We start from the raw sequence: 113,795 nt of genomic DNA on the forward strand, positions 1-113,795 counted from the left end.
CTCGACGGGCAGTTCCGCTGCGGTGGTTCGCAGGTCTACCTCGACTGGGTGCTGCGGCTCCTCGGGCTCCTCCACGGCGGACCGGTGCCATGGACGGGTGACGAGCTGTCGCCGTTCGAGGTCCGCGTGGCGGACTCGCCGGAGGAGATGGAGGCCTTCCTCGCCGAGAAGAGGAAGGAGCAGGACGGCAGGCCCGGATACAGAGCCCGCATGGCTGCGGGGTACTGCTGGCCCTGGTCCGATCCCGTGGACGGGAAGCTGGTGCCCGACGTGCAGATCGGCTCGTGGGCGCGTCCGTGGAACGCCAAGGGTGAGCGACGTGTCGGCGACGCCCCTCCCTCGCCGCTCTGGGCGACAGAGGACGGCGGCTTCGGTCAGGTCGGCTGCGTCTACACGGCGCAGGGCTTCGAATACGACTGGTCCGGCGTGATCCTCGGCCCCGACCTCGTGTGGCGTGACGGGCGTTTCACCACGGTGAGGTCTGCGAACAAGGACCCGATGTTCCGGAGCGCCAAGTCCGTCGACGACATGGCCTTCGACCGTCTGGTGCGTAACACCTACAAGGTCCTGCTGACGCGCGGCATGGTCGGGACAGTCCTCTACTCGACCGACGAAGAGACGCGCGAGGCGCTCCGGCGCCTCGCCCACTGACCTCACGCGCCGAGCATCGCCCGAGCCATCCGGGCGATCTCCCGCGTCGCCGGTGACAGCACCGCTCCCCTGCGGCTGACCAGCGCCACGGTGTCGTAGAGCGGCTCCGCGAACGGCACCACGTGCAGCCCCTCAGGGAACACCGCCGACTGCGTCACCGCCTTCGCCACGAAGGTGTCCCCCAGACCGCGCGCCACCAGCCGCAGCGCCGTCTCGACGTGCTCGACCTCGATGCTCGCCTCCAGGGACAGGCCGGCCAGCTGCGCCCTCTCGGCCAGCTGGCGGCGCGTGGGGTCGCGCCAGCCGTAGTGCGCGTCATAGAGCACCAGCCGCGCCGCGGCCACGTCCGCGATCGACACCGGCCCCGCCGCCCGCCCCGGGTCAGCACTCACCCACAGCACCTCGTCGCGCAGCAGCGGCACCACGTCCAGCCCGTCGTCGTCGACAGGCAGCACAGCCAGCCCCGCCTCCAGTTCGCCGGAGACCACAGAGGCGGCCACCTCCACCGAGTTCTGCCCCACGAACCTCGCCCGCACCGCGGGGTACCGCGTGTGGAACTGCTCCACCAGCCCCGCCAGGGCGTAGTGGTCGGCGTTGCGCAACAACCCGAACGAGGCCGTCCCCCCGCCCAGCGCTCCGAGCGCCGCCACCGCCCGCGCACCGGCGTCGGCAGCCGTCACGGCCTGCTCCGCGTACGGCGCCAGCTCGCGACCCGCCGCCGTCACCACCAGCCGGCGAGCCCCGCGGACGAAGAGCTCGCCGCCGGACTCCTCCTCCAGCCGGCGCACCAGCTCCGAGACCGACGCCTGCGTCATCCCGAGCTCCCGGGCCGCGCCCGTGAAGCTCCCCGTCCTGAGCGAAGCGAGGAACGCCCGCAGTTGCACCAACGTCACGCCGGCCAGTATTCACAGGGGAACCCTGTGCTTCACACAAGACGTCGCCCTCTTGTCCTGGTGATGCGCGTCTCCCTACCGTCGCTGACGTGCTCTCCACGCCTGCCGTCCTCACCTCCCTCGCCGGCCGCTTCACCGTCCTCAAGGCCCCCGCCGTCGACGCCCCGCCCGCCCAGCACGACCCCGCCGTCGCCAGCCGCGTCCGTCAGATGCTGCTCGACATCGAGGCCGGCGGCATGGACGCCGTGCTCAAGCACGCCGCGGAGCTGGACCGCTGGGACGGCCGCGACGTCGAGCTCTCCCCCGCCGAGGTCGCCGCCTCCGGCGACGCTCTCCCTGCCGATCTCCGCGAGGCCATCGAGCTGGGCGCCCGCCGCACCCAGGCCTTCGCGAAGGTCCAGCGCAGCCACCTCGTCGACGTCGAGACCGAGCTCGAGCCGGGCCTCGTGGTCGGCCACCGCTACATCCCCGTCGGACGCGTCGGCGCCTACCTGCCCGCCGGCCGCTTCCCGCTCACCGCGAGCGCGTTCATGACGGTCGGCGTCGCCAAGGCCGCGGGCGTCGGCGACGTCGTCGCCTGCACCCCGCCCCAGCCCGACGGCAAGGCGAACCCGGCGGTCGTCTACGCAGCGCACGTGTCCGGTGTCGACAGGGTCTTCGTGCTCGGAGGCGTCCAGGCGCTGGCCGCGATGGCGTTCGGGCTGGTCGGCGACGGCCCCGTCGACATGCTGGTCGGCGCCGGCAACGCCTACGTGGCCGAGGCCAAGCGGCAGCTGTTCGGCCGGGTGGCCATCGACCTGCCCGCCGGTCCCAGCGAGGTGGCGGTGATCGCCGACGAGACCGCCGACCCGGTGCTCGTGGCCGCGGACCTGCTCGGCCAGGCCGAGCACGGGCCCACCTCCCCCGCCGCGCTGGTCACCACCTCGCAGGAGCTGGGCGCCGCCGTCGTCGCGGAGATCGAGAAGCAGCTCGCCACCCTGGCCACCCGCGACATCGCCGGACCGGCCTGGCGCGACTTCGGCTCGGTGCTCGTCGCCGACGACCGCGAGACCGCCGCCACCCTCATGGACGACCTCGCCCCCGAGCACCTCGAGGTCCAGACCGCCGACGACGACTGGTACCACGACCGGCTCCGCAACTACGGGTCCCTCTTCATCGGGGAGGCGTCCACAGTCGCCTACTCCGACAAGGGCATGGCCGGCACCAACCACGTGCTCCCCACCGCTGGCGGCGCCAAGCACAGCGCGGGCCTGTCGGTCTCGCGCTTCCTCAAGCCGCTGACCTACCAGCGCATCACCCAGCAGGCGACGCCGCTGCTGGCCGAGGCCGTGCAGGTCATCTCCGACTCCGAGGGCATGGCCGCCCACAGCGCCACCGCCACCCTGCGCACCGCGCGCTGGACCGCCTGAGTCCGGCCGGGCTCAGCGGGCCCCGGGCCCAGCCCCCCCGAACGCCCCCGCCGTCGGTTGATCCCCCCAGCCCGGCGGCGGGGGTCCCTCCCCTCCACGCCAGACCACCCGCAGCACCCCGTGCCCAGACCTCCAGGAGCGCCATGAGCACCAGCACCTCATCGACAGGCACACCGCCCTCGTCGTCGTCATCGACCGGTGGCCTCAAGCGCGAGCTCAAGGTGGCCGACGCCGCCGCCTTCTCCGTCGGCCTGATCGGTCCCGTCGGCGTCATGGCGCTGCTGGGCGCAGGCGCGGCCGGCATCCTCGGCCCGGGCGCGACGTGGGCGTTCGTCTTCGCGCTCGTCGCCGTCTCGCTCGTCGCCTACGGCTTCGTGAAGCTGTCGCGCCACATCTCCCACACCGGGTCGGTGTACGCCCTGGTCGGCATCACGCTCGGCCCGCGGTCGGGCTTCGTCGCCGGGTGGGCGCTGTTCTTCGCCTACGTCACCATCGGCGCCGGCTCCGGCATGGAGATCGGCTTCTTCCTCGACCAGCTGCTCGACAGGTTGGGGGCGGGGTTCAGCGTCGACTACGCGCTGGTCTTCGTCGTCGCGCTGGCTGTCGTGCTGGTGCTCGCGCGCCGCGAGGTGCACGTCATCACGCGGTCGCTGCTGTACGCCGAGCTCATCGGCGCAGCGCTCGTGACGCTGCTGAGCGTCGTCATCCTCGTGCGCCTGGCCACCAGCACCGCTCCGGGCGGGCGCGGTCTGAACGCCGACTTCCTCAGCCTCCCCTCCGGCACCGGCGTCGCGACCATCGCCGCCGCCGCGGTGTTCGGCTTCCTGGCGTTCGCGGGCTTCGAGGGCGCCGCGGCGCTCGGCGAGGAGACCCGCGAGCCCAAGCGCGACATCCCCCGTGCCCTGAAGATCGCCATCGTGGTGGTCGGCGCCTTCTACCTGCTGTCGATCGTCGCGCAGTCCCTCGGCTACGGCACGGACGAGGCGGGCACCAAGGCCTTCTCCTCCGCCGGGGCGCCCTACCTCGACCTGGGCACCGCCTACGTCGGCGCGTGGCTGGGCGACCTGCTCACCGTCGCCGCGATCGTCAGCCTCTTCGCCATCTTCCTGGGCACCGTCTCCGCGGCCGCGCGCATCCTCTTCGCGCTGGCGCGCGACACCGGCAGCCAGCGCAGCATCGCCCGGCTCTCCCCCACCGGCGCGCCGTCGACGGCCCTGGTGGTCGCCGGGGTGCTCACGCTCCTCGTCGTCCTCATCGAGCGGCTGTCCGTCACCTCCGGCGCGCTGAACGCCACGTACTACGCGCTGACCATCGGGACCATCGCGCTGCTGGTGGCGTACGTGCTGGCGACCGCCGGCGCGATCCGCTTCCTCTTCTTCCGTGGCGCGGCGAAGGCCCCGAGGTGGCAGGTGGTGGTGCCGGTGCTCGGCCTGGCGCTGGTCATCTACACGATCTACCGCAACGCCGTCGGCCTCGAGGCGCCCTACTCGTGGTTCCCGTGGGTGGTGCTCGCATGGCTGGTGCTCGGGGTGGCGATCTCCTACGCGCCCGGGCTCGCCGGCCGGGTCCGCGCCAACCTGGAACGCTCCCAGTCATGAGGACGACGACGACGAGGGTGGCGGCGTGCCAGCTGGCTCCCGCTATCGCCGACCTGCCTGCCAACGCCGAGGTGTCGGCGGCAGCGGCGCGGGCGGCGATCAGCGAGGGCGCGGACGTCGTCGTCCTGCCGGAGCTGGTGACGTCGGGGTACGTGTTCACCTCCCGCGAGGAGGCGCGGACGGTGGCGGTGACGCCGGAGCACGGCGTCTTCGCGGCCTGGGCCGCGGCGTGCACCGCCCGCGAGGGGGCCGTGGTGGTCGGCGGGTTCTGCGAGCTCGGCGACGACGACCTGCTCTACAACTCCGCCGCGGTGGTCGACGCCAGCGGCGTGCGCGCGGTCTACCGCAAGGCGCACCTGTGGGACCGGGAGAAGCTCGTCTTCACCCCCGGCTCCGCGGCGCCACCCGTGGTGGACACCGCGCACGGCCGGATCGCCGTGATGGTCTGCTACGACCTCGAGTTCCCCGAGTGGACCCGCACCGCCGCGCTCGCTGGGGCCGACCTCATCGCCGTGCCGACCAACTGGCCGCTCGTCCCGCGCCCGGACGGTGAGCGCGTGCCGGAGGTGGTCATCGCCATGGCGGCGGCACGGGTGAACCACGTGGCGATCGCGTGCGCCGACCGGTCCGGCACCGAGCGCGGGGTGGACTGGAACGAGGGCACGAGCGTCGTCAGCTCCGACGGCTGGGTGGTGTCCGAGGTGGGCACCGGCACCGGGGTGGCGTGGGCCGACCTGGACCTGACGGCGTCGCGCGACAAGCGGCTGACCGAGCACGCACACCTCATGAACGACCGCCGCCCAGACCTCTACCGGGCGGTCTCCCCTGCCTCCTGACCCCTGTCCCCTCAACGATCAAGGAAGTCAGCGCCACGAGCGCACGGCCCCTCCGGCCCAGGACCGACCTCAGACGCCCGCCAGAGACGGCTCGAGCGGTCGCTGACCCGGCTTCGCCGGCGCGATGATCGTCGCGCTGCCGGAGGTGCCCAGGGCATCGCCTAGCACCTGGCAGCGCTCCAGGCCGAACCGGTGCCAGTAGGCAGCGGTCCAGGCGCAGATCGCGGCGTCCAGCAGGTCCTCGCGGTGCTTGTACGGCCCCTCAGCCGTCGGCGAGGGCGCGTCGACGAGCGACGCGGTCACCGGGTGGCTCGCCAGGTCGAGCGGGACCGGGGCGTCCACGAGCGCCGCCACCCGACGGATCAGCTCGTCGCACTCCTGAGCGCGCAGCTGGCTCCACTCGCTCGAACGCACGCTCCTCGGCTTCCGCTTGTAGCGGGGCCGCTCCTCGTAGCCGAGCTCGTCGACGCCCACGATCGCCGTGTACGGGTAGCACTCGCTGATCACGCGACCGCTAGCTGCCGGGCCGTTCCACCCGGCGTCATACCGCCAGCCCCGCTCCTCCAAGGCCGCCCTGAGCCGTAGCCCGGCGTCGTGCGGCGAGGTGAGGCTCGTGCTGTTGGCGAAGACCTGCGAGCGCCAGTACCGCTGACCCACCTGCTTCTCGCAGGTCCGCTGTCCAGTGGGGTTGTCGACCACGAGCGGCGCGTCGACGAAGGCGAGGACGTCCTCGCCCTCGACGCGATCGTCGACCCAGCTCACCACGGCCTCGACACCGCGGCACCAGCCAGCGTCCAGCACGCGGCCGTGGTCGTCGAGGAGCACGAGCGCTGTCTCGCGGGCGGGCCGGGCAGCTGTGTGCACGCCCCAGGCGAGGTCGATGCCGAGGAAGCGTTGAGCGGTCACCCCACGAGCATCAGTCGGTGGAGCAGACCAGCGGCAGGTGACTCACCCGCCCGGACCCCGTTCGAAGTGTTGCGAGGCGGCCGCCACCGGTTCTCCGCCCACGCCCGGGTCCGCACGGCACCCGCCCGGAGGGACGCCTCAACCGTTCGCCTCGTCTCAGCGGCAGCAGTCGGTGGTAGATGCCGGATGTCGGTGGTGGTGGGCAGCCTGGTCCCATGTCAAAGGAACGTCCGACGTGACCTCGCCCGGCCTCGACCCGGCTGCCCTGCGGGAAGCCGCCGCCCAGCTCGGCCTCGACGTGGAAGACCGCCCGGTCCTCGAGGCGTGGGCCGCCATCGGGGCGACCCACCTGTACTGGCGCAACACCGCCCTGGAGGACTGGCACGCCGGACCGGACAGCCGGATCAGTGACGCGGAGATGTTCCGGATCAACGTGTCCACGACGCGCATCTTCCGGACAGCTCTCCGCGGCGTGGCCGACATCGATGCTCTCGAGCAGGGGCTCGAAGGAGCCCTGGCCGTGGCCTTCCACCCGCTGCGCGTGCTGCCCGGCGGCCGCAACCTGCTGGACCTGGGAGCCGAAGAGACCGAAGACTTCATCGACGTGGCCGAGGTCCGGGTAGCGGGCCTCATCGACATCGCCGACGAGCACGGCGTGGACACGGCGCTCCTGGCGGTCGCCCTGGACGGGCGGCTGTCCTGCCACCACTGGTGGGGCTCGCCCCTCTGGCCCGGCGTGGTCGACGTGGTGATGAGGAGGCTGGGGGACCCTGACGACGACTGCTGGCAGCGCCTCCAGGGCCGGCCCGTCCCGGCTGAGGTCCACCGAGCTCAACGCCTGCGGTGGCTGCTGCTCGACTCGCCGGACGCTCTGGCCATCGAGACGGTCGACTTCCTCATCCACCAGCTCGGCATCGGCTTCATCACGGCCGTGGAAGGTTGACGTCGGCGTCGACGATCGCGACTCCCACGGCAGCCTCCCCTCGGTCAGGAGGAACGACGCCGCCACCTCGAAGCGCCCCACCCCTGCAGGCGCGCCGCTCGCGCGCGGAGGCTCGGCGGGACGAGTCCCGCACCACCGGTGCTGAGTCAGCCGCCGGACGGGTCCGCGAGCACGTCGAAGCTCTTGACGCGGCGCAGGGACAACCGTGTGCCTCGAACGTCGAGATCACCGACGACCACCACGCGGAAACCCTCCGTGTGGGCACGGATGGCGTCGCGGTAGTCGTCCTCGGACAGGTTGACGGCGTAGCGGCGGGCGACACCGCTGTCGTCATCGACTCCCTCCACCGTCACGTCGCCTGCCCCGTGCGCTCCCGAGCGGGCGAGGCGCACCACCAGACCCGTCACGGTCACGCCATCACGTGAGCGTCGCTCCCGCAGGTACGTCGCTGCCTCGGCGAGCACGGCCTGGTGGGCGGGGGTGACCGTGAACACCGAAGGAGGGGCGGAGGTCGTCCCCCACAGCGGTGTCTGCGCGAGTCGCAGCTGGTACCGGTGCGCTCGACCCTGTCCCCGCCCGAGCTGCGCCAGAGCGTCGAGCTCCGTCGCGTTCCCGGTGTCCGCCGCGTTCTGCGCGAACTGCGTGACGTCACGGTCTCCGGCACCGATCTGCGTGGCGAGGGCGGTGGCTCCGGCGGCGACCGCTCGCACCCTGTCGGTGATGCGACGGGCCAGGGGTGGGCCGGTCTCCAGGTCGAGCGTGTCGGACGTGCGCTCATCCCCGGGGAGCTCGACGTCAACGACGAAGCTTCCGGCGCGGGTGCTCACCTGGGCACGGCTGACGTACGCCTCCACCTGTTGCGGACGGCGGGGCGGCAGCACCAGCGGGTCATCCGTCTCCACGCCGACTGCAGCACCGACCACCAGGTTGCGGACGGCGACCAGCAGATCCGGAGCCGTCGCCAGGGAGACCTGACCGTCGAAGGCATCCGCCGGCAGGCGCACCGAGAGCCGGTCAGCACCTTCGGTGGCGACGTCGTGGCGGACCTCGTCCAGGCTGCGCCGTTCTGCCCAGGCCACGACGCGCAACGACTTCTCGATGAGCTCCGCCGCGTCGGCCAGCGACGGGTTGACGGGAAGGACCACCTGCAGACCAGGCTCTGCGGTCTCCCTCTGAGGCGGCAGCCACAGCGCAGTCCGGTCATCGGTATCGGCAGCGCGCCACGACGTGCGCTCGAGGTAGCGTGCGACTGCTTCAAGCCGGTCGGAGACCTCAGACATCGTCATCACCTCCTCTCCACGGATCGACGTCGGCAACGGGGGTCGGGGTGCGAACTCCGTGCTGGAGCAGCAACCCTCTCAGCCCCTCCGGGTCGACCACCTGCGAGCCGGGCAGCGTCACGCTGACGGTCGAGGCGTTGGACGTCGGCTCAGCACCCTCGAGAGAAACCCAGCGGGCTCTGCCCACCAGCAGCGTTCCGCCCTCGGTGACCCGCACCCTGGCCAGGTCCTCCCCGGGCAGAGCCACGACGACGAGAACGCGTCGCACCGCGTGGTCGGTCCTCCTGAGGAGGTCGTACGTGCTGACGTCCAGGTCGTAGACGAGGTCGCCTGAGTCCGTCACGCGAGCGGACACCGTGGTCTTCACCTGGGCCTTGACCGTCGGGTACGCCGTACCGGGCACCACCTCGGGCAGCACGATCTCGATGTCGGCCTTCTCGAAGTCGAGCGTGAGCGGACGCCCGTGGAGGAGCTTGGCGCCGGAAGCGACCACCTGGAGCCACTGCTCACCGAAGTCGCCCGAGAAGGCGTTGTCGGCGCTGGAGGACACGAGGTGATCGTGCACCCCTGCACCGACAGCGGTCGAGCGGGCTCAGCCGCCGGTGTGGGACAGGCTGGACGTTCGTCTCGACCTCGACCGAGAGTCACCGCACCGGAGCTCCAGGGTGAAGGACGGCTACTCAGCGCCCTCACCCTCGAAGAGATCGATCACATCCCAAGGTGGTACCGGTACCGCCGTCGGCCGCCAAGGGCTCTGCGCGCCTCTGGTCTGCGAGGTCCACCGCGGACGCGGTGATGGACGGGATCTCGCCGGGTCTCTGCGACTCGTCAGCGCTCCGGGGTGCTCCCCCGCAGCACCACCTCACCGCGCACCCGCTCCACGCGCACGTCCCCGTCGTCGGCGGCGGTGAGGGCCAGGTCGACGGCGTCCCGCCCGATCTGCTCCAGCGGCAGGCGCACGGTGGTCAGCGCCGGCGTGACGTCGCGCAGGGTCTCGATGTCGTCGAAGCCCGCCACGGCCATCCGGTCCGGCACGGTCACCCCGCGCTCGCGCAGCGCCGCCATGGCACCGACGGCCATGACGTCGTTGACGGCGAACAGGCAGTCGACGTCCCAGCCGCGCTCCACCACCTCCAGGGCTCCGGCGTGGCCGCCGTCCCGCGTGAACGGCACGTGCAGCACCCGCTCGGAGGTCAGCGGCAGCCCGACCGACTCCAGTCCCGCCCGGAAGCCGTCGAGACGGTCCTCGGAGGTGAGCAGCCCCGGCGGCCCCGCGAGCACCCCGAAGCGGCGGTACCCCAGCCCCCCGAGCTCAGCGGCCAGGCGGTGCGCGCCGTCCCGGTTGTCCACCACGAGCGTGCTCGCCGGCAGCCGCTGCTGGCTGACCACCGCCACCCGGCCGCCGCTGTCGCGGAAGCCGGTCAGCGCGGCGGCCAGCGGGTCAGCGGCGCCGTCACCGGTGCTGTGTCGGCTCCCCGCGATGATGATCGCGGTGGCGCGCTGCGCCCGCAGGGCCGTCACGTGCTCCAGCTCGCGCGCCGGGTCACCGCCGGTGGCGGCGAGGGTCACCACGAGGCCGCGCTCCTCGGCGGCCTGCATGACCCCGGCGGCGATGCTGGAGAAGTACGGGTCGGAGATGGTGGTGACCAGCAGCCCCACCACCGTGGTGCGACCACGCGCCATGGCCTGCGCACTGGGGTCGGCGCGGTACTCCAGCACGCGGGCGCTCTCCTGCACGCGCGCGGCCAGGTCCGGTCGCACCACCCGGGAGCTGCCGTTGAGGGCCCTCGACGCGGTGGCCAGCGACACCCCGGCGTGTCGCGCGACGTCGGTGAGCGTCGCGGCCGACGTCTCTGTCCTGCGTGCCATGCGCTGATGTTCGCAGAACACGACGACTCGGGAAACGCTTACCGTCGTCGTCTGCACCGTTTGAGGCTGGACGGGGTCGATCGGCAGGGCTGAACGGAGGCGTGGTGGAGAGCAGGGGCGCACGGCTGGAGATGCATCAGGAGAACGGGCAGGTCGTCGTCGTCCTGACCACCGAGGACGGCGACGACAGCGGAGCCGGCGGCATCGAGCTGCTCCGCTACGTCCTCGACGACCCGAGCGACCCGTGGGAGTCACCCAAGCCGCACCTGCACCCGCTGCGCACGACGAGCGGCGCGGTCGTCACCGACCACCGCCCCGACGACCACCGCTGGCACAAGGGGCTGGCGGTCACGCTCACGCACGTCACCCCCGAGCGCGGAGCGCCGCAGAACTTCTGGGGCGGCAACACCTACGTGCCCGACCAGGGGTACCTGCCGCTGGAGGAGGTCGGGTCCGTCCGCCACCTCGGGTTCGAGCACGCCGCGGTGACGGCGGACGGGCAGAGGGTCGAGCTGGACCAGAAGCTGCAGTGGCTCACCCACGGCGGCGCGGAGTGGTTCTTGGAGCGGCGCTCGCTCGTGGTGCACAGCGCCGACCGCGGCGCACCCGACCGGCCGGGCACCTGGGCGCTGGACCTCGTCAGCGACCTCCTCAACACCTCCGGCCAGGAGCTGCGGATCGGCAGCCCCACCACCCTGGGCCGACCGGCAGCCGGGTACTGCGGACTGTTCTGGCGCGGGCCGCGCTCCTGGACCGGAAGGCCGGTGCTCTCGCCGGCCGGCGAGGTCGCCGAGGACGTCGCGATGGGGTCGCCGTCCGAGACCACCCCATGGCTGGCGCTGAGCGGTCCGCGCGACGGGGTGGACGGCGAGGAGGGCAGCGGCGGCACGGTGGCGCTGGTGGCCGACCTCTCCGCCGACGTCCCCGGACGCGCGGGCGCTCGGACGGACTGGTTCGTGCGCTCGGCCGAGTTCCCCGGGATCGCGCCCTCGCCGGCGTTCTCCACCGAGGTGGTGCTCGCCCCGGGAGAGCACCTGCTGCTGGCCCACCGGGTGCTCGTCGCGGACGCGCAGCTCACCGCGGAGCAGGTCGCCGACGCGCTGGCCGCCCTCCCGGGAACACCTTGACGGGTCGCTGCACCGTCGGGCAGGGTTGCGGTAAGCGTTTTCCCGCGCTGCCGAGCTCTCCGACGATGGAGGTCACCCCGTGACGACGACCGCCCCGGCGCCCAGCGCCACCACCCGCCGCCTCGACCAGCCGGTCGGCCAGCGCACGGTCGGGGTCATCCTCAACGGGGCCTCCGGCCGCATGGGCTACCGCCAGCACCTGGTCCGCTCGATCCTGGCCATCCGAGACTCCGGCGGTCTGCTCCTCGCCGACGGCAGCCGCGCCCAGGTCCGCCCGGTGCTCGTAGGCCGCAACCGCGCCAAGCTCGCCGAGATCGCCGCCCGCCACGACGTCGAGGACGTCTCCACCGACCTCGACGAGGTGCTCTCCGACGACGCGTTCGGCGTCTACGGAGACTTCCTCGTCACCAGCCAGCGCGCGTCGGCGCTGCGCCGGGCCATCGCCGCCGGCAAGGCGATCTACACCGAGAAGCCCACCGCGGAGACCCACGCCGAGGCCGTCGAGCTGGCCGAGCTGGCGCAGCGCGCGGGCGTCAAGAACGGCGTCGTCCACGACAAGCTCTTCCTGCCGGGGCTGCTCAAGCTCAAGCGCCTCGTCGACTCCGGCTTCTTCGGCCGGATCCTGTCCGTGCGCGGCGAGTTCGGCTACTGGGTGTTCGAGGGCGACTGGCAGCCGGCGCAGCGGCCCAGCTGGAACTACCGCGCGCAGGACGGCGGCGGCATCGTCGTCGACATGTTCCCGCACTGGAACTACGTGCTGGAGCACCTCTTCGGCCCCGTCGAGGCGGTCTACGCCCGCGCCGTCACCCACATCGACTCCCGCGTCGACGAGGCCGGGCAGCGCTACACCGCCACCGCCGACGACGCCGCCTACGGCATCTTCGAGCTGGCCGGCGGCGTGGTCGCCCAGATCAACTCCAGCTGGACCACCCGCGTCCACCGCGACGAGCTGGTGGAGTTCCACGTCGACGGGACGCACGGCAGCGCCGTCGCCGGCCTCTTCCACTGCGAGGCGCAGCCCCGCGTGGCCACGCCCAAGCCGGTGTGGAACCCGGACCTGCCCGACCCCATCGACCACCGCGCCGCGTGGACCACCGTCCCCGACAACGCCGAGACCGAGAACGGCTTCCGCGCGCAGTGGGAGGGGTTCCTGCGGCACGTGCTCGACGAGCCGGGCCACGAGACCTACCCCTTCGACCTCGCCTCCGGCGCCCGCGGCGTGCTCCTGGCCGAGCTGGGCCTGCGCTCCTCCCGAGAGGGTCGCCGGCTCACCGTCGCCGACGAGGTGCAGGCGTGAGCGCTCTCGGCTCGGCCCCCACCGCCGTCCTGCTCGCCCCGGACGGCACCACCCGCACGATCGCGCTGCGCGAGGCGCCCGCGTTCACGCGCCCCACCAGCCCGATCACCGTCCGCACGGCGTACGCCGCCGCGCACGTGGTGCCGCGCGTGGCCGCGGAGAACACCCCCGGCAGCCCGGCCGACATCGACTGGGACGCCACCCTCGCCTTCCGCCACCACCTGTTCGGCTGGGGCCTGGGCGTCGCCGACGCCATGGACACCGCCCAGCGCGGCATGGGCCTGGACCCTGCCGCCGTCCGCGAGCTGGTGACGCGCTCCGCCGCGGCCGCCCGCGAGGCCGGCGGCTCGGTGGTGGTCGGGGTCAGCACCGACCATCTCGAGGAGGCCGCTCCCTCCCTGGACGCCATCACCGACGCCTACTGCGAGCAGCTGGCGCACGCGGAGGACGCCGGCGCCGGCGTCGTCCTCATGGCCTCCCGGCACCTGGCGCGCGTGGCCGAGGGCGCGGGCGACTACGAGCGCGTCTACTCCCGCGTCATCGCCCGCGCCGGCGCGCCCGTGCTGCTGCACTGGCTCGGCACCGCCTTCGACCCGGCGCTCGCCGGGTACTGGGGCTCCGACGACGTGCCCACCGCCTCCAAGACCGTGGTGCGCATCATCGAGGACGCCGCCGGCCTGCCCGGCGCGGTCCGCGGCGTCAAGGTGAGCCTCCTCGACGCCGACGCCGAGGTGGCCCTGCGCCAGCTCGTCCCCGCGCCGGCGCGGGTCTTCACCGGGGACGACTTCCACTACGTCGACCTCATCGCCGGTGACGCATCTGCTGACGGAGCGGTGGGCGGGCACTCCGACGCGCTGCTCGGCGCGTTCGCCGCCGTCGGCCCGAACGCCTCCGCGGCGCTGCAGGCCCTCCAAGGCGGCGGTGAGGAGGGTGAGCGCGAGTACCGGCGCATCCTCGAGCCGACCGAGGCGCTCTCGCGGCAGGTCTTCGCCGTCCCGACCTACTACTACAAGACGGGCGTCGCGTTCCTGTCGTGGCTCAACGGTCACCAGGCCTCCCCCGCGATGGTCGGCGGCCTGCACAGCGCCCGCTCCCTGCCGCACCTGTCCGAGCTGGTCCGCCTGGCCGACGCCGCGGGCGCCCTGGAGCAGCCCGAGCTGGCCGCGCAGCGCTGGGCCGCGCTGCTCGCCGTGCACGGGGTGGCCTCATGACCCCTGAGACGAGCACGACGACGAGCGCGCCCGCCCCGCAGGTGTCCCCGCGGCTCTCGCTGAACTCCGCCACGGTCAAGCGCGCGGGCCTGCCCCGCGTCTTCGAGGTGGCGGGCGAGGCCGGCATCGGCGCGGTGGGGCTGTGGCGCGAGGAGGTCGCCGAGGTGGGCCTCGACGTCGCGGTGAAGCAGCTGGCGAGCTCGGGCCTGCGGTTCTCCTCGCTGTGCCGCGGCGGGTTCTTCACCATGCCGGAGGGCACGGAGCGCCGGGCCGCCCTCGACGACAACCGCCGCGCCGTCGACGAGTGCGCCGCCCTGGCCGCAGCCGGCGCTCCCGGCTCGGCGGCGGTGCTCGTGCTCGTGGTGGGCGGGATGCCAGCGGGCAGCAAGGACCTGCCCGCCGCGCGCGCTGCCGTCGCGGACGCCCTCGCGGAGCTGGCCCCGTACGCCCTCGACGCCGGCGTGACGCTGGCGGTGGAGCCGCTGCACCCCATCCACTGCGCCGACCGCGCGGTCGTCTCGACGCTGGAGCAGGCGCTCGACCTCGCGGCGCCGTTCGACCCGCGGGCCGTCGGCGTCGTCGTCGACACCTACCACCTGTGGTGGGACCCCCGGGTGGCCGAGGGCATCGCGCGCGCCGGCAGAGAGGGGCGCATCGCCAGCTTCCAGCTGGCCGACGCGATGGTGCCCATCGCTTCCGACGTCCTGCTCAACCGCCACCTGCCCGGCCACGGCGTCGTCGACCTCGCCCCCCTCGTCGAGGCCGTCGCGGCCACCGGGTACACCGGTGACGTGGAGGTCGAGGTGTTCAACGCCGACGTGTGGGCCACCGACCCGCTGGAGGTGGCCCGCGCCACCGCCGCGAGCGTGAGGCACCTCGCGCTGTGAGCGTCCCGCTCCCCACCGCGGCGCAGCGCGACGAGGAGTTCGCCGCTGCGGTGGCCTCGGCGCTGGCGGACGACGTCGCACGGGTGCTCGCCGAAGACCCGGGCGAGGCTGCCCGGCTGGCCCACCGGCCGCTCGCCGCGCGCGTGCGCGCGCTCGTGGTGGCCAGCGTCCTCGGCGTCGGTGGCTCCGCAGAGGAGCTGCTCACACGGGCGCTGCCGCTGCTGGCGGCGCTGCGGGCGCGGCAGAACCCCAGCGGGCTCTTCGCCGGCGGCGACAACGTCGACTCACCTCCCGACTCGGCCTTCAGCATCAACGACCTCGCCGACGCCGCGCTGCTCCTCGACCGGTGGGACGCCCCTGCGGGAGCGCCCGCCAGTGCCGCAGCGCGGGTGCGCGAGGGCCTGGCCGAGCTGCTCGATGCCCTCACGCCGCCGCTGCTGGTCGGCGGGGTGCACACGCCCAACCACCGCTGGGAGCTCTCGGCGGCGCTGGGCCGCCTCCTGCGCCTCAGCCCTCCTGAGCCGACGGCGAGCGCGCTGCGCACGCGGATCGGGCAGTGGCTGGCCGAGGGCGTGGACGTCGACGCCGACGGCCTGTTCTCCGAGCGCAGCGCCAACTACGCCGCCGCCGTGTCCGACCCGTCGCTGCTGCTGCTTGCGGACGTGCTGGACCGGCCGGACCTGCTCGCCGTCGTCGAGAGCAGCCTCGACGCCCTGCTCGACCTGCTGCTGCCCGACGGCGCGGTGGAGACCGTGCACTCGCGCCGCCAGGACCAGCGCCGCTCCGACTTCCCGCTGGCCGCGTTCGCGGTGCCGCTGCGCGCGGTGGCGGTGGCCACCGGCCGCGGTGACCTCGCCTGGGCCGCCCGCCGTGCCGTGGCGCAGGGCCTGCACGCCGCCGGCTCTCACGACGACCTCGACGGCGCCGCCGCAGCCGCCGCCCTCCTGCTCGACCCGCGGGTCGGCTCGCCGCTGCCCGCCGACGCTCCCCCGCCGACTCGCCGGCGGCGCACCTTCGGGTGCGGGCTCGTGGTGGACCACCGCCCGGGGGCGGCCGTCGTGGTGGCGGCGAACAGCGACCACGCCGAGCACCGGCGCATCTGCTCGGGCCTGGCCGTCAACCCGACGGTGCTGCGGGCCCTGGCCGGCCGCGCCGTGCTGGACTCGGTGCGCCTGAGCCGAACGTTCTTCGGCCTCGGCCCCTTCCGCCCCGCGGACCTCGGCCAGGGCGGCGAGACGCTCCACCTGCGCGAAGAGGTCAGCGCCGCCTACTACCAGCCGCTGGCCCCGCCGCTGCTGGACGCGGACGGCGTCTACGCCGTGCAGGACGACGGCCGCTTCAGCGCCGCGATGGCCTTCGCCCAGCGCGAGCGCGACGAGGTGCGGCTGACCACGTCCGTCGACGTGCTGCTCACCGACGGCGGCGCGGAGCTGGTGGTGGACGTGGTCTCGGCGCCCGCCGGGCCCAGCGTCGACTGGCTGCTGGAGCTCGCGCTCCGCCCAGAGGCAGACGGCCGTCTCGGAGCCGGGTCGGCGGAGCAGTTCGTGGCGCTGCCCGACGGTCGTCACCTGCTGGCCGGTGAGCCCGGTGCGGTGGCCACCTGGACGGTCGGCGACGACGCGCTGCGCGTCGAGGTGGTCGAGGCCTCCGGCGCACTCACCGCCGCCGGAGCCACCGCAGCGCCCGGCGGCGTCGCCGCCTACGAGCCGGGTGAGGACTACGGCCACCTCGGCGGCACCGACGCCATGGGCGCTCGTGGCAGCGAGCTGCTGGTGCTCGCGGGCAGCACGCCCTCGCGCCTGCGGCTGCGCGTCGAGCTGATGCCTGGCTTCCGGACCGGCGATCACGAGCTGGCGCAGCGGCCGTGACGCTGCCGCGGATCGTCGTCGTCGGCGTCCACGGGTACGGCGCCAACCACGTGGCCACCGCGCTGCGCCTGCAGCGGGAGGGCCGCGCGCGGCTCGTGGGGCTGGTGGACCCGAAGGGTGGCCCGGTGGTCGCGGACGGCGGCGCGGTGGTGCCGGACACCGACCTCCCGGCCCGCTGGCCGGACCTCGACGCGCTGCTCGCCGACCAGCCCGTCGACGTGGTGGTGGTCGCCACTCCGCTGCACACGCACGCCGCGCTGGGCCGTCAGGCGCTGGAGGCGGGCGCCGACGTGCTGCTGGAGAAGCCGCCCGTGACGCGGCGCGAGCAGCTGGCCGAGCTGCTCGCGGTGGAGTCCGCGAGCCCGGGCCGGGTGCAGGTGGGCTTCCAGGCGCTCGGGTCAGCGGCCCTGGCCGCCGTCGGCGCTGCTGTGCGCGACGGGTCACTGGGCGAGGTGCGGCGCATCTCGGCGCGCGGCAGCTGGACCCGCGACGCGGCGTACTACGCCCGGGCGCCGTGGGCGGGGCGGCGGACGCTGGGCGGGGTCGACGTCGTCGACGGGGCCCTCACCAACCCCTTCGCGCACGCCGTGGCCGATCTGCTGCACCTGGCGGGTCTGACCGGCGCCGACGCCGTGGCGCGGGTGGAGGTGGAGCTCTTCCGCTCCCGCGACATCGAGGCCGACGACACCGCGGCGCTGCGCGTGGTGGCCGCTGACGGCACCCCGGCGGCGGGCGTGCCCGTGGTGGGGGCGTTCACGCTGGCAGGACCAGCGGACGCGCGCCCCTGGGTGCAGGTGACCGGTGCGCGGGCGTCCCTGCGGCTGCACTACGACGTCGACAGGGTCGAGGTGCTCCCGGGCACCGACAGCACCGACAGCTCAGGCAGCCCAGGGGCAGCCGGCGCGGGTCCGCTGCCGGACCTCCTGGAGCGGCCCGGGCTGGCCGGCCAGCACCCGCGCAGGGGGCTGCTGGAGGACCTGCTGGCCCGGCGCACCGACGGCGGTCCGCTGCTGGCGCCGCTGGCGGCCACCGCCGGGTTCGTGGAGGTGGTGGAGGCCGTGCGGGCCGCCACCGTGACGGCCGTCGACCCGGCGCACGTGCGCTGGGAGGGCGTGGGCGGCGCACGCCGCCCGGTGCTGGAAGGCGTCGACGCGGCCCTGGACGCCGTCGTGCACGGCGACGGCGGGCTGTTCCGCGCCACCGGCGCGCGCTGGGCGGGATGAGCACCGACGTCTCCTGGCCCCCGCCCGCTGAGACCTCTTCGTGACGGGCCGGATGTCAGGACCTCCCTTGACGCGGTAAACGCTTTCCTCGTACGGTCCAGCATCAGCAGGTCGCGACGGCGCGACAGCCGGACGGAGGGGATCACCCGTGCAGATGACGACGTTCCGAGGGGGCCGCAGGGCGCTCGCGCTGCTGGCCGCCGGCCTCGGCGCCGCCCTGGCGCTCAGCGGCTGCGGAGGCTCCGGTGGCGACGACGCGGACACCGGCAGCGGTGGCGCGGCGAAGTCCATCGACTTCTGGCTCTCGGCCAGCGACGCGCAGGCGAAGGGCTACTACGACCTCGCCAAGGACTTCCAGGCGAAGACCGGCACCACCGTCAACATCACCAACGTCCCCTACGACGGGTACGTCACCAAGCTCAAGCAGTCGGCGCAGGCGAACGCCCTCCCGGACGCCGCGAACGTGCCCTCGATCGACCCGATCTGGGTCAACTCGCTGCAGGACCTCAAGGACGTCGCCGAGGACCCGGCCAACAAGATCGACAGCAAGTACGTCGTGACGTCGACCGAGGGCGCCAACTCCGGCAAGGTGCTGAGCATCCCCAGCGACGTCACCGCGTCGGGGATGTTCATCAACAAGAGCCTGTGGGACGAGGCCGGCGTCGCCTACCCGACGGACCCGAGCCAGACCTGGACGTGGGACCAGTTCCTCGCCGACGCCACCAAGGTCCGCGAGGCCACCGGCGCCAAGTACGACCTGACCTTCGACAACTCCCCCTCCCGCCTGCGCGCGTTCGTCTACGAGCACGGCGGCAACTACATGGAGCAGCAGGAGGACGGCTCGTTCGCCCCGAACGCGCAGACCACCAGCGCCCTCGAGAAGTTCGTGGCGATGAACGACGACGTCGTCATGCCGAAGTCGGTGTGGACCTCCGGCGCCGACCCGAACGCGCTGTTCAAGAGCGGCCAGGTGACCGCGTACTGGTCCGGCGTGTGGCAGGTGGCCGACTTCGCCTCCTCCATCACCGGCTTCGAGTGGGCCTCGGTGCCCACCCCGGCCCAGCCGACGCAGGCCAGCGACGTCAACGCCGGCGGCGTGGTGGTCGCGTTCGACAACGGCGGTGCCAAGGCCGAGGTCGCGAAGGCGTTCGTGAAGTTCATGTACGACCCGGCCAACTACACCAAGCTCGTGGCCACCAACGGCTACCTGCCGGTGGAGACGGGCCTGAGCCCGCAGTACGGCTTCACCACCCCGGCGGCCACCGCCGCGTTCGACCTGTACCTCAAGGAGATCGAGCTGTACGACCCGATCTCCACGACCTTCTACAAGTCCCAGCTGCAGTGGGCCCTGGAGGGCAAGAGCCTCACCACGGACCCGACCAAGGACGAGCTGGCCAAGACCATCAACGGCCAGCAGGACGTGGCCACGGCGCTGAAGAACATCACCGCCGGCTACGAGCAGCAGGTCGGCGGCAAGAGCTGACGCGCTGAGCCCCACCCCGGCTGCCGCCGGGCCGGACCGGTCCAGGAGACCGGCCGGCCCGGCGGCCCGGACCCGCAGCTCACCAGCACCCCGGCCAGCACCCCAGGACGCCGAAGGAGACGGACCGTGTCACAGACAGCCCCGATCACCGCGGGCGTGCCGACGCCCCCGGTGACCACCGCACCCGCGCGGGGCCGGCGCGGCCGCCCCGGTCGCACGGGGCGCGCGGGCCGAGCGGGCCGGGCGCGCACGCCCGGGTACGTCCTGGCGCCGCTGGCGCTCATCGCCGTGAACGCCGTGATGTTCGCCCTGTTCTTCGTGTGGCCGGCGGCGATCGGGCTGTACTACTCGTTCACCAGCTACACCGGCGTCGGCCCGGCGCGCTTCGTCGGCCTGGACAACTACACCTCGCTGTTCGCCGACAGCTCCTTCTACGCGGCGCTGACGCGGACGCTGCTGTTCACGCTCATGGTCGTGCCCGCCACGTACGTGGTCTCGCTGCTGTCGGCGGTGCTCCTCACCAGCGAGTACACCCGCGGCAAGACGGTGGCCCGGGTCATCTTCTTCGTGCCGTGGCTGATCTCCCCCATCGTCGCCGGCGTCATCTGGCGCTGGCTGTTCGGCGAGAACTTCGGCCTGGTCAACTACCTGCTGCTGCAGGTGGGCCTGCACGAGGTCGCCTGGCAGAGCAACGGGAACCTGTCGCTGATCATCGTGGTGATCGCGTCCACCTGGGGCAGCACCGCCTTCACGATGCTGCTGTTCATCGCGGCCCTCAAGAGCGTCCCGAAGTCCTACTACGAGGCGGCCGCCCTCGACGGCGCCGGCCCGTGGCACAAGTTCCGGTACATCACGCTGCCGGGCATCGCACCCACCTCGTTCATCGTGGTGCTGCTGGGCACGATCGGGGCGATGAAGGAGTACGCGCTGATCCAGGCCCTCAACGGTGGTGGCCCGGGCAGCGAGAACAACCTCATCGTCCAGTACATCTACCGGACCGGCTTCGAGCGGGCGCAGATCGGCTACGCCAGCGCCGCCTCGTTCGTGCTCCTGCTCATCCTCATGGTCATCGCCCTGGTGCAGATGCTGGTCAACCGCCGCATGGAGGCGAACCGATGAGCGCCACGACCGCGCAGCGTCCCAGCCCGTCAGCGCAGCGCAAGGCCGCCCAGCGCTCCCGCCGCCGCGCCGAGGCACCCCGCACCCTCGGCGCCACCGCGGTGCTGTGGCTGCTGGTGGTGGTCTACGGCGTGCCCGTGGCGTGGTTCGTGCTGAGCTCGATCAAGCCCGCCGGTGAGCTGTTCAGCTACCCGCTGACGCTCTTCTCGAAGCAGCCCACCCTGGCCGGCTACAGCCAGGCCTGGACCCAGTTCGACTTCTACCGCTACTTCGGCAACACGCTGCTGGTGGCCACGATCACCACGGTGCTCACGGTCATCGCGAGCGCCGCCGCGGGGTACGCGCTGGCGAAGTACCGCAGCTGGTGGCTGAGCGCGTTCGCCGTGTGCGTCATCGCCACGACGATGCTCCCCACCGAGGTGATCCTGTCCCCGTCGTTCCTCGTGGTGCGCGACCTGGGCCTCTACAACCACCTGGCCGGCGTCATCGTGCCCTCGATCCTCACCGCCACCGGCGTGTTCATGTTCCGGCAGTTCTTCACCACCGTGCCGGACGAGCTGCTCGAGGCCGCACGCATCGACGGCTCCAGCGAGCTGCAGACGTTCTTCCGCATCATGCTGCCGATCTCGCGACCGATCATGATCACCCTGGCCATCTTCAGCTTCCAGTGGCGCTGGAACGACTACATCTGGCCGCTGATCGTGCTCAACGACCCGAAGCAGTACACGCTGCAGATCGCCCTGCAGAGCATCGTCGGGGCGGAGAACGTCAACTGGTCGGTGCTGCTGGGTGCGTCGGTGATCTCGATGGCGCCGCTGGTGCTGCTGTACCTCGTGTTCCAGCGCTACGTCATGAGCGCTGACCTCAACGCCGGCCTGAAGGACTGAGCGAACCCCCTCGTGTCCCCCGCACCGCAGCCCCACGCCGCCTCCGTCGAGGACCTCCTCGCCCGCACCGACAGGTGGCTCGCCGAACGGCTGCTGCCGGCCGTGGTGCAGGCCCGCCTGCCGGTCGGCGAGCAGCTCGCGCTCACCGCGTGGGAGGTGCCCGGCGCCGACGGGCTGACCGGTGAGCCCGTGCCCTTCGCCGTGGCCCGCGCCGCCCACGAGGCGGGCGAGGGCGCCCCGGCGGAGCCGGGGCAGGCGTGGGGGCCGCCGTGGTCCACCACGTGGTTCCGGCTCGAGGGCGTCGTGCCGCCGCAGTGGTCGGCGCTCCTGTCCGCCCCGCAGGAGGACCAGGACGACGACGACGACGGCGGTCGTCCGAGCGGCGCGCTGCCGCGACGTGTGCTGCCGCGGGGTGTCCTCCACCTCGAGGCCGACCTCGGCTTCACCTCCGGCCAGCCCGGCTTCGACGCCGAGGGCCTCGTCCACACCGACGCGGGCGCGGTGGTCGACTCCCTCCACCCGCGCAGCCGCCGCGTCCGCCTGGCGGCGGCCCCCGGCGAGCGCGTGGTGCTGCACGTCGAGGCCGCCTCCAACCCGGACCTGTCCGGCGGGGGCGGGCGCTCGCCGCTGCGCTTCACCCCCACGCCGCTGGGCCGCCGCCAGAGCGCCGGAGCGCGTCCGCTGCGCCGGCTCGGCGAGGTCGCGCTGGTGGTGACGAGCCCGCTCGTGGAGGAGCTGGTCGCCGACGTCGTCGTCGTCCGGCAGCTCGCCGAGCAGCTCCCCGCTGACTCACCCCGCCGCCGGGAGCTGCTCGACGCGCTCGTGGCCGCGCAGTCGGCCGTGGACCCGTTCAGCGCGGCCGGCGTGGCGAGCACCGCGGCCGCCGGGCGCGCGGCGCTCGCGGGAGTGCTGGCCGGTCCCGCCGCGGCGAGCGCCCACCGGGTCAGCGCGGTGGGGCACGCCCACATCGACTTGGCGTGGCTGTGGCCGGTGCGCGAGACCCGGCGCAAGATCGCGCGGACCACGGCGCACGTGCTGGCGCTCATGGACTCCGAGCCCGACCTCGTCTTCGCGTGCTCCTCGGCGCAGCAGCTGGAGTGGGTGCGCACCGACCACCCGGAGCTGTTCGAGCGCATCCGCGAGCGGGTGGCGCAGGGGCGGTTCGTGCCGGTGGGCGGGATGTGGGTGGAGTCCGACACCAACCTGCCCACGGGTGAGTCGCTGGTGCGGCAGCTGCTGGAGGGCTCGCGGTGGTTCGCCGAGCACCTGGGCGCGAGCAGCGACGTGCTGTGGCTGCCCGACTCCTTCGGGTACTCCGCGGCGCTGCCGCAGGTGGCCGTGGGTGCGGGGATGCGGGCGTTCGCCACGCAGAAGCTCGCCTGGAACGACACCAACCCCATGCCCCACCACCACCTCGCGTGGGAGGGCCTGGACGGCTCCCGCCTCTACGCCCACCTCATGCCGGTGGACACGTACAACTCCGACCTGTCGGCGCGCGAGCTGGCCAAGGCGTCGCGGCAGGCGGCGGCCACGGCCGGCGCGCCGGGCGGCGCGGGCGCGGCAGGCAACCGGTCGCTGGTGCCGTTCGGCTACGGCGACGGCGGCGGGGGCCCCACCCGGGAGGCGCTGCGCGCGGCGCGCCGCCTGGCCGACCTCGACGGCTCCCCCACCGTCTCCCTGGAGCCGCCGTCAGCGTTCGTCGACGCGGCGCTGGAGGCGTTCGGCGGCCTCGACGCGCTGCCCGTGTGGGCGGGTGAGCTGTACCTGGAGTTCCACCGGGGCACGTACACGGCGCAGTCGCGCACCAAGCGCGGCAACCGGCGCTGCGAGCGGCTGCTCCACGAGGCCGAGCTGTGGTCCGCCACCGCCGCCGTCCGCGCCGGCCGCCCCTACCCGCTCGAGCGGCTGCGCGAGGCCTGGCGCACGGTGCTGCTGAACCAGTTCCACGACATCCTCCCCGGCTCCTCCATCGGCTGGGTGCACGACCAGGCCGAGGCCGAGCACGCCCGCGTCGCCGCAGACCTCGAAGCGCTGATCGCCGAGGCGCTCACCGCGCTGGGGGGCGACGCGACAGGCGCCCTGGCCAACCCGACGCCGCACGCCTGGCGCGGGGTGCCCGCGCACGGCACCGGCGTCCCGGAGCCCCTCCCCCGTCCGGTGGCGGTCACCCAGGACGACGACGAGACCGTGCTGGACAACGGCGTGCTGCGCGCCGTGGTCGACGACCGCGGGCTGGTGGTGTCGCTGCGGGCGCTGACCGGGCCCTTCGCGGGCCGGGAGGTGGTGCCGCCAGGTGGCGTGCTCGGCCTGCTGCAGCTGTTCCGCGACACCCCCGCGCAGTACGACGCGTGGGACCTCGACGCCGCCGACCTCGCCCATCCCGTGGACGTCACCGGCGTCGACGCTCTGCGCGTGGAGGACGGGCGCGCCGTCGTCGTCGAGAGGACCCTGCCGGCCTCCGCGGCGGCGCAGCAGCCGTCCCGGGTGGTGCAGACCTTCGCGCTGCTGCCCGGCGCTGACCGCCTGGACATCACCACGGCCGTGGACTGGCACCACGGCCAGCACCTGCTGAAGCTGGCGCTCGACGTGGACGTGCACACCACCACGGCCGCCTCGGAGGTGCAGTTCGGGCACGTCACGCGGCCGGTGCACCGCAACACCTCGTGGGACGTCGCGCGGTTCGAGGCGGTGGCGCACCGCTGGGTGCACGTCGCCGACGCGAGCCTCGGGGTGGCGCTGCTGCAGGCGGACTCCTACGGGCACGACGTGCAGCGCCTCCCGCGCGCTGGCCGCGCACGACGCGGCGACGGGGCACAGCGGGGAACCGGCACGTCGGTGAGGGTGCGGCAGTCGCTGCTGCGCGCTCCGAGCTACCCGGACCCGGCGGCCGACCGCGGCCAGCACGTGCTGCGCAGTGCCGTGCTGGTGGGCAGCATCGCCGACGCCGTGCGCGAGGGGTACCGGACGACCCGGCCGCTGCGCCCCGTCCCGAACGGCCCCGGAGGAGCTGGCGGCGCGGTGGAGCCGCTCGTGGCCTCCAGTGAGCCGGCGGTCGTCGTCGAGACGGTCAAGCTGGCCGCCGACGGCTCGGGCGACGTGGTGGTCCGGCTCTCCGAGCGCCACGGCGGCGCGGCGACCACCCGGCTCACCGCGAGCTTCGAGCACGGGGAGGCGCTGCTCACCGACCTCCTCGAGCGGAGCGGGGACCAGCACCTGTCCCCAGCGGCCTCCGAGGGAGGACGCACCTACGAGGTCGCGCTGGGGGCCTTCCAGGTGCTCACGGTGCGCTTCACCCGGAGCGGCGGGCGGCCTCGGCGCGCACGAGGGGGATGACCTCGCGGCCGAACTCCTCGGCGTCGGCGATGAAGTCGTAGCCGCGCAGCCCGAAGATCTCGAAGCCGAGGTCCGCGTAGTCGAGCAGCGCCGCCGCCACCGTCTCCGGGCTTCCAACCAGCGCGGTCACGCTGCCGTAGTTGCCGGCCGCGGTGACGGTGGGCGTCCAGAGGGCGCGGTCCCAGCGCTCCTGCTGCTGCGCCACCTCGATGAGCCGCTGCGCGCCGGCGTTCTCCACCGGCTCGGCGGCGCGGCCCGCGAGCGCGGCCGCGAGGCGGCGCTGCTCGGCGACGTCGGTGATGCGGCGCAGGAGGTCCTCGGCCTTGGCCCAGGCCTGGGCGTCGGTGGGGGCGATGATCGGGCGGAAGGCGATCTGCAGCCGCGGTCGCTCCCGGCCAGCGGCGGCAGCGGCGGCCTCGATGGACGCGATCTGCTGGCGCGTGCTGTCCAGCGGTTCGCCGAACAGGGCGAAGACGTCGGCCTGCGCCGCACCGACGCGGTACGCCGCTGGTGGGGAGCCGCCGAAGGAGAACAGCGGCCGCGGGCTGGACACGGGGCGGACCTGCAGGGCGAAGTCGTCGAAGCGGTAGTAGCGGCCCTCGTGGGAGAACGGCTCGGTCTGCGTGAGCGCGCGCATGACCACGGACATCCACTCGGCGGTGCGGTCGTAGCGCTCGTCCTTGGTGACGTGGTCGCCTTCGCGGGCCTGGTCGGCGGTGGACCCGCCGGTGATGACGTGCACCGTCAGCCGGCCGCCGGAGAGGGCGTCGAGGCTGGCGAAGGTGCGGGCCGCTGCCGTGGGGTGGGAGGCGTTGGGGCGGTGCGCCAACCGGATCTTGATGGTCTCGGTGACGGTGGCGGCGAACAGGGCGCACTGCGCGGGGTCGGGGCTGCCGGAGCTGTAGGCGAACAGCACGTGGTCCCACCCGGCCTCCTCGTGGGCGCGCACCACGCGCGTGAGGTAGGCGGGGTCGAGCGCGGGACCCGTCCTGTCGAGCAGCTCGCTGTGGGCGTTCGGCGCACCCATGCCGAGGAACTCCACGTCCATCGGGAGATCTTCACAGGTCTGGGCACGCGCCACGACGCAGTACCCACCGGCGCCGAGAGCGCCGCTGGTGGGTCAGCCCTTCGGGTGGAGGTGCTCCTCGAGCGCGGCCTTGCACCCGGCCTCGTTGTTGGCGGCAGCCGCCTTGGCCTCGTCGGTCGCTGCCGACCCCACCTTCACCTCGCAGACCTGCAGGGCGGTGGTCGCCGCGGTCACCTCGGCGCCGGAGGCGATGTACGCCGCCGCGGCCTGCCGGCCCTCGGCGTAGGCGGGGCTGGACGTGTCGATGTCGGGCCGGGACGCCCCGTAGCCGAACACGAGGGCCAGCACCAGCGCGATGCCCAGCACCACGAGCCACCCACTGCCCCCCGACGACGACCGCGCGGCGGGGGCCGCGAGCTCCTCCTCGTAGCCCTCCTCGACGAGAACGGCGCCGGCGTCGTGGCGGTGGCCGCACTCACCGCAGAAGTTGCCCCCGGACCTCCCCGACCCGCAGTTGGTGCAGTAGTTCATCGCTCCTCCAGACCGTTCCAGACGACGAGCGTGGCGCCGACCAGGCGGTGTCCGGTGCAGGACACGCCGCGAGCGCCCTCGTCGCGGCGAGCACGCAGCCTGGGTGTCCACCGGGCGGCGGTCACGATCGCGCCGTCCGGGGTCACCTGACCGTCAGCGCCCGGGGTGGACGATGTCGATGACCAGCCGAGGGTGCTCCCCGTGGACCTCGAAGACCCGCAGGACGCGCCCCCGGGCCCCGTCCACCGTCCGCACGCCGACGCCCACCTGCACGGTCGCCTCGAAGCTCGGCGACAGGTACGTCGAGCGGACGGCGGGCAGCCTCGGCGCCGTCCTGCTCGCCGCCTGGAACCGGTCGGCGCCGGTGAGGGTCACCTCGAGGACGCGGTCGCCCTGCAGCCGGACGACGTCGCCGCTGCCGTCCGCGCGGAGCTGCTCTCCCCGCGGCAGCCACCGCACGCGGTGGTCAGGGACCCCGCCGGCGAGGTCGATGACCACCCTGTCGAAACCGGCGTGCCGACCGGTGCGCAGACCGGTCACGGTCGAGTGGGCCGGGGCGGCCAGGACCGCGGCCACCGGAGCGGACCGGGCCGGCGAAGCAGCCGCGTCAGCCGCACCGGGCAGTCCGGCGGCGCTGCCCAGGACCAGCACCGCGCAACAGCCTCCCGAGGCCAGCCCTCCCCGCACGCCCCACCGGCGGCGGGGCCGTGAGACCGCCGCTGCGCCTCCACGCGAACGCCACGCGTCCATGCTGGAGGAGTACCCGCTTCGTCACGGAGCGCAACCTCGACACGCCGCCACCATCACCACCACCGGGCCCCTGCGGGGAGGCGCGGACGGGCGTGCGGAGTGAGAGGCTGGGTGATGGCCCTCAGGGCGGACGAGGACGTCGACGTCCTGCTCGTCGACCTCGACGAGCCCTTCCGCTGCGCCGACGACGCACCACGAGAAGCACACCTCCCCCACCACCGCTGGCGCCATCGCCTCACCGAGGCCACCGCGCTCGCGGCGCTGGCCGCCGTCGTCCTCGGTGATCTGCTGTCACCAGACCTGCCGGTCGCCCTGGAGACAGCCGGCGCGGGCGGTGGCAGCGCTACCACCGCGCGCGCCGGGTACGACCAGCTGGCCCCCGGGGTGTGGGTGGACTCCAGGACCGCCGAGCGGGTCGCGGTCGCGCGGGTGCGCAGCGCCTCGCCGCAGGACGTGGTGGTGCCGGCGGACGCCCACCGCGGCAGCGCGCCCCTGCCCGTGATGCTCACGGAGGACGGCGCCCGCTACGTCGTCGTCGTGAGCTGCCTGCGGCCGACGCCCCTGGGCGTGGGTCTCGCCGGATCGGAGGCCGCACCGCGGACCTGCCCGGACGGCGCCCCGGTCTACCGCTTCACCGGCCGAGGGCACCTGGTGCAGGTGGTGGTCGAGGTGCCGGACGACGTCGTCTGGGCCGCCGAGGTGGTCACCGGTTGAGCGCAGGTCACTGCGCTGTCTGAGCCGTCTCGGCGCGCATCCCACACAGCGCCCGCGCGCGGCCCTAGCCTCCGCTCACCACCGCCGCGCGACGCCGAGAAGGAGCTCGCTGTGAGCCTCCCGCTGCCCTCCCAGCACGTCCCGACGAGAGCGACGACGGCGCGGGTCACCGCCGTCCAGCTCGCGCCGACGCTGCTGGACCTGCCCGGCAACGCCCGACGGACGACGACGGCGATCGCCGCGGCCGTCGACGCCGGCGCCGACGTCGTCGTCCTCCCTGAGCTCGCGACGTCCGGCTACGGACTGGCCGACGAGGCCGAGGCCCGCTCGGTGGCGGTCCGCGCCGACAGCGCCGTGCTGGACGGCTGGGCGGCGGCCTGCCGGCGGCGCCCCGGTGCCGTGGTGGTCGGAGGGTTCTGCGAGCTCGGCGAGGACGGCCGGATCCACAACAGCGCCGCCGTCGTCGACGGCACCGGGGTGCGGGCGGTCTACCGCAAGGCGCACCTGTGGGACGGCGAGCGCCTGCTGTTCTCCCCCGGTCATGCGGCGCCGCCGGTGGTCGAGACCGCGCACGGGCGGATCAGCACCCTCATCTGCTACGACCTCAGCTTCCCGGAGTGGGTCCGCACGGCCGTCCTCGCTGGCGCCGACCTGCTGGCAGTGCCGACCAACTGGGCGCTGGGGTCGCGCCCGGCGGGTGAGCGGCCCATCGGGCAGGTGGTCGCCATGGCCGCGGCCCGATCCGGTCACCTCGTGGTGGTCTGCTGCGACCGCACCGGACGCGAGCGCGGCCTCGACTGGACCGAGGGCACGTGCGTGGTGGGCGCCGACGGCTGGGTGCTCGCCGAGGCGGGCCCAGGGACGGCGACGGCGTGGGCCGACGTCGACCTGCGCGCCTCCCGGGACCGGCGCGCCGGCGCCCTGGGTGACCTGCTCGGCGACCGCCGCCCGGAGCTGTACGCGGCGGTGTCGGCGCCTCGCCTGCACCTCCCCGAGCAGCGCGAGGCCGTCACCGTCTGAGCGGCCGGCGCGGTCAGAGGAACCGGTTGACGTCGGCGAAGCCGAGGTCGACGAACGGCTCCTCCCCCACCACCGCGCGCGCGAGCGACTCCCCGATGCCGGTGGCGTGCTTGAACGCGTGGCCGCTGCAGCCGCCGCCGACCACCAGGCGCGGGTCGCCGTGGGGACGCCCCAGCTGGAACTGCATGTCGGGGCTGCGCGTGACCATGCACGTGGTCACCCGCGACGGCGTCGGGTCGAGGCCCGGCAGCGACGCCGCGACCACCCGGGAGACGTGCGCCGAGTCGGCGGGGGTGACGGCGCGGTCGCAGTCGTCGGGGCGGGTGCGGCGGTAGGCGGGGTCGTCCTCGGGGCCCACCTTGACGCCGTGCTCGTCGGCGGCGCCGTGGCCCCAGGCCACCGAGCCGTCGGCGGACTCGCGGATGAAGATCGGGAACCTCTCCAGCGAGAAGGTGCTCGCGTCGACGCCGGCGCGCGGGGCGAACCACGTCATCGGCGTGCGCACCACCTCCAGCGGCATCCCCGCCACGAGCTCACCCAGCCACGGCCCGGCGGTCACCACCACCTGGCGCACCCGGATCCGACGGGCGGCGGTCTCGACCACCGCTCCCTGGTCGACCAGCTCGACGCGGCTCACCCCGGTGTCGAGCAGCAGCGTCGCACCCGTCGCCTCCGCGGCGGCGCACGCCGCCTGCACGCCGTGCTCGGGGTGCAGCACCCCGGCCTGCTCGTCGAAGAGGCCGACGTCGTCGGGGCCGAGACCGGCGTGCTGCGGCCACCGCGCGGCGAGCTCGGAGCGGGTGAGGTCGTGCAGCTCGACACCCGCTGCGGCCGCCGCGCGCCGCGTCCCCTCGATGACGTGCCCGCCGCGCGGGCCGAGCATCAGCCCGCCGGACAGGCGCAGCAGCTCGGTGCCGCTGCTCGCCTCGAGCTCCCGCCACAGCCGCGCCGACTCCCGTGCCACGTCCACGAGGTGCGGGTGCTCCATGCACAGCGTCCGGAACAGCCGCGTGCCGCCGTGCGAGGAGCCGAGCACGTGGCCGGGTCGGTGCTTCTCGATCCCGACGACGTCGACGCCCCGCGCGGCCAGGCGCCACGCGGTGGCCGAGCCCATCGCACCCAGTCCGACGACGGCGACGTCAGCGTCCAGCTCCACGCCCCGATCCTCGCTGCCGGCGGTGGTGCTGCCACCGGTCGGGGTCCACCTCGAGCGCGGCCCGGTCCCACCCGGCGGGGTCGGCGGCGGCCTCGTAGGTGCGCTGGAGGAAGGCCATCAGCGTCGCGTCGGGGTCGGCGGCGGTGCGCACCGCCTCGTACGGCAGCCGGAACTGGCCGCCCTCGATGCTGTAGACGGACCCGTCGGGCAGGCCCGCGGTGTCGTGGAAGCCGTCGGGCTCGGGGTAGGCGTAGGCGTAGAAGGCGCCCTCCTCGCCGCCGCCGGGCCAGAAGCCGCAGCTGCTCAGCTCGTGGGAGTACCCCTCGACCATCACCCAGTCACCGCAGTTCGGCGCCCCGCCGGGGTGCTGCGGCGCCGGGCGGCCGGAGAAGCGCGTGCACGCGAGGTCCATCGAGCCCCAGAAGAAGTGCACCGGACTGACCTTCCCGCTGTACCGGGCGCGGAAGCGGCCCAGCACGCGGTCGGCCGCCACCAGCTGCCGCCAGAACAGGTGCGCGGCCTCCGGCTCGTAGGCGGAGTGCACGTCGTCCTCGGCGAAGGGGATCGACGGGTCCACCTCGTTGGGCCGCGGCTGGTGCGGCCTGTCGATCCCGAGGGCGTCGAGGACGACGACGAGCTCGGCGTAGAAGTCGGCCACGGGCCGCGCCTGCAGCCCCACCCGGCGGCGCTCGCCGCTGCTGCTCCACACGACGAGCTCGTGGTCGACGAGGTCGAGCTCCAGGTCGACGACGCCGCTGCCGACGGGCACCGCCGACGTCGTCAGGCCGCGGGCGCTGACGTACAGGGCGGACTGCCACCAGTGGTTCACCAGCGGTGCGTGCGCGAGCCGCACCTTCCCCACCACCTGCGTGATCATGTGGAGGGTGTCGCGCGTGGGCGTCCACTCGTCCACGCGCAGCGCCGGCCACGCGTCCGCCGCCGAGCTCGCGGGACTCATGCGTGCAGCCGCTGCTGCCAGTCGGCGGGCACGGCGCCGGCCGGTCCGGGAGCGGGCTGGTCCGCGGGGTGGCTGCGCGGCTCAGCGAGCTGCGGGCCCCGGGCGTAGACCTCGGCGCGGTAGTCCCAGAGCCAGTCCTCGCCGGGCTCGTAGCTCTGCACCACGCGGTGGCCGGTGGCGTGCGCGTGGGCGGTGGCGTGCTGGGCCGGGGAGGAGTCGCAGCAGCCGACGTGACCGCACGCCGCGCACCGCCGCAGGTGGAACCACCACCCCGGCGGCTGCGCCGCCGTGCACTCGGCGCACCCGTCGCCGCTGGGGGCGGCGTCAGGGTCGATCACGGGCTCCTCGTCCCACTCCACGGACACGGGACCTCCTCGTGCTGCAGCGCCCCGCCGCGGCTCTGGAGCGGGTGCGGGTCCATCCACGCGCGGTGCGCCCCACCCGTCAAGGGTTCCCGTGGCGAGGAGCCAGTGGCAGCCTCGAGCCGTGGTCGACGACGATGACGCCCGCCCCCGCCTGCGCGTCACCTCGGTGACGCTCGCCGCCTCTGACGCCGGGCGCCTGGCGGCCTGCTACGCCCGGCTGCTCGGGACGCCGGTGACGACGGACGAACCGGGCTGGGCGCAGGTCAGGCCTCCGAGCCCGGACCTCGGGCCCGTGCTGAGCTTCGAGCACGACAGGTGCTTCACCCCGCCGACGTGGCCGAGCAGCCCCGGCGGGCAGAGCGCGACCGCCCACCTCGACGTCGTCGTCGACGACCTCGACGCCGCCGTGGCGTGGGCCCTGGAGGCCGGCGCCGTGCTGGACCCGTTCCAGCCGCAGCCCGACGTCCGCGTCATGCGCGACCCGGACGGGCACCCGTTCTGCCTCTTCACCGAGGGGTGACGACCGACCGGGACGAGGTGCCGCGTCACGCCCGGGTCAACACCTCGTGACGTGCGGCCCGCCTCCCACCGCGGCGCCCAGGCGGCCCCCACCATCGCTCCACCGGTCGGCAACGGCCAGTGCCCGGTCAGCAGCCCACGAGGAGGAGCCACCATGCCGACGCCCGAGGAGTTCGCCCTGGCCTGGGCCAGGTCCTGCTACGCCGAGTCCCGCCTCGACGGGCAGCGCACCCTCGACGCCCTGCTCGACCAGCGCATCGACGCGGAGGGCTGAGCGCCGCAGCGGCGGTGGTCGGGGAGGGTGATCGGATCACGTAGCGTGACCGGGTGGACTTCCCCGCCACCGCCGGCTTCGCCGTGCTCGACCTCGAGACCACCGGGTTCTCCCCGCGCACGGAGCGCATCGTGGAGGTCGCCGTCGTCCACGTCACCCCCGACGGCACCTCCGGCGCGGAGTGGTCCACGCTCGTGCACCCCGGCCGGCCGACGGTCGGCGCCACGCACGTCCACGGCATCCGCCCCGTCGACGTCCGCGAGGCCCCGCGGTTCGCCGAGGTCGTGCCCGCCCTGGTCGAGGTGCTGGCCGGGCGCGTGCTCGTCGCGCACAACGCCGGCTTCGACGTGCCGTTCCTGCGGGCCGAGCTCGAGCGGGCGGGCGTGGACATGCCCGAGGCGCCGCAGCTGTGCACGCTCGCCGAGAGCCGGCGGCACCTGCCGCAGCTGGCCGGGCGCAAGCTCGCCGACTGCTGCGCCGCGGCGGGCGTGCGCCTCACCGGCGCGCACTCCGCCCTCGGCGACGCGCGCGCCACCGCCGAGCTGCTCGGGTGCTACCTCGCCGCCGGTGGGCCGGGCGCCCACGCCGCGCTGCTGCGGCAGGCCGCGTCGACGCGGTGGCCGGTCGTCGCTCCCCCGCGGCGCGCGCCCGACCTGCGGCAGCGCAGGGTGGTCGGGGGGCGCGTCGTCGGGGCTGGTCCTGGTGCGTGGACCGCGTTCCGGAGCGCGGGTGAGTTACGACCCCCGGTGCCGTTATCAGACCGTGCGGCGGCGAAGCCGCTCCCCCGGTCGCTGCGACCCGGCGACGCCGTCGTCTTCACCGGCGGCGACCCGGAGGTGCGCGCCCTCCTGGAGCAGCGCTGCCGCGAGCGCGGCCTGCGGGTGACCAGTGCGGTGTCGGGCCGGACGGCGCTGCTCGTCACCGACGACGTGCACTCCGGCACCACGAAGGCGCGGCGGGCGCTGCAGCTGGGAACACCGGTGGTCGACACCGCCACCGCCGCGGTGCTCATCGAGACCTCCGAGCTCGCCACCTCCGACTCGGCAGCACCGGCGGTCATCGACCTGCGTCCGGCGCGCGTCCGCGCGTGGTGAGGACGGCGGCTCCACCCTGGCCCGCGGTCGGGTCGCCGTCGGACAGGTGATCGGCGAGGGTGACCAGGTGCGCCTTCCCACCCCGCCGGTCACCCGCGGAGATGACCGGTCGGAGGTGGTCGCGTGGGTGCGCGAGCACCTGGGACACCTCTCCTCCGACGACGTGCGAGCCTCCCCGGTCCGGGGTGGGCAGACGGCCGCCGACACGGCGCTGGCGACGCTCGACCTCACCGGGTACGCGGCCAGGCGCAGCAACGTCCTCCCCGAGCCCAGCCGCGGCGCGAGCCGCCTCTCGCCGTACATCCGCCACGGGCTGCTGACGCTGCCCGCCGTGTGGGAGGCCGCGGGCGGCGCTCCCCACCGCGACCGCGAGAAGTTCCGCGACGAGCTCATGTGGCAGGAGTACTCCCGCCACGTGTACGCCCGGGTCGGCTCGGCCAACGGGGCACCGCTGCGCTTCGACGCCCCCGTGCCCGCGCCGGGCAGCGCCCCGCCGGCTCCCCCGGTCAGCCCCGACGACCCGTGGCCGCGGCAGATGGCGTGCATGGACGCGACCACCACCGAGCTCCGCGACAACGGCTGGCTGGTCAACCAGACCCGCATGTGGCTCGCCTCGCAGTGGGCGGTCCGCGCCGGTGCCGACTGGCGGCAGGGCGAGCAGGAGATGTACCGCAACCTCCTCGACGGCTCCCGGGCCGCCAACCGCCTGGGCTGGCAGTGGGCGATCGGCACCGGCACCGGCCGGGTCTACGGGTTCAGCCGCTGGCAGGTGGAGAAGCGGGCGCCGCAGCTGTGCGCGAGCTGCGCGCTGCGCGACGCCTGCCCGGTGCAGGACTGGCCCGAGGCGCAGTCGGGCCCGAAGGTCGAGGGGCCCGACACCCTAGGTGGCGGGGAGACCGACGGCGGTCCGGAGGACCCGCTCGTCACCGGCGAACCCGAGGCGGTCTGGCTGACGGCGGAGTCCCTCGGGGACGCCGACCCGGCCCTGGCGGCCCACCCCGACCTGCCGGCGGTGTTCGTCTTCGACGAGCCGCTGCTGCGGAAGCTCGAGCTGTCGGGCAAGCGCCTGGTGTTCCTCGCCGAGGCGCTGGCCGAGATCGGGGAGGCCGGGCAGCTCGAGGTGCACCTGGGCGACCCGGTCACCGAGCTGGCCGGTCGGCCCCTCGCGACGACCTGGGCGTACGTCCCGGGGTTCAAGCGCCGCTCGGCGCAGCTGGACGTGGTGGCCCTGCACCCCTGGCCGTGGCTGCGCCGGCCCGGGTCCGGTTCGCTGCGCTCGTTCAGCGCGTGGGCGGGACGGCCGAGCCGTCCGCGCCCGGCGCGCAACAGCGGCGGCCGCCGCCGCTGACCACTTCCCCTCCACCGCACTTTCCGCGGCAAGTGCGCGTCCAGCGGCCGCGGTGGCGCACTTGCCGCGGAAAGTGCGGACGGGGCGGGTCAGGGGGTGACGGTCTTGGTGATGGTGTCCTGCACGAGGCGCGCGGCCGTCGGACCGGCGTTGAGGTAGAAGGGCTCCAGCGGCACCTGCACTGCGTGGCCGGCCTTCACGGCGGACAGCCCGGGCCAGAGCGCGGACCCGGTGATGAGCTGCACGCCGTCGCCGGCGGCGGCGTAGAAGATCCAGTCCGCGTCGGCGAGGTCGAGCTGCTCGGCGCTGACGTCCTGCGAGGTCTCGTCGAACTGCTGCGAGGCCGGGCGCCCGAGCCCGAGGTCCTCCGCGACGCCGCCCGTGAAGGACGGCAGCCCCATGATCCGGGTGCGGTCGCCCGTCGACTGCAGGAACGACACCGTCGGCGCGGCCTTCCCGGCCGGGAGCTTCGCGGCGTAGGCGGCGGCGTCTCTGTGGAGGCCGTCGAGCACCTCCTGCGCGTCTCCCTCCTGGCCGAGCGCGTCGGCGAGCAGCAGGAAGTCGCTCTTCCAGTTCACGCCGTTGCCCAGCGTCACCACGGTGGGGGCGATGGCGGACAGCGCGGCGTAGTAGTCCTTGCCGCGGGTGGAGTTGATGAGGATGAGGTCGGGCTTGGCCTGGGCGATCGCCTCGACGTCGGGCTCGGTGCGCGTGCCGATGCTCGTCATCGACGCCAGCGCGGCGGTGTCGGCCGGGAACGCCTGCGCGAGGTACTCGGGCACGAGCGCGTTGGACTCCGCGACGGTCGCGGCGACCGGCACGTGCCCGAGCGTGAGCAGCGCGTCGAGCTGGCCGGTGGAGACCACGGCGATCCGCTGCGGCGCCGCCGGCACCTCGGTGGTGCCGAGGTAGTGGGTGACCGTGCGGGGGAAGACGCCGTCGGCCTGGGTGGAGCCCATGCCCTCGGCCATGGTCCGGGAGACGACGTGCTTCCCGGTGGAGCCGGACTCGTCGTCGGGCACCGACGCCGCGGGAGACGCGGCGGACGACGCGGACGCTCCCGGAGCGGCGTCGGCCCCGCTGAGCGCTCCCCCGCCGCAGCCGGCGAGGAGGCCGGTCACCGCCACGACGACGACGCCGAGCCGCCAGCCCTGTGCTCGGCGCGATGATCGACGGGGTGCTGCGGGGTCGCCGGAAGGGCGCCCCTGGGGCTCGCGGGACATAGGTTAGCCTCACCTCTACTCGTGGAGATCGATGAGTACCCCGTCGATCACGACCGCCGCAAACCCGCTGCTCAGGAGGCCCCGTCGTGCCCGCCCGGCTCCCGGACGCCTCGGGGACCGCAGCGACGGCGGACGCAGGAGCGGCAGGCGAGGCGCAGGCGGACAGGACACCTCGGCGCGTGCCTGCGGTCGCGCTGGGCGTCGCGCTCGCCGTGCTGGTCGCGGTCCTGGCCGTCGCGAGCCTGGCGGTGGGGTCGCGGCCCGTGCCACCGGACGCGGCGCTGCGGGCGCTGTGGGACCCCGGCTCCTCCCCCGACGCCCTCGTGGTCAACCAGCTGCGCGTGCCCCGGACGGTGCTCGGCGTGCTCGTGGGTGCGGCGCTCGGCTGCGCCGGGGCGGTGGTGCAGGCCCTCACCCGCAACCCGCTGGCCGAGCCCGGCCTGCTCGGGGTGAACGCCGGCGCGGCGGCGGCCGTCGTCGTCGTCATCTCGGTGCTGGGGGTGGGCGCGCCGCTGGGGCTCGCGGCGGCGGCGCTGGTGGGAGCCGGGCTCGCGACAGCCGCGGTGCTGGCCATCGGTGCCAGCCGCGGCGTCTCGGGAGACCCGGTCCGCCTCGTGCTCGCGGGCGTGGCGCTGGCCGCGTGCCTGCACTCGGTCACCGGCGCGGTGACGCTGCTGGACTCGCGGACCTTCGACTCCTACCGCTTCTGGGTGGTCGGGTCGCTCGAGGGGCGGCAGCTGGGCACGGCGCTGGTGGTCGCGCCGGTCGTCGTGGCGGGCGGGGTGCTGGCGTGGGCGCTGGGGCGGGGGCTCGACGCGCTGGCGCTCGGGCAGGACGTGGGGCGTTCGCTGGGGCTGAGGACCGGCAGGGTGAGGCTCCTCGCCCTGCTCGCGGTGACGCTGCTGTGCGGCGGAGCGACCGCCGCCGCGGGCCCGGTGTCCTTCGTGGGGCTGGTGGTCCCGCACGCCGTGCGGCTGCTCGTGGGCCCGGGCCTGCGGCGGACCCTGCCGCTGTGCGTGCTCGGCGGGGCGGCGCTCGTGCTGGCCAGCGACGTGGTGGGCCGCGTGGTGGCGCGCCCGGCCGAGCTGGAGGTCGGCATCGTCACCGCCTTCGTGGGGGCGCCCCTGCTGCTGTGGCTGGCGCTGAGCGGTGCCCGACGATGAGAGCTCGACGATGACCAGCACCCAGACCAGGCGAGCGACGAGCGCAGGCCGGGTGCTCTTCGTGCTGGCGGTGCTGGCGGTGGCACTGGCCGCGGCGTCGATGCTCGGAGGCTCCTACCGCGCGTCGCCGGACGCCGTGCTGCGATCCCTCCTCGGCGAGGGCACCCCCGCCGACGACGTGGTGGTGCTCGGGCTGCGCCTGCCGCGCCTCGCGGCGGCGCTGCTGGTGGGGGCCGCACTGGCGTGCGCCGGCGCGGTGTTCCAGACGCTGACGCGCAACCCCCTCGGCAGCCCCGACGTCATCGGGTTCACCACCGGGTCGGCCACGGGAGCCCTCGCCGTCGTCATCGTGGGGGTGGGAGCGCTGAGCCCGGCCGCGGGCGCCTGGCTCGGCGGCGGGCTGGCCGCCGCCGTGGTGCTGCTGCTCACGCGCGGCGCGGGGACGGGCAGCGACCGGACGGTGCTGGTGGGCATCGCCCTGGCCGCGGCGCTGGCGTCGGTCAACGACTACCTCGTCACCCGGGCGCCGCTGGAGGTGGCGCAGGTCGCCCGGACCTGGCTGTTCGGGAGCCTGGCCGTGACCCGCTGGCCCGACGTGGCCGCGCTGGCCGTCACGGTCGCCGTGCTCACCCCCGTCGTGGCGCTGCACCGGCGGACCCTGCGGGTGCTCGACCTCGGCGACGACGTCGCCGCAGCGCTCGGCGTGCCGCTGGCGCGCACGCGCGTGGTGCTCGTGCTCGTGGCCGTGGGGCTGACCGGTGCGGCGACCGCCGCCGCCGGGCCGATCGGCTTCGTGGCGCTGGCCGCTCCGCAGCTGGCGCGGCGGGTGCTGCGGGCGCCGTCGGTGCCGCTGGTCACGAGCGCGGCGACCGGCGCGGTGCTGCTGCTCGCCGCCGACCTCGTGGCCCAGCGGCTGCTCGCGCCGCTGCAGCTGCCGGTGGGGCTGGTGACGGGGGCGATCGGCGGCGCGTACCTGCTGTGGCTGGTGGTCCGGGCGCCCGAGCGGCGCTGACCGCCCCGACCGCGGTGGCTCAGGCGTCGGGGTGCGCCTGCGCCCAGGCGCGGAACGGCGACTCCGGGTCGGGGTGGTCGGCCTGGACGGCCGGCAGCCGGCGCTGGTCGACCGGCTTGGCGTACTCGTCGTAGAAGCTCGCCAGCGTCACGTAGCGGTTGCCGTCCTCGTAGTGGCGGTCCTCCTGCTCGCGCGTGGCCACGTAGACCACCTGCTCGGGCTGGGCGTAGTACAGCGCGCCCAGGCACATCGGGCAGGGGTAGGCGGTGACGTAGACGTCGCAGCCCTCCAGCCCCGTGCGGCCCTGCTCGGCGAGCCTGCGGATGGCGGTGATCTCCGCGTGCGCCGTGAGGTCACCGGACTGGGCGACCTGGTTGGTCGCCTCCACCAGCACGTCACCGCTGGCGCGGTCGACGACGACGCAGGCGAACGGCTTGCCGCCGGCGTCCACGTTGGCCAGCGCCAGCTCGACGGTGCGGTCTGCGTGCTGGTCCTGCGGCATGCGTCCTCCTGGGCTGGCCGGAGGTGGCTCCCCCGGCGGACAGCAGAACACCGCGCGGCGAGGTCCGCCACCTCGCTCAGGTCGCGGCGCGGATGACGGCGCGCAGGGCGGAGCCGGCCAGCGGGGACAGGCCCCGCCGGGGCAGGCGCTCGATCACCACCGGGTCGCGGAGGCGGTCGAGGTCGCCGTCGGCGACGGCGCGGGCGACGAAGAGAGATGCCTCGCGGTGGACCTCCAGGGCGCTGTGCCCGGTACCCGGCAGCTCCACGAGGAGCCCCTGCGGAGCGAGCGCCACCGCACGCTCGGCGACGGGCCGCGGGGTGGTGAGGTCGCGGTCTCCGGAGAGGACCACCACGGGGAACGCCGCCCGCTGCAGCGCCGCCACCAGGTCGAACGGCTCCCCCGCGAACGCCGGCCGGCTCTTCGCCGCCTCGGCGTGGATGAGCTGGGGGTCGAGCGGGCCGCCGTCCGGCGGCTGGCCGAAGCCGAGCTGGCCGTAGGCGATGCCCGCGACGAGGTCGGGCTCGCTGATGAAGCGCGTCACGGACGACGACGCCTCAGAGGCGCCCAGCTCGGCCAGCCACGACCACAGCCACCGCAGGCGCCCCTGCCCGCGGGCGGTGACGAGCCGACGCAGCGCGTCGGGCCCGGCGAACTCGTGGACCAGCGTCACCACGGCGGTGAGCTCGGTCATCAGCTCGGTCATCAGCTCGGTCATCCGTTCCGCCTGCTGCTGGCTGGTCCGCCCGTCGCCCTGCGCACGAGAGCCGAGCTCGCGCACCGCGGCGGCCGCACCGGCCAGCGCGGGCTCGTCGCCGTCCTCCAGCAGGCCGTCCCAGAGCAGGCGGCGCCGGTGGGCGCGGACGGCGGAGACGTCGTCGACGGCCGAGAGCATGGGCGAGTCGAGCACCAGCGCCGCCACCCGCTGCGGGTGGCGCAGCGCGAACGCCTGCGCCAGGTACGAGCCGTAGGACGCGCCGTAGACGACGGCGCGCTCGACGCCGTCGTCGTCCAGGACCGCGGCCAGGTCGTCCACCACGGACTCGACGGTGACCGCGGGGACCGGGAGGTCTCGGCCCCCGGCGTCCCGGCGCGAGAGCCCCACCCCGCGGTGCTCGACCATGAGCGCGTCGATGCCGAGGCTCGCGGCTCGGCGGCGCCACGTCCGGTACGGCACGGCGGAGGCCAGGCCGGGACCGCCGGGCACCACCAGCACCGGCAGACCGCACCGCCGCGAGGGTGGCGTGTCGCGCAGGTGGGTGAGGGGGAACGTCGCACCGCCGGGCGCACCGAGCGGGCGGTGCACGACGCCGCCGCCACCCCCGCCGGCGCCGGTGACCAGCTGGCGGACGAGGCTCTCGACCCCGGGGCGGCGCACGCCCCCAGCACGGGTCAGCAGGTGGTTCCCGCCAGTGCTGCGTCGCTGAGCACGTCCGTCCCGCCGAGGCCGTCGACCCACGTGGTGTGCAGGGCGCTGAAGGCCTCAGCGGTGGCCTGCGGGACGCACGCCTGGCGCGACAGCAGCAGCGGCATGCCGAGGGCGGCGCCGGCGAGGGCGTCGGGGAAGTCCTCACCGCTGGCCAGCAGCACCTCGTCACCGGTCGGGTCGACGGGCTGGTCGACGGTCTCGGCGACCTTCGCCGCGGTGGCGTACCTGTCGGCACCGGCGAGGCGCGTCACCTGGCTGGGCCAGTGCTGCTCGAGGGCATCGGTCACCCCCGCGGAGACCGCGGTCTTCCCGCCGACCACCACGATGCGCTTCGGGTCGAGCGCGAGCAGCGCCGCGAGCGTGGCGTCGGGCAGCGAGCCGGAGGCCGTCAGCAGCAGCGGGGCGCCCTCGTGCGCGGCGGCGGCCCCGGCCGACAGGGCGTCCGCGTACCCCTCACCGGAGGCGACGAAGACCTCCTGGCTCTGACCGGTGAACTCCTTGGTGGCGACCTTCGCGGCAGTGGCGTAGCGGTCCTTGCCGGCGAGCCGGTGGACGCTCCAGGCGGCGTAGCCCTTGAGCTGCTCGACCACGTCGTCGCTGACCGCTGACGGCCCTCCGACCACCCAGATGACCCCGGGTCCGATCTGCTGCAGCTCGGCGAGGGTCTCCGACGGGATCGCCGTGGCCGACACGGTGAGCACCGGGCCGCCGAGGGAGGCGGCCAGCGGAGCGGCCGCCAGGGCGTCGGCGTAGCTCGTGCCGTTGACGACGACGACGTCGACCGGCGGGTCCGGGAAGGCGTCGTCGGCGACCGACGCAGCGGTGCCGTACCTGTCCGCGCCCCACCACCGGTCCGTGCGGGGGTCGGTGCTGGCGGCCTGAGCGGACGCGGGGGCCACCGCCAGCAGCGCCACCACGAGGGCGGCCGCTGCGGCGGCCCGCGCGCGAGGTGCCGAGATCACGTCACTCCTGTCCGTCAGCACGCAGCGTGACAGGAGTGCCTGCGTCGCGCCTGAGGACGCGCGCCGCGCTCAGGAGGTTCGCAGGTGCGTCAGCGCCGCTCGCAGCCGACGCCGTCCCCGTCGCTGTCCAGCCCGGAGCGGTAGCCCGGGTCACCGCGGCGGATGGGTGCCTTGCCGGCGGCGCGGACGGCGTCGCAGTTGGCGTAGTAGACCCCGCTGCCGGTGGAGACCGCCGGAGGGGAGGAGGGCGAGGGCTGCGGCGCCGGAGCCGGGGCTGCTGCCGCGCAGACCTTCCCGGTGAGCGCGGCGTCGCTGAGCACGCCGGCGCCGCCGAGCCCGGTGACCGACTCCGTCCCGAGGCTGGCGAACGCGTCGGCGGTGACCTGCGGCAGGCAGTCGGGACGGCTGAGCAGCAGCGGCTGGCCGAGGGCCGCGCCGGCGAGGGCGTCGGGGAAGTTCGCGCCGCTGGCCAGCAGCACCCGCGAGGCGGTCTCGGTGCGCTCCAGCACCACCTTGGCGGCGGTCTCGTACCTGTCGTCGCCCCAGACGCGGCGGACCACCACGCCAGGTCGGCCCTCCTCGAGCTGCGCGAGCACGTCGTCCGAGACGACGGACGTGCCGCCGACCACGGTGATCCGCGTCGGCTGCAGCGCGCCGAGCGCGGCAGCTGTCGAGCCAGGAAGCGACCCCGGAGCGGTGAGCAGCAGGGGCGCACCGACGGCGGCGCCAGCCGCCCCGGCCGACAGGGCATCGGCGAAGCCCTCGCCGGAGGCGACGTAGACCTCGGTCGCAGAGCCGGCGAAGTGGTCCTTCGCGATCATGGCAGCGGTCTCGTAGCGGTCAGCGCCCTGCAGGCGCGTGACGCCCTCCCGCGCGAGCTGCCCCACCTGCTTGACGACGTCGTCGCTGACCACGGCGCTCCCCCCGACCACCCACACGCGCTCGGGAGCCAGCCGTGCGAGCTCGGCGCGCGTCACGTCGGGCAGCTGGGTGCCCGTGACGGTGAGCAGGGGGACGTGCAGCGACGCCGCCAGCGGTGCGGCGGCGAGCGCGTCGGCGGAGCTGCCGCCGTTCACCACCACCGCGCCCTTGGCCCCGCCCGCGAACGCCTTGCCCGAGACCGCGGCAGCCGTCGCGAAGCGGTCCGCGCCCCACCAGCGGTCGGTGGTCAGCGCCTGCGCCGGCGCCGCCGCCACCAGCAGGCCGCCGAGCGCCAGGCCGGCGGCGACGGCCACCCGCACCCCCCGCGCAGTCTTGGTCGTCGCGGTTCTCGTCGTGGTGCTCACGGTCCATCCCCCCAGGTCTGTTCCGAGCACCGTGTCAGCCCGGGCGTGCAGCCGAGGGCTCGCCACGCCGGGGCAGAACCGTCTGCCCCGGCCTCGGGGGGGGTGAGACCGCGGGTGCGTCGATGGGCCGGGGGTTGCCGCGACGGTGGGCCAGCGGGACCCTCGGGCATGGGGACGCCCAAGACGCGGCGCACGGGCTTCGACCTCGCGCCCTTCCTCGACGCGCTACCCGCGGCGCGGCGCGAGAAGGCTCGGCGGCTCGCGGAGGTCTTCGCCGAGGCCACCGGCGAGCGGCCGGTGCTGTGGGGCTCGATCGTCGGTTTCGGCACGACGACGACGGCCTCGGGCGGGCGCACGCACGAGTGGCCGGCGGTGGGCTTCGCGGTGCGGGGCACCAGGCTCGCGCTCTACGGGCTGCGGGGCAGCCAGGACGCCGACGAGCTCCTCACCCGGCTCGGACCGCACGAGGGCGCTGTCAGCTGCGTCTACCTCAAGGGTGTGGACGACGTCGACATCGGCGTCCTCACCGAGCTGGTGCGCCGCGGCCACGCCCGCTCAGCCGTACCGGGACCGGCCGGTGACCCCCGTCAGCCCTCGGCGTAGTCGTTGGCCCACCACGAGGTCGGACGCACGAGGAACGCCACGAAGCCGCTGCGCTCGGGGTAGGGCTGACCGGTGTGCAGGAGGGAGATCCGGTCCACGACCGCCATGGCCGGCTCGCCCTGGAGCCTGTCGACCACCTCGCCGCGCACGGTGGCCATGCTCAGCGGGTTGCCGGGAGCGGTGACCGACACGGCCAGGCGCGGGTCGCGCGTGAGGTTGCGGTCCTTGACGGCCCCGGCCTCGGTGAAGAAGGCCAGGCCCTGCCCGTCGGGGCCGCCGGCGACGCCGTCGTGCAGGCCCACCCACCCGGGGACCGACCGGGGACCTCCGTCCTTGCCGAGGGTCGCCAGGTGCGCGACCTGGTCGGTGGTGAAGTAGCGGGTGACGTCGTTCCAGTCGGCCACGCCACCACGGTGCCCGATCGGCCCCTCAGCGGCGAGCGGGCGAGCGCCGGCGCAGGTCGGGTGCGAGCGCCACCGCGGTCGCGACCAGGAACCCGGGCACCATGAGCGAGGCCATGGTCAGCACCGACTCGTCTCCGACCAGTCCGGTGAGCGGCGTGACGGCCGCGCCGACGAGGAAGCCGGACCCGCCCAGCAACGAGCTCGCCGTGCCCGCCGAGCGCCGCCCCGCCTCCTGGGCCAGCACGGTGCTCGCCGGCAGCGTGAGGCCCATGCCGGCGACGACGACGGTGAGCAGCGGCCACACCGCGCCCAGCGGTGCACCGGTCCGGCTGGCGATCTCGACGGCGAGCAGCGACAGCGCACCGGTCGAGGACGTGAGCAGGCCGGCCCGGCGCAGCGTGCGAGCACCGAGGCGGACCACGGTGAGCCGGAAGGCCAGGCTGGTCACCGCCATGGCCGCCGCGTTGGTGGCGAAGACGAGCGAGTAGGTGCCGCTGCTGAGACCGAGCGAGCCCTGCAGCACGATCGACGAGCCGCCGATGTAGACGAAGAACCCGGCGGTGGCGAGGCACTGGACCGCCACGGGGTGCGCGAAGGCGCGGTCGCGCGCGAGGTCGGCGACGCGGGCGCCGAGCGCCCGCAGACCGCCGCGCTGGCGGTCCTGCGGCGGCAGGGTCTCCGGGACGCCCACCAGGGCGGCCCCGAGCATCAGCGCCCCGAGCGCGGTCATGAGGCCGAAGACGGCCCGCCAGTCCGCCACCTCGAGCACGAGCCCGCCCACGGCCGGGGCGATGACGGGGGCCAGGAGCGTGATGGCGGCCAGCGTCCCGAACGCCTTGGCGGCGGCCGGCCCCTCGTGGGAGTCGCTGATGACGGCGCGCCCGACGGCGACCCCCGCGCCTGCCACCAGCCCCTGCAGCACGCGCAGCGCGACGAGCACCGGGGCGCTCGGGGCGAAGGCGCACACCAGGGACGCGGCGGTGAAGGCGGTGGCGCTCAGGACGACGACCCGCCGGCGCCCGCGCCCGTCGCTGACCGGCCCGGCGACGAGCTGCCCGACCGCCAGCCCGACGACGAAGCCGGTGATGGTCAGCTGCGCGCCCGCGGAGCTGGTGGACAGCGCCTCGCGGACCTGCGGGAGCGCGGCGAGGTAGGTGTCAGTGGCGAACGGCCCGATGCCTGTGACCAGCGCGAGGGCCAACAGTGACGGTCGGCGGACTCGGGTCTGGTCACGGGTCGCCATCAGCGACCATCCTCCGCCCGCTGCTCCCTCCCCGCCCGCCCGAGCCCCCCGCCCCGCGGCTCACGCGGTGGGGCGCGGCGGCGGGGGGTGGAGGACCCGTCAGCTGCGGACGGCCCGGGCGAGCGCCCGCACCGCCAGCACCGCCCCGGCGGCAGCGGCGACCCACGGACCGGCCACGACCACGGGATCGAGCCACTGGTGGCGGGTGTCGGTGCGGCTGCTCCCCAGCCGTGAGCTGAGCCCGTGGTGGGTCACCTCCGCCACGACGCCGGTCTCGGTGAACGGCTGGTCGGGTCGCCCGCTGAGCAGGGAGCGCGCGTGGGCGCCCCACGCGTCGATCCGGTCACCGGCGATGAGCAGCATCCAGTGCGCCATCCGACCCTCGCTGTAGCGGGCGTACGCGAGGCGGCGCACCGCGCCGGACACGCCGTGCAGCGGCTGCGCGGTGCCGAACACCGGCGTCAGCTGGGCGTGCTCGATCGACCGCTCCCGTCCACGTCCGCCGGGTTGCTCGGGCGGGTACTCCCAGTGGGCACCCGAGAAGTCCTCCTGCCAGTCGAGCTTGGGGAAGGAGGGGCGGTCGGCGTGGTCGAGGTCAGCTCCCCACCCCGGGATGCGCGCCCGCAGCTCCTCGGCGGACGGCGGCGGCTGCCGCCGGTGCGAGACGTGCGGGGTGACCGGGCCGGCGTCCGGCCGCCCGGCCTGCTGGTCGGTCCGCTGGTGGGTGCTCATCGTCGTCCAGCCCTTCTCATCATCAGCCGGCGTCAGGCGGCTTCGGGGATGACGAGCGGCTTGATGCACCCGTCGAGCTTGCTGGAGAACACGTGGTACGCCTCGGAGATGTGCTCCAGGGGGAAGCGGTGCGTCACCAGCTCGCTGGGCCTGATGTGGCCGGCCTTGACGTGCTCGAACAGGCGCGGCCACTGGCGCTTCACCGGCGCCTGGTTCATGCGCAGGGTGAGGCCCTTGTTCATGGCGTCACCGAACTTCACCGCGTTGGGGACCGGGCCGTAGGCGCCGATCACCGAGATGGTCCCGCCCTTGCGCACGCCGTCGATGGCCCAGTTCAGCGCCACCGGAGACCCGCCCTGCAGCTTGAGCTTGGCGCCCGTGAGGTGCTGGGTGAAGTTGCCGTCCGCCTCCGCGCCCACGCAGTCGATGACCGAGTCGGCGCCGAGGAAGTCGGTCTGCTTCTTCATCTCGAGCACGACGTCATCGACGTGCGTGAAGTTGATCGTCTCCGCGTACGCCCAGGTGCGGGCGCGCTCGAGGCGCTCGTCGAGCTCGTCGACCACGATGACGCGCCCGGCCCCCATGAGCCACGCCGACCGGGCGGCCACCAGGCCCACCGGGCCGGCGCCCAGGACGACGACGGTGTCGCCCTCCACGACGTCGGCCAGCTGCGCCCCGAAGTACCCGGTGGCCGTCATGTCGGTGAGGAGGACGGCGTCCTCGTCGGCCATCCAGTCCGGGATCTTCGAGGGGCCGACATCGGCGAACGGGACGCGCACGAACTGCGACTGCCCGCCGTCGTACCCGCCCGTCGTGTGCGAGTAGCCGTAGATGCCGCCGACCGCCGTGGCGTTGGGGTTGACGTTGTGGCAGTTGGAGAACAGGCCCCGCGAGCAGAACCAGCAGGTGCCGCAGTAGATGTTGAACGGCACCATCACGCGATCACCCACCGTGAGGTTCTGGACGGAGGAACCGACCACCTCGACGACCCCGATGAACTCGTGGCCGAAGGTGTGGCCGATCCGGGTGTCGGGCATGAGCCCGTGGTACAGGTGGAGGTCCGAGCCGCAGATCGCAGCCAGGGTCACCCTGATCACGGCATCGTTGGGGTGCTCGATCTTCGGTCGGGGCTTGTCCTCCACCCTGACCTTGTAGGGCCCGCGGTACACCATCGCCTTCATCGCAACCACCTCGTCCGCTCGGCTGCGCCCCACGCTGCTCCCCTCGCACGGGAGACGCGAGCCGATCACTCTGCGTGATCACGGCGGCCTCAGCGCAGGTCCTCGGCGGTGGTCACCGAGCGTGGGTCAGCGATCGCAGCCCGTGCCGTCACCGTCGCGGTCGAACGCGGGGTCCCAGCCAGGGTCGCCCTTGCGGATCGGGCCCTTCCCGGCGGCGCGGACCGCGGCGCAGTTCTTGTAGGCCACCTTGGCGGTGGGCTTGGCGGTGGGCTTGGCGGTGGGCTTGGCGGTGGGCTTGGCGGTGGGCGTGGCGGCTGGCTTGGCGGTGGGCTTTGGCGTGCCGGTCGACTTCGGAACGGTCGCGGGCTTCAGGGTCGTCGTCGCCGTCGTCGCACCGGTGATGGCCGGGGCGAGCTTCGGCGCGGCGGCGCTGGTGGGCAGCGGCTCGGTCGGGCAGGTCGCCAGCACCGTGCGGCTCGCGTCGTGCTCGGCGGAGGTCATCCACACGCCGTACTTGAGCTTCACCGCCACCTGCCGGGCGACGTAGGCGCAGCGGAACGCCTTGTTCGGCGGGAGCCAGGTGGCGGCGTCGCTGTCGCCCTTGGCGCCGTTGAGCGGCCCGTCGGCGGCGAGGAGGTTCAGCGGGTCGTTGGCGAAGGCGGTCCGCCGGGTCGTCGACCAGCCCTGCGCGCCCTTCTGCCAGGCGTCCGACAGCGGGATGACGTGGTCGATCTGCACGGCTGAGCTCGTCTTCACCCCTCGCTGGAAGGTGATGGTGCGCCCGGAGTAGAGGTCGGCCAGAGAGCCGGAGTACACGACGCAGCTGCGCGTCCCGGTCACGTAGGTGACCGCCGTGAGGTCGCGCCTGAGCACGTCGTTGCGGGTGTCGCACCCGTTCTGGTCCACGTCCGCCCAGGCCGCCCCGAACTGCTCGCGGGTGTAGCCGGTCTTGGGCGCGCGGCCCTTGACCGTGACCTGCCCGAGGGCCTGCAGTGCGGTGAGGGACCCGGTCGACGACGGCGAGGGCGTGCTCGTGGCAGCCGCCGCTGCCACGGGCCGGGTGGTGGACGTCGACGACGCCGCCTGCCTCGGCGGCGCGGCTCCCGCGGCGCCCGCGAGCGCCACGACCGCGGCGGCCAGGCCGGCAGTGGCGAGCGTGAGCGCGGCGGAGCGCGCGACCGGCGTGGTGGAGCGTCTGGCCACACGGGCCTCCTGGGGTGAGTCACCGCCGTGGGCAGCACCCGCCCACAGTCGTGTCACACAGTAGGGAGATGATCACTCCACGTGATGTTGGCGCGCCGGAGAGGGTGGGCGGCAGACCACCAGCTCGACGTCGCCCTCGACGGTCACCGGACCCGCCGCGTGCGGCACCAGGACGGTGCTGCCGCGCTCCAGACGCACCTCCGCCCCCGTCGCCGTGGCGAGCTGACCGGCACCGGCCACAGCGACGACCACCGCGAACCCCGCTTCCCAGCCGTGGGCGCCACCACCGCCACCGCGCACCCGGTCGGCGCGGAAGAACGCTCCCGCTCCGGGCAGGAGCGGCCCGAGCGCGGTGGCGTCGGACTGGACCAGGCCCTCGACGGCGTCGCGTGCGAGTCCGCGCCGGTCGACGGCCGTCAGAGCAGTCTCGAAGCCCAGCCCGAGGTGGCCGGCTGCAGCGCCGTCGATGGCGAACCCGTCCCACTCGACGAGCACCGACAGGTCGCTCGGCTCCTGCAGCTCGACCAGCAGCGCTCCCTCGCCGATCGCGTGCGGCAGGCCCGCGGGCACGAGCACCGCGTCGCCAGCGCGCGCCTGCAGCCGGTGGGTGGTGCTGAGCAGAGCGCTGACGTCCTGCTCGGCCACCCAGCGCGCCAGCTCGTCGGCGCTGACGTCGCGGGAGAAGCCCAGGTGCACGACCGCTGGCTCGAGGAACACCCACGCCTCGGTCTTGCCGTGGTCGAGGCCGAGGTGGCGCGCTGCCCAGCCACGGTCGGGATGGGCGTGCACCGGGAGGCGCTGGCCAGCGTCGAGCAGCTTGACGAGCAGGTGCGGGTCGGCACCGAAGGACTCGACGTGCTCGGGACCCAGCCAGCCGACCGGGTCGGCGGCGACGGCGTCACGCAGCAGCTCCCCCGAGGGCAGGCGCGTCAGGCCGACCTCGTCCTCGCCGAACAGCGGCACCACTGAGGCGACCCAGTCCTCGGGGGTGTGCTCGACCGCTGCGGCGGCTGGGCCGTCGCGCAGCGCCGTGATCTGCGTGCCACCGGCGTAGAACCGGTTCCGTGGCTGGTTGGCCGGGAGCACCACCGGCTGCAGCGGGCGCACCTCAGGCCAGCACGGGGTCGAGGTCGGCCAGCGCCATGACGAGCCCGCCGACGAAGGTGTCGCCCAGTCCGATGGTGGTGGGGGTCGGCGTGTCCAGGTGCGCTGCGGGCGCGCAGCTGATCGCGTCGCTCCCCTGACCGGAGGCCGCCTCCAGCGCGGCGGCGAGCTCGGCGGCGCGCGACTGCCGTGGCAGGGCGCGGACGCCGGCGACGTGCTCAGCGGTGAACGCGTCGCCGTGGAGGTAGCGGGTGCCAGCGAGCGCGTTCGCCGTCGCCAGTGCGGGGCGCAAGCGCTCGGCGTGCGCGCCGAGCGCAGCAGCCCAGTGCCCGGTGTGCACCACGAGCGTGGTCCGCTCCGGGAGCACGCCGGACAGCTGGCGCAGCGCGACCAGCACGGCGTCGGGGTCGAGGAGGTCGACGGGGTGCCCGACCAGCTGCTGGAGCTCGTCCTCGTTCATGCTCAGCACGTCGACGGCGGGGAGCAGCAGCTCGTGCACCAGGCGGCGCAGCGCCGGACGGTGGTAGCCGGCGTCCTCGAAGACGACGAGCGCGTCGGCGGGCAGCGAGGCCATGTGGCCGAGCAGGTCGTCGAGGCGTGAGCGCAGCAGCGCCTCGTCCTGCATGGAGTTGAAGTTCGAGACGCCGAAGACCCGCGCGCCCGTGAGCTCCTCGCCCAGCTGGGGGCTGAGGAGCATCGACCGGTTGGGCGGGTCGTTGGCGTAGATCTGCCGGTTGGCCCGCCGGGCGACGACGACGGCGCCGTCCGCCAGCGGCACGCTCGCCCCCGGCGGCACCTGGATGATGACGTGCGGGTCGACGGTGTCCTCCGAGGCGCTGCAGATCCAGCGCACGCTCGGCGGGATGAGCCCGCGGACCTGGTCGTCGATGGAGACGAGGTGCACCGTGCTGGGCACGCCGAGCACCGCCATCGCGAGGGCTGCCCGCACGCAGGTGCCACCGACGGTGGTGCGCCGCTCGACCCTGGCGGCGAACGCCTCGAGGACCGCGGAGGAGTCCACGAAGCGCTCGCCACCGGTGTCGGCGCGGACGAATCCGAGGATCGAGCAGACGAGGTCGCGCTCGGTGACCACCGCGAAGGCGGGCCCACCGGTGGCGTCGAGGTCAGCGGAGGTGATCCGGTGCTCGGCCACGAGGTCGGCCAGGACGCTGGAGTCCCAGCTGACCTCGTAGTCGAGGCACCCCCCGAGGCCGAGGACGACGCGGCGCGCCTCCTCCACGGTCGTGCTGCTCATCGTCAGGCTCCGCCAGCTCGCTCGGATCGGGTCAGGTCAGGTCGTGCCAGTGCGGCTCAGCGCGCCCGGCGCCGATCCGCGGGGCTCAGTACAGCGAGGCCTTGCCGGTCGCCTCGAACAGGTCGATCTTCTGGGCGGCGGTGACCTTCATGGCGGCGATGCACGGCGGCTGGATGGAGTTGGGCTCGCGCAGCCCGCCGTCGGCCAGCACCTCGCGCATCTTCGCGTGGTAGGCGACCTTGATGTCACTGGAGATGTTGATCTTGTTGACGCCCAGGCGCACCGACTCGCCGATCTCGGCGTCGGGGTTGTTGGACCCGCCGTGCAGCACGAGCGGCACGCCGACCTTGCCCTTGATCTCCGTGAGCAGGTCGAGCTTCAGCTCAGCCTTCATCCACGAGGGGTAGATGCCGTGGCAGGTGCCGATGGCGATGGCGAGGCTGTCGACGCCGGTCTGCGCGACGAACGACACCGCGTCCTCGGGGTCGGTGTAGATGATCTGGGCGGTGCCCGCCTCGGCCTCGGAGTCGGTCTTGCCGATGGTGCCGAGCTCGCCCTCCACGGAGACGCCCACGGCGTGAGCGGCGTCGACCGCCTGCTTGGTGAGGCGCACGTTCTCCTCGAACGGCAGCGTGGAGCCGTCGAACATCACCGAGGTGAAGCCCGCCTGGATGGCGTGGATGATCTGCTCGTACGTGCCGCCGTGGTCGAAGTGGATGGTCACCGGCACCGAGGAGCGGTGCGCGCGCTGGGTGATGGCGGCCATGAGCTCGTCACCGGTGTGGGACAGCTCGTCGGGGTGGATGGCGATGATGACCGGCGCCTTCTTCTCCTCGCTGATCGCGAAGACGCCCTGCGCCATGTTCCAGTCGGAGATGTTGAACGCCGGCACGGCGAAGTTGTTCTTGTTGGCCACGGACAGCAGGTCGGTCCCGTTGATGAGCACAGCGGTCTCCTCGGTTCTCTTCGACGACCAGGGGGTCGTGAGGGGTCAGGAAGGGGGTGGTGGAGAGAAGGGGCTCGTCAGACCTTGACGGCGCCGGCGGTCATGCCGCCCATGAAGTAGCGCTGGAAGAAGGCGAAGAGGACGAGCACCGGGATGCACCCGAGGACGCTCATCGCCATCATCTCGTTCCACTCGTACGAGTGCTGGCCCATGAGCAGCTGGATGCCGATCGGCACCGTGCGCATGTCCGTGGTGCGCGTCAGCGTCAGCGCGAACAGGTACTCGTTCCAGGCGATCATGAACGTGTAGACGCCCACGGAGACCAGGCCGGGCACCGAGATCGGCACCAGGATCTTGAACAGCGCGGTCAGCGGACCGGCGCCGTCCACCTTCACGGCCTCGTCGAGCTCTCGCGGCAGGGTGTTGAAGTAGCCGGTCATCATGATGATCGCGTAGGGCAGCGTGAACACCATGTACGTGAGGATCAGACCGGGGTAGGTGTTGTAGAGCCCCAGCCCGACCACGAGGCCGAAGTACGGGATCAGCAGGGTGATCGGCGGGACTGCCTGCACGCTGATGACCACCACGTTGATGGCGCGCTTCCCGGGGAACTCGTACCGGCTGAAGGCGTACGCCGCCAGCACCGCCACCAGCAGCGTCAGCACGGTGACCGCGCCGGCCACCACGTAGCTGTTGACGAAGAAGCGCAGCTTCTCTCCGTCGGTGAGGATCGAGGCGTAGGCGCTGAACGAGAAGCTCTCGGTGACCAGGCGCGGCGGGAACTCGAAGATCTCGCTGTTCGCCTTGAACGAGCTGGACAGCATCCACAGCACCGGCAGTGCCGCGAAGCAGGCGCCGGCCACGAGGGCCACGAGCAGGGCCGCCTTCTGCAGGGCCCGCTGGCGCCGCAGCGCCGGAGGGACGGGTCTGGTGGGGATGTGCGCCGCCGTCGTCGTCGCCACGGTCAGTCCCTCGCCTTCTGGTGTCGGACGTAGAGGACGGCCAGCACCATCGACAGCACCAGCACGATGACGGCCGCCGCCGACGCCACGGCGAAGTCGAAGTCGGCGAAGGCCAGCTTGTAGGTGAAGGTGGAGAGCATCTCCGTGGCCTTCACGGGGCCGCCGCCGGTGGTCATCCAGATGAGGGCGAACTGCTGGGTGGTCCAGATGACGTCGAGCAGGGCCATCGAGATGATGATCGGCCGCAGCTGCGGCACGGTGACGTGGAAGAAGCGCTTGACGGCGCCCGCGCCGTCGACGCGGGCCGCCTCGTACAGGTCTGCCGAGATGCCCTGCAGCCCGGCGAGCAGCGACACCATGAAGAACGGGTAGCCCGCCCAGATGTTGATGAAGGTGACCGCCCACAGCGCGGTGCCGGGCGAGCTCAGCCACTCGGTGCGGCCGTCGGTGACACCGAGGCCGCCGAGCAGGTAGTTCACGACGCCGTTGGGGTTGAGCAGCATCCGCCACAGCACGGCGGTGATGGCGATGGTGAACAGCCACGGGAGGATGTAGAAGACGCGGAACACGGCCCGCACCCGCGCGCTGAGCAGCGGGGTGTTGAGGAGCAGCGCGAAGGCCAGCCCGATGACGAAGTGGGCGACCACGCTGGTGCCTGTGAAGATCGCCGTGTTCTTGACAGCGGTGTAGAAGACCGGGTCCGCCAGCACCTGCGCGTAGTTGTCGAAGCCGATGAACTCCGACTTCCGCGCCGTGATGACCCTGTCGAAGAGCGAGTACCAGATGACCATGGCGATCGGCGTGGCCATGAGGACGGCGAGCAGCACCAGCGTCGGCGAGAGGAAGCCGAACGGGGTGAGCCGGCGGCGCCAGGCGTGGGGTGCGCGCCGCGGGGGCGGCGCCGCAGGGTGCGAGGCGGAGCTGGACGAGTCCAGCGGCCTCGGCAGGGTGGGGGTGGCCACGAGCAGGTCTCCTGGTCTGTCTGGTCGGCGATGGGCCGGTGGGGTGCTCGCCCCGGTCGCGCCGCGCGGGTGCGACCGGGGCGGGCTGTCAGGCGTCAGCGCTGCTCAGCTGCTGGTCAGAACTCCTCGACCCACGCCGCCTGGGCGTTCTTCAGCGTGGTGGCGGTGTCCTGCTTCCCCTGCAGCTCGAGCTGGAGCTGCTCGCCGAGGTCGCGCATCAGGGACTCGGCCACGGGGAGGCCGACGAACTCGTTGGCCGGGGTGCCGGCGTTCCAGACGTCGAAGGCCTGCTTGAAGGACGGGTCACCGGCGACGTAGTCGGGCACGGCCGTCTTGTTGCCGGGGAAGGCGTTGGCGGCGTTGGAGAGCTTGCCGTTGGCCTCGGCGCTCATGAGGTACTCGACCAGCTTGAAGGCCTCGGCTTGGTGCTCGCTGTTCTCGGCCACGCCGATGCCCCAGGAGGCGTAGGGGACGCCGCGCTTGCCGGAGTAGCCGTCCACGGCGGGCACCGCGGAGACCGTGAACTCCAGGTCCGGCGAGTCCTTCTTGATGGTGTTGATGTGCGCGAGCGTGTCGATCATCATGCCGACGCGGCCGTTGGTGAACTCCTCGACCTTGTCCTGCTCCTTGAGCGTCGCGGTGCCCGGAGCGAGGACGCCGGCCGAGTTGAGGCCGTTGACGAAGTCGATGGTGCTGGTGACGTCGGCGTTGGTGAGATCGGGCTCGCCGTCCTTGAGCATCGTGCCGCCGGAGGCCCAGTTCCAGGCCATGACGTCGTTCTGGACGCCGTTGGGGGCGTCCAGGGCCAGCGGGAGGATCCAGCCGCTGGCCTTCCCGCCAGCGGTGATGGCCTTCGCCGCGGCCTCGAACTCGGTGCGGGTGCTCGGCGGGGTGGTGACGCCGGCCTGGGCGAGCAGGTCGTCGTTGGTGAACATCATGTAGGCGAAGTTGACCACCGGGACCATGTAGGTGGACCCGTCGATCTTCACCTGGCTGGCCAGCTGGCTGTCGTCGTAGCCGGCGTCGGCCATGAGCTTGGACATGTCCGCGAGCGCGCCCTGGTTGACGAACTCGTTGACCCAGGCGCCGTCGAGGCCCACGACGTCGGACATGGTGCCGGAGGCGGCGCCCGCGGTGACCTGCTCCTTGGTGGAGGCGTAGGGGCCGGAGAGCAGCTTGACCTTGATGCCGGGGTTCTTGGACTCGAAGTCGTCCATGAGGCCGCGGAGCTCGCCGTCCGGGAGCTCGGGCTCCCACCACTGCGAGAACTCGAGGGTCACGTCACCGCCCTCGCCCGCTGCCGCGTCGGTCCCGCCGCCACCACCGCACGCGCTGACCGTCGCCAGCGCCGTGACGCCCACGGCCGCGACGAGGACGCGCCGCATCCGAGCACCCTTGCCCATGTTCTTCCTCCATCTGCTTCCGCTTCAGCGCCTCGATGCGCTCCCCAGCGGGATACCTGCAAGTTAGTGCGGCTTTCACGCAAGGTCAAGCAGCAAGTCGCAGACACGTGCGGCGGACAGCGCGACTCTCGCCCCACGTCGAGAAGGCCCCTTGCGCGGCTCGGCTCCAGCACCAGCGCTCGGCGGCGTCGCACGAGCGGGTGATTCCGCAGGTCGGAGCCCTATCTCCTCACCGAGGGGCAGGGTGGGGTGGATGCTGGACTCGGAGTGCTGCTTCGTGCTACTTCTTGCACGTGTCTGCTGCAACCCCCGCCGAAACGCCGTCCGGAGCGCGCCGCATCCCGGCTGGCAGGAAGGTCGAGCTCGCCTCCTACGTGAACGAGCACGGGCAGGTGAGCGTCACGCAGCTCGCCAAGCACTTCCAGGTCTCGCTGGACACGATCCGGCGCGACCTCGACCAGCTCGGCACGGACGGCGTGGTCATCCGCACCCACGGCGGGGCGATGAGCCCGTCGGCGGTCCCCCGCATCGAGACCGCGGTCGACGTGCGCCGCCGGATGCAGGCGGGCGCGAAGGACGTCATCGGTGAGCTGGCCGCCGGTCTCGTGGCCGACGGGTCGGCCGTGATGCTCAACGGCGGCACCACCGTGCTGGCCGTCGGGCGGGCGCTGCGCGACCACCGCGACCTCACCATCGCCACCAACAACCTCCTGCTGTCCTCGGAGCTGAACCCCGCGGCCGTCCGGGACCTCTGCCTGTTCGGAGGCACCGTGCGACACAGCTCCCAGACGACCGTCGGGCCCGTCGTGTTCCGCAGCGGTCTGACCGGTGGCGAGGTGGACGTGCAGTGCGACCTCGCGCTCATCGCCGTCGGCGCAGCCTCGTTGGAGGGTGGCTACTCCGGCTCCAACCTCTCCGAGGCGGCCATGATGCGAGAGATGATGGACCGCGCCTCGGAGGTGGCGATGCTCGTCGACAGCTCCAAGTTCGGCCGCCGCATGTTCGCGCAGGTCGCCGAGCTGGGCGGAGTCGACTACCTCGTCTCCGACGCCCCGCCCCCCGCCGACATGGCCCGTGCGCTCGCTGAAGCCCGCGTGGAGGTCGTCGTCCCGGCGTCCTGAGCGGGTCGCCAGGGGCCTCAGACGGACGCCCGGGCGAGGACCCCCAGCAGCTCCAGCTTCTCGGCGCTCTCGCTGCCCGGCGCCGCGGTGTAGACGAGCAGCCGGTGGCTCTGGTCGGGGTCGAGCAGCGTCTGGCAGGCCAGCTCCAGCACGCCCACCTCGGGGTGCACGAAGCGCTTGGTCTCCCGCGGCCGCAGCCCCACCTCGTGGGCGTCCCACAGGGCGCGGAACTCCGCGCTGCGCGCCAGCAGGTCGTCAGCGAGGTCCGCCGCCCGCGACCCGCGACCGCGCACCGTGACGACCTCCCGCAGCCCGGAGGCGAACAGGCGCGACAGGTGCTCGTGGTCGGTCTCGCAGTACAGCGCGCGGGACGCCGGCTCCGCGAACCACCGGTACCCCAGGCTGCGCGACGGGCCGGTGCGCAGCGAGGCGTCTCCGGTGAGGGCGACGCCGAGCCGGGTCTGGCGCAGCGTCTCGCCGAGCTCGGTGAGGACCTCCGCGGGGGTGTCGTCGAGCCTGTCGAGGATGCGCAGCAGGCCCGGGCTCACGTGCTCATCGGAGGCCCCGCGCAGCGGCGGGGCGTGCCCTGCGAGGCGGAACAGGTGGTCGCGCTCGTCGAGGGTCAGGTGCAGCCCCTGCGCGATCGCCGCGACCATCGCCTCCGACGGCTGCGGGCCTCGCTCCTGCTCGATCCGCGTGTAGTAGTCGGCAGACATGTGGCACAGCACCGCGACTTCCTCGCGGCGCAGCCCCGCGGTGCGGCGCCGCACGCCGCGGGGCAGGCCGACGTCCTCCGGCTGCAGTGACTCACGACGACGGCGCAGGAACTCCGCCAGGCCCGGCCTGTCGATCACGCGGGTGCCTCCTGCTGCTCGTCGGTGGGCGTCCATCGTGCGCGGAGGTCGCCGCTCGTGACGAGGCGCCGTCCAGGGACTGCCGGTCCCTGGATGAGCCGGCCCTGGAGCAGGCCCTGGGCGGGGCGCAGGCTCGGCGCATGGCACGCACAGCAGGACGAGCAGCAGCGCGGACGGCGGCGGACGTCGTCGTCCCTGACCTCACAGGCCGGCGGGCGGTGGTGACGGGAGGCAGCGACGGCATCGGGCTGGGCATCGCCACCCGGCTGGCCGCGGCGGGCGCGCAGGTGGTGCTGCCGGTGAGGTCGCGCACCAAGGGTGAGGCGGCCGTGGCGAGCATCCGGCGTGCGGCCCCGCGGGCGCAGGTGGAGCTGCACGACCTCGACCTGGGTTCGCTCGCGTCGGTGGCGGCGCTCGGGGAGGCGCTGCGCGCCGACGGGGCGCCGGTGCACCTCCTGGTGAACAACGCCGGGGTGATGACGCCGCCGACCCGGCAGACCACTGCGGACGGGCACGAGCTCCAGCTCGGCACCAACCACCTGGGCCACGTGGCGCTGGTCGCGCACCTCCTCCCCCTCCTGCGGGACGGGCGGGCCCGCGTGGTGTCGCAGGTCAGCGTCGTGGCAGCGCGCGGCGCGGTGCACTGGGAGGACCCGGACTGGGAGCGCTCGTACGACGGCATGGCCGCCTACCGCTCCTCGAAGGTCGCCCAGGGGCTCTTCGGGCTCGAGCTCGACCGGCGCAGCCGCGCGGGCGGGTGGGGCGTCACCAGCGTGGTGTCGCACCCCGGGGTGGCACCGACGAGCCTGCTGGCCGCACGCGCCGAGGTCGGTCGGGCCAGCGACACCCCGCAGGTGCGGGTGATCCGCTGGCTGTCCGGGCGGGGGCTGCTCGTGGGCACGGCGGAGTCAGCGGGGCTGCCCGCCCTGCTGGCGGCCGTCGACCCGCACCCCCCGGCGGCGCAGGACGCGTGCATGTACGGACCGAGCGGCCCCGGGCGCGTCGGCGGGGCGCCCGCGCGGCAGTCCCTGTACCGGCCGCTGCGCGACGCCGGGGACGCCGCGCGGGTGTGGGACCTGTCGCAGCGGCTCGCCGGGGTCCCACTGCCCTGAGCGGGGAGTCAGTCGACGGTGAGGGTGCCCTCGCGGATGGCGGCCATGACCGCGCCGTGGCGGGTGCCCACCTCGTACTTGGCGAGGATGTTCGAGACGTGGTTCTTCACCGTGTTCTCGCTGATGAAGAGCGTCGCGGCGATCTCGGCGTTCGTCTTCTGCTGCGCCAGGAAGTGCAGCACCTCCCGCTCGCGCGGGGAGATCCGGGCCTTCGGCACCGGCGCCGCGGCCGCGGCCGGCTCGACCACCTCGGCCATGCGGGAGAAGAACATCTCCAGCGACTCCGACCCCTCCTTGCGGGACAGCCGCTCGGCGAGCAGCTGCCGCACCCGCAGGTACAGGTCGAGCAGCTCGAACTCCGACAGCCCGTCGAGGTCGTCGTGGGCTCGCAGGTCCACCACGTTCACCGACGTCACTCGATGCCCCCCGGCGTCACGTCGTCGCACATGTGCACAGTTTGTGACCTTACGCGACTGATCGCTACGCCTCGTGCACAGACTGTCGTGGGCGGTCTCCAGGGGACACGCTGTGGGGCAGCCGTGAGACCGTTCCGCGGTGACCGGGGTGGGCGCCGACGGGGACGAGCTCGACCTCGACGCTCCGGCGGCTGACCCGCTCCCCCGCCACCGCGTCCACGGCCGCGACCCGAGCCACGACCGGGGCCGCGAGCTCCGCCGCGGGCGGTGGGCGGTGGTCGCCGCCGTCGTCGTCGTGGTCGTCGCGGTGGGCGCGGGCCTCGTCGCGCAGCGCCGCGCCACCCACGGCCGTCCGGTTCCCCTCGACGGCAGCGCGAGCGCGCAGGAGCTGTTCCCCGTGCTCGGCGCGCCTGCCCGCGCGGGGACGGCGCTGCCCGACGGCCTCGCCGAGGACGTCGGCGCTCTGCCCGGCTCGGAGCGGCTGCTGGCGGTGGCACCGGCGGGGGCCTTCTGGGTGGCGCGCTCCCCCTCGAGCGGGGTCTGCCTGCTGGTCCGCCCCACCGACCCCTCGCTGAGCAGCGGTGGCCTGTGCACCTCGGCCGCCAAGGCCGTGGGCGGCGTCGCGCTGCCGAGCGGCGGTGGGCCGAGCGGCACCCTGCTGCCCTCCGGGGCCTCCACCGAGGCGGTGGAGGCGGCCGGGGACGCGGAGCTGGTGCCGGGCCTGTGGGTGGACGAGGAGACGGCCGCCGGTGTGGTGAGCACGGCCGTGGAGAGCGCCTCCAGCCGCCTCCCCGCGGTGCAGGTGACGGTGCACCGCGGCACCGGGTGGCTGCCCGTGCTGCTCACAGCTCCGGGGCGCCCCTACGCGGTGGTCCTGGCGTGCCTGCGCCCCACCCGGGTGAAGCTCAGCCTGGACGCCGAGGAGGTGCCGTCGCGGCCCTGCCCCGACGACGTGCTGGTGCGGCCCTTCGTCGGCACGGGAGAACCGGTGCAGGTGGGCCTGCAGGCACCCGACGGACTGGTCTGGGCCGCCGAGGTGGTCACCTGCACCGGCCCCGCCACCGCGCCGACGTGCTGAGGGCCGGCTAGCGCACCGGCTCGGCGAGGTGGGGGTAGCTCGGCAGGTCCACGGCGTCGGCGGGCGGCGAGATGAGCCTCTCGCCCAGCCTGAGGCGCTGCACGGCCCTGCTGGACGCAGCGCCCACGAGCGCCCCGAGCACGCGGATCTCCGCGGTGGTGCGCGGGTTGCCGATCCGCGGCGTGCCCGGTGGGAGCTTCTGGGCGGCGTCGACGAGGGGCCGCAGCGTGCGCTCGTACGCCTGCAGCGCCGCCGGCAGGGTCGCGCCGGGCCGCATCAGCTCCCCCGCCAGCACGTGGGCCCCCACCAGCGCGAGCGTGGTGGACATGCCCGAGACCGGTGAGGCGCAGTGCGCGGCGTCTCCAGCGAGCACCACCCGGCCCCTCGACCAGCGCGGCAGCACCGCCTGGCCGAGGGCCTCGAAGTAGAACGGCTCGGTGTCGAGAGCGGCTGCGAGGCGCTCGCCGATCGGTCCGGTGCCGGCGTAGAGGCGCTGCACCACCAGCGCGGCGGCCTGCGGCTCGAGCTCGTCCAGGCCGGGCACGTCGGCCAGGAAGGTCAGCAGCCCGCGGGTGGTGCCCTCGTCGTCGGGGCGCAGGTGGGCGCTGCGGCCGCGGCCGAGCACCTGCCAGGTCCAGTACCTGTCGTCGCCGGACTCACGGGGCACCGTCAGGTACGCGCAGTACGCGCCGAGCTCCCTGACGTGAGAGCTCCGGTCGCCCCCGAACACCCGCTGGCGCGTGCGCGAGCGCAGCCCCTCCGCCACGACGACGACGTCGAAGCGCTCCTGCGCACCGGAGGCGAAGGTGACGTCGACGCCCCCGTCGTCGCCGTGCTCGGCCCCGTCCCGGACCTCGGCGACCTGCTCCCCGAAGCGCCAGTCGACGGAGCCGGGCAGCCCCGCGCAGCTGTCGACGAGCAGGCGGCTCAGGCGGCCGCGCAGGACCTCCACCTCGGCGGTCGGCCCGCCGGTCTGCGACGTCGAGGCGGGGAAGGAGCCGAGCACCCGACCGCGCTCGTCGAGGAAGCGGGTTCCCTCCTCGCCGGTGGTGTGCTCCAGCACCTGCTGCTCCAGGCCCATCCGCCGCAGCACCTCGCGCCCGGCGCCGCGGACGTCGATGTTGTGGCCGCCCTCGCGCAGCTCGGGTGCGCGCTCCACCACCGTGACGTCCGTGCCGGCGCGCGCCAGGCCGTGCGCCAGGGCCGGGCCGGCGATGCTCGCCCCGGAGACGAGGACCTTCGAGACGCGACCTGGTACCACGGTGACTCCCTTTCACTGAAGCGTCTTATCGCTAGAGATTCTAGCGATATGATCCGCGGCGTGCACTTCGAACCCGACGACGTGACGCGGGCCCTGCAGGCCTTCTCCGACGCCAGCCGCGAGCTCCTGGCACGGGTGGCGCGGCAGCAGGGGCTCGGCACGACGGACGTGACCGCGCTCTACCTGCTGCGGGGGCACGGCCCGATGGGCGTGGCCGAGCTGTCGGAGCGGCTGGGCATCCGGACGGCGTCCACCACCGTGCTCGTGGACCGGCTCGCCGCCGGTGGGCTCGTGCACCGGCAGCCCCACCCCACCGACGGCCGCCGCACGCTCGTCGTGCTGGACGAGGGCGCCTGGGCCGTCAACGACGCCGCGTGGTCGGCGCCGATCGGTCAGCTCGACGCGGTGAGCCGGTCGCTGGAACCGCGCGAGCGCGCCGTGGTGCTCGCGTTCCTCCAGCGGGCGACCGCCGCCCTGGCCCGGGGTGCCAGCAGCTGACGGTCGGCCCCGAGGAGAGCCAGCGAGCGCCAGCACGACGCCAGCACGACGTCAACGGCGGCGGTGGGCCCGCTTCTCGGCGAACATCCGCTGGTCGGCGACGTGCACGAGGGTGGTGACGGCGTCACCGTCGGCGGGGTGCAGCGCCACACCGGCGCTGACGCCGACGGCCACGTCACCCGCGGCGACGCGGACCGGCTCGGCGAGGTCACGGCGGACCTGCGCCACCACGGCGGCCGCCTGCTCGGCGGCCGAGGCCGGGTCGAGCCCGGGCAGCGCCAGCAGGAACTCGTCCCCGCCGAGGCGGCAGACGAGGTCACCGCGGCGCAGGCGCCGGCGCAGGCGGTCCGCGAGCGCCACGAGGAGCTCGTCACCGGCGGCGTGCCCGTGGGTGTCGTTGACGGCCTTGAACCCGTCGAGGTCGAGCAGCACCACCGCGAGGGCGGTCCCCCCGGCACGGGCGTCCCACAGCGCCGTCTCCAGGCGGGTCTCGAAGCGGCGGCGGTTGTCCAGGCCGGTGAGCGGGTCGGTGAACGCCAGCTGCTCGATGCGCGCCAGGTGCGCGGTGCTCCGGTCGCGCTCGGCGGCCAGCTCCCGCTGGGCGCGGACGCGCTCGGTGACGTCGGTCTGCACGCCGATGTACTGGACGAGCACGCCGTCGTCGTCGCGGACCGGGGACAGGTGGATCTCGTTCCACCACGGCTCCCGCTCGGGTCCGCGGTGGTTGAGGAGCACGCCGTTCCACTCGCGTCCGGCGCGGATGGCGGCGCGGATGGAGCCGACCACGCGCGGGTCGCTCTCCGGTCCCTGCAGGAAGCGGCAGTTGCGGCCGAGCACCTGCTCGGCCGGCAGGCCCGTGAGCCGCTCGAAGGCGGGGTTGACGTAGACCAGCGGCTGGTCGGGGCGCCGCAGCTCGGCGATGCAGACGCCGCTGGTGGAGGCCGCGAGCGCGCGGCGCAGGAGCGCGTCGGGGACGACGCCGGTGGCAGCTCCCACCACGCCCTCCGACACGCCGCTCGACCCGGCTCCCGGCACGGGGTCTGCGGCCGCACCGGGCAGCGGGCCCCCGAGGGGCCCGGCGGTCCCGGAGGAGCCCTGCGCGCTGCCGCGCTCCTCCGCGGGCACCGGCGCCGGGGCGGGCACCGCGGGTGTGCGGGTCTCCTCCTGGGCGGCGACGCGCGCCAGGAGGGCCCGGCCGGCGGCGGCGACGGTGGAGCGCTCGTAGGTGAGGGCGTACTCGAAGCGGCGGTCGGGGTCGGGGCCGTCGTCGCCGAGGTCGCGGGCCAGGAGGGCGGCGCTGAAGTGCGGGGCGATCACCACGACGTCCCACTCGCCGCGCACCGGGTCCTCCGGGGAGAGGTGGGCGCCGCGGACGCCGGGCATCGGCTCGGCGGGCAGGTCCTCCCCGAGGGCGCAGACGAAGGCGGTGCGCTCGGCCAGGTCCCGGTAGCGCCCGGTGGTGGCGGGGGTGAAGTGGCGCGCCTCCTGGAAGGTGGAGGCCACCACGCAGGTGCTGCCCTGGCGCAGCGCCTCGCGCTCGAGCTGCTTGCTCAGCTCCACCAGCAGGCCCTTGGGCGCGCGGCGCAGCTCGACGCCGGCGGGCAGGAGGGAGAAGGGGCTGGAGGCCAGCGCGTCGGAGCCGGTGGAGGCGGGCGGTCGCGGCAGCTGCAGCGCGCCGGTGGGCAGGTGGTCGGCGGGCACGGCCTGCGGCCTGCCGAACATCCACCCCTGGCCTAGCTGCGCGCCCAGCGCCTGCGCCAGGCGCAGGTGCCCGGTGTGCTCGATGCCCTCGGCCAGCACGAGGGCGCCGGAGTCCTCGGCGTAGGCGTTGACGGCGTTCATCACCTGGGCGACGTCGGGACCGGGCGCGGCCTGCACGAGGCGCAGGTCGAGCTTGACCACGTCGGGGCGCAGCAGCGGCATGAACGCCAGTGACAGCTCCTCCGCGCCGACGTCGTCGAGGGCGACCGCCCAGCCCGCCTCGCGGACGCGCTCGACCGTGCGCAGCAGCTCGGCGGGGCGCTTGGCCAGCGCCCTCTCGGTGATCTCCACGACCACGCGCAGCTGGCCCGGCGCGCTGGCGGCGATGTCGAGGAGCACGTCGAGCGGGGCGCTGTCGAGCACCTCCGGCTCCACGTTGACGAACAGCGACAGCGGCTCCACGAGGCCGTGCACGGAGGCGCCGCGGAAGGCGGCGGTGCGGCAGGCGGCGTCGAGAGCGGGGAGCAGGCCGTGGCGGCGGGCGGTGCCGAACAGCGCGTCGGGCAGGTGCAGGGGGGAGTCGGCGGGGCCGCGGACGAGCGCCTCGTGGGCGACGACGGCGCCGGTGGCCAGGTCGACGATCGGCTGGAACCAGCTGACGAGCCGCTGCTCCCTCAGGAGGCGCCGCAGCTCAGCACCGTCTGCGGCGAGCGCCGAAGGGACGACCAGGTCTGCCAGGGGGTCGACGGCGGTCATGGTGCCTCCACACGTGCTGCTGACCGCCCGAGCGCTCGACCGGCTCCTCGGCATCGGCGCCGGCTCGGGCCGCCTTGACCGTCGAAGCGCGCCGTGGACCACTCCTGGCGCGTTCTCGCCCGATCGGCCTCCGGAGGCGTCGGTCCCGGACCGGCCCTGTGCCGCAGCGTCAGTGCGTCACAGCTTGACGACCTCGAACTCCAGCAGCGTCGACCCCGTGGCCACGGGACGCCGCGGGGCGGGGCCGCCGTCGCCGTCGCTGTGCGCGACCCGGGCGCCGCCGTCGCGCCACGCCTCGAACGCCTCCCGGCTGGCCCACTGCGTCACCACGAAGTACCGGCTCTCCCCCGCCACCGGGCGCAGCAGCTGGAAGCCCTCGAAGCCCTCGGCGCCGTCCACGGCGTGCTTGCGCGCGGCGAAGCGCCGCTCGACCTCGGCTCCCGCGCCGTCGGGGACGTCGAGGGCGTTGATGACGACGACGGACACGGGCTGACCTCCACGTGCGGGCGAGCAGGAGGTCCGATCATCGCTCGCAGCGCGCCCCGCGCCTCCCGCGGGTCCTCCGAAAACGACCACGCCCGCCCCACCGGGTGCCTAGCGTCGGGGCGTGCAGGCCACCCCGACGCCCTCGCCGCCGACGACGACGCAGGTGCGCCTCACGGCGCTCGTGCTCGCCGGGACGCTGTGCGCGGTGGCGGCGGGCGCCGTGCTCACCGCCGGCCCGGCGCACGCCGGGGTGCTGGCCGACGTCTCCGCCTCCCAGGTGGCCGCCCAGCAGGCGGCGATCGCCGCCGTCCAGCAGGGCACCGAGGCCGAGCGCACCGCCAAGGGCCTGGACCAGCTCCACCGCGAGGCCGCCCTCGACGCCGTCGCCCAGAAGTGGTCCGACCGGATGGCCGCCAGGTCCGACGGCGGCGCGGGCGGGTCCGCTCTGGTGCACTCCACGTCCGAACCCGCCTACGACTACAGCAGGACGATGCCCGCGGGCTGGCGCGGCGCCGCGGAGAACATCGCCTACAACTCCGGCTCCGGCGCTGCGATGCAGCAGATGTGGATGGGCTCGGCGGGGCACCGCGCCAACATCGACAACGGCGCCTTCGACTCGGTCGGCTACGGCATCTCCTACGACAGGGCCGGCCGCATGTGGGGCACGGTCGTCTTCGGCGACTACTACGCCGGCGCCTGGGCGGGCACCCCCTCGCCGTCGCCGTCGTCGTCCCCCTCCGCCAGCCCGTCCGCCACCGGCGCTGCCGTGCCCACGAGCGTGGTCAAGGGCGATGACCGCTACCGCACCGGCGTCGCGCTGGCCGCGAAGGTGGCCAGCGCGCCGACCTCGGCGGTGCTCGTGTCCGGGGAGCGGCTGGTGGACAGCGTGCCCGCCGCGCCGCTCGCGAAGAAGCTCGGCGGTCCGCTGCTGCTCACCACCTCCGGCGGCCTCTCCCCGGCGGTGGCGGAGATGCTGCGCGCCACGCCGTCGATCAGGTCCGTGGTGGTGGTCGGCGGGGAGGCCAGCGTCTCCCCGAGGGTCGTGTCCGAGCTGCAGGCCCTGGGCCTGTCCGTGGCGCGCGTCGCGGGCGCCGACAGGTACGCCACCGCCCTGGCCGTGGCCGCCCGCCCCGAGCTGGCGGGCAGCACCACCGCGTACGTGGCCCGCGGCAGCGGGTCGCTCGCCGACGCCGTCGCCGTCGGCGGCACCGCCGCCGCGCTCGGCGCCCCCGTGCTGCTGGCTCCGCCGCGCGCCGCGGAGGTGCCCACCGCCCTGGCGGCCGCCGTCAGCGGGCGGACCGTGGTGGTGGTCGGTGGTGCGGCGTCGGTGCCGGCGGACGTCGCGACGGCCCTCGGGGCCGACCAGCGCCTCTCCGGCGACGACCGGTACGGCACCGCTGCGGCGGTGGCCGACCACGCGGTGGCCAAGGGCGTCGCGACCAAGCGCGTGCTCGTGGCCAGCGGCGACGACGCCCGGCTGGCCGACGCCCTCGTCTCCGGCGCCGCCGGCCAGGTGGTGCTGCTGGTGCGCCCCTCCGGGTGGGGCACCGCGACCACCGCCTGGCTCACCGGGCACCAGGTCGCCGAGGCGCTCGTCGTGGGCGGCTCCACCCCCACCCGCTGACCCGCCTGAGGCCGAGCTGGCCCGCGCGGCGCTGGGCAGGCCCTACCGTCAGCGGATGGCCCGGGACCGCGTCGAGGACGACCTCGTCGACCTCGACGACGACCTCGACGGGACCTGGGACGCGCCGCTCCCCCGCGGCGGCCAGCACGACGACGACGACGATGAGGACGACGACGGGCGGCTGGGCCGATCGCGGCAGCTCCGCGAGCGCCCGCGCTGGCTCGGGTCGCGGTGGACCCTGCCGGCGCTGGTCGTGGTGCTCGCACTGGTCGTGGTGGGTGCCGCTGGCCGGCAGTTCCGGGCGGCGGCGGCTGATGACCTCGCGCGGGCCGAGCAGCTCGGCGCCCTGCAGCTGGGCGGTGCGAGCGTCGTGTCCGCCTTCACCGGTGACCCCGCCGAGTTCGACGCGCAGGGCCGGCTGCTCACCCGAGTGCAGGTGCAGGTGCTGAACAGCGGTGAGGAGGGCGTGCACGTGGCGGTGCGCGGCACGTCCGAGCCGCTCCTGCAGCTGGTCGGCCCTCAGGAGGCGACGGCGGTCGGCCCCGACGGCAGCAACACCCTGACGCTGCGGGCGGCGGTCGACTGCTCGCGGGCGCCGGCGGTGAGGACCTCCTACTCCTCTCCTGAGGACGCGCAGGCCGCGACGGCCTTCTCGCTCGACCTCGACGTGGCCGTGGCGGACGACCCCCGGTCGGCGCAGCGGCACCGCTACCTGGTGGCCGACTCCGGGTTCGGGTGGGGGGACATCGGCCAGCAGCTCGCCTACGCGTGCGACCCGGCCTCGAACGGCTCCCTGTCGGTCTCTACATCGCCCCGCGACGACGGGACGGTGGTCATGGAGGTCCGCAACGAGACCGCCGCGGAGACCACCGTCGCGCTGGACGCGACCCCGTGGCTGGGGGCGACCACCGACGTCGCCCTCCCCGCGACCGTGCATGCGCGCAGCGACCTGCCGGTAGTGGTCACGCTGCACCCGCGGTGCTCCTCGGCCCGCAGCCCCTCGGAGGGCGGGCTGGACGTGCGCGTGGACCTGGTGCCCGCCAACGGCGACGGCTCAGGGCAGCCGCTGTCCTCCAGCGGCGGGCTCGTCGCCGCGTGGGCGGCGCGGCAGGTGGCGCTGGCCTGCGGCTGACCCGCCGCCCGAGCACCGGCCGCGCTGCGCTCAGGCCCCGCCGAGCAGCAGGTTCCTGCGGAGCTCCTCGAAGCGGTCCGGTGACGGGTCAGGGCCGTGCTCGACGGGCTGGTCGGTGGTCCACGTGCTCGGGTCCGGGCTCTGGGGCAGCGCCCCGTACCGCGCGGTCCGCGCCCGCGCGCCGTCGTCGCCGGTCGCGTCGCGGGCCTGCTCGTCGCTCATCGCCCGATGGTCGCACTCCGCCACCCGCGCGGCGGCGCTCCGGGCGCCCTCACCGCTGACGATCACGCGCCCTGGCGCCACCTCCGCCAGGCACCAGCAGCCCGAGCCACCTCGACCCGTCGGCACTCGTCTCGATGCGTCGGGCGGGACGTCACCTCCAGATGCCCATCGACGCCGCCACCCGGACCGCCAGCGACGACACGCAGACCACCACGACGACGACGGCCAGCATCGTGGACCGGACCCGCCGACCACGCGGTGCTCCGAGGGCAGCGACCCCCGACCCCAGCGCCGCCGCGCCAGCGCACCACCAGAGGTCATCCCCCGTCGGCAGGATCCACTGGACTTACGGCTCCGGCGGGCGCAGCGCACCCACCAGCAGCGGGACGACGCCGAGCAGCAGCTCCAGGGCGACGGCCGCCCCGACCAGCGCGGAGGACGCTGAGGACGGCCAGCCGCGGCTCCACCGGAGCGCGCCGAGCGCTCCGAACGCCGGCCCGGCGAGCAGGGCCAGCCCCATCCACTGCAGCACGCGGAGCGGGTCGTCACCCCGTCCGGCCAGCACCACGAGGGACCCGTAGAAGCCGACGAGCAGGCACAGCTGGGTGACCAGCCCCACGAGCCCCGCCCACAGCAGGGACAGCGGCCGCACGCGCTGCCCGACCCACCAGGTGAGCAGGCACCACAGGGCGGCGGAGTCGCCGAGCCGGTCCCACAGCGCGGGCAGGGCGTCGTGGACGGCGAAGCTCACCACCCCCGCGACCAGCCCGACGGCGACGGCGGTGCGCACGCTCGCCCCTCTCGCCTCGGGTGGAAGGACAGCGGCAAGGACAGCGGCGTCGGCGCTGGGGGTGAGGGCCTCCCCGAGCGCCCTCACGAGGTGGCAGCCGGACGCTGCTCGTCGTCGTCCACCCAGCCTGCGGACACGACCACCGTGATCTCCTGCACCGCGGGCAGGGTGAGGCCCAGCTCCCCGGCGTCGGTGGTGAGCACCTGGTCGGCCTCGAGCAGCTGCCCCGTCACCTCGTCGACGACGAGCAGGTGCTGCACGGGCAGGCCGTGGGCGCTGCCGTCGTCGTCGAGCGTGATGGCCCGGCCGGGCCGCCCGAGCCGGTCGGTGGTCGGACCGCGGTCCGCCACGCCGGGCAGGGAGGCGACCAGGCGCCAGGTGCGGGCCCTGTCGGCGGGCTGGAGCGGCTGTTCGCCGAAGAGCGCCGGCACCCCTTCGACCACGTCAACGGGCACGGGGATGCCTGTGCCATGGTGCCGGTGCACGGCATCGGCCCAGGCCTGCGGGTCTGCCCAGGGCAGCGTCGCGACGTCGACCGGCGGGAAGAGCGTGAGACCGTCCTCGCCGAAGACCCGCTCGCTGACGCCGTCGCCACCACCGTCCGGAGGGCCGAGCACTGCGTCGAGGGTCTCCCGGCTGCCGACAATGCCGACCTCGACAGGTCCTCGGACCTGCCGGGACCGCCCGCGCCCGTCGGCCGCCGTCCACGTCTCGGACTGGGTCGAGGCCAGCGCAGACGTCGACGCTCCCCCCGCGACCGCGGTGCTGAGGTACCAGCCGTCCGTGCGGACGTACGCGTAGCGCCTCCGCTTCGAGGCGGGCAGGGCTTCCGCTGCGGCGGCGATGCGCTCCAGGACCGGACCCGCCGGCTGCCCCTGCGGCAGGGCGTAGGGCAGCACCGGTGGCACTTCGGCGACCGCGGTACCGCTGCCCGGCAGCCGCACGAGCACCCCTGCCGCCGTCAGCCCCGCGACGGCGGCGCCGGCGAGCACCCAGCGCCGCCCGGGCCCGGCCTGCCGGGCTGGGGCCGGCGCGAGGGCCGCGGCGGTGAGGAGGGGACCCCGCTGGCCGGAGGTGATGTCCCGCAGCAGGGCCTGCGCTGCGGGCGAGGCACTGGCGTCGCGCAGGGCGGCGTGCGGCACGGGGTTGCTGTGGCGCACCAGGTCCCGGGCCTGGAGGAGGGTGGCGGCGGCCGTGCTCATCGGGGGCTCCTCTGCTGGGCTGGCGCGGTCTGCTGCGGCGTGAGGACGGGGTCGACGAGAGGACGGCCAGGACCGGTCGCCTCCGGCCCGAGTTCTCGCAGCTGCTCCTCGAGTCGGCGGCGAGCCCGGTGGAGCCGCACCCGGAACGCCGCGCGCGAGCAGCCGAGCACCTCCGCGGCCTCCCCGGCGTCGAGCTCCTCCCAGCCGACGAGGCGGAGGACCTCCTGGTCGGACGGGCGCAACCGTGCCAGCGCCTGCGCCAGCCGCTCGTCCGCCGGTTCGCCCACCACGACGGGTGGGACGTCGCCGTGCGTCTCGGCCAGGCGCTGGTGCAGCCGGTCCAGCCGCTGGCGCCGCCGCAGCTCGTTCGCCAGCACGCGGCGAGCGACGGCGAGCAGCCAGCTCCGCGGATGCTCGGGCACGGCGCCCAGGCGTCTCCAGGCGACGACGAACACCTCGGCGGCCACGTCGTGCGCGGTCGCCGCGTCGACGCGGCGCAGGCCGTAGCCGAGCACCGCGCCGTAGTGGTCGGCGAAGAGACCGCCGAACTCCTCTTCGGTCACACCCCTGGACTGTCCGGCACGTCCACGAGCGTTACAGGCTCCTCGCCGGAGGGCAGTGCGCGCGCCGCGGGGTGAGGATGGCGGGCGTGGTGGGCCCCCGGGACGGCGTCGAGGAGCTCGACGTCGACCTCGACGCCGACCTCGACGAGGCCGACCAGCCGGAACCGCCCGGCCCGCGCCCCGTCGTCCCTCGCCGGGCCAGCGCGCGGCGGCGACGCCGGCGGCTCCTCGCGGCCGGCGTCGCCGTCGTCGTCCTCCTCGCGGCGGGGGTGGCGCGCCAGGCCTGGGTGCGGCAGGAGCAGGGCCCGCCGCTGGACGGGTCGGCCACGGCCGCCGAGCTGTTCCCGGTGCTCGAGACCGGCCAGGCCGCCGGTGCCGGCGACGGGTTCCCCGAGCAGCAGGCGCGGGCGGGGCTGGGGGTGGTGCCCGGCACGGCGCACCTGGTCGCGGCGACGACCGACCTGCTGTTCTGGGTGGCCGAGGACAGCGGCGGCGGTGTGTGCCTGGTGGTGCGGCCCCCCGGGCAGCCGGTCCGCCTCGGCGGGAAGTGCGTGAGCACCACCGAGGCCGCCACCCGCGGGGTCGCGCTGCCGGACGGCGACGGGGTGGCCGCGACCCTCGTGCCGGACGGGCTCGACACCGACGGCCTGGCCCGGCAGGGGTACGTGCGGCTGGCCGCGGGGCTCTGGGTGGACGAGCGGACCGCGCAGCGGGTGGCCTCCGACGCCGTCGCGTCCGTCACGGCCCGGCCCGTGGTGCCGGTGCAGACCGGCACCACCGACGGGCGCCTGCCGGTGTTCCTCACGCAGGACGGCGCCACCTACGCCGTGGTGCTGGCGTGCGTGGGCGCGCCCGACGCCGGCGGTCTGGCCGCGGACCCGACCGCGGCGCTGGCGGTGGACGGCGACGCGGAGCGCCTCGACTGCTCGACCACGCCCGCCTTCCGGCGGTTCACCGGCGACGGTGGCCCGGTGCGGGTGGACGTCGACGCGCCCGGCCCGCCCGGCACCGTCCGCTGGGCGGCGCGGGTGGTGGAGTGCGAGGGGTCCCTGCGCGGACCGGTGTGCGACCGGGGCGGCTTCTGAGCCGGGCCCCGACCATGACGGTCGGTGACGGCAGATGATGGCGACGTGCACGTGAGCGAGCTGCAGCAGCTGCTGCGCGACTTCTCCGCAGAGCGGGAGTGGCAGCGGTTCAACACCCCGCGCAACCTGGCGCTGGCGCTGGTCGGGGAGGTCGGCGAGGTGGCCGAGCTGCTGCAGTGGCTCACCGACGCCGAGGCGGCCCAGATCGCCACCGCCTCCGGTGACGACGCGGAGCGGCTGCGCCAGCGCGCCGGGGAGGAGGTCTCCGACGTGTTGGCCTACCTGCTGCTGCTCGCCGACTCCCTGGGGGTGGACGTCGAGCGCGCCTTCACCGACAAGCTGGCGGCCAACGCCGAGAAGTACCCGGTGCACCTGGCCCGCGGCAGCGCTGCGAAGTACACGGACCTCTGACGGCGCCTGGGAGGCGAGGTCAGTCCTTGACGAGGTCGAGCGCGAGCCCCCCGGACAGGAAGGGCACCTTCTCCAGGCGGCGCTCGAGGCGCTCGGCCCACGGCGGCACCTGCTGGACGGTGCTGGGGAAGATGTAGAGGCGGTCCTTGCCGACCAGGCGCCACCCCGCGGCGCGCGCGCGGCGCACGAAGTCACCCGCGTCGAACGTGCGCTCCCCCGCGGTCACGGTGTGCCACAGGTAGACGTAGGGGTGCAGTCGGTTGGGCTCCATCGCCCGCCAGCGGGCGCCGGGCGCGGCCGCCCGGGAGGCCTCGGCGATGACGGCGTCGAGGTCGTCCACGTGGTGCAGAGCGTCGACGCTGATGAGCAGGTCCACCGAGGAGTCGGCCACGCTCGCGGGCAGCGCCTCGCCGGTGCCGACCTCGAAGACGACGTTCTCCAGGCCGAGGTCCTTGGACCGGCCGTTGGCGAAGTCGACGTAGTTGGGCAGCGGCTCCACCCCGGTGAACCGGCGGTCGGGGTGGTTGCCGGCCAGGCGGCGCAGGAGGGTGCCGGTGCCGGAGCCCACCTCGAGCACGGTGCCCGGCACGCGGCGCAGCACGTCCTCGAAGTACTCGACCCGGCGCCGGGTCATGTGCCCCTCGGCGCGCAGGGACTCGTAGGCCTCGGGCTGCTCGTCGTAGCTGGCGTTGTAGCGCCGCTGCTCGGCGGGCGCCGGCGAGGACCCGGCCGAGGTCGCGGGCCGAGCGGCCGGGTGGTCGCTGGAGGGCATCGCAGAAGAGTACGGCTCGTTCACTGCGCCACGCCCGGAGGCTCCTGCGACGCGAGAGCACCGGTGGTGTCGGGGGTGGGCGTCTCCCACAGCTCCACCCGCAGCCAGTTGTGGTCGGTGCTGGAGACCAGCCGCCGCCCGTCCATCACGGCCCGCGCGTTGCCGGTGGTGCGGCCCAGGTCGTCGGTGGCCGTGGCCACCGAGCCGACCAGCCACACCCGCGGGTGCGGCGCCAGGGCGTCGACCTTGTCGCCGACGCGGCGGATCTCGAGCCCCCCGAGGGTGTCGCTGTCCTCCGGGGAGGCCACGAGCAGCGGGTCCGCCAGGCGGTCGCTGCCGGCCAGGCCCGGCGGGTAGTACGCCTCCACCATGGGCCTCACGACGTTGCCGACGTAGACCACAGCGTCGCCGGGCTGCGCCTGCGCGGCGATCTGCTCGGCAGCGCCGGCCGGGTCGTCGAAGCCGGCGCGGGCCTGCCGGAAGTGCACCCCGGCCGGCACGAGGCAGGCCAGGAGGGCGACGACGGCGGCGGACGCGACCCAGCCCGCCCAGCGGCGCCCGCGGGCGAGCCGGCGGGCGCCGGCGGGCAGCGCGGTCAGCGCCACGGCCGCCAGCACGGCGATGGCGGGCAGGGCGGCGCTGGCGTAGCGCTGGTTGAAGTAGCCGCCCATGAGCCCGAGCGTGGTGATGGCCAGCACGGGCATCGGCGCCCACAGCACCAGGACGAGGGCGTGCCGCGTGCGGCGACGGAGCACCAGCACGGCCCCGACCACCGCCAGGGCGAGCACGGGCCAGCCCAGCTGCGGGACGTCGCTGGCGAGGCGCCAGAAGGTGAAGAACTCCGGCAGCGTGGCAGGCGCCGGGGGGCGCTCGGCGGCCTGCAGCGACCCGGCGGCCACGAGGCCGACGCCCACCAGCCCCGCGGGCAGCGCGCTCGCCACGAGCGCCCAGCGGCGGGCCCGCCCGGGCCGCAGCCAGACGGCGAAGAAGGCGGCGCCCACGGACGGCAGGGTCACCAGCGGGTGCAGGAGCACCGCGAGCAGCGCCACCGCCGCGAGCGCCGGCCACAGCCACGCGCGCGGTCGGTGGGTCGACCGCAGCAGGAGCAGCACGGTCAGCACCACGCAGGCGAGGGCCATCGGGTACGGGCGGGCCTCCTGGCCGTGCAGGTACACCGCCGGTGCCAGAGCGGTGACCGCGCCCGCCACCAGCGCCCCCCAGGGCCCGGCGAACCGCCGGGCCAGCACCGCCGTGAGCGCCACGAGGACGACGGTGGCCACCGCGCCCGGCAGGCGGATCCACCACGAGGCCTCGCTGACCGCGAGCCACGGGTGCATCAGCAGGTAGTAGCCGACCAGGCCGGCGTCGCGCTCGGACAGCAGGCCCATCATGTCGCCGACGCCGCGGCCGGCGGTGCTCAGCGTGTAGACCTCGTCGCGCCAGAACGGCTTGGCGTCGTAGCGGAAGGCGGTCAGCGCGGCGGCCAGCAGGGCGGGGAGGAGCACCGGGAGCCACCGCGAGCGGAGGTCGCGGCGGCTGCGGCCGGTGGCGGCCCGCGGCAGGGGCGGGTCGTCGAGGAGCGCGGTCACACGCGAGATCCTCCCAGCGAACCCTGGGAGGAGCGCGCTGGTGATCGTCTTCCCAGGTGGGCGGCGTGATCGGCCGTGGTCAGCGAGGCGTGCGCGGCGTGGCGCGCCTAGGGTGCTGTGCTCGTGGGAGTGCCGTGCTCGTGACGCTGCCGGTCCCGCCCGAGCTCGTCCTGCTGCTCCTGCTGCTGGTGGTGGGCCTGTCCGCCGCCCTGTCCGAGCGGCTGCGCGTGGCCTCACCCCTGCTGCTGGTGGCGCTGGGCGCGGCGGTCGCGGCGCTGCCGGGGGTCCCGGCGGTCCAGGTGGAGCCCGAGCTGGTGCTCTCGGGGATCCTCCCGCCGCTGCTGTACGCGGCGGCCGTCCAGCTGCCCGCGATGGGCTTCCGGCGCGACGCCTCCGCCATCAGCGGGCTCTCGGTGGCCCTCGTCCTCCTCAGCGCCGTCTCCGTGGGCGCTCTGCTCAGCTGGCTGCTCGGCGTGGGCTTCTGGTGGGGCGTGGCCCTCGGGGCCGTCGTGTCCCCCACGGACGCGGTGGCGACGTCGATCGTCAAGGGGCTGGGCGCCTCCCCGCGGGCGGTGGCCCTGCTGGAGGGCGAGGGGCTCCTCAACGACGCGACGGCCCTGGTGCTGCTGCGCACCGCCGTCGCCGTCGCCGCCGCGGGGACGGCGCTGGGCACGACCGACCCGTCGGTCGGCTCGGCCGTCGGGGACTTCGCGTGGGCGGTGGCGCTCGCCGTCGTCGTGGGTCTCGTGGTGGGCCACCTCGACCTGGTGGTGCGCCGGCGGCTGGACGACCCCGCCGCCGGCACGCTCGTGTCGTTCGCGGTGCCCTTCGCCGCCTCGCTGCCGGTGGAGCACCTGGGCGGCTCCGGGCTCGTCGCGGCCGTGGTGGCGGGGCTGGTGACCAACCACCACGCGCCCCGCGTCCTCACGCCGCGGGCACGGCTGTCGGACTCCCAGACCTGGCGCTCGGCGTCGCTGCTGCTGGAGGGCGGCATCTTCCTGCTCATGGGGCTGGAGCTGCCGGCGGTGCTCGAGGCGGTGGCCGCCGACCCCGACACGGCCGGCGGGGTCGGGGAGCTCGGGCTGGGGCGCGCGGCCCTCGTCGCCGCGGCCGCCCTCGCCGCCGTCCTGGCGGTCCGCGCGCTGTTCGTGGCGGGCCTGCTCGCGCTGTCGCACCGGCGTCGCGACCGCCGGCAGCTCGCGCGGGAGCGGTTCAGCGCCGTCGCGCGGCGCTTCGAGGACCGCACCCCGGCGGAGGTGGCCGCCGCCATCACCGCGCGCCGGGCCCTCGACGGCCCCGCGGGGCGCGTGCGGGGCGGCCTGCGGCGGGGCGGTCTGAGGGGGGCGTGGCGGGCGGCGCAGCGCCGCCCCGTCACCGAGGAGGCCGTCTCGAGGATCACCACCCGGCTGCGGCGCGTGCGGGCCGACCTCGACTACCTGCTCGACGAGCCCCTCGGGTGGCGCGAGGGCGTGGTGGTGGTCTGGGCGGGCATGCGCGGCGCCGTCACGGTGGCCGCGGCGCAGACGCTCCCGGAGGACGCCCCGCAGCGCGAGCTGCTGGTGCTGGTGGCCTACCTGGTGGCCGCCGGGTCCCTGCTGCTGCAGGGCCTCACGCTGCGCCGGGTGGTGCTGGCCGTCGGGTCCACGCGCCCGCGCGGCGAGGCGGAGGTGGCGGAGCAGCAGGCGGCGCTGGTGCAGCTGGTCGCCGACGCGGGACGCGCCGCCGTGGTGCCGGACGGCACCCCGCCGCGGCAGGCCCGGCTGCTGCAGCTGCGCGCCCAGCGCGACGCGCTGCTGGACGCCCGCGACGAGGGCTCGTTCGACGCCGAGGCGCTCTCCCGCGCCCTCGACGTGGTGGACGCCGACGAGATCAGCCTGACCCTGCGCGACGGCGGCGCGCACTGACGAGCGAGCCCGTCCACAGTTCACACAGATGACACACGGACGACCCCGCGGTGCCGCTAGGTTCTCGCCATCTTCACCGAGATCGATCCCTTCGTCGGGACCGCGGCTACCCGGTTGCCGGCGCCACGCGGTCTGGCTGCTGCGTGGTGGTGGCCCAAGCCGCAGGTGGGCAACACCCACCCCGGCGCGACCAGTCCGCTGGGCATGGTCAGCGCCTGCGCCTACTCCGGCGCCTACCCCACGGGGTACGGCCAGTACGACAAGAGCCTCGAGGGGCTGCCCAGCGAGGTCTTCGCCTCGCTGCAGGCCTCCGGCTTCACGCACTTCCAGCAGTCGGGCACCGGCGCCATCCGCAAGTACTACAACTACCTGCGGGTCACGCCGATGGTGCAGCCCCTGGACGACCTCGGGCAGAGCTGGGACCTGTCCGAGGAGGTCGCCGAGGCCGGCTACTACGCCGCCACGCTCGACTCCGGCATCCGCTGCGAGCTGACCGTCGGGCCCAAGACCGCGGTCCACCGGTACACGTTCCCCGCGCACCGCTCGGCGCGCGTCGTCGTCGACGCCTCCTGCGGCGGCCTGGCCATCGAGCACGGCCGGACCGTCCCCCTGCGGGCCCAGGTCGAGAACCTCGGCCAGGGCCGCGCGCAGGGCACCATCGTGGTGGAGGGCGTTCCGCTCTCCTTCGCCCTCGAGGTCGACACCGACGTGCCGGGGCTGTCGGGCCCCGCGCGGCACTCCGCGCCGTGGCGCCCGATGCTCTGGCACGACCGCCGGCTCATCGAGGGCGGCACCCGGCTCGACTTCGACAGGATCCGCCAGACCACGCTGCGCCCGTTCGGCCTGCTCTTCATGGGTCCCGCCCGCGCGGGCCAGACCGTGGAGGTGCGGATCGGCTTCTCGCTGCGCGGGGTGGAGCAGGCCCGGGCCAACCTCGAGGCCGAGCGGGCCTCGCGGCTGCCCGGCGCCCCGGGCGAGCCGGTCTTCGACGCCGTCCGCGAGCGCACCCGGGCCAGCTGGGCCGACCACGTGGGCCGGGTGGCGGTGGAGGGCGGCACCCCCGCGCGCCGCACGGTCATGGCGACGGCGACCTACCACTCGCTCATCAAGCCGTGCATCGCCGACGACGAGAGCCCGTTCTGGCCCTCGGACGGCCCCTTCGCGTTCGACATCTCCACGATGTGGGACATCTACAAGACCCAGGTGCCGCTGCTCGCGGCGATCGCGCCCGGGCGGGCGGCGGACCTGCTGGAGTCGCTCATCAGGGTCAGCGAGGAGGAGGGCAACTTCCCCATCGGCTACCGGATGGCCCGCGGCGCGGACAGGTTCTTCCGGCAGGCGAGCGCGCTGGCGCACACGGCCCTGGCCGACGCGCACGCGGTGGACCTCGCCCCGATCGACTGGTCGTGGGCGCTGGTGCACATGGACGACGACCTGCGCCGCGGCTACGGCGAGATGTTCATCGACAACGGCGTGGTGCACCCGATCTCGCACACCCTCGACCTGGCCTTCGCCCACCACTGCACCGCGAAGGTGGCGCGGGCCGTGGGCGACCACCGCCTCGCGGAGGACCTCGCGGCGCGCTCGCTGCGGTGGGTGAACGCCTTCGACGCGAGCACCGGGCTGCTGCGCGACTCGGAGTTCTACGAGGGCGGCAAGTGGAACTACTCGTTCCGGCTGCTCCACGACATGGCGGGCCGGATCGCGCTGGCCGGCGGCGACGCGGCGTTCACGGGGATGCTCGACAGCTTCTTCGGGTTCGGGGCACCGGCGGTGCGCCAGCCCGGGCTGCGCCCGAACGCCGCGGAGATGGCCGCGGGCTACGCCCTCAACCGGTTCGAGGGCCTCAACAACGAGCCCGACATGGAGGCCCCGTGGGCCTACCACTGGGCGGGCCGGCCCGACCGCACCGCGCAGGTGGTGCACGCGGCGCTCACCCACCAGTTCGGGACCGGCCGCGGCGGGCTGCCCGGCAACGACGACTCCGGCGGCCTGTCGTCCTGGTACGTGTGGGCCTCCCTGGGCCTGTTCCCGGTGGCCGGGCTCGACCTGTTCCTGCTGTCGGCGCCCTCCTTCGAGCGGGCCGTGCTGTCCGTCCCCGACGGCGAGCTGGTCGTGGAGGCGGTCGGTCACCGCGAGCAGCCCATCAGCTCTGACGATCGGTTCGACCCCGACGCCCCGGCCGCGTCGGCGGCCGCGTCGTCCAGACCGCAGCACCTGCTGTCGGCGACGCTCGACGGCGAGCCGCTGCCCGGACCGCACCTGTCGATGGCGCGGGTGCACCGCGGCGGACGGCTGGTGCTCCACCTCGGTGACGAGCCGAACGGCTACGGGCGCGCCGTGCGGCCGCCCTCGCCGGCCGCACGGCCCCGCTGAGGCCGCTCTCCCTGCGACGGCTCTGCCCGTCCCACCGTCCTGGCCCCACCGGGGCCGGTGCTCCACCCGTCCGAAGCATCCACACCTGAGGAGGACCTCATGACCGGCATGAGCAAGCCCGAGCGCCGTCTCGTCATCCTGGTCCGCGCCGACCCGGTCATCTGCGGCCACTCCGGGGAGGCCCGCAACCTCGCCGAGGCGGCGCTGCTGCGCGGCTTCGACGATGTCCGGATCCTCACCTGGCCGCTGGAGGCCCTGCAGGCGGCGGGGCTGCCGCTGAAGCCGCTGGACGCGCTGCTGCCGTACTCGCCCGGCATCACCGTGGAGCGCCCGGACCCGATCGGCGACAACCGCGTGCCGGACGGCCGCTACATCGCCGGGCTCGCCGGGCGCCTCGTGGAGCTGCTGGCCGAGGGCGTGCCCACCGTGGTGCTGTCGATGTACCTCACGCCGCACACCGACGTCGTCGTGCAGGCGGTGGCGGGGGCGCGCGTGGCGGGCTTCGCCCCGGACGTGCGCACGATGGCCAAGGCCGTCGGTTCCGACATCACCAACGTGGTGTCCAACGCGCTGCGCACCGGCGCGTGGGGCGCCGCGGCGGTGGTGCTGTCGACCTACCTCCAGAACGACGACCTGCTCGCGGTGTCGGACTTCACCAAGGAGGAGGTGGTGCGCTGGGCCGAGCAGGTCGACGCCCTCACCGGGACCCGGTTCGCCGCCGAGCTCACCGAGCGGGTGCGGATCAGCTACCCGCCGATCGACACCTCGGCCTTCCTCGGCCTCGACCCGGCCGCCGTCGACGCCGCGCTGGCGGCCCGCGGGCTGGAGCGCGACGGGTACGTGCTGTTCCTGTCGCGCATCACCCGCGCCAAGGGCGTGGACGACCTCATCAGCGCCTACCGCGCCTCGCGCACCTCGGCCACGAAGAAGCTGGTCATCGCGGGGGCCGGCAACGCCGTCGAGGCGGCGCGGGCGCAGATCGCGGAGGTCGAGGGGGACGACGAGCGGATCCTCCTGCTCACCGACGTCTCCGACGCCGAGAAGCCGCTGCTCATGCGGGGCTGCGCGGCCTACGCCCTGCCGACCAAGCCGGTGCCGGAGTTCGTGGAGACCTTCGGCATCGCGCTGACGGAGAAGATGCTCGCCGGGGGCGGGCCGGTCATCACCACGCTCGTGGGCGGCACCGGCGAGGCGGTCGGCGACACCGCGCTCATCATCGAGCCGGGCGACGTGGCCGGGCTCACGGCGATGATCGACAGGGCCGTGCTCGACATGGGCGAGGTGGAGCGGCTGGAGCTGGAGCAGCGCGCCCGCGAGCACGCGCTGCGCTTCGACAGGCTCCGGGTCTTCGACGAGATGCTCCCCGACGACCAGCCGGTGCTCGAGCAGCAGCACCAGGTCGTCGACCTCCCCCGTGAGGGCGCTCCCCTCTGACCGGGCGCCGCACCTGGCGCTCAGCCGCACGACCGTGGCGGAGGGGGAGGTCAGCCCCCTCCGCGACGATCGTGCACCTCCGCATCACAACGCTGGGTCATGAGCGGTCAGAGGCGCCCGGAGGTCATGTCGAACAGGCGCGACAGCACGCGGTCGCCGTCGGCGCGCAGCCCGTTGTGGAGCAGCTCGTCCGTCACCCACGTGCGAGCGCCGAGCAGCGACGCCGTGGCGCGGGAGTGGGCGGCGAGCACGTACGGGTCGTCGAGGTAGACGGCCGCGGCCACCGGCACGCCGTCGGACCCGCGGGCGACGCCGTCGAGGACGGCCGGGTCGTACAGGCGGGGCCACTGCCGGTCGGCGAGCAGCCGCGCCGCGTCGGAGACCGGCGCGAGTGCGCCGACGCCGCCGCGCTCGGGGTCGAGCAACCAGTCGCCGACGTGCTCGCCGGACAGCAGCGCCGGGTCACCGCCCTCGGCGGGGTCGCGGAAGTCGTCGGGACGGGTGCGCTCGGCCGACCACGCCGTGGTGGCGCCGTCGGCGTAGCAGGCCTCGTGCACGAGCAGGTAGAGCGGGTTGCGGGCCAGGCCCAGCGGGTCGGCGGCGTCCGCGCGGAACGCCGGGGAGCCGACGGGCCGCTCGAGCAGCGCGTGGAGCACGTCGGCGCCGTCGCTCATCCCCAGGCCGTGGCCGGCGGCGCGCAGCGTGCGCGACGTGATGCGGTCGCCCGTCGTCGTCCTGGTCTCCTCGGTGGTGAGGCGGGCGTGCAGCTGGCGCAGCCGCTCGAGGTCGTGCGGGTACCGCTCGTGGTACCTCGCGGAGAGCACGCGCATCTGCGCCCACGTCGCGGCGTAGACCTCGTCGGGGTGCATCCCGACGGCCGGCAGGCCGCCGGTGACGTGCACCGACCGCAGCGACTGCGGGGCGCGGGAGAGGTAGGTGAGGGCGCAGAACCCCCCGAAGCTCTGCCCGAGCAGGCTCCAGCGGTCCAGGCCGAGGGCCTCGCGGAGCAGCTCGGCGTCGCTGACGATGCTGTCGGCGCGGAAGAGCGCCAGGTGGTCGGCCTGCTGCTGCGGCGTCAGGCCGGACAGGTCGCCGACGGGCGTGGAGCGGCCGGTGCCGCGCTGGTCGAGCAGCACGAGGCGGAAGTCGCGCAGCGCCCGGACCATCCAGCCGCTGGTCAGGGGGGCGCCGGCCGGGCGGGTGGCCTCCTGGCCGGGGCCGCCCTGGAGGAACAGCAGCGCCGGCTTGTCGGGGCCGTCGCCGGCGGCGGACACCTCGCGGGCGAACAGCGTGAGCGACGCGGCGGCGGGACCGTGGGGCGCTGAGTGGTCGAGGGGCACGTCGAGCTCGTGCTCGAGCACCCGCAGCCCGGGCAGGTGCAGCTCGACGGTGCGCAGGTCCGGTGCAGCCATCCGCCCACCCTGCCGCACCCGCGGGGTCAGGGGGTCGACCAGCGGGGGCGGCGGTGCTCGAGGAACGCCGCGACGCCCTCGTGGAAGTCGGGGTGGGAGTAGACGGCGGCGTAGACGTCGTCGGCGTCCACGGGCCAGCCGCCCGCGCCGACCACGGCGGCGTCGTCGAGGCGAGCCCCGATCTCCTTGGCCGCCGCCACGGCGTGCGGCGCGCACCGCGACACCGCCGCGAGCAGCTCCGCCTCCACCGCCACCAGCTCGGAGGGCTCGACGACCCGCGACACGAGCCCCGCTGCCCGCACCTCCTCCGCGGTCGCGAGCCGACCGGTGAGCAGCAGCTCGCTCGTCAGCGCCCGTCCCAGGGACGCGCGCAGCCGCGCGGTCGTGCCCGGTGAGACGCAGTTGCCGAGCGTGCGCGCCACCGGCGCCCCGAACCGCGACGCCGGTGTGGCCACGACCACGTCGCAGCACGCGACCACGGCGAGGCCCCCGCCGACGGCCGGGCCGTCGACGAGGGCCAGCACCGGGACCCGCAGGGCGCGGACGGCGTCGAGCACCTCGACGACGTGCCGCTCGTACGCGACGCCGTCCTCCCCCGTGCGGATCTCGACCAGGTCGGCGACGTCGGTGCCGGCGGCGAACGCGCCGTCGCGCCCGGTCACGCTGACCAGGCGGACGGACGCGTCCTGGCGCAGGGCGAGGCAGTGGTCGCGCAGCTGGGCGTACATCGCCTCGGTGAACGCTCCTCGTGCTGCCGGGTTGGAGATGACCAGTCGCGCCAGCCCTCCCTTGCGCTCCAGCAGCACCGCCCCCGCCCCGCCCTCGGTGGACATCGGCGTCAGCGGGTGCTCTCGTCGAGCTCCCAGCCGAGCCGGGCGTACAGCGCGGCGCGGCCCTTCTTGTCGTTCTCGTTCTCCTGCCGCGCGTACTTGGCCACCAGCTCGGCGTGCTCGCGGGGCACCGCCACCACGCCGTCGCCGTCCCCCACGACGATGTCGCCGGGCTTGATCTGCACGTTGCCGATGGTCACGGGCACGCCGTACGTCTCGTACTCCACGCGGCCCTGCGTCATGGCCTGGTTGCGCCACCGGGCGAAGACCGGCACGCCCTGGGCGATGCACTCGTCGCGGTCTCGCGCGCCGCCGGAGGTCACCACGGCGGCGGCGCCCTTGGTATGCATGTCGAGGGAGTTGTACGAGCCGATCTCGCCGCACGCGGCGTCGGGCGACTCCAGCACGACGATGTCGCCCTGCTGCAGCTCGGAGTCCCACGGCTGGATCTGGACCTCCTTGTACCAGTAGTTCCGCGCCCACTCGGTGTACTCGTCACCGGTGATCTGCGGCACCTGCTTCTGCGTGACGCGGGAGCGCACGGTGAACGCCGGACCGCAGAACCTCATCCCCTCGGCGATCGGCATGATCGACCTGTCGACGCTGCCCTTGTTGGGCATGCCGATCCAGTCGAGCCCGTCGCGCACGTCCGCCACGCGCAGGCCCTCGAACAGCTGGGCGATCTCGTCAGCCACGTCACTCCTCTTCGATGTGATCGGTCGGTCTGTCGGTCCGTCAGTCGGCGACGCGCCGTCACCAGTCGACGGCGGTGTAGGTCGTCTCGAGGTACTCCAGGAGGCCTTCGGCGCTCCCCTCCCTCCCCAGCCCGCTCTCCTTGGTGCCGCCGAACGGTGCGGCCGGGTCGGAGACCAGCCCGCGGTTGACGGCGACCATCCCCGCCTCCAGGCGCTCGGCCACGCGCAGCGCGCGCCCGAGCTCCCCGGCGTAGACGTAGGCGACGAGACCGTGCTCGGTGTCGTTGGCCAGCGCGACGGCCTGCTCGTCGTCGTCGACGACGACCACGGGCGCGACCGGCGCGAAGACCTCCTCGGCCAGCACGGCCGCGCCGTCGGGCACGTCGGTGAGCACGGTGGGCGGGTAGAAGCAGCCGGGGCCGTCGGGGCGCTGGCCGCCGAGCAGGAGGCGGGCGCCGCGGGCGCGGGCGTCGTCGACGAGCCGGGCGGCCTTGTCGACGGCGGCGGTGTCGACCAGGGGGCCGCAGCCGGTGGCGGGGTCGCTGCCCCGGCCGACCACCACGGCGCCCATGCGCTCGGCGAGCCCGGTGGAGAAGGCGTCGGCGAGGCTGCGGTGCACGTAGAAGCGGTTGGCGGCGGTGCACGCCTGCCCGCCGCCGCGCATCTTGGCGACCATCGCGCCGTCGAGCGCGGCGTCGACGTCGCTGCCCTCGAGCACGAGGAACGGCGCGTTGCCGCCGAGCTCCATGGCGGTGCGCAGCACGCGGTCGGCGCTGCGGCGCAGCAGCAGCTTGCCGACCTCGGTGGAGCCGGTGAAGGACAGCATCCGCACCGCGGGGTGGGCGAGGAGGGCGTCGACGACGGGTGCGGCGCGGGAGGTGGTGACCACGCCGAGGGCGCCGTCCGGCAGGCCGGCCTCGCGCAGGAGGTCGGCGAGGAGCAGCGCGGTGAGCGGGGTCTGCTCGGCGGGTTTGAGGACGGCGGTGCACCCGGCGGCCAGCGCGGGGCCGACCTTGCGCGTGACCATCGCGGCGGGGAAGTTCCACGGCGTGACGAGCGCCGCGACGCCGATCGGCCGGTGGCTCACGAGGATGCGGTTGCCGCCGCCGGGTGCGCGTCCCAGCCGTCCGGGCACGCGGACGCCCTCCTCGGCGTACCAGCGCAGGAACTCCGCGGCGTAGGTGACCTCGGCGCGCGCGTCGTGCAGCGCCTTGCCGTTCTCCAGGCTGATGAGCTGCGCCACCTCCTCGGCGCGCGCGGTCATGAGCTCGAAGGCGCGCACGAGGACGGCGGAGCGCTCGCGCGGGGCGGCGGCCGCCCAGGCCGGCTGGACGCGGGCGGCGGCGTCGGCGGCGTCGAGGGCGTCGGCGGGTCCGAGGTCGGGGACGCTGCCGATGACCTCGTCGGTGGCGGGGTCGAGGACGTCCAGGTGAGCGCCCATCAGGCAGCTCCTCCCGCGGTGAGGTCACCGGCGTGCGCGGCGCGCAGCAGCGCGAGCGCGGCGGGCTCGTCGAACGGGCGGGGGCTGTTCTCCACCAGGCGCCGCGCGCTGAGCGACGCCGTCGCCAGGGCGGGCAGGTCGGCGTCGTCGACGCCCAGCTCGGCGAGGGTCCGCGGGATGCCGGCGCTGGAGAGCAGGTCGGCGACGGCGACCGCGGTGCCGTGGTCGGGTCCGGTCCGCCGGTCGGCGGGGACGCCGAGGGCGTCGGCCAGCTCGGCCATCCGGTCGCCGACGACGGGCGCGGTGAACGCCATGACGTACGGCAGCAGCAGCCCGACGCCCACGCCGTGCGGCGTGTGCGTCAGCGCGCCGAGCGGGTACTGCAGGGCGTGCGCGGCCGCCGTCCCCGCCGTCCCGAAGGCCAGGCCCCCCGCGAGGGCCGCCAGGGCCATGCCGGTGCGGGCCTCGAGGTCGTCGCCGTGCTCGACGGCGCCGCGCAGGTGCTGCGCGGCGCTGCGGACGCCGAGCAGCGCCCAGTGGTCGGTGAGGGCCCCGCGGCCCACGAACACGCGGCTGCCGCTCATCTCGCCGGCGTCGCGGCGGACGGCGGTGAACGCCTCCACGCAGTGCGACAGGGCGTCGGCTCCGGCGGCGGCGGTGACCGACGGCGGGCAGGTGAGCGCGAGCTCGGGGTCGACCACGGCGGTGTGCGGCACGAGGTGGCGGCTGGAGACCCCGACCTTGGTGGCGCGCTCGGCGTCGGTGACGACGGCGACCGGCGTGGCCTCCGAGCCGGTGCCGGCGGTGGTGGGGACGGCGACGACGGGCGCGACCGGTCCGGGGACCTGGTCCTCGCCGTAGTAGTCCTGCGGGCGGCCCCCGTGGGCGAGCAGCACTGCGGCGAGCTTGGCGAGGTCGAGGCAGCTGCCTCCCCCGAACCCGACGAGCACGTCGGTGCCGTGGCGGCGGGCCTGCTCGGCGAGCGCTGCGGCGTCCTCGACGGGCAGCTCGGGGGCGGCGGTGTCGTGGACGGCGACGTCGAGGCCGGCGGCCCGCAGCCCGTCGACCAGCTCAGCCGCGGCCGGGTCGGCGGCGAGGCGGGGGTCGGTGACCACGAGGGCGCGGCGCCCGAGCCGGGCGGTGGCGGCGGGGACGGACGCGCGGGTGCCGGCCCCGAAGAGGACCTCGCGGGGGCTGCGCAGCAGTCCCCCCAGCGGCGTGTCCCCCATGATCGACCAGCTCCTTCGCCGTCGTCCCGGAGCTCTCAGCACCGGTCTCCAGATCCGATCGGATCTGATGTGGCTCGACACTGGCACGCCGGCGACGACACCGTCAAGGGCTTCCGCGGATCCGATCGGATCCGATACGGTCTGTCGATGGACGAGACCCACGACGACGTGCTGGCCCTCTTCGACGGACTCCGCGTGGCCGACGTGCGCGACGGCATGGACTGGGTGGGCCTGCCCCACCGCGGCTCGGTGAGCAGGGACATCACCCCCGTCGCCCCCGGCATGCGGCTGTGCGGGCGCGCCTTCACCGTGCGCACCCGCCCCAGCGACAAGGTGGTCCCCCACGGCATCTCGCCGGAGGAGTACACCGCCTGGGCGCACGAGTACTGGTACGGCGAGGTCAACACCTCCAAGGCCTGGCGGGACGGCCTGCGACCCGGTGACGTCGTCGTCATCGAGGGGGCCGACCTCGGCGTCGGCGAGGTCGGCTCCAACAACTCCCTCGGCTGGCACGTGCTCGGCGCCGTCGGCGTGGTGACCTCCGGCGGGGTCCGCGACGTCGACGAGGTGACCGCCCAGGGCATCCCCGTCTTCGCCCGCCACCGCTCGCAGTCGATGACGCAGGGCCGGATCGAGTTCGCGGAGGCCGGGCAGCCCGTGGCGCTGGGCGACGTCGTCGTCAGGCCCGGCGACGTGGTGGTGGCCGACGGCGACGGGGTGATCGTCGTCCCGGTCGAGCGGGCCGAGGAGGTGGCCCGCTACGGTCGCCAGGAGCTCGAGAACGACAAGGCCATCCGCCGCGGCTACTACCAGTCGCTGGGGTGGGCCCTGGACGAGACCGTGAAGTGAGAGCGGCCGAACCCGTGCCGCGGTCGGGAGGTCGCTGTGCCCAGTCCGCTACCGCGCGTGCGCCTCGGTGACGAGGTCTACGACCAGCTCGTCTCGCGCCTGCTCTCCCACCAGCTGGCCCCCGGTGACCGCATCACCGTGGACGCGCTCTCGCGCGAGCTCGGCGTCTCCCAGACGCCCATCCGCGAGGCGCTGACGCGCATGGAGGCCGGCGGGGTGGTGGTGCGCCACCACCTCGCCGGCTACCGCGTGGCCCCCGAGCTCGACCGCCGCTCCTTCGACGACCTCGTGGAGCTGCGCCTGCTGCTGGAACCGGTGGCCGCGCAGCACGCCGCCGAGCGCGGCAGCCCCGAGCAGCTCGACGCGCTGCGCGAGCTGGCCGCCGCCATGGAGGCGCAGGAGTCCGGCCCCGACGGCACGCAGGACTACGCCGCGTTCGCCAGCCTCGACGCGCGCTTCCACGACGCCGTCGCCGAAGCCGCCGGCAGCGCGCTGCTGCGCGAGGCCCTGGGCAGGCTCCACACCCACCTCAAGCTGTTCCGCCTGAGCAGCGGACGGCGGGTGCTCACCGAGGCGCTCGCCGAGCACCGCGCCGTGGTCGACGCCGTGGCCGCGGGAGACCCCGCCGCCGCTGCGGCGGCCATGCGCGAGCACGTGGAGCGCTCAGCCGCGCGCTTCTCGACGTTCTTCAGCTGACGCGTCGACCACACAGGTGGAGGGCAGCTCGCCGCCCGAGGCGGTCATCAGCAGACGGGAGGCACGCCTCGTCGCCGGGCCCGGGGTGGACCTCGACCGACGTCGCCGGTGGAGACACCGCCCTCGACGCAGACCACCGGGGTGCGTGCAGCTCGACCGTCCACGTCCACCACGTCAGGTGTCGCCACGACAGCCAGCGCCGGCCACCACGTCGGCGAACCGCACCCCCGGCCGCGGCTGCAGGTTGACGGCCACCGTGTCCGTGGCCCAGTCGTAGCCCGAGCTCGAGGACTCCACGGGACCGTCCATCGCAGCCCTGAACGGACCGGAGGCAGCGGCGACGATCGCTGAGACGTCGTCGGAGGAGCACCCCGCCCAGGTGTCCACCCTCACCCACGGCAGTCCTCCAGCCTCGATGAGGACGAGCGCCTCGGGTCCGCCCTCCAGGCGCACGGTCAAGGAGCAGGGCAGGCCAGGGCCGACCTGTGAGCAGGCGTGCACATCGCGGTGCTCGTACGAGGCGAGGCCGAGCGGTCCGTTCGCCTCGACAGCGGCGCTGCAGGCGAGCGCCTCCTCATCGGTGGCCTCGGGGTGGAACTGGCGGACCGTGGCGATGTCGATCTCCCGGAGCTCGCCCGGGGTCGACTCGTGGACCTCGTGGGGACCCGGCGGGCTCGCCGACCGGTCGGTCGGCGCCTGGACCGACCGCGTGGTGGCACCCGGGCCCGGATCGTGATCCCTTCGTGCTGGTCCGCAGGAACCGGAGCGCCGACGCTGGCTCCATGCCGCCAGCAGGCGCTCCTACCGGGGGGCGGCTCCGTGCGTCTCACGCCCGCGGCGAAGGCGACGCCGCACCGGGCGCGGACGTGCTGAGACGCCTGCTGGCCGGTGCCACCACCGCCGTGACCCTCGCCGGTGCGCTCTGCGCCTGCGGAGGCAGCGGCCCCTTCGGGCTGCCACTGGCCTGCACCGCCATCGGCAACGCCGAGGGTGTCCACGTCGACTTCACCACCGCTGTGCCCTTCGAAGGCGGTGACTACTACGCCGAGGTGAGCGTCCCCTCCGCGGGGGCCAGCCACACCAACGGCTTCGCGGGCAACGACGAGTACAGCTTGTACAGCGGCGTCCAGGCGGACTTGGACGACGAGCCCACCCGCGTCGACGTCCAGGTCACCACCGAACGCGGTGAGGTCGCCGACCGGGCCAGCACCACCACCCCGCAGCTGTTCCAGCCCAACGGCGCGGGCTGTGACGGGGACAACTACAGCATCAGCCTGCGAGCCACCCGCGACGGGCAGCTCTTGCCTCGCGACCCGGATGAGGCGGTCATCGATGACCTGGGACGCATCTCCGTCGCCGTCTCCACCGGCTGCGGCGTCAACGAGGTCACCGACGGGTACTCCTCCTACGCGCGGGTGGGAGGGCTGCTCTCCGATGGTGCTGGGCACGCGCCGGCGGACTGGAACACGCCCTACCAGCGGGGGTGGGCCGCCATCGACGGTGACACGCTGGTCTTCTCCGACGAGCGCGGCCATCGTGAGACCTTCCGCCGGGTGCCGGACGGTCAGGCGCCTGCACCCTGCGGGTGAGGGCACCTCGGTCGCCGCTGACGGGCAGGCTGCCCACCTCGAGGAGGTGGGCACGAGCGTGACACGGGAGACCGGTGGCAGTGCGACCGCGCCCGGTCCGCGCTCGCAGGGAGCTGCGGAGCCGTGCTCCTGGTCTCGCCACTGCGGCACGCGCAGGCAGGCGATCGACCATCTGGGTGGCTGTCGCTGGGTGTCCCCTGCGGATCTCGCCGGAACCGGTGGTCCGCCTTGACCCCCTCCACCGGTCGATGGACGGTTGCCCGAAGCACCTGCAATCCGGACGCGGCGCTGGTCCGAACCAGGGTGGACGCCTCTTCAGCTCCCAGGGGGACCTGCTCCATGACGATCATCTCCGGCAAGGACCGCCGACTGGCCCGGCTCTTCGGGCCTGACGGCCGCACCTTCCTCGTGGCCGCCGACCACGGGGTCACCACGGGCTTCGACTCCGGGCTCGGTGACATGGCCCCCCTGCTGGCAGCCGTCGCCGAGGGCGGCGCGGACGGGGTGGTGGTGCACCGCGGAACGGCCAAGCGCCACGCCCCCGTGCAGCGCGGCACCGCACTGCTCGTGCACCTGTCGGGCAGCACGGACCTGTCGCCGGACGGTGACGTCAAGACCGCCGTCTGCAGCGTGGAGTCGGCGGTGGCGCTGGGCGCCGACGCCATCTCGGTGCACGTCACCCTCGGGTGCGGAGCCACCGATGACCGGGCCGCGCTGGCCGACCTGGGGGCGGTCTCCGCCGACTGCGAGCGCTTCGGCATGCCTCTGCTCGTCATGACCTACGTGCGCCCGGGCGGACCGCGCTCCGCCGGAGCCGCCGCGCTGCACGCCGCGCGGGTCGCCGCCGAGATGGGGGCCGACGTGGTCAAGGCCACCTCGCCCGACCTGGAGACCAGCCACGCCCTGGCCACGAAGATCGGGGTGCCCGTGGTGGTGGCCGGCGGTGAGACCGGGCGGGGCGCCACCTTCGAGGACTTCCTCGAGACCTCGCGCCTGACCCTGGAGACGGGCGTCGCCGGCCTGTGCGTCGGGCGGTGGGTGTTCACCCACGCCGACCCCGCCAGGGCCACCCGTGCGCTGCGTGACCTGGTGCACCCCACCGGCGCCGGCGGTGCGGCTCCGCGCGAGGCGCCGCTGGGCTCGCCGTTCGACCTCACCCGCGCCTGACCCGCACCCGACCTGCACTCGAACGACCAGGACCAGGAGAGACCCCGCACATGACCTCCGACCTGTGGGCCGACGTCACGGCCCTGTCCGGTGACCACCTGGACGCCGCCCTCGCCCACGTCCGCACGGCCGCCGTCGACGCGGTGCTGCTGCGACCGGAGCAGCTCGACGGCTGGAAGCCGGTCGAGCGCCTGGCCGTCGCGGTGCTGGTCGGGCCGGACGCGTCGACCACCGACCTGGCGGGAGCGCCCGTCGACGCGGTCGTCGCTGACGGCGTGCGGTCCCTGACGGCGGCGCGGTCCCTGGCGCACGGGCGACGCCTGGGGGTGCGCTGCCTCATCGACGACGGCACCAGTATGGACGAGGCCGCCGACCAGTGCGGCGCGGTCGACGTCCTGCTGTCGGTCTTCACCGACGAGACCAACATCCCCCTGGAGCTGCTGCTCGCCCGCGCGCAGGGCACCCGCACCGCGGTGTTCAAGGCGCTGGCCACCGGGTCGGAGGCCTCCACCGTGGCTGGCGTGCTGGAGTCCGGACCGGCGGGCGTGCTGGTGGACGCCGCCTCGCTGGTCGACCTCGACGTCGCCGCGCAGGTGGTGGCCCGGCAGTCCGAGCGCGTCGCTCCGCTGGTGCCGCTGACCGTCACCGGGTCCCGGCCGATCGGCATGGGCTACCGCGGCTGCATCGACACCACGACGCTCTTCGACGACGACGAAGGCATGATCATCGGGTCGACGTCCTCGGGCGGGATCCTCGTGTGCGCCGAGGTGCACTACCTGCCCTACATGGACCTGCGCCCGTTCCGGGTGAACGCCGGAGCGGTGCACTCCTACGTGTTCTCCCCCACCACGACCTCCTACATCACCGACCTGCGCGCCGGGGCTCCCGTCTCCGGTGTCAACGCCTCCGGGCGCTTCCGCGACACGTCCGTGGGCCGGGTGAAGATCGAGCTGCGCCCGCTGCGCCTGCTCGAGGCCCGCGACGAGGCGACGGGCTCGCTGGTGAACGTCATCCTGCAGGACGACTGGCACGTGCGGGTGATGGGCGAGGGCGGAGAGGTCCGCAACCTCACCCAGGTCAAGCCCGGGGAGAAGCTGCTCGGCGGGATCTGGGAGCCCGGCCGCCACGTGGGCATCAAGGTCTCGGAGAAGATCCTCGAGAACTGACGCCCGACCTCCCGGGCCACGGCGGCCGCCGGCCTCTCCGCCAGGGGCCGGCGGCCCCTGGTGCCTTCGGCAGGCGGGGGCTCTCCGGTCAGCGGTGGCGCACCCACGCTCCGGGCTCGTCCAGGCGACCCGTGCCCTCCTCGAGGTCCACGTGCAGGGGCGCGAGCGCTCCCTCGATGACGTGCGCGCCGCTGCCCGGGAGCGCGAGTCCGCTCCAGGTCCGCCACTGCTCGACCGAGGCGACGAAGGACTGGGACGCGGGGGTGGTGGACAGGAGCTGCGCGCCCATGCGCTCGTGCGTCCGCAACCACGGGTCGAACGCCTCCCCGTCCGCCCGCCGCCACCGGGCGTAGGTCTCGACCGGGATCAGCGGGTACTGGTGCTCGCCCGTCAGGCGCAGCGGGGCGATCACGCGGTGCAGTCCTCGCGCGGCCGCGGCCTGGACGAGGTGGCCCAGGAGGTGGGCGGCCGCGCCCGTGCGGGCGTGGCTCGGGTGCACCTGGGCCGCGCAGATCACCAGGGTGTCGCTCGCCGTGCCGCGGTCGTGGTCGGCCAGGGCGCGGACGAGGGTGTCGCTGTACCCGCGCGGCAGGTGGTCGGTGTCGCCGTCCCACGCGATGGGCACGCCCCAGGCGGCACCCGCGAGCCGCTCGTCGTGGTCGGACCCGGCAGGTCGGGTGAGGGCCACCTCCAGCGCGGCACCGGTGGCGCGGACCTCGGGCAGCGCCGCGGCCGCGACGGGATCTGCGTCGATGTAGGGCGGCCAGCTGTCGGCGAAGAGGTCTTCCCACTGCTGGGGTGAGCGGGGTCTGTCGGCGACGAGTTCGGCGATGAGGTCGTCGGTCACGGTGCGAGTCTCCGGGTGCAGCACGTGAGGAGCGGCGACGGGTCCAGACGGTCGTCGTGGCGGGCGCGACGCGGTCACCAGTCCCTGAGGCGCCGGGCGCCGGCCCACACCGGGCGTCCCGGGGCGACGGATGACGGGATGGAGTCGGCGCACCGGTCGTGGGGCTCCAGGCCCGCCTCGACGACGCGCACCGCCGGCGGGACCCAGGCACCACCAGACCACAGCCCCCCGCCCGCGACCGGCTCCAGCTCCGGCAGCTCGTCGTCCTCACCAGCCGCGCGCCTGCGCCACCACCGCGACCTCCGCGCACCCCCGGGGTCCAGCAGGGCGCGGGTGTAGGCCTCACCGAACCAGCACCACCGCGGCGGCGCCTCCGGCAGCCCCAGCCACTGCCCCAGGCCGGCGAGGTACCGGTGCCCGCCGCGTCCGCTGCCGGGCTGCTGCCCCAGTCGCTCCTCGACCGCCACGAACACCGTCGCCGGCGTCGTGAGCGCGAGGACGAACGCTCGCAGCCGCGGGTCCTCGGGCGGCAGCGCGACCCGCAGCACGTGCGCGCCCACGTCGCCCAGCCGTGCGCGCCCCGGCCGCGACGGTGCCGCCAGAGCGGCGTGCGGGACCACCGGCCGTGACGCGAGGAAGAGGAGCCCGTCAGCCGCCTCCCACGCCCTGCGCAGCCCCTCGTCCCCCTCCGCCTCGAAGCGGTGGCGCAGCGGCTCGGAGTCCCCGAACCGCTTCGGGACCGCCTCGGGGAGCTCCGCGCGTGCCGCGCGCAGCCACCGGTCGGTCACGACGCCCATGTCCCGCTCGCGCTCGTACCAGGTCACCTCGCTCACCGAGGGTTCTCGCGGACCGCTGACCACGCGGCCAGCATGGACGGCCGGGGGCGCAGGGCCAAGCTCAGCGGGCAGCTCTGAGCGCTCGCTCGAGGACGTCGACGACGTCACGCCCCTGCTCGCCCGTCACCGCCACCGGCGGGCCGCCCCGCAGCGACGCCGCGAGGCTCGCGTACAGCTCCGCCCCCAGCCGGCCGGGCGGCTCCAGGCCGTCGTGGACGACGACGACGGCGCCGTCGGCGTCGCGCACCACCACCGACGTGCCGTCCTCACTGGTGATGTCACCGCGCTCCCCCACCACGCGGAACCGCGGCGCCGGGTGCTCGGCCCTGCGGTGCACGTCGATGCGCGCGCTGGAGCCGCCGTCGCGCTGCCCGAAGGCCAGGTGGATGCGCAGGTGGTCCTCGACGGCCGACCCGGGCGGGCGGTGCGCGGTGCCCGTCACCGCCGTCGGCGTGCCGAGCAGCTGCAGCACCTGGTCGACCGGGTGCGGCCCGATGAGCCATCCCGCTCCCCCGCCGGTGTCCGCCTCCTCGGTCCAGGTGGCGATGTCGGAGCCCGTGTGCGGCGTGCCGTCCCCGGCCGTGCGGTAGCGACCTGCGTGGCTGCGGTGGACCTCCACGCGGCGCACCGGCCCGACGGCGCCCTCGTGCACGAGCCGCAGCACCTGCTGGAAGTCCGGTTCCCACCGCCGCTGCTGGTGCACCGACAGCTGCCGTCCAGCGGCGCGCGCGGCGGAGAGCATGGCGTCGGCGTCGGCGACCGAGGTCGCCATCGGCTTCTCCACGTGCACGTGGCGTCCCGCTCGGAGCGCCCCGATCACGACGTCGCGGTGCAGGTGGTGCGGCAGGGCGACGACGACGAGCTCCACGCCCCCGTCGTCCCCGGCGCTGCCCGCGACGAGCTCGCGCCAGTCGGTGTGGGCCCGCGCGCCGAAGCGGTCGGCCGCTGTCGCCGCACGGGCGGGGTCGGCGTCGCAGACGGCGACCAGGTCGAGCTGCCCCGCCGCTCGCGCCGGCACGAGGTTCTGCTCCGCGTGGTAGTACCAGCCGCTGTTGCCGAGGCCGACCAGGCCGACCCTCACGGGCGTCACCGCCACACCGCCCCGGGGCCCGCGAGCGCCTCGCCGCCGAGCGCCTCGGTGACGTCGACCGCGGTGCCGCCGCGTGACGCCGACAGGTACGCGGCGTCCATGATCCCCATGGTCCTGAGGTTGTCGCGGCCGCTGTGCGCAGGCTCCACCCCGGCGTCGAGGGCGTCCAGCAGCGCCGCGGTGCTGCTGCCGTAGGAGAGGTGTGCCCGAGTGACGGGACCGGCGTCGACGAAGGACGACGACCTCACCTCACCTCCGCGCAGCTGGAGCTGGCCGGACGCCGGACCTGCCATGGGGTGCTCGCGGGAGGTGCGGGCGCTGCCGTGCTCGCCGTCGGCGCGCAGCTGCTGGGTGGGCAGGCCGCGGGCGCGCCAGGACGACGTCATGGTCGCGACCAGACCGTCGTCGAAGGAGACCAGCAGCGCCGCCAGCTGCTCCCCCGGCAGGCCGGAGGCCGGGTCGCGGCGGGTCAGCGCGCTGACGGTGCGCGGCGGGCTGGGCGCCAGCCACTGCAGCCTGTCGATGAGGTGGACGCTGAAGATCGCCATCTCCAGGCGCTCCTGCTCCGCCCGCCACACGCCGGGCGCCTGCGGTCGGTCCTGGAAGGAGCGGTGCTCCAGGAGGTGCAGGGGGCCCAGCTCCTCGGCGCGCAGCGCAGCGGCGAGCCAGGCCTGCTCCGGGTACCAGCGGAAGTTCTGGCTCACCGCGAGCGGCACGCGGGCGGCCTCGGCGCGGCGGACGAGCTCCGCGGCGTGCGCGCCGCTGCCGGCGAACGGCTTCTCCACGAGCAGCGCGACGCCCCGGTCCAGGGCGGGGTCGACCACCTCGTCGCGCACGGCGGGCGGCGTCAAGACCAGCAGGACGTCGACGCCGGCGCCGCCGCCCGCGCGGTCGAGCAGGTCCTCGACGGATGCGAACGGCTCCACGCCCGGGTGCTGCGCGGCGAACGCCTCGCGGGCAGCGGGGTCCGGGTCGCACACCGCCACCACGTCGGCACGGCCGCCGCAGACGGCGGCGATCCCCGCCGCGTGCTGGCGGGCCACCCACCCTGCGCCGACCAGCCCGACGCGCCTCACGCCCCGTCTCCCGCGAGCTGCACCACCGCGGTGCGGTGCAGGTCGGTGAGCTCGACGTACGCCGGGCCGTTGGCGCGCACGCGCTCCAGCTCCGCCTCCGAGAGGTCGCGCAGCACGCGCCCCGGCACCCCCGCCACGAGCACGCGGTCGGGCACCAGGGCGCCCTCCTTCACCACCGCACCGGCGGCGACCAGCGCCTCGGCTCCGACCACGGCGCCGGTGAGCACCACCGACGCCATGCCCACGAGCGCGCCGTCGCCGACGGTGCAGCCGTGCAGCACGGCGCGGTGGCCCACCGAGACGCGCTCCCCGACCTCGACACCGCCGTGCTCGTCGGCGTGCACCACGCAACCGTCCTGGAGGTTGCTGCCGCGCCCGATGCGGATCGGGGACCCGTCGGCGCGCAGCACGCAGCCGTACCAGACGCTCGCCCCGGAAGCGACGTGCACGTCACCGACGAGCACAGCGGTGGGTGCCACCCAGGCGCCCTCGTCGACCACCGGCCCGCGGTCTCCCAGCGCGAGCAGCAGCGGCTTCGGAGCAGCGGTCACAGCCCGTACCAGCGCACGGCCGTACCGCCGCTGACCTGGGCGAGCGCCGCCTCGGCGTCGCCGTCCTGCGTGCCACCCCCGGCGAGGGCCTTCGCCACGGCGTCTCGCAGGTCGCCCCACGCCTGCGCGTAGCTCGCCCGCAGGAGCACCACGGGCCAGTTGCTCGCCAGCAGGAGGCGGTCGGCGCCGAAGGCGTCGAGCACGTGGCCGACGTAGCGGGGCAGCACGTCGGCGCGCCAGGCGTCCCACGCCGTCAGCGCGTCGACGCCCACCGACACCTTGAGCGCCACCCCGGGCAGCTCCGCGAGCGCGGCGACGTTCGAGGCCCACGGCTCCCAGCCGCCGGTGTCGAGCGGCGGGCGGGCGAGGTGGTCGACCACCACCTTCAGCCGCGGCACCGCGCTGGCCAGGCCGGCGACGGCCCGGACCTGCTCGGGGGTGATGGGGACGACGTCCCACACGAGCCCCCGCTCGGCCAGCTCGGCGAACAGCGCGCGGACGCCGGGGTCGGCGAGCCGTTCGAGCGGGTCGCGGCCGACGAGCGTGCGCACGCCGCACCAGGCGGTGGTGTCGGCGCGCGCCAGCTCGGCGCGGGCGGCGCCGGGGTCGAGCACGGGCAGCCACCCGACCACGCCGCGCACGTGCGCGGTCTGCGCGGCCCAGGCGGCGAGCCTGTCGTTCTCGTCCGGCTCGTCGACCGACTGCATGAGGACGGTCGCGTCCACACCGGCGGCGGCGAGGTCGGCGGCGAGGTCGGCGGGGGCGTAGTCGCGGGCGATGGCGCCGTGGGCGCCGGTGCGCCAGGCGGACTGGTCGGCCTCGCCGTAGGTCCAGAAGTGGTGGTGGGCGTCCACCACGGGCGGTCTGTTCGTCGGGTCCGGCATCAGCTCTCCCAGCGTGGCGGTCGGTGGTCGAGGAACGCGGTGACGCCCTCGCGGAAGTCGGCGCTGCCGTAGCAGGCGCGCAGGAGGTCGGTGTCGTCCGGGAGCCCGGCGGGCCAGGCGGCCGCGGCCAGGCGGCGGTCGGTCTCCTTGAACGCGGCCAGGGCTCCGGGGGCCGCGGCGAGCAGGCCGTCGAGCAGCTGCGCCACGCCGTCGTCCAGCTCGTCGGCGCTCAGGACGACGTCGGCCAGTCCGACGGCGGCCGCCGCAGGGGCGTCGAGCATCCGGGAGGTCAGCAGCAGCTCCCTGGCCCGTGCGTGGCCGGTGCGCCGCGCGAGGGCGGCCACGACGGCGGCCGGCACGCAGTTGCCGAGGGTGCGCGCCACCGGCAGCCCGAACCGCGCCCGGGGCCCGGCCACCACCACGTCGCTGACCGCGACGAGCGCGAGGCCGGCGCCGGCGGCGGGGCCGTCGACCACCGCCACCACGGGCACCGGCACGGAGGCCAGCGCCTCCAGCACCGCGCCGACGCGCCGCTCGTAGGCGACGCCCGCCTCCCCGGCGTCGGGGGCGCCGAGCACGTCGGCGGCGAGCATCCGGACGTCGGTCCCGGCGGCGAACGCCCCGTCGGTGCCGGCGAGCACGAGCGCCCGCACCGACGGGTCGCCGCTGGCCAGGGCGGCGACCTCGGCGAGCTGGTCGTACATCGCCGACGTCAGCGCCCCGAGCCGGCGCGGGTGGTCGAGGACCGCGCGGAGCACTCCCCCGCGGTGCTCCGCGCGGACCCGACCGGTCATGAGGGGCCGGTCACGAGCTGACGTGCTCGCGGGCGAGCAGCTCGTCGGTGTGCTCCCCCAGCAGCGGCGGCGGCCGGCGGATGACGGGCGGGGTGGCCGACAGGCGCAGCGGCGAGGCGAGCACCGGCACCTCCCCCTCCACGGGGTGGGTGAACGTGGCGACCATCTCGCGGGCCTTGACGTGCGGGTCCTCGGTGAGCACCTGCCGGTAGTCCTGGATGGGCCCGGCCGGTACGCCGGCCCCCAGCAGCACCTGGACCCACGCGTCGGTGTCCCGCTCCACGAGGCGCTCCTCGAGGGCCGCGACGAGGTCGGGCAGGTGCGCCATCCGCCCGACGTTGGTGGAGTACCGCGGGTCGGTGAGGAGGTGCTCCAGGTCGAGCGCGGTGCACAGCCGCCGCCACAGCCTGTCGTTGTTGGCGCCGACCGTGACGTGGCCGTCCCGGGTGGCGAGCGCCTGGTAGGGCGCCGACATGCGGTTGGCCGAGCCGAGCTTGGCGGGCGTGCGCCCGGTGTCCCAGAACTCGGTGGACTCCCACACCGCCAGCGCCAGCGCCGACTCGAACAGCGACGTCTCCACCAGCTGGCCGACCCCGGTGCGGCGGGCGCTGGTCCACGCGGCGAGGATCCCCACCGCGCAGAACAGCCCGGAGCCGAGGTCCGCCACGGGGATGCCGCTCTTCACCGGGCGCCCGTCGGGATCGCCGGTGATGGACATGACCCCGGTCATCGCCTGGGCGATGAGGTCGTACCCGGGCCGGTCCGCGTAGGGACCGGTCTTCCCGAAGCCCGAGATGCTCGCGTAGACGAGCGCCGGGTTCACCTCCGAGAGCACGTCCCATCCCACACCGAGCCGCTCCGCCACCCCCGGCCGCCAGTTCTCCACGACGACGTCGGCGTCCTCCACGAGCGCCAGGAAGTCGGCCCGGCCCTCCTCGGACTTCAGGTCGAGCACCACGCTGCGCTTGTTGCGGTTGAGCGACAGGAAGGCGCGGCTGTCCTCCCCGATCCCCGACCTGCCCCACGACCTGCGGGTCTGGTCGCCGGCGTCGGGGTTCTCCACCTTGATGACGTCGGCGCCGAGGTCGGCCAGCACCATCGTGCAGAACGGGCCGGCCATGACCTGGGTGAGGTCGAGCACCCTCATGCCCGCCAGCGCGCCCGGGGGTGCGGTGCCCGGGTCCACGGTGTCCACGGTGCTCCCCCGCCCCGTCAGGCCTGCGCCAGCGCGGCGTTGAGGTTGTCCACGAACTGCTGCGCCGTCTGGCGCGGGTCGGCGCCGTTGAGGGCCACCGCCTCGTAGGAGCGCGTGAACGCCGTCTCGAAGTTGGCCTGGTACCCGGCCGGGTACAGCACCGTCGGCGGCTCGTCCTTGACGATCTGCTGGAACAGCTCGAGGTTCTGGCGGGTGGCGGGCGCCAGGGAGGTGTCGGCCAGCTGGGCCTCGAGCATCTTCGTGTTGGTCACCGCGCCGTTGTTCGAGGCGAACAGGGCGTTGGCCTCGGGGTCGTTGACCCAGAAGTCGATGTAGGCGGCGGCGGTGGGGATGTTGTCGCAGCTGGTGGGGATCGACCAGCCCGAGGTGAACAGCACGGTGCTGGAGGCGCCGTCGGCGCCGCGCGGCAGCTGCACCGTGGTGAGCTGGGAACCCGGCTGCGCGCCGTCGAGGGCGCCCTGCGCCTGGCCGAGCTGGTTGCCGGGCTTGTTGTCGAGCACCGTGCGTCCCTGGGCGATCCAGCTCTGCTCGACCTGGGCGGCCTCGGCGGAGCGGTCCTGCGCGGAGATGGTGGCGCCGGAGGTGCGCAGCTGCTCCCACAGGCCCCAGTACTCCACGACGTCGTCGACGGTGAAGGCGGCCTTGTTGCCGTCGAAGACCTCCTTGCCGTTGCCGCGCAGCCACTCGATGAAGGTGTTGGGGTGCCCGCCGAGGAGGTTCACGCCGGCCACGCCGTCGGGCAGGGCCGCCTTGGCCTTCGGGGCGTAGGCGAAGAAGTCGTCCCAGGTCCAGTTCGCGGGCGGCGTCCCGACGCCCGCCTGGTCGGCGAGGGTGGTGTTGACCATGATCGCGTCGTAGGCGGCGCCGTAGGGGATCTCGTAGAGCTTGCCGTCCGGGCCGCGGCCGGTGTCGAGGACCTCGGCGGGGATGTCGTCGACGTTGATGGCACCGGAGTCGACCAGCGGCTGCAGGTCCACGAGCAGCCCCTGGCCGGCGTAGTCGTTGAGCTGGCGGCCCTGCAGCTGGGTGATGCACGCCATGCCGCCGGACGTGGCCTGCACGTTGAGGCGCTGGAAGTAGGCGGCGAAGTCGGTGAACTCGGGGGTCACGTCGACGCCCGGGTGCTCCTTGACGAAGAGGTCCGAGACGCCGTTGGTGAGGTCGACGCGAGCGCCGGAGCCCCAGTACGCCAGGCGGACGGCGCCGGTGACCTCGCCCTTGCCGGCGTCGTCCCCGGTGGCGGCCGACGGGGCGTCGCCGCCCACGCGGGTGCCGCCGGAGCAGGCGGTGGCGACGAGGGTGAGCGCAGCTGCGCCGGCGAGGAGGGCGGCACGACGACGAGAGCGACGGGAGCGGTGGGTGGCGGACATGGGTGGTGCCTCCAGATCAGGGATTGTCGACATTGACAGGCGAGAGAAGGTCACTTGAGGCCGCTCGTGGCGACCCCTTCGATGAGCAGCCGCTGAGAGACGAGGAAGAAGCCGACGATCGGCGCGATCGCCAGGGTCGCCATGGCGAACAGCGGCCCGAAGGCGCTGGTGCCGGTGGCGTCGAGGAAGCCGTTCAGGCCCAGCGTCACGGTCCACCGCTCGGGGTTGTTGAGGTAGAGCAGCGGCCCGAGGAAGTCGTCCCAGGTGCGGATGAAGGTGAACATCGCCGTGGTGCCGATGGCCGGCAGCGACAGCGGCACGATGACCCGCCAGAAGATGCCGAAGTGCCCGCACCCGTCGAGGCGGGCGGCGTCGTCCAGCTCACGGGGCAGGGTCCGGATGAACTGGACCATGAGGAAGACGAAGAAGGCGTCGGTGGCGAGGAACTTGGGCACCACCAGCGGCAGGATCGTGTTGATCCAGGCCAGCTCGTTGAAGAGCACGTACTGGGGCACGATCGTCACCTGGTAGGGCAGCAGCAGCGTGGCCAGCACGAGGGCGAAGAGCACCCGCCGGAACGGGAACTCCAACCGGGCGAAGGCGTAGGCCGCCAGCGCGCACGAGACGACGTTCCCGACGATCGCCAGCGCCGAGATCACCAGGCTGTTGACGAAGTACCGGGAGAAGTCCAGCGACCCGTAGGACCACCCGTCCCGGTAGTTGTCGAGGGTGAAGTTCCGCGGCAGGAGGCCGAGGGTGCCGAACGCCTCGTTGCCGGGGCGGAAGGACGCGCCCACCATCCACAGCAGCGGGTAGAGGACGACGGCGAGCACGCAGATGAGGACGGCGTGCCGGGCGAGCGCGCGGACCACCTTCGAGCGCGACGGACGCCGCTGGTCGACGACGAGCCTCGCTGCGGGGTGGGCTCCCCGGGGCTGGGACGGCGGCCTGGGAGGTGCGCTGGTGCTCATCGCTCGTCTCCGTAGTGGACCCAGAAGCGGGAGGTCGCGAACATCACGGCGGTGAAGATCCCGAGCACCACGAGCAGCACCCACGCCATCGCTGAGGCGTAGCCCATGTCGAGCTCGGCGAAACCGCGCTGGTAGAGGTAGAGCGTGTAGAAGAGGGTGGAGTCGGCCGGCCCGCCGGTGCCCCCGGAGATGACGTACGCCGGGGTGAACGCCTGGAAGGCGTTGACCGTGGTGAGCAGCACGTTGAAGAAGATCAGCGGGCTGAGCAGCGGCAGCGTGACGCTGACGAACCGGCGCACCGGCCCGGCTCCGTCCACCTCGGCGGCCTCGTACAGGTCGCGCGGGACCTGCCGGATGCCCGCCAAGAAGATGATCATCGGAGAGCCGAACGTCCACACGCTGAGCACCACCAGGGTGAGCATCGCCGTGTCGGGGTCGCCGATCCACGTCCGCCCGTCGATCCCGAACACCGCCAGCAGCGCGTTGAAGACGCCGTCGCCGGCGAACAGCTGCCGCCACAGGAAGGACACCGCCACGCTCGCGCCGATGAGGGAGGGCAGGTAGAACGCCGCCCGGTACAGCGGCAGGAAGCGCATGCCCTTGGCCAGCACCATCGCCACGGCCAGGGAGACCACGAGGATGCCCGGCACGGCCAGCAGCACGTAGAGGAGCGTGACCTCGACGGAGCTGGCCAGCCGGGGGTCGGTGAGCATCGCCCGGTAGTTGGCCAGCCCGCGCCACTGCGGCGGCGAGAGCAGGTTGTACCGGGTGAAGGACAGGTACAGCGAGTAGAGCATCGGGCCGATCGTCAGCCCGAGCAGACCGACGAACCACGGCAGCAGGAAGGCGTAGGCGGCCAGCGCCTCGCGCCGCTTGCGGCCCGAGGGGCGCACCTGCGGCGGCCTCGCCGTGCGCACCGGGAGCAGCGGAGACGCCGGCGAGTCGACGGCGCTCACGAGCGCGCCCCCTCGGCGTGCGCTTCCACGCGGTCTGCCAGCACCTGGGAGAGCAGGGCCGCGACCGGCAGGCGCAGGTCGGCCGACCTCCCGGCCTCGACCACCTCGAAGAGGTCCTTGCTCCACGGGCGCTCGCGCCGCGGGGTGCCCGCCTCGTCGTACGCGGCGGACGTCGCGTCGAAGAAGCCCCAGTTGCTGGCCACCCACGACCCACCCGTGGACGACGAGACCGCGTCGAGCACGGTCGCCTCGTCCACCTGGTACGCCGCGGCCAGCTCGACCGCCTCGTGGGCGCCGGCCAGAGCCGACAGCATCATCAGCTGGTTGGCCAGCTTGGTGGCGGCACCCGCTCCCGCGGGTCCCACGTGCAGCACGCGGGACCCGACGGCGTCCAGCAGGGGACGGCCGAGCTCGACGGCGTCGGCGTCGCCACCGACGAACACCGTGAGGTCGCCCCTCGCGGCGCGCTCGGCTCCCCCGCTCACCGGGGCGTCGAGCAGGGCGACGCCGCGCTCGCGGGCCACCTGCTCCAGGCGGACGGCCGTGGCGGGCAGCACGGTGCTGTGGACGACCACGAGCCGGTCAGCGCCGCCCTCGGCGGAGCCGCCGCCCGCGAGCCAGCCCGCGTCGTCGTCGTCGCCCTCGAGCACCGCGGTGACGGCGGCGTCGTCGGAGACGGCGAGCAGCAGGACGTCGCACCCGGCGAGGTCCGCGGGGCTGCCCGCGGCCCTGGCGCCCTCGTCGACGAGCCGCTGCACGCGGCCGGCGTCGAGGTCGCTGACGGTGACCGCCCATCCGGCGGCCAGCAGGGCGCGCACCATCGGCGCCCCGATGTTGCCCAGGCCGGCGAAGCCGACCGAGGTCGAGCCTGGAGCGAGCGGCACGGGGTCCGCCTCAGAGGCTCTCGTAGTAGGCGATGACCGCGTCGGCGTCGACGGTGGAGTCGGGCTTCTTGCCCTGCGCGTCGTAGTGGCGGCGGCGGGCGTGCATGTCGGCCAGGAGGATCGCTCGGGCGTGCACCGCCACCTCCTGCGCCACGGCCGCGGGGACGACGACGGCGCCGTCCTCGTCGCAGCCGACCACGTCGCCCGGGTCCACCCGCACCCCGCCGCAGGCGATGGTGCCCTGCACCTCGACCACCTCGATGCGGCCCGGGATGATCGTGCGGCCGCGCTTGCGGGCCACCACGGGCGTGCGCTGCAGCTCGATCTCGGCGGTGTCGCGGCAGTACCCGTCGGTGATGATGCCGGCAGCGCCGCCGCCGACCGCCCCCATGGCGTTCTCCGAGCCCCAGAAGCCGACCTCGGGGCCACCGCCGGACTCCATGACGATGACGTGGTTCGGCGGGAGGTCGTCGGGCAGGCGGGTGGCGGGGTAGCGCTCGAACCAGATCCGGTGGGCCTCGACGATGTCCTGGGTGCCCTCGAGCCTCCACATCGGCTTGTTGGAGGGGACGGCGCGGATCGTCACGGCCGGGCCCCAGAAGCGCATGCCGCTCCACAGGGGACGCAGCTCGGGCGACATGAGCGTGAGGTTGAAGTAGCCGATCCCGTCGAGGGCGTCGACGACGTCGACGACGCGCAGGTGCTTGTAGAGGGCTGCCAGGTCGGGGCCGCCGGTGCTGCCGGTCGTCTGCTGGGGGGTGGCGGTGGTCGTGGACATGCGGGCTCCTCGTCTCTGAGGGCGGGTGCGCTCCACGGGTCTCGACAGCGCGCTGAGCCTGCGGTGGGCGCAGCAGTCCGTCCTGGCGCGCCGGTGGGCTCGGTGGATATTGTCTACAACAGACACGACACGAAGACAAGACTGTTGGTGCGGTGCCCCTCGGGGCTAGACCTGTGGCACCGCCCCCAGCACCCCCGTCCCCAGGAGATCCCCGTGAGCCGCGCCACCACCGACCCGCCGGCACCGCCGACCGCCCTCATCCAGGCGCCGAGCCTGGTGCAGCTGGCCGTCGAGCAGCTGCGGCGGATGATCCTGTCCGGCGCCCTCGCGGAGGGCGAGCGGCTCACCGAGGAGCGGCTCACCGAGGAGCTGGGCATCAGCCGCCCGCCGCTGCGCGAGGCCATGCGCACGCTGCAGCAGGAGGGGCTCATCGAGGTGCGCCCGCGCCGCGGCGCCGTGGTGACCACCCTGACCGAGCAGGACGTCATGGAGATCCTCACGCTGCGCAGCGCGCTGGAGCGCCTCGCCGTGGAGCTGGGCGTCCCGGTCACCGACCCCGCGCGGCTGGAGCGCTGCCGAGCAGCGCTCGCCCGGATGGAGCGGGAGGCCGAGGCAGCCGACCGGGGGGCCCTGGTCAGCGCCGCCTACGACTTCCACTCCGCCCTCGTCGCGCTGGCCGGGCACGGGCGGCTCGACGCCGCCTACGCCTCGGTGCAGCGCCAGCAGCGCCTGTGCATGGCTCGCAACCTCTACACCCGCGAGAACGAGTACGAGGACCTCGTCACCCACGTCAAGCGCCACCGCCGCCTGCTGGAGGTGGTCGAGACCGGCGACCCGCAGGCCGTGCTCGCGGAGCTGGCCGTGCACGGGGAGCGCTCGTTCCTGGCTCCCCCGGACGCGCGCCCGTGAGCCCCGCCGCGCCGGTGGCCGGCGAGCGCACGGTGCTGGTCACCGACTGCGACATGGGCCCGGCAGACCTGGAGCGCGCGGTGCTCGAGGGGGCTGGCTGGCACCTGGTGGAGGCGGCCTGCCGCACCGAGGACGACGTCGTGGCGGCCGCCCGCGCCAGCGGTGCTGAAGCGCTGCTCGTGCAGTACGCGCCCGTCACCCGTCGCGTGCTGGAGGAGTGCCCGGACGTCCGCGTGGTGGTCCGCTACGGGGTCGGGCTCGACGTCGTCGACCTCGAGGCCGCCGCCGAGCTGGGCGTCACGGCCCTCAACGTGCCCGACTACGGCTCCCGCGAGGTGGCCGACCACGCCACCGCGCTGCTGCTGTCGCTGCTGCGCGGCGTCCCCGCCTGGTCGGCGGCGGCGGCCTCGGGCAGCTGGCCGGCGCGCGGCGACCTGCCCGACCCGCGGGAGCTGGCGGACTGCACCGTCGGCCTGCTGGGCTTCGGTGCGATCGCCCAGCAGGTCGCCCGGAGGCTGCGCGCCTTCGACGTCGTCGTGGTGGCCAGCGACCCGTTCGTGGGGGCGGAGGTCGCGGCGACGGCGGGGGTGGAGCTGGTCGAGCCTGCGCAGCTGTGGGCGCGCAGCACCGCGGTGAGCGTCCACGTGCCCCTGACGCCGACCACCCGCGGGCTCGTGGGGGCGGAGCAGCTGGACGCCATGCCGCGCGGCGGCTTCCTCGTGAACACCGCCCGCGGCGGCCTCGTGGACCGCGCGGCCCTGGAGGCCGCGCTCGCCTCGGGCCAGCTGGCCGGTGCGGGGCTGGACGTGTGGTGGACCGAGCCGGCCGACCCCGGCGACCCGCTGCTGCGCGACCCCCGCGTGCTGGTGACCCCCCACGTCGCGTGGATGTCGACGGGGTCGGTGGGACGGCTGCGCACGCGCGCCGCCGAGAGGGCGCTGGAGGCACTCGGCGCCCGGCAGAGCAGACCGACGACGAGGAGCTGAGCGATGGCGCTGCTGGTGAGGACGAGCGACGGACGGACCGACGGACGGGCGGGGGGCGAGCGGTGGCAGCTGAGGGACGGCGGGTCGGCCGTGGAGGCGCCGCCGCTGCACGAGCTGCTCAGGGTGCCGCTGGACGAGGCCCGCGCGGTGCTGGCCCGGGCGCAGCGCGCCGGCGCGGCGGCTGACGCCGACGCCCCGCTGCTGGCCCCCGTCGACACCCAGGAGGTGTGGGCGGCCGGCGTCACCTACCTGCGCTCCCGCGACGGGCGCGCCGAGGAGTCCGACCACGCCGACGTCTACGACCTCGTCTACGCCGCCGACCGCCCCGAGGTGTTCTTCAAGGCCACCGCGGCGCGGGTGGTCGGGCCGGGCGGTGCGGTGGGCGTGCGCGTCGACTCCGGCTGGGACGTGCCCGAGCCCGAGGTGGGCCTGGTGCTCAACAGCCGCGGCGAGCTGTTCGGCTACGTCCCCGGCGACGACGTCTCCAGCCGGACCATCGAGGGCGAGAACCCGCTGTACCTGCCGCAGGCGAAGGTCTACTCGCGCTCGTGCTCGCTCGGCCCTGGCGTGGTGCCCGTGTGGGACGCTCCGCAGGGGCCGCTCGCCGTGGCCGTGACCATCGAGCGCGGCGGCGCCACCGTGTACGAGGACGCGACGACGACGGCCTCGATGGCCCGCTCCTTCACCGAGCTGGCGGCGTGGCTCTTCGCCGGCCTCGACTTCCCCGACGGCGTCGTCCTGCTCACCGGCACCGGGCTCGTCCCGCCGCCGGAGGTGACGCTGCTGGAGGGCGACGTCGTCACGGTCAGGGTCGACGGGGTCGGCGAGCTCACCAACCCCGTCGTCCGGGTGGGCCGTCAGCCGGCGGCGCTGCGCACCGCGGCGGAGACCTCGCAGCTGGCGACGTCCTGGTCGCCGTCGACGAAGCCGGCGGCCTGGCCCTCGGCGCTCTGACCGGCGGAGACCGGTCCGACCGCGGCGTAGAGGTCGCCGACCTCCTCGCCCGAGGCGTTCAGCGCCACGAGCGTCACGACGTAGGACGCGTCCGCGTCGGTGCTGTTGGTGACGCTCACCGAGCCCGTGGCGACCCCGCCGACCGTGGAGGAGCAGCTGTCGACCACCACGTCGGCGCTGGCGTCCTCCCCGCCGAGGACGCCGCCGAGGTCGGTCGGGAGACCGCTGGGCAGCTCGCTCGGCAGGCCGCTGGGGAAGGCGGTGGACAGGCCGGAGACGGTCTCCACGGACCTCTGCACGAAGACGACCGCCGCGACGATCGCCAGCACCCAGAGCACGGTCCCGAGGGCGCCGACGACGACGCCGGCGATCGCCAGGCCCCGCCCGGCCTTCCGACCGCCGCGGGTGTCAGCGATGCCGAACGCGGAGACGACCACGCCGATCGGGCTGAGCAGGAACGCCAGCACGAGCCCGATGACCGCGACCACGGAGGTCGGCCTCACCGGGGCGCCCTGGTAGCCCTGCTGGTACGGCTGGGAGTACCCCTGCTGGTACGGCTGCTGGGGGCCCTGCTGGTACGGCTGCTGCTGGCCGGCGTAGGGGGCCTGCTGCCGCGGCGCGTACTCCTCGTAGCCGGGCGGCGGCACGTACGCCGGCTGCTGCTCCGGGTTCTGGGGCTGCTCGGGGTAGCGGGACGTCGGGTCCGACACGGGGGCCTCCGGGCGGTGGGAAGGGCTCGACCGTACCGGCCGGGCACCGCCCGGGGGTGCCGGCCGGTGAGTGCGCAGGGGCAGGATCGGGCCGTGGCCGACTCCCCCGCCGTCCCCCCGTTCGTCGACGCCGCCTGGCTCGACACCGCACTCGCGCACGGGCGCACCGCTCTCGCGGACGTCCGCTGGTACCCCGACGGCAGGGACCCCGCGGAGGCGTTCGCCGCCGGTCACCTGCCCGGCGCCGTCCGGGTGGACGTCGACGACGTGCTCGCGGGGCCGCCGTCCGACGCCGCGGGCCGCCATCCCCTGCCCGCCCCGGACGCCTTCCTGCGCGCCCTCGCCGACCTGGGCCTGCCCGTGGACGAGGGGGTGGTGGTGGCCTACGACGACGCCGGCGGCGTCATCGCCGCCCGCCTCGTGTGGATGCTGCGGGCCCTGGGCCGCCCGGCGGCGCTGCTGGACGGCGGACTGCTGGCCTGGAGGGCGGCCGGCCGGCCGCTCGAGACCGGTGCCGGTGAGCAGCGCGCTCCGCTCCCGCGGACCGGAGCAGCACCGACGGATCTGCCGACGACCTGGCCCGCTGTCCTGCTCGCCGACGTCGACGACGCCGCCCGCGCCGCAGCGGACCCGGGCTCGGTGCTGCTCGACGCCCGCCCGGCCGAGCGCTTCGCCGGGGCCCCCGACGCGCTCGACCCGCGCGCCGGCCACGTGCCCGGCGCGGTGGGGCTGCCGGTCCGCGACGACGTCGACGCGCTCGGCCGCCTCCTGCCCGAAGAGGTGCTGCGCGACCGGCTCGCCGCCGCGGGGGTGCGCGCCGAGGCCGTCGCCGCGGGCGCCGTCGTCTCCTCCTGCGGGTCCGGCGTGACGGCCTGCCACCGACTCCTCGTGATCGAGCACCTGGGCCTGGGACGCGCCCGCCTGTGGCCCGGCTCGTGGTCGCAGTGGTCCCGCGACCCCGCACGACCGGCAGCGACCGGGTGACGGCAGCGGTCGCCGCGGGTGTCGTGACCCAGCACCCCTCAAGAGCGCGGCCCCGGTGCCCGATCTGAGGTCGTGAGGTGGCCCCGGGCAGCGCGACAGCTGTCAGCGCGGTTCGAGTGGCGCACCGCCGTGCTGGCCGTGCTGTGCCTGGTGGTCGCCACCGCGCTGCTCGACGCGAGCTCGCTGCCCGCCTCGTCGTCCCCGGTGCACGCCGCCCACCGCGGTGAGCTCCTGGCCGTGGCAGCGGTCTGGCTGCTGCTGGCCCTGGCGATGCTGGTGCGCGGGGAGCTGCGCGGACACGAGCCGACCGCGGTGCTCGTGCTGGCGATCATCCTCATCGGCACCTACGGCAGCGTCGTGCCCGACGACCACTGGCGCTGGCAGTGCATCACCACGCTGACGGTGCTGACGGCGCTCACGCGCATGCACCACAGCGGTCGAGGCGTCGTGGCGCTGGTGGCGGGGGCACAGGTGGCCTCGCTCCTGCTGCTCCTCCAGCTGGACCTCCACGGGGCGTACCTCGCGTACAACGCCAGCGTCGTCGTCGCTCTCGTCGCGGTGCCGGCGGTGGTCGTCTCGGCGATGGCCTCGGCCCTCGACCGGGCCAAGGCCGACGCGGAGCGCGCCGCTCGCACCGACGTCCTCACGGGTCTGCTGAACCGCCGCGCCCTGGTGGACGACGTCCCGCCGCTCGTCCGACGCTGCGCGGAGCAGGGGTCTCGGGTGGCTGTGATGCTGCTGGACCTCGACCACTTCAAGCGCGTCAACGACACCTGGGGCCACACCGCCGGCGACCGGCTGCTGCTGGCGACGACCGGCGCGGTGCGCGCGGAGCTGCGCAGCTGCGACCTCCTCGCCCGCTGGGGCGGGGAGGAGCTGCTCGTCGTCACGCGCGTCGAGGACGTCGAGCAGCTGGTGGCGACCGCCGAGCGGGTCCGGCGCAGCGTCGCCTCGCTGCTCGTCGCCGACCTGCCCCCGGTCACGGTGAGCATCGGGACGGCCGCCGCGAGCGAGGGGGCGCTCGCCCAGGTGCTCGCCCAGGGCGACGGCTGGCGCGTGGCGGCCCGCGAGCTGGTCGGCGGCCTCGTGGACCAGGCCGACGAGGCGCTCTACGCCGCCAAGGCGGCGGGGCGGGACCGCGTCCAGCACCACCGAGGAGCCTTCCCGGTGCCGGAGGCCCGACGCCCTGCCGACGGCGTCCGGGACGTCACCACGACGTCATCTGGAGCGAGTGCCCGCAGGACCCCGCGGGGTGCGAGAGTGGACCCGTGACGACGCTCGGATCCGAAGCCCTCCCCGCGCGGTTGTTCAAGGCGATCCCCCTGCTGCGCGACGCCCTGGTCGCTGCTGCCGAGGAGGGCCGGGTCGTCCCGCCGTCCGAGGCGTCCGAGGCCACGGACGGGGCGGTGACCTCGCGCGCGCTGCCGAAGGCCCTCGGGGTCATCACCGCCGACTGCGCCCGCCGCGGCGAGCCCGACCTCGCCGTGCTCGTGGTGCGCGAGGCCGCCCTCGTCGACGGCACCGACACCGGGGCCGGCGCCCGGCGTCGCGCGTGGATGCACTTCGGCGGCCAGTCCGCTGTCGACTCCGGCGCCCAGGACGAGCGAGACGTCGTCGAGCGGCTGACGCGCCACGCCGGAGCCGCGCGCGCCTCGACCAGCGCGCCGCGCAGCTCTCGGGAGCCCCAGGAGGCTGCGGAGCCCCAGGAGGCGAAGGAGCCTGGCGCGGCAGCTCCCCGGGTGACCAGGACGCGCGCCAGCGCGGCCAAGAAGCCGGCGCCCGTTCCCGAGGCGCCCCTGAGCGTCTGCCCCGACTGCTTCACCGTGCGGTCCGCCAGCGGCGTCTGCATGTGCTGATCGGACCCGCGTGTCCCTCCTCGACCGGGCCGTCCGGCTCACCTGGGGCGCCGGTGACGGCGCCGACCGCCGGGTCCACTGGCCCGACCCCCGGCTGACCGGCAGGTCGCTGTGCGACCGGCGCCTGTCGTCGTTCGAGCACGAGGACGCGACGCCCGAGCGCTGGGAGCGCTGGTGCCGCAAGAACGGGTGCCGCCAGCAGCTCGAGCTGTGGCTGTCCCAGCACGCGCCGTCGCTGGCGCAGGAGTACCGGGCCCGGGTGGCCGCTGACCGCGCCGCCGCCAGGGCCCCGGAGGACGACGACGGCCTGACGCTCGGCTTCTGACGCCGGGCCGGTGGGCGGCGGCCGATGAGTCCCGGCCACCGCGGCGGTCGCACCGGTGAGACGACGGACGAGGACCACCTGACCACGGGGAGCGCGACGATGGGCAAGATCAAGGTGCACGAGTTCATGACGGTCGACGGGGTGGTCGACGCGCCCTCGTGGACGATGGCCTACCCGTGGACCGAGCCGATGGTGGCGGCGATCGGCTCGATCACCGCCGGGTGCAGCGACGTCCTGCTGGGCCGGACGACGTACGAGATGTTCGCGCCGGCGTGGTCGACCCGCACCGTCGAGGACGACCCGGGCGCCCCGTTCTTCAACGACTCCCCCAAGCACGTCGTGACCTCACGGCCCGACGGCCTCGACTGGGGCCCGGCGACGGCGGTGGGGTACTCGGCGAGCGCGCTGCAGCAGCTCAAGGACGACGCCGACGGCGACGTCTACGTCAGCGGCAGCGTCCAGCTGGTGCGGGCGATGCTCGCGGACCGGCTCGTCGACGAGCTGCACCTCATCACCTACCCCCTGGCGCTCGGTGAGGGCCTGCGGCTGTTCGCCGACGGGTCCCGCGTGGAGCTGTCGCTGCTCAGCGCGACCCCGTTCGAGAACGGCGTGGTGCACCTCGTCTACGGCCCCGCTTGATCTGACGACGCCGCTCCCGGCCGGGCTGTGACGCCGTACGTGCAGAAGTCGGCCGGACCGGTCCCGAGGAGGGCTGCGACGGACCTCTGCACGTCCGGCGTCACGCCTCTCAGGCCGTCAGGGCCGGGATGACGGACCTCTCGAAGAGCTCCACGCCGGAGGTGTCGCTGGCGATCTCGGGGAAGTAGACGATCGGGTAGGTCATGCCGGCGGCGACGAGCGGCTTGAGGTTGTCGACGATCTGCTCGGGCGTGCCGACGGTGATCGAGGCGTCGTAGGACTTCTCCACCTCAGCCTGTGCGACCTCGGCGCCGACGCGCTGGGTCAGCCTGTCGAGGATCCAGGCGCGGCGGTCGGCGACCTCCTTCTCGGTCTCGGCCACGATGACGTTGTAGTTGGCCGAGCGGGTGATCGCCTCGTAGGAGGTGCCGAGGTCCTCGCAGTGCCCCTTGAGCACCTCGGACTTGTGCTGGAAGCCCTCGAGGTCTCCCGAGAAGTTGGTGTACTGGGCGTGCTGGGCGGCGATGCGCAGCGTCTTCTTCTCCCCGCCACCGGCGATCCACAGGGGGATGCCGCCGTCCTGCAGGGGCAGCGGGCGGCAGAGGGCGCCGTCGGTCGTGTACTGCTCCCCGGAGAAGGTCGACTCGCCGGTGGTCCACAGCTGCTTGAAGATCTCCACGCCCTCGGCGAGCTGCGCGAGGCGCTCGCCGGCGCGGGGGAACCCGTAGCCGTAGGCGCGCCACTCGTGCTCGTACCACCCGGCGCCGATGCCCATCTCCACGCGGCCGCCGGAGACGACGTCCACCGTCGCGGCGACCTTCGCCAGGTAGGCGGGGTTGCGGTAGCCCATGCACGTGCACATCTGGCCCAGCCGCACCCGTGACGTGGCGGCGGCCAGGGCGGCCATGAGGGTCCACGCCTCGTGCACGGCGTCGTCGGTGGGGCTCGGGACCGGGTGGAAGTGGTCGTACACCCAGACCGACTCCCACGGGGTGCCCTCGCGGTCGGCCAGCTCGGCGACCGAGCGCATGGCGCCCCAGTGGTCGGCGGGCTCGACGCCCACGAGGTCGAGGCGCCACCCCTGGGGGACGAAGAGGCCGAAGCGCAGGTCCGTGGTCACAGCGTCGTTGCTCACGGTGTAACGCTAAATCACCCGGGGTCGACCCACACCCCGCAGCCCCGGCATGCTGGAGCGGTGACGACCGCGAAGATCGCCGTGACCGGCTCCTCGGGGGCCGTGGGCGGCCGGGTGGCCCGGCTCCTGGCCGCACGGCTGGGCAGCGGGGACCCGCCGCTGCGGCTGCTCGTGCGGGACGCCTCCCGCGCGCCGTCCCTGACCAGCCCCGCCGGACCGGCCGAGGTGGCGGTGGCGCCCTACGACGACGGCGACGCGGCCCGCCGGGCCCTCGCCGGCGTGGACGTGCTGTTCATGGTGTCGGGGGCGGAGGCCCCGGACCGGGTCGACCAGCACCGCACCTTCCTCGACGCGGCCGCCGACGCCGGGGTGCGCCACGTCGTCTACACCTCCTTCCTCGGTGCCGCACCGGACGCCGTCTTCACCCTCGCCCGCGACCACCACGCCACCGAGCAGCACCTGGCGGCCGCCCGGGCGCGGACGGGCATGGCGTGGACGGCCCTGCGCGACGGCCTCTACGCCGACTTCCTGCCCGCGATGGTCGGCGACGACGGCGTGCTGCGCGGCCCGGCGGGCGAGGGCCGCGTGGCGGCCGTGGCGCAGGACGACGTCGCGGACGCCGCCGTCGCCGTCCTGATGCCAGCCGCCCGCGGCCCGCTCGACGGCACGGGCGAGCACGCCGGTCGCGCCTACGACCTCACCGGCCCGGAGGCCCTCACGCTGCACGAGGTGGCCGAGACCGTCGCCCGCGTGACGGGCCGCCCGGCGCGCTACCAGCCGGAGACCCTCGAGGAGGCCTTCGCCTCGCGCGCCGCCTACGGGGCGCCGGACTGGCAGGTCGCGGCGTGGGTCTCGACCTACACGGCCATCGCGGCGGGACAGCTCGACACCGTCAGCTCCGCCGTGGAAGAGCTCACCGGGCATCCCGCTCGGTCGCTGGAGCAGGTCCTCAGGAGGTCGTGAGCAGCGCCGCCCCGTAGGGTCCGGCCCGTGGCGGGACGCGCGTGGATCACCGGTGGCGGGTCGGGTGTCGGGGCGGCGTGCGCGCTGTCGCTGGCGGCCGTCGGCTACGAGGTGGTCGTGTCCGGGCGCCGAGGCGACCGGCTCGAGGCCGTCGCCGCTGCGGTCCGCGCGACCGGCGGCGCCGCGAGCGCCCTGCCGCTGGACGTCGCCGACGCCGAGGCCGTGGCCGCAGCCGGGCGGCTCCTGGAGGACTCCGGCGGCGTGGACGTGCTGGTGGCCGCCGCGGGGGCGAACTCCCGCCGCCGCCACTGGGACGACCTCGACCTGCCCGCGCTGGACGCGATCGTGGCGGCCAACCTCACCGGGCTCGCGCACTGCGCCGCCGCGGTGGTGCCCGGCATGCACGACCGCGGGGACGGGCTCGTCGTCGTGGTGAGCTCGCGGGCCGCGGTGCGCACGTCCCCCGGGGCGGGAGCGGCGTACCGGATGAGCAAGTCCGGCGCGGGCGGGCTGGTGGCGAGCCTCAACGACGACCTCGCCGGCACGGGGGTCCGCGCGACGCACCTGTGCCCCGGCGACATCGCCACCGACTTCGTCGAGGCGCGGCCCACCGCGCCCGACGAGGAGGAGCGCTCGGTGATGCTCACCCCCGACGACGTGGCGCGGGTGGTCGCCTTCATCGCGACCACGCCGGCGCGGGTGCGCATCGACGAGCTGGTGGTCTCCCCCAGCGCGACTCCCTGACCGCCCCTCTAAGTACGGTCTGCGGGTGGCGAAGAAGAAGGTCCACCGGCCCAAGAAGGCGAACGCCCAGAAGCCGCGGCGCCGTCCGCTGGGCCGGGGCTCCGGTCCGGTGGTCGACGACGGCGCCTGGGTCTCCGACCCCGCCGCGCAGCGGTACCTGGGCCCGGGTGACCCGGCGGACCGGCTCGACCTGGCCCGTGACGGCTACGAGGACGAGCCGGAGACGGCGGCCGAGCGCGCCGAGCGCCTGGCGCTGCTCGCGCAGGTCGAGTCGATCCCCGAGGAGCGGGTGGCGTCCGCGCTGCTCGCCAACCCGCTGGTGGCCCACCTCGGTGAGGTGCTCCTGTCCGGCGCCGACGACGACGCCGACCCCGTCGTGGTGCGTCCGGAGGGGCTGCGGCCGCTGGAGGACGACGAGGTCGCCGTCCTGAGGCGGTGGAGCCGCGCCGCGCTGCTCCTGGCCGACCCCGACGAGCGCGACGAGCTGGCGTCCGAGTGGCGCGAGGGCGGTCAGGCCCAGCTGCTGGCGGCGCGAGCGGCGCTCGCCCAGCACCTCATGGCCGTGGTGGAGGGCGACGACACGGAGCTGCAGGACGAGTCGCTGGCGTGGCTCGGCGGCTCCGCTGCCACCGGAGAGCTCCCGACCGGGACCCCGGACGGCGTCGACCGGGCCGAGCTGGCGGACGCCCTGCTCGACGTCGAGCGCGGTGAGGTGGTCATCGACCTCGTGGCCCGGCTCGCCCTCACCGGGACGGTGCGGCTGGCCGACGTCGTCGGCGACTCCGTCGCCGCCGGGCCGGTGCTGCGCGACGTGCGCCTCCTCGCGGCGGCGGGCCTGCTCACGGTGTCCGAGAGCGGTGACGAGGCGGACCGGGACGTGCAGGTGCACGTCGACCCGGACCTGCGCGGCGTGCTGCTGGACGTCGCCGACGACCTCGTCAACGCCCTCCACGACCCGGACCTGGACGACCTCGACGCGTGAGGCACGCACTGCGCCTCGAGGAGCTGGTGGTCGGGCGGCGGGTGGTCGTCCGGCACCGCCTGCCCGACGGAGCGGCCTCCGACGCGCTGGGGGAGCTGGTGGCGGCCGACGCCGAGCGCCTCGTGGTGGCCACGCGCCGTGGTGAGGTGGTGGTCGCGCGCCGCGACGTGCTGGCGGCCAAGGGCGTGCCGCCCGCCCCGAGCCGCGCTGCTCGGACCGGTGCTGCTCAGGTCGGTGCGGAGACGCTCGAGCTGGTGGCCGCCGAGCACTGGCGGCCCGGGGAGCGCGAGGACCTCGGCGCGTGGCGGCTGCGGGCGGCGGACGGCTTCACCGGGCGGGCCAACTCCGCCCTGGCCGTCGGTGACCCCGGCTGCGACCTCGACAGCGCGCTCACGCGGGTCCGGGAGTTCTACGCCGCGCGCGGCCTGGAGGCCGTCGTCGCCGCTCCGACCGGTGACCTCACCGCGGAGCTGCAGCGCCGCGGCTGGACCGTGCGCACGCCCACGCTCGTCATGACCGCGGACCTGCCCACCGGTGGTGGGAGCGCCTCCGGCATCGCGCTCGACGCCGGCGTCGTCCTGGACGACGAGCCCGACGACGCGTGGCTGGCGGCCTACCAGGGGCGCGGCCCGGTCGGGCAGGCCGGGCGGCAGGTGCTGCTGTCCGCCGACGAGCAGGTCTTCGCGAGCGTGCGAGAGCGCAGCGTCGGGCGTGACGCGGGAGGCGAGGTGCTCGCGGTGGCG

110 protein-coding genes (2 of these 110 cut by a window edge) are annotated in these 113,795 nt (G+C 74.7%); 51 read left to right on the forward strand and 59 right to left on the reverse strand.

The features are described from left to right. Positions 1-651, forward strand: the end of a protein-coding gene (locus FMM08_RS14385; RefSeq protein ID WP_222710788.1) for a DUF2075 domain-containing protein. Its footprint begins 1,239 nt before the window's first position; only the last 651 of its 1,890 coding nucleotides appear in the window; its start codon lies off the left edge, out of view; it ends in the stop codon at positions 649-651. A gap of 2 nt (positions 652-653) precedes the next feature. Here FMM08_RS14385 and FMM08_RS14390 read toward each other — a convergent pair whose 3' ends face one another. Next, entirely contained in the window at positions 654-1,544 is an 891-nt protein-coding gene (locus tag FMM08_RS14390; RefSeq protein WP_147927072.1) for a LysR family transcriptional regulator, read from the reverse strand. An 89-nt stretch (positions 1,545-1,633) separates the two neighbouring features. Here FMM08_RS14390 and hisD point away from each other — a divergent pair, with 89 nt between their 5' ends. The 3 genes from hisD to FMM08_RS14405 all read left to right on the forward strand — a co-directional run bounded on the left by hisD (position 1,634) and on the right by FMM08_RS14405 (position 5,387). After that, positions 1,634-2,953, forward strand: coding sequence for a histidinol dehydrogenase (gene hisD, locus FMM08_RS14395; RefSeq protein ID WP_147927073.1), 1,320 nt, complete (start codon positions 1,634-1,636; stop codon positions 2,951-2,953). Positions 2,954-3,096: 143 nt separating this feature from the next. Beyond that, positions 3,097-4,551: an APC family permease gene (locus FMM08_RS14400; RefSeq protein ID WP_147927074.1), complete on the forward strand. Its 1,455-nt coding sequence runs from the start codon at positions 3,097-3,099 to the stop codon at positions 4,549-4,551. Beyond that, positions 4,548-5,387, forward strand: a complete 840-nt coding sequence (locus FMM08_RS14405; RefSeq protein ID WP_147927075.1) for a nitrilase-related carbon-nitrogen hydrolase — start codon at positions 4,548-4,550, stop codon at positions 5,385-5,387. Before FMM08_RS14400 ends, FMM08_RS14405 begins: the two co-directional genes overlap by 4 nt. A 69-nt stretch (positions 5,388-5,456) precedes the next feature. Here the strand turns inward: FMM08_RS14405 and FMM08_RS14410 are convergent, their stop codons facing one another. Then, on the reverse strand, positions 5,457-6,293 hold the full coding sequence (locus FMM08_RS14410) for a DUF429 domain-containing protein (protein ID WP_147927076.1): 837 nt from the start codon (positions 6,291-6,293) through the stop codon (positions 5,457-5,459). A 235-nt stretch (positions 6,294-6,528) separates the two neighbouring features. On the opposite strand from FMM08_RS14410, the gene FMM08_RS14415 reads away from it, so the two are divergent. Beyond that, positions 6,529-7,236 (forward strand): hypothetical protein, encoded by a 708-nt coding sequence (locus FMM08_RS14415; RefSeq protein WP_147927077.1) that lies wholly within the window; start codon positions 6,529-6,531, stop codon positions 7,234-7,236. Positions 7,237-7,382: 146 nt separating this feature from the next. On the opposite strand, the gene FMM08_RS14420 is transcribed toward FMM08_RS14415, so the two are convergent. The 3 genes from FMM08_RS14420 to FMM08_RS14430 form a co-directional block, all read right to left on the reverse strand. Beyond that, positions 7,383-8,552, reverse strand: a complete 1,170-nt coding sequence (locus FMM08_RS14420) for a hypothetical protein (RefSeq protein ID WP_147927078.1) — start codon at positions 8,550-8,552, stop codon at positions 7,383-7,385. Continuing rightward, positions 8,509-9,066 carry a DUF4365 domain-containing protein gene (locus tag FMM08_RS14425; RefSeq protein WP_147927079.1) on the reverse strand — a complete coding sequence of 186 codons (558 nt, stop codon included), beginning with the start codon at positions 9,064-9,066 and terminating at the stop codon, positions 8,509-8,511. Before FMM08_RS14425 ends, FMM08_RS14420 begins: the two co-directional genes overlap by 44 nt. A gap of 278 nt (positions 9,067-9,344) precedes the next feature. Next, positions 9,345-10,385, reverse strand: a complete 1,041-nt coding sequence (locus FMM08_RS14430) for a LacI family DNA-binding transcriptional regulator (protein WP_147927080.1) — start codon at positions 10,383-10,385, stop codon at positions 9,345-9,347. Between the two features lie 104 nt (positions 10,386-10,489). Here FMM08_RS14430 and FMM08_RS14435 point away from each other — a divergent pair, with 104 nt between their 5' ends. The 10 genes from FMM08_RS14435 (at position 10,490) to FMM08_RS14480 (ending at position 24,820) form a co-directional block, all read left to right on the forward strand. After that, positions 10,490-11,512 (forward strand): DUF6807 domain-containing protein, encoded by a 1,023-nt coding sequence (locus FMM08_RS14435; protein WP_222710789.1) that lies wholly within the window; start codon positions 10,490-10,492, stop codon positions 11,510-11,512. Positions 11,513-11,693: 181 nt separating this feature from the next. Beyond that, positions 11,694-12,809: a Gfo/Idh/MocA family protein gene (locus FMM08_RS14440; RefSeq protein ID WP_147927181.1), complete on the forward strand. Its 1,116-nt coding sequence runs from the start codon at positions 11,694-11,696 to the stop codon at positions 12,807-12,809. Next, positions 12,806-14,020, forward strand: coding sequence for a DUF993 family protein (locus FMM08_RS14445; protein ID WP_222710790.1), 1,215 nt, complete (start codon positions 12,806-12,808; stop codon positions 14,018-14,020). The genes FMM08_RS14440 and FMM08_RS14445 overlap by 4 nt, the downstream gene beginning before the upstream one ends. After that, entirely contained in the window at positions 14,017-14,907 is an 891-nt protein-coding gene (locus tag FMM08_RS14450; protein ID WP_147927081.1) for a sugar phosphate isomerase/epimerase family protein, read from the forward strand. The genes FMM08_RS14445 and FMM08_RS14450 overlap by 4 nt, the downstream gene beginning before the upstream one ends. Further along, on the forward strand, positions 14,904-16,775 hold the full coding sequence (locus tag FMM08_RS14455) for a hypothetical protein (protein ID WP_147927082.1): 1,872 nt from the start codon (positions 14,904-14,906) through the stop codon (positions 16,773-16,775). The genes FMM08_RS14450 and FMM08_RS14455 overlap by 4 nt, the downstream gene beginning before the upstream one ends. Further along, entirely contained in the window at positions 16,772-17,998 is a 1,227-nt protein-coding gene (locus FMM08_RS14460; RefSeq protein ID WP_147927083.1) for a Gfo/Idh/MocA family protein, read from the forward strand. The genes FMM08_RS14455 and FMM08_RS14460 overlap by 4 nt, the downstream gene beginning before the upstream one ends. Positions 17,999-18,152: 154 nt before the next feature. After that, on the forward strand, positions 18,153-19,481 hold the full coding sequence (locus FMM08_RS14465) for an extracellular solute-binding protein (RefSeq protein WP_147927183.1): 1,329 nt from the start codon (positions 18,153-18,155) through the stop codon (positions 19,479-19,481). Positions 19,482-19,781: 300 nt separating this feature from the next. After that, complete coding sequence (locus FMM08_RS14470) at positions 19,782-20,600, forward strand: carbohydrate ABC transporter permease (RefSeq protein ID WP_147927184.1); 819 nt, start codon at positions 19,782-19,784, stop codon at positions 20,598-20,600. Beyond that, a complete protein-coding gene (locus FMM08_RS14475) occupies positions 20,597-21,487 on the forward strand; it encodes a carbohydrate ABC transporter permease (RefSeq protein ID WP_147927084.1) in 891 nt (296 codons plus the stop codon). The genes FMM08_RS14470 and FMM08_RS14475 overlap by 4 nt, the downstream gene beginning before the upstream one ends. A 12-nt stretch (positions 21,488-21,499) precedes the next feature. Beyond that, entirely contained in the window at positions 21,500-24,820 is a 3,321-nt protein-coding gene (locus FMM08_RS14480; RefSeq protein WP_147927085.1) for an alpha-mannosidase, read from the forward strand. Here FMM08_RS14480 and FMM08_RS14485 read toward each other — a convergent pair. From FMM08_RS14485 to FMM08_RS14495, 3 genes are all read right to left on the reverse strand, one after another. Further along, positions 24,777-25,868 (reverse strand): LLM class flavin-dependent oxidoreductase, encoded by a 1,092-nt coding sequence (locus tag FMM08_RS14485; protein WP_147927086.1) that lies wholly within the window; start codon positions 25,866-25,868, stop codon positions 24,777-24,779. The two genes, FMM08_RS14480 and FMM08_RS14485, sit on opposite strands and share 44 nt — an antisense overlap. A 72-nt stretch (positions 25,869-25,940) precedes the next feature. Next, positions 25,941-26,378 (reverse strand): hypothetical protein, encoded by a 438-nt coding sequence (locus FMM08_RS14490; RefSeq protein WP_147927087.1) that lies wholly within the window; start codon positions 26,376-26,378, stop codon positions 25,941-25,943. 153 nt (positions 26,379-26,531) lie between these two features. Continuing rightward, on the reverse strand, positions 26,532-27,029 hold the full coding sequence (locus FMM08_RS14495) for an AMIN-like domain-containing (lipo)protein (protein ID WP_147927088.1): 498 nt from the start codon (positions 27,027-27,029) through the stop codon (positions 26,532-26,534). A 213-nt stretch (positions 27,030-27,242) separates the two neighbouring features. Between FMM08_RS14495 and FMM08_RS14500 the strand changes: the two genes are divergently transcribed. Both FMM08_RS14500 and FMM08_RS14505 read left to right on the forward strand, forming a co-directional pair. Beyond that, positions 27,243-27,842 carry a hypothetical protein gene (locus tag FMM08_RS14500; RefSeq protein ID WP_147927089.1) on the forward strand — a complete coding sequence of 200 codons (600 nt, stop codon included), beginning with the start codon at positions 27,243-27,245 and terminating at the stop codon, positions 27,840-27,842. Between the two features lie 111 nt (positions 27,843-27,953). Then, positions 27,954-28,862: a nitrilase-related carbon-nitrogen hydrolase gene (locus tag FMM08_RS14505; RefSeq protein WP_222710792.1), complete on the forward strand. Its 909-nt coding sequence runs from the start codon at positions 27,954-27,956 to the stop codon at positions 28,860-28,862. A gap of 13 nt (positions 28,863-28,875) precedes the next feature. Here the strand turns inward: FMM08_RS14505 and solA are convergent, their stop codons facing one another. The 3 genes from solA to FMM08_RS14520 are packed head-to-tail and all read right to left on the reverse strand — an operon-like array spanning position 28,876 to position 31,314. Next, positions 28,876-30,018, reverse strand: a complete 1,143-nt coding sequence (gene solA / locus FMM08_RS14510; protein ID WP_147927090.1) for an N-methyl-L-tryptophan oxidase — start codon at positions 30,016-30,018, stop codon at positions 28,876-28,878. Then, positions 30,002-30,976 (reverse strand): DUF5996 family protein, encoded by a 975-nt coding sequence (locus tag FMM08_RS14515; RefSeq protein ID WP_147927091.1) that lies wholly within the window; start codon positions 30,974-30,976, stop codon positions 30,002-30,004. Before FMM08_RS14515 ends, solA begins: the two co-directional genes overlap by 17 nt. Continuing rightward, positions 30,973-31,314 (reverse strand): UBP-type zinc finger domain-containing protein, encoded by a 342-nt coding sequence (locus FMM08_RS14520; protein ID WP_255472407.1) that lies wholly within the window; start codon positions 31,312-31,314, stop codon positions 30,973-30,975. Before FMM08_RS14520 ends, FMM08_RS14515 begins: the two co-directional genes overlap by 4 nt. 148 nt (positions 31,315-31,462) lie before the next feature. Here FMM08_RS14520 and FMM08_RS14525 point away from each other — a divergent pair, with 148 nt between their 5' ends. The 3 genes from FMM08_RS14525 (at position 31,463) to FMM08_RS14535 (ending at position 34,576) form a co-directional block, all read left to right on the forward strand. Further along, on the forward strand, positions 31,463-31,861 hold the full coding sequence (locus FMM08_RS14525) for a VOC family protein (RefSeq protein ID WP_222710794.1): 399 nt from the start codon (positions 31,463-31,465) through the stop codon (positions 31,859-31,861). A gap of 326 nt (positions 31,862-32,187) precedes the next feature. Next, entirely contained in the window at positions 32,188-33,228 is a 1,041-nt protein-coding gene (locus FMM08_RS14530; RefSeq protein ID WP_147927092.1) for an exonuclease domain-containing protein, read from the forward strand. Between the two features lie 67 nt (positions 33,229-33,295). Further along, positions 33,296-34,576, forward strand: coding sequence for an FAD-binding domain-containing protein (locus FMM08_RS14535; RefSeq protein WP_255472408.1), 1,281 nt, complete (start codon positions 33,296-33,298; stop codon positions 34,574-34,576). An 89-nt stretch (positions 34,577-34,665) separates the two neighbouring features. Here FMM08_RS14535 and FMM08_RS14540 read toward each other — a convergent pair whose 3' ends face one another. After that, positions 34,666-35,799: an ABC transporter substrate-binding protein gene (locus FMM08_RS14540; protein ID WP_187279765.1), complete on the reverse strand. Its 1,134-nt coding sequence runs from the start codon at positions 35,797-35,799 to the stop codon at positions 34,666-34,668. A gap of 86 nt (positions 35,800-35,885) precedes the next feature. On the opposite strand from FMM08_RS14540, the gene FMM08_RS14545 reads away from it, so the two are divergent. Together FMM08_RS14545 and FMM08_RS14550 are read left to right on the forward strand one after the other, a co-directional pair. Then, complete coding sequence (locus tag FMM08_RS14545; protein WP_255472409.1) at positions 35,886-36,962, forward strand: FecCD family ABC transporter permease; 1,077 nt, start codon at positions 35,886-35,888, stop codon at positions 36,960-36,962. Between the two features lie 10 nt (positions 36,963-36,972). Continuing rightward, positions 36,973-37,974 (forward strand): FecCD family ABC transporter permease, encoded by a 1,002-nt coding sequence (locus FMM08_RS14550; RefSeq protein ID WP_147927093.1) that lies wholly within the window; start codon positions 36,973-36,975, stop codon positions 37,972-37,974. Between the two features lie 19 nt (positions 37,975-37,993). On the opposite strand, the gene FMM08_RS14555 is transcribed toward FMM08_RS14550, so the two are convergent. From FMM08_RS14555 to FMM08_RS14570, 4 genes are all read right to left on the reverse strand, one after another. Further along, positions 37,994-38,476: a nucleoside deaminase gene (locus tag FMM08_RS14555; RefSeq protein ID WP_147927094.1), complete on the reverse strand. Its 483-nt coding sequence runs from the start codon at positions 38,474-38,476 to the stop codon at positions 37,994-37,996. Between the two features lie 76 nt (positions 38,477-38,552). Then, positions 38,553-39,854, reverse strand: coding sequence for an alpha/beta hydrolase (locus FMM08_RS14560; RefSeq protein WP_187279766.1), 1,302 nt, complete (start codon positions 39,852-39,854; stop codon positions 38,553-38,555). Between the two features lie 14 nt (positions 39,855-39,868). Further along, a complete protein-coding gene (locus FMM08_RS14565) occupies positions 39,869-40,867 on the reverse strand; it encodes a cell wall-binding repeat-containing protein (RefSeq protein ID WP_147927096.1) in 999 nt (332 codons plus the stop codon). An 89-nt stretch (positions 40,868-40,956) separates the two neighbouring features. Then, on the reverse strand, positions 40,957-42,153 hold the full coding sequence (locus FMM08_RS14570; protein ID WP_187279767.1) for a cell wall-binding repeat-containing protein: 1,197 nt from the start codon (positions 42,151-42,153) through the stop codon (positions 40,957-40,959). 168 nt (positions 42,154-42,321) lie between these two features. Here FMM08_RS14570 and FMM08_RS14575 point away from each other — a divergent pair, with 168 nt between their 5' ends. Continuing rightward, positions 42,322-42,756, forward strand: a complete 435-nt coding sequence (locus FMM08_RS14575) for a DUF1801 domain-containing protein (protein ID WP_187279768.1) — start codon at positions 42,322-42,324, stop codon at positions 42,754-42,756. Here the strand turns inward: FMM08_RS14575 and FMM08_RS14580 are convergent. From FMM08_RS14580 to FMM08_RS14630, 11 genes are all read right to left on the reverse strand, one after another. After that, positions 42,741-43,160: a pyridoxamine 5'-phosphate oxidase family protein gene (locus tag FMM08_RS14580; RefSeq protein ID WP_147927098.1), complete on the reverse strand. Its 420-nt coding sequence runs from the start codon at positions 43,158-43,160 to the stop codon at positions 42,741-42,743. The two genes, FMM08_RS14575 and FMM08_RS14580, sit on opposite strands and share 16 nt — an antisense overlap. Before the next feature lie 25 nt (positions 43,161-43,185). Next, positions 43,186-44,403, reverse strand: coding sequence for a multidrug effflux MFS transporter (locus FMM08_RS14585; RefSeq protein WP_147927099.1), 1,218 nt, complete (start codon positions 44,401-44,403; stop codon positions 43,186-43,188). A gap of 99 nt (positions 44,404-44,502) precedes the next feature. Next, a complete protein-coding gene (locus tag FMM08_RS14590; RefSeq protein ID WP_255472410.1) occupies positions 44,503-45,135 on the reverse strand; it encodes a hypothetical protein in 633 nt (210 codons plus the stop codon). A gap of 32 nt (positions 45,136-45,167) precedes the next feature. Further along, positions 45,168-46,316: a zinc-dependent alcohol dehydrogenase gene (locus FMM08_RS14595; RefSeq protein ID WP_147927100.1), complete on the reverse strand. Its 1,149-nt coding sequence runs from the start codon at positions 46,314-46,316 to the stop codon at positions 45,168-45,170. 126 nt (positions 46,317-46,442) lie between these two features. Further along, on the reverse strand, positions 46,443-47,519 hold the full coding sequence (locus FMM08_RS14600) for a GmrSD restriction endonuclease domain-containing protein (RefSeq protein WP_222710795.1): 1,077 nt from the start codon (positions 47,517-47,519) through the stop codon (positions 46,443-46,445). 72 nt (positions 47,520-47,591) lie between these two features. Next, on the reverse strand, positions 47,592-48,626 hold the full coding sequence (locus FMM08_RS14605; RefSeq protein ID WP_222710796.1) for a class I mannose-6-phosphate isomerase: 1,035 nt from the start codon (positions 48,624-48,626) through the stop codon (positions 47,592-47,594). Position 48,627: 1 nt separating this feature from the next. Then, entirely contained in the window at positions 48,628-49,878 is a 1,251-nt protein-coding gene (locus FMM08_RS14610) for an ADP-dependent glucokinase/phosphofructokinase (protein WP_147927102.1), read from the reverse strand. A gap of 85 nt (positions 49,879-49,963) precedes the next feature. After that, on the reverse strand, positions 49,964-50,824 hold the full coding sequence (locus FMM08_RS14615) for a ketose-bisphosphate aldolase (protein WP_147927103.1): 861 nt from the start codon (positions 50,822-50,824) through the stop codon (positions 49,964-49,966). 77 nt (positions 50,825-50,901) lie between these two features. After that, positions 50,902-51,735, reverse strand: coding sequence for a carbohydrate ABC transporter permease (locus tag FMM08_RS14620; RefSeq protein WP_369431733.1), 834 nt, complete (start codon positions 51,733-51,735; stop codon positions 50,902-50,904). Between the two features lie 53 nt (positions 51,736-51,788). Beyond that, positions 51,789-52,748, reverse strand: coding sequence for a carbohydrate ABC transporter permease (locus FMM08_RS14625; RefSeq protein WP_222710798.1), 960 nt, complete (start codon positions 52,746-52,748; stop codon positions 51,789-51,791). A 116-nt stretch (positions 52,749-52,864) separates the two neighbouring features. Beyond that, positions 52,865-54,133, reverse strand: a complete 1,269-nt coding sequence (locus FMM08_RS14630; protein ID WP_222710799.1) for an ABC transporter substrate-binding protein — start codon at positions 54,131-54,133, stop codon at positions 52,865-52,867. 311 nt (positions 54,134-54,444) lie between these two features. On the opposite strand from FMM08_RS14630, the gene FMM08_RS14635 reads away from it, so the two are divergent. After that, positions 54,445-55,272: a DeoR/GlpR family DNA-binding transcription regulator gene (locus tag FMM08_RS14635; protein ID WP_369431728.1), complete on the forward strand. Its 828-nt coding sequence runs from the start codon at positions 54,445-54,447 to the stop codon at positions 55,270-55,272. A 17-nt stretch (positions 55,273-55,289) separates the two neighbouring features. On the opposite strand, the gene FMM08_RS14640 is transcribed toward FMM08_RS14635, so the two are convergent. Continuing rightward, a complete protein-coding gene (locus FMM08_RS14640) occupies positions 55,290-56,126 on the reverse strand; it encodes a helix-turn-helix transcriptional regulator (RefSeq protein WP_255472415.1) in 837 nt (278 codons plus the stop codon). A 140-nt stretch (positions 56,127-56,266) separates the two neighbouring features. On the opposite strand from FMM08_RS14640, the gene FMM08_RS14645 reads away from it, so the two are divergent. Beyond that, entirely contained in the window at positions 56,267-57,238 is a 972-nt protein-coding gene (locus tag FMM08_RS14645; RefSeq protein ID WP_147927107.1) for an SDR family oxidoreductase, read from the forward strand. Positions 57,239-57,246: 8 nt separating this feature from the next. On the opposite strand, the gene FMM08_RS14650 is transcribed toward FMM08_RS14645, so the two are convergent. Beyond that, positions 57,247-57,645 (reverse strand): helix-turn-helix domain-containing protein, encoded by a 399-nt coding sequence (locus FMM08_RS14650; protein ID WP_147927108.1) that lies wholly within the window; start codon positions 57,643-57,645, stop codon positions 57,247-57,249. 148 nt (positions 57,646-57,793) lie between these two features. Here FMM08_RS14650 and FMM08_RS14655 point away from each other — a divergent pair, with 148 nt between their 5' ends. Next, positions 57,794-58,732 (forward strand): hypothetical protein, encoded by a 939-nt coding sequence (locus tag FMM08_RS14655; RefSeq protein ID WP_147927109.1) that lies wholly within the window; start codon positions 57,794-57,796, stop codon positions 58,730-58,732. A 7-nt stretch (positions 58,733-58,739) separates the two neighbouring features. On the opposite strand, the gene FMM08_RS14660 is transcribed toward FMM08_RS14655, so the two are convergent. Next, positions 58,740-59,993, reverse strand: coding sequence for an FAD-dependent monooxygenase (locus tag FMM08_RS14660; RefSeq protein ID WP_147927110.1), 1,254 nt, complete (start codon positions 59,991-59,993; stop codon positions 58,740-58,742). Between the two features lie 60 nt (positions 59,994-60,053). On the opposite strand from FMM08_RS14660, the gene FMM08_RS14665 reads away from it, so the two are divergent. Continuing rightward, complete coding sequence (locus tag FMM08_RS14665) at positions 60,054-60,491, forward strand: MarR family winged helix-turn-helix transcriptional regulator (RefSeq protein ID WP_187279769.1); 438 nt, start codon at positions 60,054-60,056, stop codon at positions 60,489-60,491. A gap of 51 nt (positions 60,492-60,542) precedes the next feature. On the opposite strand, the gene FMM08_RS14670 is transcribed toward FMM08_RS14665, so the two are convergent. Continuing rightward, complete coding sequence (locus tag FMM08_RS14670; RefSeq protein ID WP_147927112.1) at positions 60,543-62,948, reverse strand: diguanylate cyclase domain-containing protein; 2,406 nt, start codon at positions 62,946-62,948, stop codon at positions 60,543-60,545. A gap of 177 nt (positions 62,949-63,125) precedes the next feature. Beyond that, positions 63,126-63,434 carry an antibiotic biosynthesis monooxygenase family protein gene (locus FMM08_RS14675; RefSeq protein WP_147927113.1) on the reverse strand — a complete coding sequence of 103 codons (309 nt, stop codon included), beginning with the start codon at positions 63,432-63,434 and terminating at the stop codon, positions 63,126-63,128. A 121-nt stretch (positions 63,435-63,555) separates the two neighbouring features. Between FMM08_RS14675 and FMM08_RS14680 the strand changes: the two genes are divergently transcribed. Both FMM08_RS14680 and FMM08_RS14685 read left to right on the forward strand, forming a co-directional pair. Continuing rightward, entirely contained in the window at positions 63,556-65,058 is a 1,503-nt protein-coding gene (locus FMM08_RS14680; RefSeq protein WP_147927114.1) for a cell wall-binding repeat-containing protein, read from the forward strand. A 55-nt stretch (positions 65,059-65,113) separates the two neighbouring features. Continuing rightward, positions 65,114-66,190, forward strand: a complete 1,077-nt coding sequence (locus FMM08_RS14685; RefSeq protein WP_147927115.1) for a hypothetical protein — start codon at positions 65,114-65,116, stop codon at positions 66,188-66,190. A gap of 30 nt (positions 66,191-66,220) precedes the next feature. Here the strand turns inward: FMM08_RS14685 and FMM08_RS14690 are convergent, their stop codons facing one another. From FMM08_RS14690 to FMM08_RS14705, 4 genes are all read right to left on the reverse strand, one after another. Next, entirely contained in the window at positions 66,221-66,412 is a 192-nt protein-coding gene (locus FMM08_RS14690; protein ID WP_147927116.1) for a hypothetical protein, read from the reverse strand. A gap of 346 nt (positions 66,413-66,758) precedes the next feature. Continuing rightward, positions 66,759-67,202 (reverse strand): DUF6518 family protein, encoded by a 444-nt coding sequence (locus FMM08_RS14695; protein WP_147927117.1) that lies wholly within the window; start codon positions 67,200-67,202, stop codon positions 66,759-66,761. A gap of 83 nt (positions 67,203-67,285) precedes the next feature. Next, on the reverse strand, positions 67,286-68,404 hold the full coding sequence (locus FMM08_RS14700) for a CU044_5270 family protein (RefSeq protein ID WP_147927118.1): 1,119 nt from the start codon (positions 68,402-68,404) through the stop codon (positions 67,286-67,288). Beyond that, positions 68,401-68,967, reverse strand: coding sequence for an RNA polymerase sigma factor (locus tag FMM08_RS14705; protein ID WP_147927119.1), 567 nt, complete (start codon positions 68,965-68,967; stop codon positions 68,401-68,403). The genes FMM08_RS14700 and FMM08_RS14705 overlap by 4 nt, the downstream gene beginning before the upstream one ends. Before the next feature lie 86 nt (positions 68,968-69,053). On the opposite strand from FMM08_RS14705, the gene FMM08_RS14710 reads away from it, so the two are divergent. Both FMM08_RS14710 and FMM08_RS14715 read left to right on the forward strand, forming a co-directional pair. Then, on the forward strand, positions 69,054-70,052 hold the full coding sequence (locus FMM08_RS14710) for a hypothetical protein (RefSeq protein WP_147927120.1): 999 nt from the start codon (positions 69,054-69,056) through the stop codon (positions 70,050-70,052). Between the two features lie 45 nt (positions 70,053-70,097). After that, positions 70,098-70,463, forward strand: a complete 366-nt coding sequence (locus FMM08_RS14715; RefSeq protein WP_147927121.1) for a nucleotide pyrophosphohydrolase — start codon at positions 70,098-70,100, stop codon at positions 70,461-70,463. Between the two features lie 19 nt (positions 70,464-70,482). On the opposite strand, the gene FMM08_RS14720 is transcribed toward FMM08_RS14715, so the two are convergent. Both FMM08_RS14720 and FMM08_RS14725 read right to left on the reverse strand, forming a co-directional pair. Then, positions 70,483-71,235, reverse strand: coding sequence for a class I SAM-dependent methyltransferase (locus tag FMM08_RS14720; RefSeq protein ID WP_147927122.1), 753 nt, complete (start codon positions 71,233-71,235; stop codon positions 70,483-70,485). Positions 71,236-71,255: 20 nt separating this feature from the next. Beyond that, on the reverse strand, positions 71,256-72,824 hold the full coding sequence (locus FMM08_RS14725; protein WP_147927123.1) for a glycosyltransferase family 39 protein: 1,569 nt from the start codon (positions 72,822-72,824) through the stop codon (positions 71,256-71,258). A 140-nt stretch (positions 72,825-72,964) separates the two neighbouring features. Here FMM08_RS14725 and FMM08_RS14730 point away from each other — a divergent pair, with 140 nt between their 5' ends. The 3 genes from FMM08_RS14730 (at position 72,965) to FMM08_RS14740 (ending at position 78,538) form a co-directional block, all read left to right on the forward strand. Further along, positions 72,965-74,728 carry a cation:proton antiporter gene (locus FMM08_RS14730; RefSeq protein WP_222710801.1) on the forward strand — a complete coding sequence of 588 codons (1,764 nt, stop codon included), beginning with the start codon at positions 72,965-72,967 and terminating at the stop codon, positions 74,726-74,728. A 69-nt stretch (positions 74,729-74,797) separates the two neighbouring features. After that, complete coding sequence (locus FMM08_RS14735) at positions 74,798-77,104, forward strand: glycoside hydrolase domain-containing protein (RefSeq protein WP_187279776.1); 2,307 nt, start codon at positions 74,798-74,800, stop codon at positions 77,102-77,104. A gap of 108 nt (positions 77,105-77,212) precedes the next feature. Beyond that, entirely contained in the window at positions 77,213-78,538 is a 1,326-nt protein-coding gene (locus FMM08_RS14740) for a glycosyltransferase (RefSeq protein WP_147927197.1), read from the forward strand. 107 nt (positions 78,539-78,645) lie between these two features. Here the strand turns inward: FMM08_RS14740 and FMM08_RS14745 are convergent, their stop codons facing one another. Genes FMM08_RS14745 through FMM08_RS14765 form a run of 5 tightly spaced genes read right to left on the reverse strand, consistent with a single transcriptional unit; the run spans position 78,646 to position 84,145 of the window. Beyond that, positions 78,646-79,950: an alpha/beta fold hydrolase gene (locus FMM08_RS14745; RefSeq protein ID WP_147927124.1), complete on the reverse strand. Its 1,305-nt coding sequence runs from the start codon at positions 79,948-79,950 to the stop codon at positions 78,646-78,648. A 26-nt stretch (positions 79,951-79,976) separates the two neighbouring features. Further along, positions 79,977-80,783: an enoyl-CoA hydratase-related protein gene (locus FMM08_RS14750; RefSeq protein WP_147927125.1), complete on the reverse strand. Its 807-nt coding sequence runs from the start codon at positions 80,781-80,783 to the stop codon at positions 79,977-79,979. 5 nt (positions 80,784-80,788) lie between these two features. Continuing rightward, on the reverse strand, positions 80,789-81,475 hold the full coding sequence (locus FMM08_RS14755) for an RraA family protein (RefSeq protein ID WP_222710804.1): 687 nt from the start codon (positions 81,473-81,475) through the stop codon (positions 80,789-80,791). Positions 81,476-81,533: 58 nt separating this feature from the next. Beyond that, positions 81,534-82,916: an NAD-dependent succinate-semialdehyde dehydrogenase gene (locus FMM08_RS14760; protein WP_147927126.1), complete on the reverse strand. Its 1,383-nt coding sequence runs from the start codon at positions 82,914-82,916 to the stop codon at positions 81,534-81,536. Next, positions 82,916-84,145: an iron-containing alcohol dehydrogenase gene (locus FMM08_RS14765; RefSeq protein WP_147927127.1), complete on the reverse strand. Its 1,230-nt coding sequence runs from the start codon at positions 84,143-84,145 to the stop codon at positions 82,916-82,918. The genes FMM08_RS14760 and FMM08_RS14765 overlap by 1 nt, the downstream gene beginning before the upstream one ends. Before the next feature lie 147 nt (positions 84,146-84,292). Here FMM08_RS14765 and FMM08_RS14770 point away from each other — a divergent pair, with 147 nt between their 5' ends. Then, a complete protein-coding gene (locus FMM08_RS14770) occupies positions 84,293-84,994 on the forward strand; it encodes an RraA family protein (RefSeq protein ID WP_147927128.1) in 702 nt (233 codons plus the stop codon). A 36-nt stretch (positions 84,995-85,030) separates the two neighbouring features. Then, complete coding sequence (locus FMM08_RS14775; RefSeq protein WP_147927129.1) at positions 85,031-85,690, forward strand: GntR family transcriptional regulator; 660 nt, start codon at positions 85,031-85,033, stop codon at positions 85,688-85,690. 174 nt (positions 85,691-85,864) lie between these two features. On the opposite strand, the gene FMM08_RS14780 is transcribed toward FMM08_RS14775, so the two are convergent. Continuing rightward, positions 85,865-86,149, reverse strand: coding sequence for a hypothetical protein (locus FMM08_RS14780; RefSeq protein WP_147927130.1), 285 nt, complete (start codon positions 86,147-86,149; stop codon positions 85,865-85,867). A gap of 407 nt (positions 86,150-86,556) precedes the next feature. Here FMM08_RS14780 and FMM08_RS14785 point away from each other — a divergent pair, with 407 nt between their 5' ends. The 3 genes from FMM08_RS14785 (at position 86,557) to FMM08_RS14795 (ending at position 89,612) form a co-directional block, all read left to right on the forward strand. Then, positions 86,557-87,279 (forward strand): hypothetical protein, encoded by a 723-nt coding sequence (locus tag FMM08_RS14785; protein WP_147927131.1) that lies wholly within the window; start codon positions 86,557-86,559, stop codon positions 87,277-87,279. Positions 87,280-87,618: 339 nt separating this feature from the next. Then, on the forward strand, positions 87,619-88,446 hold the full coding sequence (locus tag FMM08_RS14790) for a beta/alpha barrel domain-containing protein (RefSeq protein WP_147927132.1): 828 nt from the start codon (positions 87,619-87,621) through the stop codon (positions 88,444-88,446). A 50-nt stretch (positions 88,447-88,496) separates the two neighbouring features. Beyond that, a complete protein-coding gene (locus tag FMM08_RS14795) occupies positions 88,497-89,612 on the forward strand; it encodes a 3-dehydroquinate synthase II domain-containing protein (RefSeq protein WP_147927133.1) in 1,116 nt (371 codons plus the stop codon). A gap of 88 nt (positions 89,613-89,700) precedes the next feature. Here FMM08_RS14795 and FMM08_RS14800 read toward each other — a convergent pair whose 3' ends face one another. The 13 genes from FMM08_RS14800 to FMM08_RS14860 all read right to left on the reverse strand — a co-directional run bounded on the left by FMM08_RS14800 (position 89,701) and on the right by FMM08_RS14860 (position 101,865). Continuing rightward, positions 89,701-90,459, reverse strand: coding sequence for a GNAT family N-acetyltransferase (locus FMM08_RS14800; RefSeq protein WP_147927134.1), 759 nt, complete (start codon positions 90,457-90,459; stop codon positions 89,701-89,703). A gap of 74 nt (positions 90,460-90,533) precedes the next feature. Beyond that, positions 90,534-91,292 carry a hypothetical protein gene (locus FMM08_RS14805; RefSeq protein ID WP_147927135.1) on the reverse strand — a complete coding sequence of 253 codons (759 nt, stop codon included), beginning with the start codon at positions 91,290-91,292 and terminating at the stop codon, positions 90,534-90,536. Between the two features lie 64 nt (positions 91,293-91,356). Further along, complete coding sequence (locus FMM08_RS14810) at positions 91,357-92,385, reverse strand: Gfo/Idh/MocA family protein (protein ID WP_187279770.1); 1,029 nt, start codon at positions 92,383-92,385, stop codon at positions 91,357-91,359. Continuing rightward, positions 92,382-93,461, reverse strand: coding sequence for a Gfo/Idh/MocA family protein (locus tag FMM08_RS14815; protein ID WP_222710805.1), 1,080 nt, complete (start codon positions 93,459-93,461; stop codon positions 92,382-92,384). The genes FMM08_RS14810 and FMM08_RS14815 overlap by 4 nt, the downstream gene beginning before the upstream one ends. Further along, positions 93,458-94,012 carry a gamma carbonic anhydrase family protein gene (locus FMM08_RS14820; RefSeq protein WP_147927137.1) on the reverse strand — a complete coding sequence of 185 codons (555 nt, stop codon included), beginning with the start codon at positions 94,010-94,012 and terminating at the stop codon, positions 93,458-93,460. Before FMM08_RS14820 ends, FMM08_RS14815 begins: the two co-directional genes overlap by 4 nt. Next, positions 94,009-94,896 carry an amidohydrolase family protein gene (locus FMM08_RS14825; RefSeq protein WP_147927138.1) on the reverse strand — a complete coding sequence of 296 codons (888 nt, stop codon included), beginning with the start codon at positions 94,894-94,896 and terminating at the stop codon, positions 94,009-94,011. The genes FMM08_RS14820 and FMM08_RS14825 overlap by 4 nt, the downstream gene beginning before the upstream one ends. Beyond that, complete coding sequence (locus FMM08_RS14830) at positions 94,896-95,690, reverse strand: enoyl-CoA hydratase-related protein (RefSeq protein ID WP_147927139.1); 795 nt, start codon at positions 95,688-95,690, stop codon at positions 94,896-94,898. The genes FMM08_RS14825 and FMM08_RS14830 overlap by 1 nt, the downstream gene beginning before the upstream one ends. A 10-nt stretch (positions 95,691-95,700) precedes the next feature. Further along, complete coding sequence (locus FMM08_RS14835; RefSeq protein WP_222710806.1) at positions 95,701-96,876, reverse strand: CaiB/BaiF CoA transferase family protein; 1,176 nt, start codon at positions 96,874-96,876, stop codon at positions 95,701-95,703. 26 nt (positions 96,877-96,902) lie between these two features. Then, positions 96,903-98,276, reverse strand: a complete 1,374-nt coding sequence (locus FMM08_RS14840) for an ABC transporter substrate-binding protein (RefSeq protein WP_187279771.1) — start codon at positions 98,274-98,276, stop codon at positions 96,903-96,905. Between the two features lie 50 nt (positions 98,277-98,326). Next, entirely contained in the window at positions 98,327-99,247 is a 921-nt protein-coding gene (locus tag FMM08_RS14845) for a carbohydrate ABC transporter permease (protein ID WP_147927141.1), read from the reverse strand. Further along, positions 99,244-100,203 (reverse strand): carbohydrate ABC transporter permease, encoded by a 960-nt coding sequence (locus FMM08_RS14850; protein WP_255472420.1) that lies wholly within the window; start codon positions 100,201-100,203, stop codon positions 99,244-99,246. Before FMM08_RS14850 ends, FMM08_RS14845 begins: the two co-directional genes overlap by 4 nt. Continuing rightward, entirely contained in the window at positions 100,200-101,087 is an 888-nt protein-coding gene (locus tag FMM08_RS14855) for an NAD(P)-dependent oxidoreductase (RefSeq protein ID WP_222710807.1), read from the reverse strand. Before FMM08_RS14855 ends, FMM08_RS14850 begins: the two co-directional genes overlap by 4 nt. A gap of 10 nt (positions 101,088-101,097) precedes the next feature. Continuing rightward, positions 101,098-101,865: an RraA family protein gene (locus FMM08_RS14860; protein WP_147927142.1), complete on the reverse strand. Its 768-nt coding sequence runs from the start codon at positions 101,863-101,865 to the stop codon at positions 101,098-101,100. 213 nt (positions 101,866-102,078) lie between these two features. On the opposite strand from FMM08_RS14860, the gene FMM08_RS14865 reads away from it, so the two are divergent. From FMM08_RS14865 to FMM08_RS23975, 3 genes are read left to right on the forward strand one after another with little or no spacing between them, the layout of a single operon-like run. Next, positions 102,079-102,774, forward strand: a complete 696-nt coding sequence (locus tag FMM08_RS14865) for a GntR family transcriptional regulator (RefSeq protein ID WP_222710808.1) — start codon at positions 102,079-102,081, stop codon at positions 102,772-102,774. Next, the gene (locus FMM08_RS14870) at positions 102,771-103,760 is read left to right on the forward strand and encodes a C-terminal binding protein (protein ID WP_147927143.1); all 990 of its coding nucleotides are present in this window, start codon (positions 102,771-102,773) and stop codon (positions 103,758-103,760) included. Before FMM08_RS14865 ends, FMM08_RS14870 begins: the two co-directional genes overlap by 4 nt. Positions 103,761-103,763: 3 nt before the next feature. After that, on the forward strand, positions 103,764-104,714 hold the full coding sequence (locus FMM08_RS23975; RefSeq protein ID WP_147927144.1) for a fumarylacetoacetate hydrolase family protein: 951 nt from the start codon (positions 103,764-103,766) through the stop codon (positions 104,712-104,714). Here the strand turns inward: FMM08_RS23975 and FMM08_RS14880 are convergent. After that, positions 104,618-105,424 carry an FxLYD domain-containing protein gene (locus FMM08_RS14880; protein WP_147927145.1) on the reverse strand — a complete coding sequence of 269 codons (807 nt, stop codon included), beginning with the start codon at positions 105,422-105,424 and terminating at the stop codon, positions 104,618-104,620. The genes FMM08_RS23975 and FMM08_RS14880 overlap by 97 nt on opposite strands. 93 nt (positions 105,425-105,517) lie before the next feature. Between FMM08_RS14880 and FMM08_RS14885 the strand changes: the two genes are divergently transcribed. The 5 genes from FMM08_RS14885 (at position 105,518) to FMM08_RS14905 (ending at position 109,228) form a co-directional block, all read left to right on the forward strand. Then, positions 105,518-106,408, forward strand: coding sequence for a sulfurtransferase (locus FMM08_RS14885; RefSeq protein ID WP_147927146.1), 891 nt, complete (start codon positions 105,518-105,520; stop codon positions 106,406-106,408). A gap of 72 nt (positions 106,409-106,480) precedes the next feature. Further along, the gene (locus FMM08_RS14890; RefSeq protein ID WP_147927147.1) at positions 106,481-107,680 is read left to right on the forward strand and encodes a GGDEF domain-containing protein; all 1,200 of its coding nucleotides are present in this window, start codon (positions 106,481-106,483) and stop codon (positions 107,678-107,680) included. After that, positions 107,677-108,264 carry a hypothetical protein gene (locus tag FMM08_RS14895; protein ID WP_147927148.1) on the forward strand — a complete coding sequence of 196 codons (588 nt, stop codon included), beginning with the start codon at positions 107,677-107,679 and terminating at the stop codon, positions 108,262-108,264. The genes FMM08_RS14890 and FMM08_RS14895 overlap by 4 nt, the downstream gene beginning before the upstream one ends. A 10-nt stretch (positions 108,265-108,274) precedes the next feature. Next, complete coding sequence (locus FMM08_RS14900; protein ID WP_147927149.1) at positions 108,275-108,589, forward strand: hypothetical protein; 315 nt, start codon at positions 108,275-108,277, stop codon at positions 108,587-108,589. Positions 108,590-108,613: 24 nt separating this feature from the next. Further along, positions 108,614-109,228 (forward strand): dihydrofolate reductase family protein, encoded by a 615-nt coding sequence (locus FMM08_RS14905; protein WP_222710809.1) that lies wholly within the window; start codon positions 108,614-108,616, stop codon positions 109,226-109,228. A gap of 109 nt (positions 109,229-109,337) precedes the next feature. On the opposite strand, the gene FMM08_RS14910 is transcribed toward FMM08_RS14905, so the two are convergent. Continuing rightward, on the reverse strand, positions 109,338-110,336 hold the full coding sequence (locus FMM08_RS14910) for a TIGR03560 family F420-dependent LLM class oxidoreductase (protein WP_147927205.1): 999 nt from the start codon (positions 110,334-110,336) through the stop codon (positions 109,338-109,340). A gap of 87 nt (positions 110,337-110,423) precedes the next feature. Here FMM08_RS14910 and FMM08_RS14915 point away from each other — a divergent pair, with 87 nt between their 5' ends. The 4 genes in view from FMM08_RS14915 to FMM08_RS14930 are tightly spaced (at most 27 nt apart) and all read left to right on the forward strand, a layout consistent with a single transcriptional unit that may run on beyond the window. Continuing rightward, complete coding sequence (locus FMM08_RS14915; RefSeq protein ID WP_147927150.1) at positions 110,424-111,326, forward strand: SDR family oxidoreductase; 903 nt, start codon at positions 110,424-110,426, stop codon at positions 111,324-111,326. 27 nt (positions 111,327-111,353) lie between these two features. After that, on the forward strand, positions 111,354-112,070 hold the full coding sequence (locus tag FMM08_RS14920) for an SDR family oxidoreductase (RefSeq protein WP_147927151.1): 717 nt from the start codon (positions 111,354-111,356) through the stop codon (positions 112,068-112,070). A gap of 25 nt (positions 112,071-112,095) precedes the next feature. Then, positions 112,096-113,052 carry a hypothetical protein gene (locus FMM08_RS14925; protein WP_147927152.1) on the forward strand — a complete coding sequence of 319 codons (957 nt, stop codon included), beginning with the start codon at positions 112,096-112,098 and terminating at the stop codon, positions 113,050-113,052. Continuing rightward, positions 113,049-113,795, forward strand: partial view of a GNAT family N-acetyltransferase gene (locus tag FMM08_RS14930; RefSeq protein ID WP_222710810.1) — the 5' portion only. The gene runs 249 nt beyond the window's last position; only the first 747 of its 996 coding nucleotides appear in the window; its start codon is at positions 113,049-113,051; its stop codon lies beyond the right edge, outside the window. Before FMM08_RS14925 ends, FMM08_RS14930 begins: the two co-directional genes overlap by 4 nt.

This window comes from Quadrisphaera setariae (assembly GCF_008041935.1).
Lineage (GTDB): Bacteria > Actinomycetota > Actinomycetes > Actinomycetales > Quadrisphaeraceae > Quadrisphaera > Quadrisphaera setariae.

Bases quoted from the DNA above. Each gene is read 5' to 3' on its own strand.
- FMM08_RS14550 (WP_147927093.1), top strand. From the start codon at position 36,973: ATGACCAGCACCCAGACCAGGCGAGCGACGAGCGCAGGCCGGGTGCTC.
- FMM08_RS14540 (WP_187279765.1), bottom strand. From the start codon at position 35,799: ATGTCCCGCGAGCCCCAGGGGCGCCCTTCCGGCGACCCCGCAGCACCC.
- FMM08_RS14860 (WP_147927142.1), bottom strand. From the start codon at position 101,865: ATGTCCACGACCACCGCCACCCCCCAGCAGACGACCGGCAGCACCGGC.
- FMM08_RS14685 (WP_147927115.1), top strand. From the start codon at position 65,114: ATGGCCCGGGACCGCGTCGAGGACGACCTCGTCGACCTCGACGACGAC.
- FMM08_RS14790 (WP_147927132.1), top strand. From the start codon at position 87,619: ATGACGATCATCTCCGGCAAGGACCGCCGACTGGCCCGGCTCTTCGGG.
- FMM08_RS14840 (WP_187279771.1), bottom strand. From the start codon at position 98,276: ATGTCCGCCACCCACCGCTCCCGTCGCTCTCGTCGTCGTGCCGCCCTC.
- FMM08_RS14760 (WP_147927126.1), bottom strand. From the start codon at position 82,916: ATGGGCGCTCACCTGGACGTCCTCGACCCCGCCACCGACGAGGTCATC.
- FMM08_RS14745 (WP_147927124.1), bottom strand. From the start codon at position 79,950: ATGGCTGCACCGGACCTGCGCACCGTCGAGCTGCACCTGCCCGGGCTG.
- FMM08_RS14575 (WP_187279768.1), top strand. From the start codon at position 42,322: ATGGGGACGCCCAAGACGCGGCGCACGGGCTTCGACCTCGCGCCCTTC.
- FMM08_RS14670 (WP_147927112.1), bottom strand. From the start codon at position 62,948: ATGACCGCCGTCGACCCCCTGGCAGACCTGGTCGTCCCTTCGGCGCTC.
- FMM08_RS14405 (WP_147927075.1), top strand. From the start codon at position 4,548: ATGAGGACGACGACGACGAGGGTGGCGGCGTGCCAGCTGGCTCCCGCT.
- FMM08_RS14485 (WP_147927086.1), bottom strand. From the start codon at position 25,868: ATGGACGTGGAGTTCCTCGGCATGGGTGCGCCGAACGCCCACAGCGAG.
- FMM08_RS14700 (WP_147927118.1), bottom strand. From the start codon at position 68,404: ATGAGCACGGCCGCCGCCACCCTCCTCCAGGCCCGGGACCTGGTGCGC.
- FMM08_RS14500 (WP_147927089.1), top strand. From the start codon at position 27,243: ATGGCCCTCAGGGCGGACGAGGACGTCGACGTCCTGCTCGTCGACCTC.
- FMM08_RS14555 (WP_147927094.1), bottom strand. From the start codon at position 38,476: ATGCCGCAGGACCAGCACGCAGACCGCACCGTCGAGCTGGCGCTGGCC.
- FMM08_RS14690 (WP_147927116.1), bottom strand. From the start codon at position 66,412: ATGAGCGACGAGCAGGCCCGCGACGCGACCGGCGACGACGGCGCGCGG.
- FMM08_RS14720 (WP_147927122.1), bottom strand. From the start codon at position 71,235: ATGCCCTCCAGCGACCACCCGGCCGCTCGGCCCGCGACCTCGGCCGGG.
- FMM08_RS14795 (WP_147927133.1), top strand. From the start codon at position 88,497: ATGACCTCCGACCTGTGGGCCGACGTCACGGCCCTGTCCGGTGACCAC.
- FMM08_RS14750 (WP_147927125.1), bottom strand. From the start codon at position 80,783: ATGTCCACCGAGGGCGGGGCGGGGGCGGTGCTGCTGGAGCGCAAGGGA.
- FMM08_RS14450 (WP_147927081.1), top strand. From the start codon at position 14,017: ATGACCCCTGAGACGAGCACGACGACGAGCGCGCCCGCCCCGCAGGTG.
- FMM08_RS14585 (WP_147927099.1), bottom strand. From the start codon at position 44,403: ATGGCGACCCGTGACCAGACCCGAGTCCGCCGACCGTCACTGTTGGCC.
- FMM08_RS14490 (WP_147927087.1), bottom strand. From the start codon at position 26,378: ATGAACTACTGCACCAACTGCGGGTCGGGGAGGTCCGGGGGCAACTTC.
- FMM08_RS14590 (WP_255472410.1), bottom strand. From the start codon at position 45,135: ATGAGCACCCACCAGCGGACCGACCAGCAGGCCGGGCGGCCGGACGCC.
- FMM08_RS14740 (WP_147927197.1), top strand. From the start codon at position 77,213: ATGAGCAAGCCCGAGCGCCGTCTCGTCATCCTGGTCCGCGCCGACCCG.
- FMM08_RS14645 (WP_147927107.1), top strand. From the start codon at position 56,267: ATGGCACGCACAGCAGGACGAGCAGCAGCGCGGACGGCGGCGGACGTC.
- FMM08_RS14770 (WP_147927128.1), top strand. From the start codon at position 84,293: ATGGACGAGACCCACGACGACGTGCTGGCCCTCTTCGACGGACTCCGC.
- FMM08_RS14595 (WP_147927100.1), bottom strand. From the start codon at position 46,316: ATGAAGGCGATGGTGTACCGCGGGCCCTACAAGGTCAGGGTGGAGGAC.
- FMM08_RS14825 (WP_147927138.1), bottom strand. From the start codon at position 94,896: ATGCCGGACCCGACGAACAGACCGCCCGTGGTGGACGCCCACCACCAC.
- FMM08_RS14905 (WP_222710809.1), top strand. From the start codon at position 108,614: ATGAGTCCCGGCCACCGCGGCGGTCGCACCGGTGAGACGACGGACGAG.
- FMM08_RS14515 (WP_147927091.1), bottom strand. From the start codon at position 30,976: ATGAGTCCCGCGAGCTCGGCGGCGGACGCGTGGCCGGCGCTGCGCGTG.
- FMM08_RS14440 (WP_147927181.1), top strand. From the start codon at position 11,694: ATGGGCTACCGCCAGCACCTGGTCCGCTCGATCCTGGCCATCCGAGAC.
- FMM08_RS14830 (WP_147927139.1), bottom strand. From the start codon at position 95,690: ATGACCGGTCGGGTCCGCGCGGAGCACCGCGGGGGAGTGCTCCGCGCG.
- FMM08_RS14475 (WP_147927084.1), top strand. From the start codon at position 20,597: ATGAGCGCCACGACCGCGCAGCGTCCCAGCCCGTCAGCGCAGCGCAAG.
- FMM08_RS14400 (WP_147927074.1), top strand. From the start codon at position 3,097: ATGAGCACCAGCACCTCATCGACAGGCACACCGCCCTCGTCGTCGTCA.
- FMM08_RS14470 (WP_147927184.1), top strand. From the start codon at position 19,782: ATGTTCGCCCTGTTCTTCGTGTGGCCGGCGGCGATCGGGCTGTACTAC.
- FMM08_RS14465 (WP_147927183.1), top strand. From the start codon at position 18,153: ATGACGACGTTCCGAGGGGGCCGCAGGGCGCTCGCGCTGCTGGCCGCC.
- FMM08_RS14765 (WP_147927127.1), bottom strand. From the start codon at position 84,145: ATGGGGGACACGCCGCTGGGGGGACTGCTGCGCAGCCCCCGCGAGGTC.
- FMM08_RS14610 (WP_147927102.1), bottom strand. From the start codon at position 49,878: ATGAGCAGCACGACCGTGGAGGAGGCGCGCCGCGTCGTCCTCGGCCTC.
- FMM08_RS14845 (WP_147927141.1), bottom strand. From the start codon at position 99,247: ATGAGCACCAGCGCACCTCCCAGGCCGCCGTCCCAGCCCCGGGGAGCC.
- FMM08_RS14430 (WP_147927080.1), bottom strand. From the start codon at position 10,385: ATGGCACGCAGGACAGAGACGTCGGCCGCGACGCTCACCGACGTCGCG.
- FMM08_RS14630 (WP_222710799.1), bottom strand. From the start codon at position 54,133: ATGCGGCGCGTCCTCGTCGCGGCCGTGGGCGTCACGGCGCTGGCGACG.
- FMM08_RS23975 (WP_147927144.1), top strand. From the start codon at position 103,764: ATGGCGCTGCTGGTGAGGACGAGCGACGGACGGACCGACGGACGGGCG.